At 42.6% G+C, this 115,343-nt stretch carries 89 protein-coding genes and 3 pseudogenes (1 of these 92 only partly in view); 22 read left to right on the top strand and 70 right to left on the bottom strand.

What is annotated here, in order from left to right:
- From CHI14_RS03170 to CHI14_RS03160, 3 genes are all read right to left on the bottom strand, one after another.
- Positions 1 to 676, bottom strand: partial view of an ABC transporter ATP-binding protein gene (locus tag CHI14_RS03170; protein ID WP_095286968.1) — the 5' portion only. It extends 239 nt beyond the left edge of the window; only the first 676 of its 915 coding nucleotides appear in the window; its start codon is at positions 674 to 676; the stop codon falls past the left edge of the window.
- Between the two features lie 179 nt (positions 677 to 855).
- Complete coding sequence (locus CHI14_RS03165; RefSeq protein ID WP_095286967.1) at positions 856 to 1,794, bottom strand: sensor histidine kinase; 939 nt, start codon at positions 1,792 to 1,794, stop codon at positions 856 to 858.
- Between the two features lie 3 nt (positions 1,795 to 1,797).
- Positions 1,798 to 2,496 (bottom strand): response regulator transcription factor, encoded by a 699-nt coding sequence (locus CHI14_RS03160; RefSeq protein WP_095286966.1) that lies wholly within the window; start codon positions 2,494 to 2,496, stop codon positions 1,798 to 1,800.
- 197 nt (positions 2,497 to 2,693) lie between these two features.
- On the opposite strand from CHI14_RS03160, the gene CHI14_RS03155 reads away from it, so the two are divergent.
- The 3 genes from CHI14_RS03155 to CHI14_RS03145 are packed head-to-tail and all read left to right on the top strand — an operon-like array spanning position 2,694 to position 4,210.
- Positions 2,694 to 3,125, top strand: coding sequence for a MerR family transcriptional regulator (locus tag CHI14_RS03155; RefSeq protein WP_095286965.1), 432 nt, complete (start codon positions 2,694 to 2,696; stop codon positions 3,123 to 3,125).
- Positions 3,106 to 3,483 carry a carboxymuconolactone decarboxylase family protein gene (locus CHI14_RS03150; RefSeq protein WP_058829796.1) on the top strand — a complete coding sequence of 126 codons (378 nt, stop codon included), beginning with the start codon at positions 3,106 to 3,108 and terminating at the stop codon, positions 3,481 to 3,483. The genes CHI14_RS03155 and CHI14_RS03150 overlap by 20 nt, the downstream gene beginning before the upstream one ends.
- 16 nt (positions 3,484 to 3,499) lie before the next feature.
- The gene (locus CHI14_RS03145) at positions 3,500 to 4,210 is read left to right on the top strand and encodes a metal-dependent hydrolase (protein WP_095286964.1); all 711 of its coding nucleotides are present in this window, start codon (positions 3,500 to 3,502) and stop codon (positions 4,208 to 4,210) included.
- A 392-nt stretch (positions 4,211 to 4,602) separates the two neighbouring features.
- Here CHI14_RS03145 and CHI14_RS03140 read toward each other — a convergent pair.
- The 8 genes and pseudogenes from CHI14_RS03140 to CHI14_RS03105 all read right to left on the bottom strand — a co-directional run.
- Positions 4,603 to 4,923: pseudogene (locus CHI14_RS03140) on the bottom strand (AraC family transcriptional regulator); the annotation flags it as partial.
- Between the two features lie 119 nt (positions 4,924 to 5,042).
- On the bottom strand, positions 5,043 to 7,097 hold the full coding sequence (locus CHI14_RS03135) for a serine hydrolase domain-containing protein (RefSeq protein ID WP_095286963.1): 2,055 nt from the start codon (positions 7,095 to 7,097) through the stop codon (positions 5,043 to 5,045).
- A gap of 299 nt (positions 7,098 to 7,396) precedes the next feature.
- Positions 7,397 to 13,837 (bottom strand): phosphodiester glycosidase family protein, encoded by a 6,441-nt coding sequence (locus CHI14_RS03130; RefSeq protein ID WP_249280987.1) that lies wholly within the window; start codon positions 13,835 to 13,837, stop codon positions 7,397 to 7,399.
- A 988-nt stretch (positions 13,838 to 14,825) separates the two neighbouring features.
- Positions 14,826 to 16,223 (bottom strand): erythromycin esterase family protein, encoded by a 1,398-nt coding sequence (locus CHI14_RS03125; protein WP_095286961.1) that lies wholly within the window; start codon positions 16,221 to 16,223, stop codon positions 14,826 to 14,828.
- A gap of 689 nt (positions 16,224 to 16,912) precedes the next feature.
- On the bottom strand, positions 16,913 to 17,896 hold the full coding sequence (locus CHI14_RS03120) for a glycoside hydrolase family 43 protein (protein WP_095286960.1): 984 nt from the start codon (positions 17,894 to 17,896) through the stop codon (positions 16,913 to 16,915).
- Between the two features lie 28 nt (positions 17,897 to 17,924).
- A complete protein-coding gene (locus tag CHI14_RS03115) occupies positions 17,925 to 18,743 on the bottom strand; it encodes a carbohydrate ABC transporter permease (protein ID WP_481856385.1) in 819 nt (272 codons plus the stop codon).
- Between the two features lie 31 nt (positions 18,744 to 18,774).
- Positions 18,775 to 19,671, bottom strand: a complete 897-nt coding sequence (locus CHI14_RS03110; RefSeq protein ID WP_095286958.1) for a carbohydrate ABC transporter permease — start codon at positions 19,669 to 19,671, stop codon at positions 18,775 to 18,777.
- 84 nt (positions 19,672 to 19,755) lie between these two features.
- The gene (locus tag CHI14_RS03105; protein ID WP_095286957.1) at positions 19,756 to 21,093 is read right to left on the bottom strand and encodes an ABC transporter substrate-binding protein; all 1,338 of its coding nucleotides are present in this window, start codon (positions 21,091 to 21,093) and stop codon (positions 19,756 to 19,758) included.
- A gap of 243 nt (positions 21,094 to 21,336) precedes the next feature.
- Between CHI14_RS03105 and CHI14_RS03100 the strand changes: the two genes are divergently transcribed.
- Positions 21,337 to 22,419, top strand: coding sequence for a GntR family transcriptional regulator (locus CHI14_RS03100; protein ID WP_283163788.1), 1,083 nt, complete (start codon positions 21,337 to 21,339; stop codon positions 22,417 to 22,419).
- Between the two features lie 918 nt (positions 22,420 to 23,337).
- Positions 23,338 to 23,694 carry a DUF3221 domain-containing protein gene (locus CHI14_RS03090; protein WP_095286954.1) on the top strand — a complete coding sequence of 119 codons (357 nt, stop codon included), beginning with the start codon at positions 23,338 to 23,340 and terminating at the stop codon, positions 23,692 to 23,694.
- Between the two features lie 99 nt (positions 23,695 to 23,793).
- Here the strand turns inward: CHI14_RS03090 and CHI14_RS03085 are convergent, their stop codons facing one another.
- The 6 genes from CHI14_RS03085 to CHI14_RS29855 all read right to left on the bottom strand — a co-directional run bounded on the left by CHI14_RS03085 (position 23,794) and on the right by CHI14_RS29855 (position 28,312).
- Positions 23,794 to 24,531, bottom strand: a complete 738-nt coding sequence (locus CHI14_RS03085; protein ID WP_095286953.1) for an MBL fold metallo-hydrolase — start codon at positions 24,529 to 24,531, stop codon at positions 23,794 to 23,796.
- A gap of 33 nt (positions 24,532 to 24,564) precedes the next feature.
- Entirely contained in the window at positions 24,565 to 25,614 is a 1,050-nt protein-coding gene (locus CHI14_RS03080; RefSeq protein ID WP_249280986.1) for a DUF1835 domain-containing protein, read from the bottom strand.
- 129 nt (positions 25,615 to 25,743) lie between these two features.
- A complete protein-coding gene (locus CHI14_RS30275; RefSeq protein WP_212676972.1) occupies positions 25,744 to 26,292 on the bottom strand; it encodes a hypothetical protein in 549 nt (182 codons plus the stop codon).
- A 363-nt stretch (positions 26,293 to 26,655) separates the two neighbouring features.
- Entirely contained in the window at positions 26,656 to 27,066 is a 411-nt protein-coding gene (locus CHI14_RS03070; RefSeq protein WP_349290349.1) for an HIT family protein, read from the bottom strand.
- A 61-nt stretch (positions 27,067 to 27,127) separates the two neighbouring features.
- Complete coding sequence (locus tag CHI14_RS03065; protein ID WP_249280984.1) at positions 27,128 to 27,994, bottom strand: YwqG family protein; 867 nt, start codon at positions 27,992 to 27,994, stop codon at positions 27,128 to 27,130.
- A gap of 150 nt (positions 27,995 to 28,144) precedes the next feature.
- Positions 28,145 to 28,312, bottom strand: coding sequence for a hypothetical protein (locus tag CHI14_RS29855; RefSeq protein WP_170948000.1), 168 nt, complete (start codon positions 28,310 to 28,312; stop codon positions 28,145 to 28,147).
- Positions 28,313 to 28,664: 352 nt separating this feature from the next.
- On the opposite strand from CHI14_RS29855, the gene CHI14_RS03060 reads away from it, so the two are divergent.
- Positions 28,665 to 29,222, top strand: coding sequence for a stalk domain-containing protein (locus CHI14_RS03060; RefSeq protein ID WP_095286951.1), 558 nt, complete (start codon positions 28,665 to 28,667; stop codon positions 29,220 to 29,222).
- Positions 29,223 to 29,465: 243 nt separating this feature from the next.
- On the opposite strand, the pseudogene CHI14_RS03055 reads toward CHI14_RS03060, so the two are convergent.
- Both CHI14_RS03055 and CHI14_RS03050 read right to left on the bottom strand, forming a co-directional pair.
- Positions 29,466 to 30,483, bottom strand: a pseudogene (locus tag CHI14_RS03055) (IS3 family transposase).
- 144 nt (positions 30,484 to 30,627) lie between these two features.
- Positions 30,628 to 31,932, bottom strand: coding sequence for a helix-turn-helix transcriptional regulator (locus CHI14_RS03050; protein ID WP_095286950.1), 1,305 nt, complete (start codon positions 31,930 to 31,932; stop codon positions 30,628 to 30,630).
- Positions 31,933 to 32,097: 165 nt separating this feature from the next.
- Between CHI14_RS03050 and CHI14_RS03045 the strand changes: the two genes are divergently transcribed.
- Positions 32,098 to 32,715, top strand: a complete 618-nt coding sequence (locus CHI14_RS03045) for a GNAT family N-acetyltransferase (protein ID WP_170947999.1) — start codon at positions 32,098 to 32,100, stop codon at positions 32,713 to 32,715.
- 859 nt (positions 32,716 to 33,574) lie between these two features.
- On the opposite strand, the gene CHI14_RS30800 is transcribed toward CHI14_RS03045, so the two are convergent.
- The 3 genes and pseudogenes from CHI14_RS30800 to CHI14_RS03035 form a co-directional block, all read right to left on the bottom strand.
- On the bottom strand, positions 33,575 to 33,754 hold the full coding sequence (locus tag CHI14_RS30800; RefSeq protein ID WP_481856384.1) for a hypothetical protein: 180 nt from the start codon (positions 33,752 to 33,754) through the stop codon (positions 33,575 to 33,577).
- Positions 33,755 to 34,024: 270 nt separating this feature from the next.
- Positions 34,025 to 34,186: pseudogene (locus tag CHI14_RS30795) on the bottom strand (maltose acetyltransferase domain-containing protein); the annotation flags it as partial.
- 88 nt (positions 34,187 to 34,274) lie between these two features.
- The gene (locus CHI14_RS03035; protein ID WP_249280983.1) at positions 34,275 to 35,651 is read right to left on the bottom strand and encodes an MATE family efflux transporter; all 1,377 of its coding nucleotides are present in this window, start codon (positions 35,649 to 35,651) and stop codon (positions 34,275 to 34,277) included.
- Between the two features lie 123 nt (positions 35,652 to 35,774).
- On the opposite strand from CHI14_RS03035, the gene CHI14_RS03030 reads away from it, so the two are divergent.
- Positions 35,775 to 36,665, top strand: a complete 891-nt coding sequence (locus CHI14_RS03030) for an AraC family transcriptional regulator (RefSeq protein ID WP_095286946.1) — start codon at positions 35,775 to 35,777, stop codon at positions 36,663 to 36,665.
- Between the two features lie 499 nt (positions 36,666 to 37,164).
- Here the strand turns inward: CHI14_RS03030 and CHI14_RS03025 are convergent, their stop codons facing one another.
- The 6 genes from CHI14_RS03025 to CHI14_RS03000 form a co-directional block, all read right to left on the bottom strand.
- Positions 37,165 to 37,923 (bottom strand): SDR family NAD(P)-dependent oxidoreductase, encoded by a 759-nt coding sequence (locus tag CHI14_RS03025; RefSeq protein WP_095286945.1) that lies wholly within the window; start codon positions 37,921 to 37,923, stop codon positions 37,165 to 37,167.
- 61 nt (positions 37,924 to 37,984) lie between these two features.
- Complete coding sequence (locus CHI14_RS03020) at positions 37,985 to 38,947, bottom strand: transketolase family protein (RefSeq protein WP_095286985.1); 963 nt, start codon at positions 38,945 to 38,947, stop codon at positions 37,985 to 37,987.
- A complete protein-coding gene (locus tag CHI14_RS03015; protein ID WP_095286944.1) occupies positions 38,947 to 39,780 on the bottom strand; it encodes a transketolase in 834 nt (277 codons plus the stop codon). Before CHI14_RS03015 ends, CHI14_RS03020 begins: the two co-directional genes overlap by 1 nt.
- Positions 39,781 to 39,896: 116 nt before the next feature.
- A complete protein-coding gene (locus tag CHI14_RS03010; protein ID WP_095286943.1) occupies positions 39,897 to 41,243 on the bottom strand; it encodes an MFS transporter in 1,347 nt (448 codons plus the stop codon).
- Positions 41,244 to 41,530: 287 nt separating this feature from the next.
- Positions 41,531 to 42,196 (bottom strand): FadR/GntR family transcriptional regulator, encoded by a 666-nt coding sequence (locus CHI14_RS03005; RefSeq protein ID WP_095286984.1) that lies wholly within the window; start codon positions 42,194 to 42,196, stop codon positions 41,531 to 41,533.
- A 555-nt stretch (positions 42,197 to 42,751) separates the two neighbouring features.
- On the bottom strand, positions 42,752 to 43,582 hold the full coding sequence (locus CHI14_RS03000; protein WP_095286942.1) for an AraC family transcriptional regulator: 831 nt from the start codon (positions 43,580 to 43,582) through the stop codon (positions 42,752 to 42,754).
- 149 nt (positions 43,583 to 43,731) lie between these two features.
- On the opposite strand from CHI14_RS03000, the gene CHI14_RS02995 reads away from it, so the two are divergent.
- From CHI14_RS02995 to CHI14_RS02980, 4 genes are all read left to right on the top strand, one after another.
- Complete coding sequence (locus CHI14_RS02995) at positions 43,732 to 45,468, top strand: glycoside hydrolase family 2 protein (RefSeq protein ID WP_095286941.1); 1,737 nt, start codon at positions 43,732 to 43,734, stop codon at positions 45,466 to 45,468.
- Positions 45,469 to 45,769: 301 nt separating this feature from the next.
- Positions 45,770 to 47,245 (top strand): extracellular solute-binding protein, encoded by a 1,476-nt coding sequence (locus CHI14_RS02990; RefSeq protein ID WP_249280982.1) that lies wholly within the window; start codon positions 45,770 to 45,772, stop codon positions 47,243 to 47,245.
- Between the two features lie 71 nt (positions 47,246 to 47,316).
- Positions 47,317 to 48,276, top strand: a complete 960-nt coding sequence (locus CHI14_RS02985; RefSeq protein WP_095286940.1) for an ABC transporter permease — start codon at positions 47,317 to 47,319, stop codon at positions 48,274 to 48,276.
- Between the two features lie 15 nt (positions 48,277 to 48,291).
- Positions 48,292 to 49,173, top strand: a complete 882-nt coding sequence (locus CHI14_RS02980; protein WP_095286939.1) for a carbohydrate ABC transporter permease — start codon at positions 48,292 to 48,294, stop codon at positions 49,171 to 49,173.
- Between the two features lie 330 nt (positions 49,174 to 49,503).
- Here the strand turns inward: CHI14_RS02980 and CHI14_RS02975 are convergent, their stop codons facing one another.
- The 3 genes from CHI14_RS02975 to CHI14_RS02965 form a co-directional block, all read right to left on the bottom strand.
- Positions 49,504 to 51,294 carry a helix-turn-helix transcriptional regulator gene (locus CHI14_RS02975; RefSeq protein WP_170948004.1) on the bottom strand — a complete coding sequence of 597 codons (1,791 nt, stop codon included), beginning with the start codon at positions 51,292 to 51,294 and terminating at the stop codon, positions 49,504 to 49,506.
- A gap of 123 nt (positions 51,295 to 51,417) precedes the next feature.
- On the bottom strand, positions 51,418 to 52,005 hold the full coding sequence (locus CHI14_RS02970; protein ID WP_095286937.1) for a sensor domain-containing protein: 588 nt from the start codon (positions 52,003 to 52,005) through the stop codon (positions 51,418 to 51,420).
- A gap of 506 nt (positions 52,006 to 52,511) precedes the next feature.
- The gene (locus CHI14_RS02965) at positions 52,512 to 53,852 is read right to left on the bottom strand and encodes an erythromycin esterase family protein (RefSeq protein WP_095286936.1); all 1,341 of its coding nucleotides are present in this window, start codon (positions 53,850 to 53,852) and stop codon (positions 52,512 to 52,514) included.
- A gap of 427 nt (positions 53,853 to 54,279) precedes the next feature.
- Between CHI14_RS02965 and CHI14_RS02960 the strand changes: the two genes are divergently transcribed.
- Positions 54,280 to 54,882 (top strand): MFS transporter, encoded by a 603-nt coding sequence (locus tag CHI14_RS02960; RefSeq protein ID WP_141236631.1) that lies wholly within the window; start codon positions 54,280 to 54,282, stop codon positions 54,880 to 54,882.
- A 660-nt stretch (positions 54,883 to 55,542) separates the two neighbouring features.
- On the opposite strand, the gene CHI14_RS02955 is transcribed toward CHI14_RS02960, so the two are convergent.
- Complete coding sequence (locus tag CHI14_RS02955) at positions 55,543 to 56,112, bottom strand: TetR/AcrR family transcriptional regulator (protein WP_212676971.1); 570 nt, start codon at positions 56,110 to 56,112, stop codon at positions 55,543 to 55,545.
- Positions 56,113 to 56,269: 157 nt separating this feature from the next.
- On the opposite strand from CHI14_RS02955, the gene CHI14_RS02950 reads away from it, so the two are divergent.
- On the top strand, positions 56,270 to 57,229 hold the full coding sequence (locus CHI14_RS02950) for a carotenoid biosynthesis protein (RefSeq protein ID WP_095286934.1): 960 nt from the start codon (positions 56,270 to 56,272) through the stop codon (positions 57,227 to 57,229).
- Between the two features lie 295 nt (positions 57,230 to 57,524).
- Here CHI14_RS02950 and CHI14_RS02945 read toward each other — a convergent pair whose 3' ends face one another.
- From CHI14_RS02945 to CHI14_RS02900, 11 genes are all read right to left on the bottom strand, one after another.
- Positions 57,525 to 57,962 carry an ASCH domain-containing protein gene (locus tag CHI14_RS02945; protein ID WP_095286933.1) on the bottom strand — a complete coding sequence of 146 codons (438 nt, stop codon included), beginning with the start codon at positions 57,960 to 57,962 and terminating at the stop codon, positions 57,525 to 57,527.
- Between the two features lie 201 nt (positions 57,963 to 58,163).
- Positions 58,164 to 60,212 (bottom strand): glycoside hydrolase family 16 protein, encoded by a 2,049-nt coding sequence (locus CHI14_RS02940; protein ID WP_249280981.1) that lies wholly within the window; start codon positions 60,210 to 60,212, stop codon positions 58,164 to 58,166.
- A gap of 202 nt (positions 60,213 to 60,414) precedes the next feature.
- Positions 60,415 to 61,986: a response regulator transcription factor gene (locus CHI14_RS02935; protein WP_095286932.1), complete on the bottom strand. Its 1,572-nt coding sequence runs from the start codon at positions 61,984 to 61,986 to the stop codon at positions 60,415 to 60,417.
- Between the two features lie 3 nt (positions 61,987 to 61,989).
- Positions 61,990 to 63,828, bottom strand: a complete 1,839-nt coding sequence (locus CHI14_RS02930; RefSeq protein WP_095286931.1) for a sensor histidine kinase — start codon at positions 63,826 to 63,828, stop codon at positions 61,990 to 61,992.
- Between the two features lie 63 nt (positions 63,829 to 63,891).
- Positions 63,892 to 65,538, bottom strand: coding sequence for an extracellular solute-binding protein (locus tag CHI14_RS02925; protein ID WP_095286930.1), 1,647 nt, complete (start codon positions 65,536 to 65,538; stop codon positions 63,892 to 63,894).
- A gap of 151 nt (positions 65,539 to 65,689) precedes the next feature.
- The gene (locus tag CHI14_RS29850) at positions 65,690 to 65,845 is read right to left on the bottom strand and encodes a hypothetical protein (RefSeq protein WP_170947998.1); all 156 of its coding nucleotides are present in this window, start codon (positions 65,843 to 65,845) and stop codon (positions 65,690 to 65,692) included.
- An 87-nt stretch (positions 65,846 to 65,932) separates the two neighbouring features.
- Positions 65,933 to 66,733 (bottom strand): hypothetical protein, encoded by an 801-nt coding sequence (locus CHI14_RS02920; RefSeq protein ID WP_095286929.1) that lies wholly within the window; start codon positions 66,731 to 66,733, stop codon positions 65,933 to 65,935.
- A gap of 25 nt (positions 66,734 to 66,758) precedes the next feature.
- The gene (locus CHI14_RS02915) at positions 66,759 to 67,334 is read right to left on the bottom strand and encodes a papain-like cysteine protease family protein (protein WP_095286928.1); all 576 of its coding nucleotides are present in this window, start codon (positions 67,332 to 67,334) and stop codon (positions 66,759 to 66,761) included.
- 764 nt (positions 67,335 to 68,098) lie between these two features.
- Positions 68,099 to 69,277, bottom strand: a complete 1,179-nt coding sequence (locus tag CHI14_RS02910) for an MFS transporter (protein WP_095286927.1) — start codon at positions 69,275 to 69,277, stop codon at positions 68,099 to 68,101.
- Between the two features lie 142 nt (positions 69,278 to 69,419).
- The gene (locus CHI14_RS02905) at positions 69,420 to 69,722 is read right to left on the bottom strand and encodes an ArsR/SmtB family transcription factor (protein ID WP_095286981.1); all 303 of its coding nucleotides are present in this window, start codon (positions 69,720 to 69,722) and stop codon (positions 69,420 to 69,422) included.
- Positions 69,723 to 69,945: 223 nt separating this feature from the next.
- Positions 69,946 to 70,818, bottom strand: a complete 873-nt coding sequence (locus CHI14_RS02900) for an alpha/beta hydrolase family protein (protein WP_095286926.1) — start codon at positions 70,816 to 70,818, stop codon at positions 69,946 to 69,948.
- Positions 70,819 to 70,970: 152 nt separating this feature from the next.
- Between CHI14_RS02900 and CHI14_RS02895 the strand changes: the two genes are divergently transcribed.
- Positions 70,971 to 71,669: a MerR family DNA-binding transcriptional regulator gene (locus CHI14_RS02895; RefSeq protein WP_095286925.1), complete on the top strand. Its 699-nt coding sequence runs from the start codon at positions 70,971 to 70,973 to the stop codon at positions 71,667 to 71,669.
- Between the two features lie 253 nt (positions 71,670 to 71,922).
- Here the strand turns inward: CHI14_RS02895 and CHI14_RS02890 are convergent, their stop codons facing one another.
- A complete protein-coding gene (locus CHI14_RS02890) occupies positions 71,923 to 72,582 on the bottom strand; it encodes a DUF2306 domain-containing protein (RefSeq protein ID WP_095286924.1) in 660 nt (219 codons plus the stop codon).
- 50 nt (positions 72,583 to 72,632) lie between these two features.
- Positions 72,633 to 73,652 (bottom strand): DJ-1/PfpI family protein, encoded by a 1,020-nt coding sequence (locus CHI14_RS02885; protein WP_095286923.1) that lies wholly within the window; start codon positions 73,650 to 73,652, stop codon positions 72,633 to 72,635.
- A gap of 193 nt (positions 73,653 to 73,845) precedes the next feature.
- Between CHI14_RS02885 and CHI14_RS02880 the strand changes: the two genes are divergently transcribed.
- Entirely contained in the window at positions 73,846 to 74,559 is a 714-nt protein-coding gene (locus tag CHI14_RS02880) for a response regulator transcription factor (protein WP_095286922.1), read from the top strand.
- Positions 74,537 to 75,862, top strand: coding sequence for a sensor histidine kinase (locus CHI14_RS02875; protein ID WP_095286921.1), 1,326 nt, complete (start codon positions 74,537 to 74,539; stop codon positions 75,860 to 75,862). The genes CHI14_RS02880 and CHI14_RS02875 overlap by 23 nt, the downstream gene beginning before the upstream one ends.
- A gap of 133 nt (positions 75,863 to 75,995) precedes the next feature.
- Here the strand turns inward: CHI14_RS02875 and CHI14_RS02870 are convergent, their stop codons facing one another.
- The 7 genes from CHI14_RS02870 to CHI14_RS02840 all read right to left on the bottom strand — a co-directional run bounded on the left by CHI14_RS02870 (position 75,996) and on the right by CHI14_RS02840 (position 87,141).
- Positions 75,996 to 76,916 (bottom strand): carbohydrate ABC transporter permease, encoded by a 921-nt coding sequence (locus CHI14_RS02870; RefSeq protein WP_095286920.1) that lies wholly within the window; start codon positions 76,914 to 76,916, stop codon positions 75,996 to 75,998.
- A gap of 15 nt (positions 76,917 to 76,931) precedes the next feature.
- A complete protein-coding gene (locus CHI14_RS02865; RefSeq protein ID WP_249280980.1) occupies positions 76,932 to 77,936 on the bottom strand; it encodes an ABC transporter permease in 1,005 nt (334 codons plus the stop codon).
- A gap of 73 nt (positions 77,937 to 78,009) precedes the next feature.
- On the bottom strand, positions 78,010 to 79,680 hold the full coding sequence (locus CHI14_RS02860; protein ID WP_095286919.1) for an ABC transporter substrate-binding protein: 1,671 nt from the start codon (positions 79,678 to 79,680) through the stop codon (positions 78,010 to 78,012).
- Positions 79,681 to 79,721: 41 nt separating this feature from the next.
- Complete coding sequence (locus CHI14_RS02855) at positions 79,722 to 81,383, bottom strand: ABC transporter substrate-binding protein (RefSeq protein ID WP_095286918.1); 1,662 nt, start codon at positions 81,381 to 81,383, stop codon at positions 79,722 to 79,724.
- Between the two features lie 120 nt (positions 81,384 to 81,503).
- A complete protein-coding gene (locus CHI14_RS02850) occupies positions 81,504 to 83,234 on the bottom strand; it encodes a sensor histidine kinase (protein WP_095286917.1) in 1,731 nt (576 codons plus the stop codon).
- A complete protein-coding gene (locus CHI14_RS02845; RefSeq protein WP_170947997.1) occupies positions 83,231 to 84,802 on the bottom strand; it encodes a response regulator in 1,572 nt (523 codons plus the stop codon). The genes CHI14_RS02850 and CHI14_RS02845 overlap by 4 nt, the downstream gene beginning before the upstream one ends.
- Positions 84,803 to 85,125: 323 nt before the next feature.
- On the bottom strand, positions 85,126 to 87,141 hold the full coding sequence (locus CHI14_RS02840; protein ID WP_095286915.1) for a hypothetical protein: 2,016 nt from the start codon (positions 87,139 to 87,141) through the stop codon (positions 85,126 to 85,128).
- Between the two features lie 156 nt (positions 87,142 to 87,297).
- Between CHI14_RS02840 and CHI14_RS02835 the strand changes: the two genes are divergently transcribed.
- Positions 87,298 to 88,155: an AraC family transcriptional regulator gene (locus CHI14_RS02835; protein ID WP_095286914.1), complete on the top strand. Its 858-nt coding sequence runs from the start codon at positions 87,298 to 87,300 to the stop codon at positions 88,153 to 88,155.
- Between the two features lie 361 nt (positions 88,156 to 88,516).
- On the opposite strand, the gene CHI14_RS02830 is transcribed toward CHI14_RS02835, so the two are convergent.
- Entirely contained in the window at positions 88,517 to 89,404 is an 888-nt protein-coding gene (locus CHI14_RS02830; RefSeq protein WP_095286913.1) for a LysR family transcriptional regulator, read from the bottom strand.
- A 115-nt stretch (positions 89,405 to 89,519) separates the two neighbouring features.
- On the opposite strand from CHI14_RS02830, the gene CHI14_RS02825 reads away from it, so the two are divergent.
- On the top strand, positions 89,520 to 90,908 hold the full coding sequence (locus tag CHI14_RS02825) for an MFS transporter (RefSeq protein ID WP_095286912.1): 1,389 nt from the start codon (positions 89,520 to 89,522) through the stop codon (positions 90,906 to 90,908).
- Between the two features lie 190 nt (positions 90,909 to 91,098).
- On the opposite strand, the gene CHI14_RS02820 is transcribed toward CHI14_RS02825, so the two are convergent.
- The 3 genes from CHI14_RS02820 to CHI14_RS02810 all read right to left on the bottom strand — a co-directional run bounded on the left by CHI14_RS02820 (position 91,099) and on the right by CHI14_RS02810 (position 93,308).
- The gene (locus CHI14_RS02820; protein WP_141236630.1) at positions 91,099 to 91,632 is read right to left on the bottom strand and encodes a hypothetical protein; all 534 of its coding nucleotides are present in this window, start codon (positions 91,630 to 91,632) and stop codon (positions 91,099 to 91,101) included.
- 96 nt (positions 91,633 to 91,728) lie between these two features.
- On the bottom strand, positions 91,729 to 92,289 hold the full coding sequence (locus CHI14_RS02815; protein ID WP_170947996.1) for a DUF4367 domain-containing protein: 561 nt from the start codon (positions 92,287 to 92,289) through the stop codon (positions 91,729 to 91,731).
- Positions 92,290 to 92,681: 392 nt separating this feature from the next.
- Complete coding sequence (locus tag CHI14_RS02810; RefSeq protein WP_095286909.1) at positions 92,682 to 93,308, bottom strand: TetR/AcrR family transcriptional regulator; 627 nt, start codon at positions 93,306 to 93,308, stop codon at positions 92,682 to 92,684.
- A 121-nt stretch (positions 93,309 to 93,429) separates the two neighbouring features.
- Between CHI14_RS02810 and CHI14_RS02805 the strand changes: the two genes are divergently transcribed.
- Positions 93,430 to 94,998 carry an FAD-dependent monooxygenase gene (locus tag CHI14_RS02805; RefSeq protein WP_095286908.1) on the top strand — a complete coding sequence of 523 codons (1,569 nt, stop codon included), beginning with the start codon at positions 93,430 to 93,432 and terminating at the stop codon, positions 94,996 to 94,998.
- A gap of 219 nt (positions 94,999 to 95,217) precedes the next feature.
- On the opposite strand, the gene CHI14_RS02800 is transcribed toward CHI14_RS02805, so the two are convergent.
- From CHI14_RS02800 to CHI14_RS02790, 3 genes are all read right to left on the bottom strand, one after another.
- Positions 95,218 to 95,649 (bottom strand): universal stress protein, encoded by a 432-nt coding sequence (locus CHI14_RS02800; RefSeq protein WP_095286907.1) that lies wholly within the window; start codon positions 95,647 to 95,649, stop codon positions 95,218 to 95,220.
- Positions 95,642 to 96,880 (bottom strand): CynX/NimT family MFS transporter, encoded by a 1,239-nt coding sequence (locus CHI14_RS02795; protein ID WP_095286906.1) that lies wholly within the window; start codon positions 96,878 to 96,880, stop codon positions 95,642 to 95,644. The genes CHI14_RS02800 and CHI14_RS02795 overlap by 8 nt, the downstream gene beginning before the upstream one ends.
- Positions 96,881 to 97,099: 219 nt before the next feature.
- On the bottom strand, positions 97,100 to 97,660 hold the full coding sequence (locus CHI14_RS02790; RefSeq protein ID WP_095286905.1) for a helix-turn-helix domain-containing protein: 561 nt from the start codon (positions 97,658 to 97,660) through the stop codon (positions 97,100 to 97,102).
- A gap of 419 nt (positions 97,661 to 98,079) precedes the next feature.
- Between CHI14_RS02790 and CHI14_RS02785 the strand changes: the two genes are divergently transcribed.
- Positions 98,080 to 98,922: an NAD(P)-dependent oxidoreductase gene (locus tag CHI14_RS02785; RefSeq protein WP_249280979.1), complete on the top strand. Its 843-nt coding sequence runs from the start codon at positions 98,080 to 98,082 to the stop codon at positions 98,920 to 98,922.
- A 270-nt stretch (positions 98,923 to 99,192) separates the two neighbouring features.
- Here the strand turns inward: CHI14_RS02785 and CHI14_RS30790 are convergent, their stop codons facing one another.
- From CHI14_RS30790 to CHI14_RS02765, 4 genes are all read right to left on the bottom strand, one after another.
- The gene (locus tag CHI14_RS30790) at positions 99,193 to 99,417 is read right to left on the bottom strand and encodes an S-layer homology domain-containing protein (protein ID WP_095286904.1); all 225 of its coding nucleotides are present in this window, start codon (positions 99,415 to 99,417) and stop codon (positions 99,193 to 99,195) included.
- 166 nt (positions 99,418 to 99,583) lie between these two features.
- Positions 99,584 to 100,342, bottom strand: a complete 759-nt coding sequence (locus tag CHI14_RS02775) for a helix-turn-helix domain-containing protein (protein ID WP_095286903.1) — start codon at positions 100,340 to 100,342, stop codon at positions 99,584 to 99,586.
- Between the two features lie 565 nt (positions 100,343 to 100,907).
- Entirely contained in the window at positions 100,908 to 101,414 is a 507-nt protein-coding gene (locus tag CHI14_RS02770) for a hypothetical protein (protein WP_095286902.1), read from the bottom strand.
- A 267-nt stretch (positions 101,415 to 101,681) separates the two neighbouring features.
- Positions 101,682 to 102,470 (bottom strand): glucose 1-dehydrogenase, encoded by a 789-nt coding sequence (locus CHI14_RS02765; protein ID WP_095286901.1) that lies wholly within the window; start codon positions 102,468 to 102,470, stop codon positions 101,682 to 101,684.
- A 504-nt stretch (positions 102,471 to 102,974) separates the two neighbouring features.
- Between CHI14_RS02765 and CHI14_RS02760 the strand changes: the two genes are divergently transcribed.
- Positions 102,975 to 103,631 carry a TetR/AcrR family transcriptional regulator gene (locus CHI14_RS02760; protein ID WP_095286900.1) on the top strand — a complete coding sequence of 219 codons (657 nt, stop codon included), beginning with the start codon at positions 102,975 to 102,977 and terminating at the stop codon, positions 103,629 to 103,631.
- A 164-nt stretch (positions 103,632 to 103,795) separates the two neighbouring features.
- Here CHI14_RS02760 and CHI14_RS02755 read toward each other — a convergent pair whose 3' ends face one another.
- From CHI14_RS02755 to CHI14_RS02720, 7 genes are all read right to left on the bottom strand, one after another.
- Entirely contained in the window at positions 103,796 to 106,018 is a 2,223-nt protein-coding gene (locus CHI14_RS02755; RefSeq protein WP_095286899.1) for an MMPL family transporter, read from the bottom strand.
- Positions 106,019 to 106,219: 201 nt separating this feature from the next.
- The gene (locus CHI14_RS02750; RefSeq protein WP_095286898.1) at positions 106,220 to 106,891 is read right to left on the bottom strand and encodes a response regulator; all 672 of its coding nucleotides are present in this window, start codon (positions 106,889 to 106,891) and stop codon (positions 106,220 to 106,222) included.
- Positions 106,888 to 108,102, bottom strand: coding sequence for a sensor histidine kinase (locus CHI14_RS02745; protein ID WP_095286897.1), 1,215 nt, complete (start codon positions 108,100 to 108,102; stop codon positions 106,888 to 106,890). Before CHI14_RS02745 ends, CHI14_RS02750 begins: the two co-directional genes overlap by 4 nt.
- 325 nt (positions 108,103 to 108,427) lie before the next feature.
- Complete coding sequence (locus CHI14_RS02735) at positions 108,428 to 109,186, bottom strand: SDR family NAD(P)-dependent oxidoreductase (protein WP_095286979.1); 759 nt, start codon at positions 109,184 to 109,186, stop codon at positions 108,428 to 108,430.
- 319 nt (positions 109,187 to 109,505) lie between these two features.
- Positions 109,506 to 110,738: a cytochrome P450 family protein gene (locus CHI14_RS02730; protein WP_095286895.1), complete on the bottom strand. Its 1,233-nt coding sequence runs from the start codon at positions 110,736 to 110,738 to the stop codon at positions 109,506 to 109,508.
- A gap of 119 nt (positions 110,739 to 110,857) precedes the next feature.
- A complete protein-coding gene (locus CHI14_RS02725) occupies positions 110,858 to 112,285 on the bottom strand; it encodes an MFS transporter (protein ID WP_095286894.1) in 1,428 nt (475 codons plus the stop codon).
- Positions 112,286 to 112,515: 230 nt separating this feature from the next.
- A complete protein-coding gene (locus CHI14_RS02720) occupies positions 112,516 to 115,245 on the bottom strand; it encodes a family 78 glycoside hydrolase catalytic domain (RefSeq protein WP_095286893.1) in 2,730 nt (909 codons plus the stop codon).
- Between the last annotated feature and the right edge of the window lie 98 nt (positions 115,246 to 115,343).

Below are 115,343 nucleotides of genomic sequence, written 5' to 3'. Positions count from 1 at the left end.
CGGTACGCTGCCTTCGCATATCGGATAATGTGACTTCGTCGACCAATTGACCGCGTTGAATAACGCCGATTCTATCGGCCACCTGCTCAATTTCCCCTAGGATATGGCTGGACAGGACAAACGTAATCCCATATTCCTGGTTCAGCGTTCGGATCAAATCCCTCATGTTTTTAATACCGATCGGGTCCAGCCCGTTCGTGGGTTCATCCAGCACGATCAATTCCGGTCTGGTGATGGCGGCCCTGGCAATGCCAAGACGCTGCTTCATGCCAAGCGAGAAATCCTTCACTTTTTTATCTTCAATCCCTTCCAATTTCACCAGATCCAAGGCTTGACGTATAGCTCTCTTATCGTAATAACCCAAGTATTCGCAATGAATTTGGAGATTCTCCATGGCCGTCATGTGCTCAAAAAATATTGGATATTCAATAATGCTCCCGACCCTCTTGAGGCCCTCTTTCGAGGTTTCTGAAAATTTCTTACCAAACAGCATAATCGCACCGGATGTCGGAAGAATGAGTCCCGTCAGCATTTTCATGATGGTTGTTTTACCTGCGCCATTAGGACCCAACAGACCATAAATCTCGCCCTTTCTTACATTTAGATTGACACGTGATACAATGGATTTCCCTTTTACGGTTTTGCTCAAATCCGTAGTTTGAATAATGAAATTCATGAGGACCACCACCTGTGTTCACAATTTGATTTCTTTTTTTATTTATCTTCATCTTAGACCAGAGAATGGACTTATTCCTTTCCCATTCCTTACATGTTTCTTAAGAATGAATTGAAAAGAGGGCGGCTGAAATAAAAAAGAGACGTTGAACAAAAGAACAACATCTCTTGGATGAATTGCTAGAAGGTTAATTGCTTGAATTTGCAAGTGAAAATGGTCTTTTGGTACGGCTCCGAGCTGCTTAGACTAATCCATCCGTTCATTTCTTCCGTTAGGCGCTTGGAAATACTGAGTCCCAGGCCGCTTCCCTGAAATTGCGGATTCCGTGCATCATCCAAGGTATAGAGTCTTTCGAATACACGTTCCTGATGGATCTCTGCTATCCCTTTGCCCCGGTCCCACACGTCTACGACCACGTACTTCCCTTCTTCACGAACCGTCAACCCGAACACACCGCCGTCGCTTCCATACCGAATGGAATTTGATATTAGATTGCTCAATATTCGATGCAGCGCATCCTTGTTACCATGAAAATAAAAGGGCAGCTCCGGTATGTCTATCTCAACCCGAAGGTTTCTGGAGACCAGCAGATCGTAAAACTCAAGAACGCTGTTCCGGCAAACCTCGCTCAATGATATTTTGCTAAGCGGGATGTCATAATCCTCCGACTCGATTTTGACAAGATCGAAAAATTGGTTAAGCAAGGTGATCAGACTGTTTACTTTTGTATTCAACCGTTGAATGACTTGCTCTTCTTCTTGCGCGGTTAACGCATTTTTATCATTCAGTTTTTCCGTGTACCCGAGAATGACCGTTAGCGGCGTCTTCAAATCATGAGACATGTTCGAGATCATTTTCTTCTGGCTGTCCTTCGTTCTTGCATAGTCCGCAAATACCTTCTGTTTGTTATCCAGCAGACGGTTAATTTGTGTGAGCAGCTGCCTAACGGCATGGTCGCCTGTGGGTACTAACACTTTCTCGGCCGTATCCTGGTCCAAAATATCGGATATTTTATTCGTAATCTCCAGGATGCTTAGATTTCGCTTCTTTTCTCTATAAAATAGCACTCCAATAATTCCAACCAATACGGCAATAATGACGGATAAAAGAAGAACCATGTACTAATCCCCCATTCTATATCCGATTCCCCAAATCGTCCGAATGTATTGCGGAGCTGATGGGTCCTCTTCGATTTTCTCCCGGAGTCTCCGGATATGTACATTAATTACGTTCTCATTCCCGTAATAATCTTCTTCCCAGATAAGTTGATAGATTTGCTCCTTGGTGAACACCCTGCTCTGATGGGTTAGGAACAGTTTTAAGATATGAAACTCCTTGGCAGTGAGCGGCATGCTTTTTCCTTTTACCTTTACGGAGAACGAATGCAAGTCCAGAATAAGATCCTTAAACGTAATAACGGGGGGCTCGGCAGGTTTGCTTTCCGTTTCCGCGTATAACGTTGCCCTCCGAATGGCCGCCTGAACTCTGGCTGTCAATTCGATCATGGAGAAAGGCTTGCTTATATAATCATCCGCGCCAAACCCAAGGCCCATGGCCTTGTCTAGGTCGCTGCCTTTCGCAGAAATAATCAAGACAGGAACTTTGCTGGTCTCTCGGATATGTTTGAGTAGTTCCATGCCGTTTACCTTAGGGAGCATCAAATCGAGCAAGATCAGATCGAATTTCTCTTTTTGAAAAAGCGCGAGTGCTTCCTCGCCATCGCGTGCCGATGCAACGCTATAATGATCCTGTTTTAGCTGACTTTCAATCAACAGATGGATGTCGTTGTCGTCTTCAACGAGCAGAATGCGTTTTTCCATATCCTAAGACCTCCTGAGCATGCTCTGATCCATTTCACTTCACGGTTCAATTGCGGTCCCAAAACCAACAGCCTGCTTTCGATTTTAGCACAAATTGGCATATTCTAGTGATCAATGTGGATTAAGAAATTGCAAAAAAACTCCCTCATCAAGCGGTGGCTTAATTGGTGAAATAAATAAATCCGGAGTTCCTTGAAATGAATATTAAAGAAGTTGCGGAAAGAACCGGACTTTCTGCACATACCATTCGATTTTATGAAAGAAGTGGGTTGATTCCAAAAATAAAGAGAAACGATAGCGGAATACGAGAATTTACGGATTCTGAAGTAAACTTTCTTATGTTTATGGTAACTCTCAAAAAAACAGGGATGTCCCTTGAAGATATTTCGGAATTTACAAAAGAAGGCTGCATACTGGAACGTTTGGAATCCGGAGAGATGCCCAAAGAGCCAGTTAGCAATCGACTTTCAATTCTTATGGCTCATCAGAATAAGTTACTTGAACAACAACAAAATATTGAATTACTTATTAATGCCGTAGCTCAAAAAATTTCATTCTACGAAAAGTACATTGAGGGCACGGGTAAAAAAGAAACGGAGGATTTTGAAGATGATGGAAAAAAGATATGAAGTCGGTTTGCAATTAATGAATGAGGTTGTCGGAGAATTTGGAGGTCATACTCGTGATTTTTTGAAAGGAGTTGCCCCTGATTTTGAACGTTTCTTAGTTGAATTTCCATTTGGTGACATCTATAGCCGACCGGGATTGGATCTGAAATCTCGTGAAATTGCGACGATCGCTGCTTTAACCGCTCTTGGTTACGCCATTCCTCAAGTGAAAGTTCATATTAATGGTGCCTTAAATGTTGGATGCACAAAAGAAGAGATTGTAGAGATAATGATGCAAATGGCAGTTTATGCTGGTTTCCCCGCCGCTTTAAATGGACTAAATGCGGCTAAGGAAGTTTTTACAACTAGAAATTTATAAAAGGGGGAGCATCAACATGTTAAACCGGAATATTTCTTTTACTTGGCTTGGTTTTGGCGGATTTTATATAAAGACACCCGGAAATAAAGAAATACTTATTGATCCATGGATTAAAAACAATCCCTCCTGCCCCGAAACGATTAAAAACATTGAAAAAGTAGATTACATTTTATTCACACATGCACATCGAGATCATGCTGAAGACGCTGTTTGGCTTGCGCAAACGACAGGTGCCATGGTATTGGCGGGTTGGGAATTGGCATTTATTCTTCAGAAAAAAGGTGTCCAAAATGTTGTTGCGATAAATAAAGGTGGAACTCGAAAATTAGGAGACATTGCGGTTACTGCTGTACATGCAGACCATTCCTCAGCTTTCGTTGATGATGATCAGATTATCTATGGTGGGGAGCCAATGGGGTACGTAATCAAATTCGAAAATGGATACACGGTCTATCACGCTGGGGATACAAACGTATTTGGCGATATGGCTCTAATTGCGGAATTATACGAGCCAGAGCTGGCACTATTGCCAATTGGCGATGCTTATACGATGTCCCCTCGAGAGGCGGCTAAGGCAGTCCGCCTTCTAAATATAAAAAATGTAATCCCGACACATTTTGGCGTATTTGATTTTTTAACCGGTCGACCAAGCGAACTTTCTGCTCTGCTTTCTGATATTGAAGATTTAACGGTTTATGATATATGTCCTGGTGATACTATTCAGTAAAAAACAGGTTTGTGAACGAAATTTCCTCGGTCCTGGAAGATAGAAACTATAATTAAATAACAAAGTGAGCAGTCAAAACTTATTTTAGTTTTGGACTGCTTTTTTTATAGTTGTTAGAAAAGAAATTAAATACGTTGCCTTTGGTAACAGCTGACTACTAATAAAATTGAATAACATTCCATCTACTTTGCGGGTGGTATCAGCTTCGCTGGTACGACCCCAAAAGATCAAAACTGGCTGGAAATACATCACTTTAGGAGTAAATGCCTTTACTAGACTACATTTTAGCTGATTTCTTCCAACCAAAACACTAAGATATTTTCCTTACTGCAAACCACAGCTCAATAAAATAGTGCCCCTCTTTACATCCGGTAATTTCAAGTTCCATTCCATTTTTCGATACCAAATACGTGGAAGGATTCCTTTGTCTCGATGCGATAATTCATTGCCTTTTCCCCCTTAATTGAAATAAGGAAGGAAAGCCGAGGATAGGCTTTAAGCGCAGTCCATTCTTCACTAGCCGATGCTGGGTTAACGCCATGTCTTCGTCTAATATATTCCGCAAGTGATACATTGGTAATGAATGAGAACATTCTTTGAAATTGATGTGAAGAACAGCAAGCACTTCGTGCTACTTCCTTTAATTCAATTTCTCCGGTTAAGTTACTTTCAATGTAATCTAATGCTCGATTCATTCTCAACAGCCAATCCATCGGACCCCTCCTTTAAGAAAAGTGTAGTAATGCAATGGCTTCATATCGCAACTTTTTGTGCTTCATTCCGTTTCGCAACTATATTCCTTTTAACATTTTACATCATTATCTATATAAGGTTATGATCCAGAAGTCAGAATTTCAATAAATCGATCCCACATTACAGCCATTTCTTTATGTAGAAGTGCATCATGAGAACGATAGTTTATATTCCCTTTTTGGTTTGTTGTAACATCTGGACCATAGATCCCTGCTCCAACTACAAATTTCACGGCTTGTTCTGCCCAAGGAGCTGGATTATCCGCTATTTGCGCCGAAACCCTAGGTATGTTAACACTCATTGAAAGCCTCCAAAGGATCGTCGCTGCTTCTTGGCGGGTAATGATTCGATTTGGATAAAACCTATTATCTGGAGTGCCCTGCAAAATTCCGATTTCTGCAAGTGTCTGGATCGATTGACCATACCTGTGTCCTTCTGTATCCTTAAAGAATGACGACTTTTCAGAAGGCCTTAGATTAGCAAACTGTATCAAGTGAGATACAAACTCCCCTCTTGTAACACCCTTCTCCGGAAAATAGTGAGTATCAAGTGTGTCATTATCATTTTTAATAAATGCTTTGGTTGAGGTATATATGGCTTCCGTAAATTCATCATTAGCTACATCCACGTATTTCGGGAGATCAGGTATTTTACCAAGCCATGAATCGGGCAAAAGGTAATCCAGATAGGAGATTTCTCCTCTCTTATCCCTCTTGAAAGCAGCTTGGTTACCATCTTCATCAACGAACAACAAGTCTCCGATAGGTTTTAACGTATGGGTTCCATTTGGGCCTGATATTGAAAGTCCCCCCAACTCATTCTTAATGTCAAAAAACATATAAGGTTGCCTAAGATAACGATATGTCCCAGTAAACGCAGTGAGTTCACTTGAATGAAGTGGCCACTCCTCGATGTCTTGCTTTTCTTCGGGAAAGTAATGATCCATAAATGCCGTGAATAGTTCCTCTCCTAATTCTTGACTTGAGTCACTATTGGTTATAACGAAACCACCGATCTTTTTGTCGGGTATGAGCCACATCCAAGAATGGTATCCAGGTAAATCCCCAGCTTTTCCGATTACCACTTGGCCATGATAGGCATGACGGTAAAATTTCTCGAATCCTAATGCCATGGTGGGTACCTGTTCTTGAATTGATACTTGTGTACGATGCATTTCTTCAATTGTCGTTTTAGAGAGTATAGTCGTGTCGCCGAGCTTTCCTTCATTTAAATGGGCCAGCATAAATTGCGCTATATCACTACTCGTCCCAAACATCCCTCCGTCTGGGACAATAACGGGATCGTTTGGATACTGCGTTTTTGGTTGGCCATCCATTCCGTAACCTGTAGCTAAGTTCTTTTTAATTTGTTCCGTCATACGAAAATCACTATTATTCATGTGTAGCGGTTTAAATACATGTTCCTGCATATATTCCTCAAAAGGGTACCCTACTATCTTTTGAAGGATATATCCCTGAAGGTTAAAAGCAAAATTATCATACCTGTAACTTTCGCCAGGCGTGCGAATAACGGTCGGCATATTCTCTTTAATAAACTGCTCCAACGACTGTTCATCCTTTCCTTTTGTGGAAGAAATGTAATCTGTAAAATCGAAACCTGAAGTATGTGTCATTAAATGCCTCATGGTTAAAGGGATCTCCGTTTCGTTATGGAGAGGTAATCCGTCAAGATAGCTTTCAATGTTCTGGTCAAGATCAATTTTCCCTTGCTCGACAAGTTGCATGACTGCGGTAGCAGTCATTACTTTAGAGATGGAAGCCATACGAAAAATAGTCTTCTTAGGGTCTACCAACGTTTTTTTCTCCAAGTCAGAAAATCCATACCCTTTGTTTAACAACACCTTGTTATCTGAGACAACAACAAAAGCTGCTCCTACAAGTTTCTGTTTTACATTTGGTTTTTCAAAAAACTCATCTGCAAAATGCTCAATTCCAGGCGAAGTCAACGATTCCTTAGAGGAGATGGATTGTTTTTGTTCTAATCTGGACCTGCTCTCATTACCAGCGGCCGAGTGCCCAAATACCGTTGGACTACTGCATAAAGAAACAAACAATAAACTCGCCATTATCACCTTAATTTCTCTTGATGTTCCTAGGCTTCTTATCTTTTTCATTCGTATGCCTCACTCCTTAAGTAATTGAATTTTACTTGTATATTATATTTCTTTATCCTTTATTTCCCATCATCCTTGAGAAGGAGATCATCCACGACAAAAGGCTAGTCGCTCCCTTTATTGAATCCAGATCTGCTTCAACTTTCTGTTCGTTTAAATACAACGACTCACTATATAAAGATTTATAAATGCTCCGAAAAAGCAAAAATGAACCCCGTCAAGGGTTCATTTTTTAGTTTACTTATTGCACATCCAAGTTTCTTATGATTACGGGCTGACAAGATTAGCTTTAATCTTTGTTATTTATCAAGAAACTCCACTAAGTTATACATCATTTTTGCGCTTTCCGCACGCGTACCAAGGCCGAGTGGACGGAACTCTTCTGCTGTGTAGCCATTTACCAAGCCTAGGCTATTTGCGGCCAGGATTACATCAACTGCCCATTTTGGAGACTCTTCTAGATCGGCAAAGGCTACCTGACTCGCTTTAGGAGTAATGGTGGTTTTGTAGGTTAATGCTCTTACGAGCATTGCAGCCATTTCTTGACGCGTAATCGTTTGTGATGGGGCAAACGTTCCATCTGAGTAACCCTGAACTATACCTGCTTTAGCAGCCAAGGCAGCTTCCGCGGCAAACCATTGATCAGCAGACACGTCTGTAAACGATGCCTGCCCCTCCCCTTTAAGGCCTAAAAGTCTCACCAGCATAGACGTAAATTCAGCTCTTGTTACGTTTCTGCTGGGTTCGAAGCGGTTCACTGTCACACCTTCGATAATTTGCCTTGTAGTCAGCTGTTTTACCGCTAACTGTGCCCAATGACCAGTAGGTAGATCATCAAACGTTTTATCAAATTCTATGGCAGCATATAGGCTAGGATGATTTATCTCAGCTGTAATCCAATCACCTCGTAAGCTCCCGCCTACGTAGACTATAGAACCATTACTATCCCCATCATAGATACCTGAAAGTGCACCGTTCGCTCCTGCTGAAACAGGAATTGAAATAGCGATGGGCTCTGCATACTTATCAAGTGTTATCGTTTTGCCATCACTTGTTCTCAGTTCCAGAGTGAATTCATATGCGCTTAAGAGTTTCAGCGTAGCTACATTTCGGTTTTCTACCTGAGTCAGCCATGCGGAAATGTCCTTCTGATCGACTTTAGATGCTTTAACAACAATTCTGGCATGATCCAGCTGTTCTCTTGGCACAAGATTAGCAAACTGCCTCAGCACATTAGTAGGTATAGTTAATCGGATATTGCTCGCTTCAACGGTAATGGTTTTACCTTCTGAAAGCCCCACCGAGTTACCCGGCAAAACAAGCTCTGTTAAATCGTCACTACCCTTAGCAAAGCGAATATTGTCCTCTAAAATCAACTCTTTCATTTTCTCCTCCGATACCACAAGTTGGCCCGGAACTTCCATTTTCTCTTGTTCTTCCTCTTCTAGATCGTCATGGTCGCCATTATGCCCAGAGCTTGATGCCCCCCCTGTATTTGGTGATTCAACAGGGTTCGATGGTCTTGAGGATTTCTCTACGAGTAAAGTGACATTGACGCTTATATCCTCGTATACCGCTGTAATTACGGTCTGACCTACTCCGAGTGTTAAAATGACACCATTCGCATCAATACGAGCTACTTTTTCATTGCTGCTGCTAAATGAAACCCCTTTGGTTAGGGCAGATTTAGTTCCATCACTATAATAGCCATTTACATTAGCTGTTGCCGTCATGGTCGGTTCAAGCGTTGTTGGAATTCCATCAAGATCAATCCTTACTAGACTAACAGGTGAGTCATCCTCCCCCAATACAGTAAGCATGTAATTACTGCTAAATTCCCCATATACCGCTTTGATGTTAGTTACACCTTCGGCGATCGCTGTAATGACACCTTCGGCATCAATCGTCGCTACGGACTCTTCGCTGCTTACATATTGTACGCCTTCCGTAATGAGTTCCTTTCTGTTATCTGTATATACAGCTTTTGTAACGGTTGACGAAGTTTCTCCTGCACGTAACTGTCCAGGACCAGTTAATTCGATATTTGAAATCTGCGGATCTGGTTCGGGATTAGGTTGGTCTGCTTTAACCTGCAGATCATAATAATCTGTGAAACCATCATAATTTGCCGTGATTTTAACCGTCCCTTCGGCATGCGCAGATACCACTCCATTCTCGTTAATCTCTGCAACGAAGGGGTCAGAACTATCATACACGACGCCCTCTGTAACGGGGATTCGCTTCTCAGAAGTGTAAACGGCATGGAGTACCGTAACGTCTGTTTCTCCAGGCTGCAACCAAGGCTTCCCTTCAAGCTCTATACCCACTACTGTGTCCGACTGGAGTACATGGACCTTGCTTTCTCCAAATATATTTGGTGATGATTTACTAGTCGCTCGAATAATAACTTCACCTGTCGCCGTTCCTTTGATCATGCCGTTATCAAGAATCTCCACGACATTCTCTGAAGATTCGCTTGCTATAGACCATACGATGTCCTCCGGCAGCAAGCTGTCTACACTCAACTGCAGCTCTTCACCTACTTTAATTTGGCTATTGGCTGGCTCGACCACAAGGGAAGGATCCTCTAACACGACTGTGTCAACCACTCGTCCATCCAGCGTCTTTGTTATTACCGACAGAACATCACCGTCCACTTCAACAGAAGAGTACATTTGCGTATCTTCGTCGTCTACGACAGCTTGGAAGTATCGCTTAGTCAAATCATAAAACTTTGGACCCGTAGAACCCGGAATAATATAAGTCGTCCCTTCACGCTGATCTACAATTTCATGATTCTTCAGCGGATAAGTACGTAAGTATATATGATCATGGCCATTCATAACCAGGTCCACGTTATATTCGTCAAATACGGGCGTCCATGTACTTCGTACATTCTCAGTGTCGTATATACTTGCGTACGGACCGCGATGGAAGAAGACTAGTTTCCACTTCCTATCTGTATTTGCCAAATCGGCCTTTAGCCATTCCTTTTGTTCATCAATGTCGTATTCACTGTTTAACACAGAAATGTGAATGTTTTTATAATCAAAGGAGTAGTTTGTTCCTTTCTGATTATCCGCTCCATTCTTAGGATGGTTAAAGTGAGCAAGGAAATCTCCATTTTGTTTCGTTCCCGTCACCTCGTGATTGCCCACGACAGTAACAGCTGTCATGTTCAGGAGTTCTTCCTGAGCCTCGGAAAACCACCACATCCATTCCTGTTCTTTGAAACCATTGTCAACCATATCTCCTAAATGCACCATAAATTCTGAATCCGGGTGTTCAGCTACGGCAGTATCTAACGTACGTCCCCACAGTTGAAATCCTGCAAGATTAGAAGCCTGGGAATCGCCAAACACAAGAAACTTTGTATGATTGCCCATTCCTGGAGCAGTTGTAAATGAGCCCTGTTCACTGTAATGTTCTATTCCATCGCCCACACGGAAAACATAGGTAGTTCCCGGCTTTAGCCCGCCAGCCGTCGCTTTATGGACACGAATTGTTCCAATGTCCAATGTATTAAATATGTTGCTTCCGCCACTTACACGAACGACACCCGGCTGATCAAAACCCGAGAATCCTTCTTGTTCTGCAATTTCCACAACGGTTTCAACTGTATTTGGATTGGTGTGCCAGTTAAAATTGCGTGAGATGGTCGGGTCTTCCCCCATCCCTACGGTTATATTGTATGGCTTATCCGTTCCCGCAAGCTCAGAAGTTGTAAATACCGAAACCAAGCTGTGCTGCTGTTCTTTAATAGCTTGTACATCATAGCTTTTCAATTCAGTCGTAAGAAGATCTGTACGGAGTTTACCAGATGCATCGGTAACAAGTGTCCCGTTTCCTACTTCAACATCGTCTGCAAAAAGACTAGCGCCTTCTACTGGAGCACCGTCCTCATCGGTCACCGTAAAAGTAGTAATGAAGTTTTGTGCAACATTATCGTCCCAACTCAATTGCAATTCCTGCTTGATATCAGACATCAGGGATGCCCCAAGATATGGCTTCTGTTCATCGGAACCAGCAACATCCAACGCTGAGGAGAGGAAAGTTATCCTGTTCTCACCAGAAGCTTTTCCTTTTAATGTATACGTCACTTGAGCAAGAATATCTTTATCCGTGAGAGATGCAGATTCCAGATTGCTAAATGTTACGCGAACAACACCTGATTCAGTATCAATAACAGGGGCTAACTGCATTTCGCTAAGTTTTTCGCTCTTTTGGACAGACAAGTCCGTTACCGCGTCCGTATCAAATTGAAGCTCTAAATGACCACCACTGAGTTGTTCCACCTGGTCAGCGGTAATATCGACCGTGTACGAATGACCTGCATATACCTGCTCAGGTGTAACGTAACGGAACTTGGAGGCACCTGTATCTACGATAAATTTCCATTCCTTTATCGTTTGGTTACCAGACAAGTCGCGGACGGCAAGTTTAACAGTGTGATAACCATCATCAAGTGGAAGTCCTGGCGTATAGCTAATGCGCCCTTCTGGCGGATAGAGCGTATGAGTTACTTGCTGACCATCGATGTACATCCGAATTTGGTTCGGATCAATCAGTGTTGTGCCTGGATGAACTGCTGGATCCCAGCCAGTGTCGGCAGCATTTGCACGAATGACCGGGGTACCCCTTGTAACGGTCTCATCTTCGGACGGAGCCACATCTGTAATCACGGGAGTTTCGTAATCCTCTTCGAGTGGACCATAGACTGCTCGAACCTGATCAATATAAATGGCACCGGCGGTCTTCTTGTTGTTGTTGGTTTGCATGTACCGAACCGGCATATCCATGCTGAGTGGCGTTGTTTTGCCAGCCGGCACTGCAGCCTCAACATATTTCCATCCCGTCCAGTTTACACCACTATTCGCATCAGTGAAATCAATATTAAAGGCTGCATAGTTTCCGTCCCGGACTTGCGCCCGGAGCCAGTGACCTTTCCCGTCACCGTATACCCACATTCCAATTTTTTCAGGATATCCGGGAATCTGAATATGATCTGTCTTGCTATTAGAAGAAACATAAGCTCCCGAAGTCCCTGTCTTACCGATAAAATCATAAGACAGTTTAATCGATCCATCACCCGAGCGTATAAAATCTGGATCCGTATTTAATTCGACGCTTACTGAATTGTTACTTGCACCACTTGCTTTATATTTCTCAATGCTGTCGAACTCTTCCAGCACAACTGGCGGAACGCCAACATTCACTTGCATCGAGGTATCTATACCTTTGTAACTGACAATGATAGTTCCAGATTTCCCTCCTTCGTTCGTTGCATGAAATACCCCTTTTTCATCGACGGTTCCGATATCTCCTTCCACCCGCCACTCGAAAACGTTGTTACTTGATCGAATCACTTTACCATCTCGTAACGCTGTAACCATCAGTGTTTCGCTTATACCCGTATTGTAGGTCTTGATTTCATTAGGGAAACGCAGTTCCGTCAGTTCACTTACAACTTCCACATCCGCTGTTCCCTCAAGAGTGCCAGAGGAAACACTCACTTGACCGACAAAGGCGTCTTGTCCTGCCTTAAATACACCGTCTCCTTCAAATGTGCCTAGTTCTGGCGCCGTGGACCATATCATTGTTCCTTCATGTGTTGCAGGATGACCTGTTGGGTCAACGGCTGCAGATGTAAATTCAAAAGAGGAACCAGCTAATACTCTCTCCTCGTTTGGCGTTACAGCGAGCTTAGATGCAGTCTTCTCCGGTGCTGTATTTACAAGCAGAAGCCCGTTACCTGTTGCTCTTTCACCACCATCGGAGCCTTGATTCATCATTTTTACATTTGAAGTGCCTGGCATCCGTGCTACAAATGTTGAGGAGCCACCGCCGTCCAGGTTCATTGCATCAACGACACCCATATTGGCTAGGATTTTGGCAAGTTCCTCTGTTGTTACACCTTCACTAAAGCCCGGCGCTCTTCCATCGATCTCAAACAACACAATAGAGCCGTCGGCTTTAGTACCGATTGCTGTACGTGGATGAACACCTTCCGGTCCAACATTCAATTTCACAACGCCATCTTCCACAAGTGGTCCTTGCCCCCCAATGACCATACTCACATCCTGCCATTCATCATCGAGCTGAAAGCTGGCGGACAGCTCATCGCCAGCTACTAGGCCACTAACAACGGGTATGGAAGTCCCGGAGGCAGACAAGACAACCGTACCTTTTCTAAGAGGTGCATCGCCTTGATTTTCTCGAATCTCCAGCACCTTTAATCTCATCGTGTCTCCGCTTTTTACGTCGCCTTCCAGCACCTGCAATACAACCTCAGTACCAGCTGCCGTCGTTTTCGTTGTTGTATAGTAATCCGGAGTATAGAGAACCAAATGATTGCTCGCCCGATACCTGTTAATACTTGTTAAATTGGTATTTTTCTCGTCTATGTCTATCGACATCGTAAGCTTTGGCTTCCCGTAAACTGATGTGCCATCTCCCTTCAGACCAAAGGCATAAGAACTAGAAGCACTGTTCAAAATGCGACCTCCATCAATGAAGAGTCCATTGGGTACACCAGTTCCGTAACCAGAAAGGTCGTAAAAGTCGCCGTTTATACCGGCTATTACACGATTACCCGGGGCATCTGTATAAGTGGCCATTTCAGTCAGGCCTTTCATACCATATACATAGCCCCCCTTCGTTCCTGCACGTAGTTCCAAGTTTGGCGTATCAGGATCGAATTCAACAAAATGCATTTTTTCAAGACCGCGGTCAATCTTCATGTCATACCAGGTGTACTCAGCTCCTGGTGCGAGCTCCGTCTTCCTAACATCAACAATGCGGCCGAAAGCCGTATCTGGCGTTTCTGACATGGAGGCGTACATACTATGTAGCGGCTGCAGAAATAAAAGCATTGCTAACAAACTAGCAAGTATAGCTTTTCCTGATCTACGGTACTTTGAGTTCATTTAATGACTCTCCTCTCCGATGCTCCACTTTTCTCTATATATTTATTATAGAAATCGGGTGTAAAATGTTGGTTGCGACAATATATTATTTTGTAAAATTCTTTCATTGATGAAGGGTCTTGAAAAGCCGATTATCTGTCTAAAACTATTGAAGTCCTCATTTAATAACAAAGTTAATTTGGCTATAATTCTCTTCTCCATTTTCTTGTATATAAGATAATCATCTCCTTTTCTGAATCTTATTTAGGCTCCTCTTTGAATGACGAGTTATGGATGACTTGTTGAACCAACGGACTTATAAACGTAGAGGGGATCGTCATAATGAAACCTCTGGCGATTATAGCCAGTCAGTAAGTTGGCCACTTCTACTACTAGAAAATACTATGAATCCTCGTCCATGATAATTGTCCTTTTTTATGATTCTGATACCTTCTTTGGATTTCTGTCTAAATTGCTGAGTTGACTATCACTTTCTGAGTAATTTGCATGAAAATCAAAGGAGTAGGTCCCCCAAATATACCTTTTTATAGATCTACTTATAAATGGATAGATTAATAAATACGAAAAAGACCGATTCATTTAAGAATCGACCTTTAACGAATTTATTAAAATCTTTTAGTTTGCTTTGCACATTAATTTGTTTTATTCAGCTAGTATTTTAGGTTAGTGAAATAAGCTAGAAAAACTAATCAGTTATATCATGATTCCTTGTCCACACTTACATCTAAAATTCATTAATTCACCTCAAGCATGGTTAACTCGCCGAGTATTAATCACAATAGAATACTATCCAATATAATAGCTAATTTCTATTTTTCACTGAGGTAGATGGATGAATGTTATGAATAAGTAATATTCCATCATACTGATCTCGTGGAATCATCTTTTCATCTAAAACTCCCCATGCTTTAGCTGTACGAGGTGTATACATCCATTCTGTTGTCGGACTTAACTTTTTGTCCCTCATGTCAATAAACCGGGCTGGGCCCATTTCAGTACCCAATATATCCTCAAGGCTACCCTTTTCATGAGGCATGACTTGCTCTTCATCCCCATTGTTTTTATTAGCGCTTCCTTCATATGCATATAGTCCAATTACATAACCAGCCTGTTTAAGTGAGTGTGGCAGCATTTCCCCCATGGTCGGGTATGGGTTATTATCAAAATCGTATCCGTTATGCTCTGCGATCATTGTGGAGTTATTTTTGCGTACATGATAGTTGTGTCCCCATAAAATAATTTTCTCATCCGGATATCCGGTTTCTGCAAGCCAAGCTACATTATCTGCCATAACGCGGTCTCGTTCAAAGTTCCCCCGTTTTATTTGCTTCTCGGGGTCTACTCCTGCTAGCAGATTTACAATGTGAGGATGGTAATTGTCCAGCATATCTATCCTGTTTTGTAGGACGCGTTCAATTAGAGATAAAGGGTTGAACTGTTCTTTGTAAGTTCTACTTAGTTCAGATTTGTTGTTTTTAACAAAATTCTGAAATGTAATGTACTTTTCTTTTATCTTCTCTTTCTGAATCGTAAAATCTTCTACGTCGTTAATCATATTAAGCTTTAAATACCAACGTTCCGTTTGCGCAAATGCTCTAGCCTTACTTTTATCCACATGAGCAAACCACGCTTCAACAAATTCAATAAAAGCTTCCGTCGTACCTTGTGAGTCAAACCCAGTCAAAATCAGCGGATGATCCGTCTTACTTTGTTGTGCAATATATTCGAAAAGGGGTAGGTTCTCTTCTACCTGCCATACGCCAAAGACTGACCTTTTCATCAATTCTTTTGGCGTCATATTATGTATTTGAGCATACGCAGCAGTCGTATCGGCCAAATTCGATTCGAATGCAATGACGTTGTATCCTAATTTTTCATGTAGGAATTTTACAAGTCTAACTTTCATAGCGTTATATTCTGACGCTCCATGCGAAGCTTCGCCCAAGCTAACTATTCGTTTATCCGCTAAAATAGGCTGGAGAAACATTAAATCGGTGTATTGATCTTTTCTATTGGTATAGATGGATGAAATCGTATTTGAATTTGAACGTACTGTCTCCTTCCAAACTAAATCTGTAGCTATTGTGCTCTTCTCGTCTGCTGAGGGTAATCCAGACATATACGCTATCTGGCCAACGCTCATAACGCTGAAACTACAAAATACCGTAGACAATAATACTTTTCTGAAAAATTGATTCATTAGCCTAACACTCCTCTGCTTTTATGAATATTAGCTTAACCTCTCGAGTTTAAAGTCACTATACTTCGCGTTTAAGATTGGTTTAAATCTGTAATAAGTTATACAAGGTATTTAGTAGTGCTGAGATTCTACATTCTTCATGTAGTGTTATTGCATCCAATAATCTGAACTAAATATAGAAAGAACCCTGGCTTACGCCAGGATCCTTTGTAGGAATAAGGTTAAAATGGGCAGTTTCACTCTATTATTCAATAATTATTTGTGCTTTTGAACAGAAGTACACTCCAGACCCTATGCACTTAATCCCAAGTGATCTCCACGTCATGCATCATAAGAAAGTAGTAGAGCTTAGTGCTATACTTCGGTCCTTTCATTAAGGATCCGTTTTGATTTATCTAAAAAAGCTGAGAATACCGGTCCCCCGAATTATGAAATACGAGTGCTTTCAAATGATCGGCCTCCTCTTATCTATTTTTCAAGAACTCACTTATTAATGATATGATTCTCCGAGATAACTGGAGCAGCGAGTATTAAGGCAATTTACCACTACTTGTGGTACGGTTCGTCGTATTATCTGTAAGCGAAATCGAAGACACCCAGTAGGGTGCCTTCGATGTTCTTACGATCTCTCTATGGCGAGTTGGATAAACGAACTCAAATCCATCAACCAACCTTGTTGGGACACTCGTTCACTGTACAGAACGTGCAAGTGCTGCGACAGAGCCGCGGAAATCGGGTCTGCCGTCAGCCGTCCACAAAAGCTCTGTCACAAATGTATGGCGATTTGGATCGTACAGCGGATCTCCTATAATGTTTTTGTACGTTCTTGCGTGGAACACAAATAGCGTCTTTTCGCCCGTCTCTGACACCGTGAAGGAATTATGACCGGGACCATACATAGAGATGCTCTCATCTGTCGAGAAAACCGCTGCTTGCGACTTGCGCCATGAGGTGGCATCGAGCAAATCAGCATCTGCATCTGCTTCAAGCAGTCCCATGCAATAATTGAAATCAGTAGCGCTAGCCGAGTAAGAAAGGAATACCCGATTACCGTTGCGAAGAAATGCCGCGCCTTCGTTCACTTTATAACCAATGATCTCCCAGTCATATTCCGGCATCGAAATCATCGTTTGCTGTCCAGTCAGCGTCCACGGATTGCTCATTTTAGATATATACAGATTAGAGTTACCTGAGATATTCGGATCCTTTTGTGCCCATACGTAATAACGGCTGCCATTATGCTCAAAGGTAGTGGCATCAAGGGAGAAGCTTTCCCACGCGGTACGAATCTGTCCTCTTTCCGTCCAACTGCCTTCGAGCGGATTGGCATTTTCATTCTCTAGCACATACATCCGATGGTCGAACAAGCCTTCATTCGTTTCCGTCGTGTGTGCGGCAGCGAAATACACGTACCATTTGTCATCAATAAAATGCAGTTCAGGCGCCCAAATATTGGCACTAAGAATACCAGTCTCGCGCTTTCTCCAGATCACTACAGGAGTTGATGTAACAAGCCCCTCAAGATTCTGGGCTCTACGGATTTCAATCCGATCATACTCTGGAACAGATGCTACGAAGTAATAATAACCGTCTGAATGTCGGTACATAAAAGGATCCGCTCTCTGCTCAATTAATGGTTGAATGTCGTGTAATGCTCTTTGTTGGATTTCCATCTTATCACCTGTTTCTTCATAATATACACTACCCTTTAACAGCACCTGCAGTCATACCGTCTATGAAATATTTCTGGAAAGCAATAAATAGTATGAAAATTGGAATGATGGAGAAGAAGGAGCCCACGATCAGTAGGTCATAGTTATTGCCATAAGGAGTTAACAACGTTTTCAAACCGATTGGAAGTGTAAATTTACTCTGATCTCCGAGCACCATGAATGGCCACAACAGATTATTCCAGCTATTCATACCATTCAGAATGGCCATTGCCGCAAAGGATGGTTTCATAATCGGCATAATTAGTCTGAAATAAATCGCATACTCGTTTGCGCCATCAACCCGCCCAGATTGAATAATCTCTTTGGGTATGCTTCTTAGATATTGCCTGAAGAAAAATATTGTCGCGGCATTGGCTATGCCCGGCAGAATGATTGCTGAATAGCTATTCACCATTTTCAAATCATTAATTAGGCTATACAAAGGAACCAGCAGTATTTCGAAAGGCACCATCATAATGAGCAAAACACATATAAAGAGGAAGTTCTTACCTTTAAAATCATATGCTGCAAAACCATATCCAACAAATGCGCTTACAAAAAGTGTTAAAATCACTTGAACGATTGTTAAAGTCATACTGTTCCAAAACCATACAAAATAATCATGTTCTCCAGTAAACAGATAGATGAAATTGTCAAAACTCATAATACTAAAATCCAAACTTAAGTTAAGACCATATCTAATTAATGATTCACCTGGTTTAAAGGAAGATAGGGCCACTGCATAGAATGGAATCATAATTATAACGAATAGTATAATGAACAAACATATAATTACTATTCTGGAAATAAAATTATCCCTCGTCTGACTTTTGCCCACTTTAATCCTCCTCCTTTTTGAACATTCCACTAAATTTCAACTGCGTTAAATTGATAACCAAAGCAATGATTAACAGAATGATACCAACTGCAGCTGCGTAACCCAGCTTATTTTTCTCAATCCCTTGTCTATACAGATATCCGACAATGGTTAAGCCAATATTTTTGGGTGAATTGTTACCGTTAAACATCATCAGGCTCTCGGTAAACATGGCTAAACCTGCATAAACACTAATTGTCGTAACATATACCGTGGTCGGCTTCAATAATGGCATTGTGATCGTTCTAAACTTCTGCCAAGCAGATGCCCCGTCAATCGAAGCAGCCTCATAATATTCATTGTCAATGCTTTTCAAACCGGATAGATAGTAAAGCATATTAACACCTGTCCATCTCCAACATGCGAGGATTAACAGTGCTGCCATACTCCATTCTCCGTCTTTCAAGAATTTAATAGGCTCTACACCAAATAGACCCAGGAAACTGTTCATTAATGACCCTTCCATTTCACCAAATGTAAGGCGGAAAATGGTACCCGCAACTGCGACAGATGTCAATGCAGGGAGAAAGAACGAAGATTTAAAAAACTCTCTTCCCATCATTAACTTACTGTTGATCATAACGGCGAATAACATGGGAAAGGGAATTAACAGCACTAAGGTTCCTAACATGTACACAACGCTATTTTTAATAGCCGTCAAAAACACTTTATCTGTAAGCAATTTCGAATAATTCGCTTCACCAATCCATTTAGGATCCTGTCCCAACATCTTATCTTGAAAGCTCATTACGAATGAATTTAGAAGCGGATAAAACCAGAAGATCAAAAATATGAGTATAAATGGCAATACAAAAACATAAGGCGCAACTTTTTGAGAGTATACAAATTTCTTTATCATATTCTCAATCTCCCTTGACTATGGTTAAACCTGCCGACCACTATACCTGCCGACAGGTTTAATCAAATCATTTACTTATTATATTTATTTCAATTCTTGTTCAATTGCTTCTTGTGCTTCATCCAGCGCTTCCTTCACGTCTTGGCCATCTTCAAAGATAGCATTCAAAGTAACCGTATTGAATACATTGCCGATCGTCGGTGAAGCTTTAACGGATTTGATCGCTTGAATTTCGTCTTTGATTTCATTCAAAGTATCAAATGCATTTGTTTTAAAGTATTGGACGTACTCGTTATCAGGGTTTTTCGTTACTGCATCATCTTTCCATACTTCCATGTTGATTGGGTCGAATCCAAGCGTATTCCAGATTTCAGTAGTAGCTTCTTTCGAAAGCTTAGCAAAAGCTACAAATTCTTTTGCCAACTGAACGTCTTTACCATTCTTAGTAACAACTGTGCCGGTACCGCCTAAGCCAACGGAACGAGGATTACCTTCTTCAAATACAGGCAATGGAGCGATTGCATACTTACCTTTAAGGTCCTTCATTTCGTTTACAAAGCGGGACATGTACCACTCAGGCATCAATGCGCTTGCGTAGTTGCCCTTGTTGTATTCACCTTTTGCTTCTTCTGTGTCGGGTTGCCCGCCAGGGATCGTATGAATAACATTGTTCTTCTGCAGATCGACTAACATTTCATACGCTTTAATCATTTCAGGCGAGTTCACTTTTGGATTACCATTTTCATCTGTAAAATCAGCGTTTTGCTGAGCTAGCAGCAGCGAAGCCTGCCACGTAGCTGATGTATCAGCAGTACCTAAGTACTTGCCAGTCTTTTCATAAACCTTGATACCTGCTTGTTTGTAATCTTCCCAAGTTTTGATTGTCTTGTAATCAACACCTGCTTGTTCGAGAATTTCAGTGTTGTAGAAAGCAAGCGTAGCACCTACGTGATAATCAAAGCCATAAACCTGATCGGCTTTGGAGTAAATCTCGACACGTGAAGGAACAACAACGTCTTTGTATGGTGCAAATACATCATTCAAAGATTCCAGTGGAACGTTGTCACCTTCCATGAATTTAGGGAATTGACCAAGCTCAATATCAGCGATATCGGGAGCACCTTTTCCGCTTGTAACTGCGAGTAAGAGCTTGTTGTGCATATCATCGTAAGGCATAACCGTTACATTCAACTTAATCTGTTTGTCTGGGTTCTGTTGGTTCCATAACCCCAGCATCTTATCCAAATGCTTGCCGTGCAAATCTACGAATGTCCAGAATGACAATTCTGTAGCATTCTCACCAGCATTCGCACCTAACTGCTGTGTTTCCGTATTTGAATCAGAAGGACTACCACATGCCGTAAAAACAAGTGACATAATAAGGACTGTAACGATGGAGATGATAGTACTGCGTTTTTTCATTTGTTCGTCATCCTCTCTTTTTTGTTATGCATTTGAAAAGTCGGCTGACTAGTTAGTTCTGTTAATTTAAGCGGGATCAATCCACCTTGGCACCACCATCCTTAACATATTTCTAACCGTTCAAAGAAAAGACCCCTTCGCAACAATTTTTCAGATTCCATATTGTAAGCGCTTTACATGCCGTATTATAATATAGATGAAATATGCTTTATATAACCAATTGATTATAAAATCATAAAGTTTATGGGGAGATGCAACTTTGTGAAAAAGCTGGCGCTCTACAAACAAATTCGAGAAGATATTTTACAGAAAATTAAATCAGGGCGGCTTCGGCCAACGGACCGCATTCCTTCTGAGCAAGAACTAATGGACGAATTCAGAGTAAGTAAAATAACCGTCAAGAACGCCCTAGCCCTACTAGCTGACGAAGGATTAATTATACGCGTACAAGGCAAAGGCTCATTCGTCTCTTCTAGTCTTGTTGTTGCTAGCATCAATTCTCCACCCTCCCCACACAGCGCGTCATCCATGCCGCTCATCGGCTTCATCATTCCGACGATGAGAACCCGTGTCATTCAGAAGCTCGTTGACTACACGGAACAATTCCTGCAAGAAGCCGGCCTCAGCATGGTACTAAGCATCACGCGCGAGTCCTCCTCTATCGAATCAAACGTCATTCGTACACAAACGGAGCTCGGTGTGAAGGGACTGATCGTTTTTCCGACAGAAGATGAGAAGTACAACGAATCATTACTGCGTCTGTCGCTCGATAAATTCCCGTGCGTGTTCATCGACCGCTATCTGCGCAACATTGAGACGTACACCATTACATCCGACAATTTCGGCGGTGCGTACAAGGCGGTCTCCCATTTGCTATCCAAGAGTCATCAGCAGATTGCGCTCATCTCACCTGAAAATGCCAATACAGCCGTCGAGGATCGCACGCTGGGCTTCGAGCAGGCGTACACAGATCAAGGCATCTCGATTGACAAGAGCCTGTGGTGTCATATCCCTCTCGACATTCTACGCGGCGAGCAAGCATTGGACTATGTAATCGACTTCTTGCAGGACCACACTGGAATTTCGGCAGCCTTCTCCCTGACTGCAGAAACCGCACGCCTTGCATCGGCCGCTATCCGTCGTCTGAACGATCACTCAAATATTGAATTGCTATCTTTCGATAATCCACATCTCTCAGGCGTAGCTTATGTGCAGCAGGATGAACAGGAAATGGCACGAACAGCCGTAAAGCTGTTACGTGAACAGATGGAAGATATTTATTCTCCTAAGAACGCCGTCATTCCCGTGCAACTCATCTTCCCATGACACGACAAACGTTGCAGCCAGGCGATAGATGAACTCTGCATATTGATTGGTTTTACCCGCGATGTTGATCATCCTATCTGTTTTCTTAAGGTTATAAAGGTCTTTTCATTCGAGGCGGATATAAGTGAGAATCATCAAAACACAACAAGATTGAACGCACTTCACCGTGCAAAAGTACTTCCGACGCCACAAAGTACAGTTTGATGACAAAAAATAGATTAGTATAGAAAAAACCACTCTATTTTTAAGGAGTGGTTTCTTTGCACAGAGCTTCTCTCTTGTTGCTAACGTTTCCCTTTAGCTTAACGGTCTAACCCAATTCGGTATATGATGGGCAAAGTATTGCCCAACCTTAGTTAGTTCGTTAATAAACGGGAGTAATTTTTTTATCATCAAGAAGCCAGTTATCTTTGGTAATTCTAGTCTTATTCGTTACAAATCTCACTAAAAAAAGCTGTTTCGTTAAAATCAATCTGATTGCCTTATCGGGCTTAATCTCCATCTGATGGAGTACATGCTTCGAAAATCTAGAGTTTTTGTCGTTTTTACATTCGGTGTCGACCCACCTGAAGGCAATATATAAGGTGCAAACCCCTGATAAAAAGCTCAGCTGCACTTTCCATCAATCAACTGCGCATGGCTTCCTCCCTTTTGCTTCACTAAAGTGCTTGGTAAGGAACTTGTTTTATCCATTTCAAATGTTGATTACAGTTCCAGTGAAAATACCTCCTAGCTTTGAAGTCTATCCATTCACAAAATGGCACTAAAATGACCTGTCACTTAACAAATTACCTGTAAGTTCCACCTTTCTCAGATGACAGAACAAATCCCGTGGTTCCAGTTTTAGTATTCATTTTAAGATATACTTAGAAAGAAGGGGATAACTTCATTATCATTTCATTTTATAGGAGGTTCATTATGAAAAGAATAATATTTTTCGTCCTAATTAGTATGATTGTACTTCCTGGCTGTTCTAAGGTTGAGAAAGAGAAATATCCCAATTACGAGGGTACTGTAGTATTTAAAACAGATGAAAATGACATATACAAATTTCTTGTTCTTCACAATATAAGTAAGGAAGATTTGGAGAATGGAAATCTTGAGGAATTTGTAGAACTAGCACAAAACCAGGAAGCTTCGTATTATTTTGTTGATAAAGAGAATTATGAGTCAATCGAAGTAGGGCAAAGAGTAAAAATCACTGCTGACTATAACCAACAAGAATCCTCGCCACCGATTAGAACGGTTGTAAGTATAGAAAAAATCAATGAATAAGCTACTCACCAACATTCCCCATCCCCAAAGCAGCCAATCACATAGATCGGCTGCTTTCATTGTTTTATTGAGTTAACGTTTTCCAATTACTTAAGGCCTTCATCTCATATATTTACGAATTAGTTGTTGGATCGCTTGTTTTACATCCCCACGAAACAGACCTCCATGATAGCAAATCAACTGGTCAATATCATATTCAAGCAATCGCTTTAAGGAGCGGATTGCCTCTTCCAAATCCATTGTATACTTGGGATTAGCGATAGCAAGCTCGCCATTCTCAATGACAACGGCATCTGCTGCGACTAATGTTTTGCTGACAGATAAATACACGGAAATGTGACCAGGCATATGACCAGGGGTATGGACAATTTCTATCCCACCACACCAAGGAAGCCTCTCCTTATGGGATACAGTCTGATCAACGGTAGCTGGCTCGATTGACTGTAATAAGCTAATAAATTGTTCCGCATATGGCTTTTCTTCATCCGACAATGCGTTGAACGTTGATTCTGCTTGTAGAAGTCGCAATGACTTTTTCTTTCCTTCAATGTACGGTGCCTCGAGCTTATGAGCGATAATTTTGATATGTGGGTATATGCGCTTCAACGTTGCAAGCGAACCAACATGGTCCATATCGTGATGCGTCAGGATCAGTTTAGTAATCGAACTGAGATTCATGTGATGACGGTTAACCGCTTCTTCAAGAAGATGAATAAAATTCGGATAACCACAGTCGATGAGAATCGTATCGTTCTCATCTTCAAGAATAACTGGGGTAATGGTCTGTTTTTGACCATTATGCTCAAACTCGATCTCAATTAGATGAAGACCACTCATACGTATACCTCCTAACTTAAAACAATTCGTATATTATGGCTTTCGTCTGATGCTATAAAATCGCATTCCTGCAGGTACGCCTTTAATTTCAAGAACTCCTTTATAAATAAGTTCTCTTAGCCGGTATTCAAAATAAGCATCTCCGATATATTGCTCACAGTGTCCGATAGCCTCTCCAACAAGACGGGCTGATTTCAAGAAACTCTGATCACCCGTAGGAGGCTTAAGATCGTCTAATTTCTCTAACAGGTACTCATCATAATAATCCGCTGGCACTCCTAGAACACCTTGGTCACTCCAAATACGTAAAATTCCTGACTGTTCCGTGATGTCCTTCCATTCTTTATCCAGACGTGCAATATCAGCAGAGCCTAATCTTTTCTTGTCATCTAACCTACTGATTGCTTCCCCAAGCTTTTCGGAAGGGATCTCTCCTGAGCACCTGTAATGAATGAATGCATCAGGCCGGTTGTAAAGTTCTTCACAGACTGCACAAGCATCATATAACGAGATAGCATTAGGTTTGCTGCGAAGTAAGTGAACCGCATGGCGTAAGCCTATCTGCTCACAAGCATTGCTACTAGTCCAAACGACGATCTCCGCTCCTTCCGGTATCAGATCTAATTTGACTAGAATTTCATTGTATTCATTTTCAAACTCATCATAGTCTTCAAATCCACCGATGATGTTATTGCTAAACCAATTCTTGCGTTCCATACGTCCTACTGCTGAGTTCAGGCCAAGCGGACCAATAGCGTAATTATCCTGTAACGTTATAACCTTATGCGTTTCTTCGAAACCGAGTCCTCTTAAGGCTTGTTTCATGCTGCCCGCAAAGGATTCCCCAATCACGATATGGACATGAGTACAAGTCGGTACTGGAGACCATAAAGCTTTTTTCTCTTGAAGACCCATCAGCTCGTCATATAGTTCAAACAGCTCGTGAGCTACGGTTTCGCTTGTTCTCTCTTGCTGCTTCATCAGTTTGATTTTGGCCAGCATAAATTGAAGATAGGCTTTTAATTCTCCTTCTCCCAAACTATCGGTTGCTCTTTTAATTACTAGGAAATCTTTAAGATTCAAATCAACTTCCCTCCTTTTTGTATGCACGTACATATTCTCACACAAGCGTTCAAATGAGTTCGATCACGCAATTGGATAGATGCACAACATTCTTTCCCTTATATCTAACGCTCAACTTGTTTCCACCTATTATGATTCCTTTGGATTGTCGTCCATGAAGTCGAAATATCCTGGTGCGCCGATTGAGACGGTCGTAAAATAGTAATAACGTTTTTCGAGCGCCTGATTTTCTTCGCTCATTTCCAGAAAACCCGGGTCTTTCAAGATTTCATCATTCATAATGCCTTCTCGCCAGAAGCACAGATCGAGTTCTTGAAACGCAAAGGAATACCCCGTTCTTGGACCATCATCCCCGATCATAGGATACTTTTTCATAAGAGCATGGATCAAATCCTCAGCCTTTGTTGTGAAGACGTCCATGTCTTGTAACAAACAAGGAATGCGAAATTGACTATGATAGTGCGGGTTCAATAGCTGAATGAATTTTACCCTCCCATTGGAATCATATTCGAAATGACTGCGAGTAAACAGCATCTCGATATAACTGGGATTAACGGGTATACCATCATTAGCTCTCCAATAGTCCAGATTTTGAAAGGTCTGCTCCACCTCTTCCCTACTCATCCCTAGCTGAAAAGGACCGATGCCGACATGTGGCTTTATCATAATTTCTTCCACCCTGAAAAACTCCTTTCAATGACAATTTTTTCATAAAATATTTAGGATCCAACCAACTGTTCCGGTAATTAAAACCTTCCGTTAGTTGAAATTAGAATGGATTTTCACCTTTAATAAAAGGGATGAAGACAGCATAAACAGAGCCAACAAGAAAAACCAACAGGAGAGCCCAAACCAGTTAAAATGAAACCAATAACGAAAAATCCTATGATCTCAAAATATATTAAAACTTGCTTTTTCCATATAGACAATCCCTTCCACCCTCATTTTATTGAACTTAGTTGTTTGCTTAGTATTGATATGTAGCCGAGTAAGTTGAGCGTCTCCACTTATGTCTCTATCATAAGCTTTCATCCAGCTAGTTTAATTACCATTCATTAGTTTTACTAACTTCTCTCTGGTTTCTTTTAAACGTCCCTTGGCATTCGTGGTATCGGAGGGTTCCACCCAAGCAAAACCATCAGAATCATAACGAGGAAAGACGTGCATATGATAATGCGACAAATCGTTAAATTTACCGCCATTTTGAATGATTGTTATTCCATCTGGATTGAATTGGGTTTGGATCAATCTTTTAAGCACGATAGATGCCTTCATAATTTCGTTAGCAGTTATATCATCCAAATCATCGAGTTCGTAGTAATGTTGTTTTGGAAGGATGAGAACATGCCCTTCATTTAACGGTGCTATATCCAAAATACAAGTTACGTAATCATTCTCATAAACTGTGTTTGTATCAATCATTTTGTTTGCAAGCTGACATCCTAAGCACATCCTATTCGGCATATCTACTACCTCCACTTCTCATAATAACCATTACTACATCCGTTTTTCCTTACGTACATTGCATCACACAAATTACTCGTTCAAAACATAGATTCGCAAGATCATCTTCATGGATCCAATAATAAATCCTTCCAGAATCTCCCCACATCATCCCTGTCTTTTCTTCTTCCGAGTCTATTTGGAGAAGTAGTCTCCACTTTAGTGCAGAATTCAATACTTTATCTCGAATCTCAGGGTTATTGTTTTCAATCCACTTATACGGTCCATAAGTTAACTCACAACTAACTTGCATATCTCCCTGAATTGGATCCGGATGGCCCATAAGTCGATTAATATACCCTTTTGTACTCCAATTCGGTAAAAATAATTTCCAGTACTTCGCAAAATTCTCGATGTTTCCATTCCAGCCGAGTCCCAGGCTTTCCAGATAAGCTGACTCAGAGGTTGGTACTGAAAATTGGGGTTCAAATAAAATCTGATTCGGCTTCACCTTTTCTAAATCAGTTAAACTTTTAGGCGTGTTTCTTCGTGCTAATTTTTCGAGACCGTCAGAATCGAAGTAGAACACTCGGCATGTGGAAGGATCATTATAAAACCCCATCTCTGCATACATAGGTTTTACAGCATAAAAAAAGGATAGTAGGCCACTCGATGGAAGAGACAACTGTTGTGGGCAATCAGCTAAGTTAATCTGCGAGATAAAAGACATATCATATTCTTTCCATGTTGGCCATTCGAGGTCTTCAGGAAGATCTGGATTACCTCCTACCTTACTTCCTCCTAAAGGAATATCAGAATCGGAAACGGGGCTCAGAAATAGTTGAGCCGTCGGAAAAACCCAGTTGGCAATAGCATTACCATATTCTTTTAGACCCACTTGTTCGAGCTGTCGTATTACTTCCTTTTTGTTCACCATTGAGATGCCTCCTGAACGTACTTTTTATTCGCATGTATAAATCATGTGCTTATTTGTTCTATTACCATTTCTTGATATTAAAAGTGTTGATAATACGCGTTGAAATTGAGTTAAGCCAGCCCTGAGCAGCCGACTAAATGTTTTTACGTTTTACGATATAGACTCAACAGCTTCCGGTAATATTTTCTCGTATTCTTTATGTAACACATAACGTTGAACGCCTATCGAAGCGTTAACTGCTTCCCTTGCATGCTTGATGCCCGTTTCTCGGTGACCAGCTTTAATTTCTATTTCCGCGCGCAGCGCCTTCTGCAGCATGTTCGTCCAAGAACAATAACTTTATTTTTGGGTTCATTAGTTCTCCTTAGTTATAAAGATTAAATTATGGCCTAACTCGCTGTTGCCTAAATTTAATAAAATGAATGCCTGGTGACATGAGAAAGCCCCACTTTCAAGATTTTTAAATTCCATAGCAATCATACTAACCCAACTTTTTACAGTCAATCTAAAAAGGTTGATCTATTACGCTAACCTTCCCGTTAGTTGAATAAAAACAGCTAATCGCATGAAAGAAATTCTGGAACAGCGCAACATTGTAACAGCGCAACTTTGTGGCTGAATCTAGAGTATAAATGTACAACATCTAGCAGAGGGGAGGGATTACAACGGGATGAAATGGAAGAGAGTTTTGCTATGTGTCACGGTTTTTTCCTTGCTTGGCGGGTCATTATTGTTTGCGGATTCCGTAAACCAGAAGATTCGAGTGCTAATTAATGGTAAGGAAGTGGCCGATGGCGGTTATTTAATCAATGGAACGACATATGTACCTCTTAGAGAAGTCGGTGGTATTACTAGATGGGATAGCAACAGCAAGAGAGTCACGGTAAATAAGCCGAATGTACATATTTCTCTGTTCACAGGGAACAACAATGTGTTTGGTAACGTCAAGGTGGGCAAGCTGAAGTTCAACGTGTTCTCTCAAGTGGACAGTCTAACAGCAGGTGTGTCTGCCGTTAAAGTAACCATTACGAATCCAAGTGGTCAAGTGAAAGATATCCAGTCGCAGAAAGTTACAACGCAGAAGGATAACTTCTGGTTCCAAACCGATGACTTTACGTATGACTTCAACCGTGCTGGTAAATACCAAGTCGGATTTCATATTAAAGAAAATGCAAACAGCAACTACGTTCTGGTAGCGGAGAAAATCATTACTGCTCTGAACGATTGATAACAAAAATCACCTAGCTAGGTAAATGGTCTGTTCTTGTATCCCGACATGATCAATGTTTATATGTACATCTAATCGGACAAATCGGTTCTGAAATGCTTATAATTTTGCTTTTTTCCCATTACACCTGTGCTCTCCTAACTAATCGAATCTTAGCATCCCCTTACCGCCAAAATCTTTCCAATCAAAAAGTCGCTACACTGGTCAATAACCCTGTCAAGTAGACAGTAAAAAAGACAAGATTTAAGCTGCGGCCGTTTCCCGGTATTCTACCAGGGAACGGTCGTTTAGTTTTTTCTGAAATCGGTTTTGGTTGTAGAACAGAATGTATTAGCTCACTTGCTGTTCAACCTCTGCTTTGTTTGCTGCCTTATTCAAATAACTTTTCTCCGTCTTCAAATGAGAGAAAAAAGATTCTATACAGGCATTATCTAAGCAATTTCCACGCCTGGAGTTGCTGCCTAGCATGCCGAGTTGTTTCAGTTTACGGTTAAAGGGCTTCGAAGTATATTGAAATCCTTGATCCGAGTGCAGGATCACGCCACTCAGATCCACATGCTGACGGAGTCTATCTAGCGTTTCATGAACCAAAGCGAGGTCATTTCGTTCAGAAAGATGCCATCCTACAATTCGTTATTGTATAAATCCTAAACGACAGAGAAATACACAAAATGTTCTCCAGCACGAATGTAGGTGATGTCTGTGACCAGCTTCGTTCGTGGCGTATCCGCCCGAAACTGGCGCTCAAGCCGATTCTGGTTCACCACAGAGGCTTGTTTTCCAATGAATCGACGTTTCTTTCGAATGACAGAACAGATGCCTAATTGTTTCATTAATCGGTACACTTTCTTGTGGTTGACTCCATGGCTTTCCCGCCGTAGAGCTACTGTCATTCGAAGATAACCAAAGTAGGGATGCACGCGATGGATGGCAAGCCAATGGGATTCTAATTCATGTTCCTTGTGTCTACGCTCTTTTTCCGCTGCAATACTCTTTCTCCGCTTGTAATAACCCGAGCGGGAAACCGCAGCTAACTTCAAGAGCAAATCCAGACCATGGCGTCCCCGTTTGGATGTAGCAGGCTCTAGACTCATTCCTTGTTTCGCTTTTGCTGCCTACACTTGTGTTCCTGAGATTTATTTTGAATATCTAAGCGTGTGGCTACTTCACGTATACTCATATGTTCTTCGTTGACCAGCCGGACTGCCTCCAATTTCAATTGCAAGGAGTACCGCCGGACTGTTTGACCTTTTTTAGGCATGAAAAAATCCCCTTCGTTTGCATGATTAAGTTCATCTTAACAGATGTCTTTTTTCTCATGTCTACTAAACGGGGATAGTACCAATATAGCGACTTCAATGGGACCATATTCTTGTCCCTCGACAATTTTCCTTGAAATAAAAAATTATCGAATTTCGATCTTCCATCCTTTTAAATGTTCTGCTCCATAGATAAGGGCGTAGTTTTCAATTAATTGTTGTATTGCTGTTATCTGTTCTGACATACCTTTGCTATCTGCTCTCACAATAAACACAGGATCAATATTGTTCTCATTAAACTGATTGATAAACCACGTTAGTGATTGAATATCCTTGTTTAAGGAGAAATTGAAAGGTTCTTCGAATCCAAAAACTTGGTACGGGCTTAGGTCATGAACCCGAAGAATCCGATTAAGATTGTTATCTAAATTGCATTGGATTAAGTCAGTAGTTTCAATCATATATACAGAATTTGATCTCGGGTCGTAATTCCCAAATAGATCAAGGTTAATCCACTTATTTAGTTCATTGCTTATTAATTCTTGACTTTGAAATAACCCTTCGTACCTTCGAAGAACGAATACTGGATCAATGATCTCTCTACAGTGCTCTATCATATCTTGCTTTCTTTTATTTGCATAACGAAATTCTTTGGGTCCCTCTGGGAAAATCGTATTAAACTTTTGATAAAAGTATCTTGGAGAAGAAAAGCCACTATCGATTGAGATCTCAACAAGACTTAGATTTGTCGTTAATAATCGTTTTATCGCGTGCTCGATTCGTAAGTAATGGAGTAAATTTTGCAGTGTATCTCCTATTAACAACTTAAATTGTGACGATAAATAATCTAAATTTAAATACTCATCTGTCATTTTGGCAATTTCATTCAGAGAAGCCTTGCTAGTGTACCCTTCGTTATTAAATAAATAATCATAGATTTTCCATATGCGTTGTAGCTTGATTGGGTTGCCTTCGAACATTCTTTTGACATCGAAATTCGTAATAAGCAGATCTAACAATGATTCCATAATGCTCATTAAAGTTAAAAAGCTTAGCTCACTCTGCTTGATTACAACTGGAGTTATTAGCGTGCATATGTCTTCCGTTATGGCTTTGATTCGTTCTAACCCTAGGTATGTCCCAGGGCCAAATTCGTGCGCGAACCAGACTTTGGACAAATCTGAGCAGTGATCCTTAGCAAATTCAGCATCGATATTGATAAGTAACACCAAATGATCTTCATGTGTATATGACAGACGATGAACTTGATTGATATTGAAGATTTCTATCCCACCAGTGCATAATGTTCTATTCTCGTCTGCGATGGCTACTTGAATGCTACCTTCTAGTACTATTACCACTTCAATGGAGTTGCTCCAGCGAAACGGTTCATCTTTGATTCTTAGAAATTCCACTTTTAAGGGAGAACTTTGGTTCTGATTACTGCTCACCTTAATTCCCTCCTTTCAACTCAACAATAATAATTAAGCCACAGACATTATCTAAGAAATGTACCTTAACCTCTAAGAAATGTGAATTGTTCACTTGGCTTCATTCTAGGAAAATGAGTTATAGAACTGCAATGAAATTTAGAATAAAGGTTAGGGGAGATCACCGTGGACCAAATTGAAATCACATCGGAGCTTAATCTACAGCAACAAGAACAGGTGGCTAATTTATTTTACGAAGCTTTTCCATTGAAAGTAAAATACCTTTGGTTTTTTACCAAAACGAGAGAGCAAGCCGTTGAGCTACTATCTCAATCTATTCAATTTGAACAAGGCATCTACGCAATACGAAATGAAGAAGTGATTGGCTTTCTCGGATACAATATAGGCAAAAAAGCCTTTGCACCTGCGAAATATAAGGCGTTTCAGAAGGTTTATCCTCCATTCGCAGCGATGTGGCGATATTTCTTTTATACCATGTATTTAAGGTTCCATATGTACAACGAGGATATATTACAGATTGACCCTATTGCAGTATCTGAAAAAGCACGTGGAACTGGAATAGGTAAACTGTTATTACATGAGGTAGAGCAGCTCGCAAAAACGATGCAAATTACTAAAATAAATCTTGAAGTTGTTGATACGAATCCATCAGCACAGAAATTATATGAGCGTTTCGGTTATATTATCAAAAAAGAATTTACATCTGGCTTATTTACTGTAAAAGCTGGCTTCAAAAAAGTAATATTCATGCAAAAATGTGTGGAGCTCACCCGTTCCACCTAATCAGAATAAGTTATCCTGTTCTCTTGTTCTTGTCTAAGCACTCTTACTGCAGGAATTTCCTGCTATGCATCTTTCGTCTATCAACTAGCCGTTTCTTCCGCTTCCTGATAGCCTATCTGATGTTGTCCAGACGTATGCGGTTGATCGCACGGAATATCCTTTACCTCATACCGATTGCTTTGATTGGAATGTTCTACATCAGGTATCTTTCTTTATAGGATTACAGACCTTGATACAACGACGCTACACTCATATTATCGCTTTCTCCTATCTTTACGGCGATCCTAGCGCTAGCGCGAACCTTTTTAAAAATCATTCACTCTACGCATGGTGATAGGATCAATGGTTGCACTTACTGGTGTATTTTTCGTAGTTAGTCAAGGTAAACTCATCCTTTCACACAAGTCGGTGGTCCCATCCTTATTGTAGGGGGCGTAATTCTCTCTACTTTAAAGAAGATACCAACATACAATTCATATAACAAAGTATTAACACTGATTATAAAGAAGAAATGATTCAATTTGATGATTTGTGTCCAGCCAGATTATAGACATGCCTACGGACACCTAACCACAAGGAAAATAAAAGCAACCGACTCGTTGGGTCGGATGCTTTCTTCATTCTTCTAAAAACGATAGTCTCCTGATATTCTGAATTAGATCCTTTCATTATGCTGATCATTATGATAAGCATTTTCATCATAATAATGTTCAAACTTTTTTTCCATTTTACTAGCGATCAAGTGGGTTCGGCGGGAATGGACAAGGGCTCTAATGACAAAAAACAGAGCTATCAATACGACAATAGAATAAATAATATACATAGACACACTCCTCTCTAGAAGGTAGATGTTCTTCTTTTACCATTCAACCTGATCAAAACGCATGTCTTTATAATAGAACTCTCGATCCTGATCGTTAATTTCACGAAGAACTCTGCACGGATTGCCCACAGCGATTACGTTTGTAGGGACATCCTTCGTTACAACGCTACCCGCACCAATGACACTTCCTTTGCCAATCGTGACTCCTGGTAGAATAATTGCGCCGGTCCCAATCCACGCCCCATCTTCAATGACGACGGGTAATGCAAACATCCCGCCTTCTTTGCGCTTATCAGGGTGTACCGGATGACTCGTTACAGCAATCGTTACATTTGGGCCAAACATCACATCATTCCCAATTGTGACTTTGTAATCATCAACCACGGTTAGATTGAAATTGATATATACATTATTGCCTACGGTGGTATTTGAGCCGTATGCCATGCGGAGTGGCGGCTCCATCCATACATTCTCGCCTATGCTACCAAATAGCTGTTTCATTAATCTCTTGCGCATTTCAACATCATCTGGATGCAAATTATTAATTTCATAACATAGTGCCTTACCTCGCTGGCGTGCTTTGGCTAGCTCTGCAGCCTCTTTCGGGTAATTGGCATCATCATCTGTAAATAGTTGTTTGCTTGCCATACGTTCTTGAATATTCATACCATCTTCTCCTTTATGAAAAGCTAATATTTATAAGAGTACATTACATAATCCTTAGTGATTATCAGGTTTATGTAAAGTTTCTAGTTAAGTTGTTCAGCCACTTAAACTGACGATAGCGGATGAAAGCAATAGGCAATTTAATCAATTCATCTAAGCTGATAACGACATATAAGAAAATGGGGGACACTTGCCAAACAAAAGCACACAGATAACTAAGGGGTATAATAATAAACCACATGACAACCGTGTCGCACCATAATCCAAACTTCGAATCCCCACCAGCCGGGAATATACCCGCTATAGTTGTGGAGTTAAACGATTTTGCAATGCAGTAATACGCACTAATGTATAACATCCCTTCCAGATAACCTTGAGCAGCGGGATTCAAATTAACGATGGTGTAGACCAAAGGTTTAATGAGTAGAATTGTACAACCGGCAATGACTCCAAAAATTAATGCATAATAACACATGTTGTTACCCGCATACCTTGCTTTCTCCATTTCACCCTGTCCCAGATACTTTCCAACCAGCACAGATCCGCCGGTAGCTATACCTCCACAGAGAACAACCGCCAAGTTTTTAACGACAGATGCAATGGAATTCGCTGCTACCATATCGGAGTTCACATGACCTATAATGGCAGCCGTAGCGGTAAGTGCTCCTCCCCATACGATATAATTCCCCTGTACAGGTAGCGTATATGTCAAAAAATCCTTTAATAGATTACGCTGAATACGGTCACGAACCGGTAAACAAAAGCGAATAGATCCTTTTGTTAAGGAATGAATCACACAACATGCTAGTTCAATTATACGTGCCAATACCGTGGCAAGAGCTACTGCCGTAATCGCAAGTTCCGGATGGGATGAGAATAATACAAAAATGCAAATGGCATTAAATATAATGTTTAAGACCAAACATAAAGAACTAATCCACGCAGTGAGTTTTGCATTTTCCATACTTCGAATCACACTGAGATACATCTGCGATAATCCCATCACAAGGTAAGAAAAGGAATTAAACTGTAAAAACCTTGATCCATATTGAATCAATTCAGGATCATTGGTGAATAAGTTCATCAGTGCGTCGGGAATCAACAAAGAAGACAAGAAAAACAGAATCGATATACCTAAGGAGAACACGCAGGCAATACTAAGAATGCGCTGTATGGTGGGTGTATCCTTCTTCCCCCAATACTGAGCTGTGAGGATACTCGCCCCCCCTGACAATCCCATGTAAAACAATGTTAATGTAAACGTGATTTGTCCTGCGAGTGATACGGCTGCCATTGCAGATTGACTTATCATACCTAGCATAATTACATCAACAGATATCACCGTTGCGGATATTAGGTTTTGTAATGCAATGGGGATCACAAGCGATATTAACTCTCGATTAAAGTCTCGTTTGCCGAAACCCTGAAGTTGCATGCGTTTTCTCACCTATATCGTTCCTCTCTGTTGTTTTACATAATATAAGAATATGACACAATGATTGTTGTTTCCATCAATATTGGCTATACTTTTATCAATATCGTACACATTTGTGTGAGGAAGGGATTCTCAATGACAGACTTAGAGGTGTTCTCTGATTTATCAGAACGGTTGAATTATAATCTTCCTGATTTACCGCTTTATGTCCGCAAGGGAAGCCTTCATCAATTTAACAATTATGCAGCAGTTGCTCATTGGCACGTGGATCTGGAGTTTATATATGTAATAAAAGGATCGATGGATTTCTCTGTGAATGGAAGTATCACTCGATTGCATCAAGGCGATGGACTTTTTGTTAATAGCCAACGCTTGCACTATGGTTACGCCATTGCGGATCATGACGATTGTTCGTTCCTTGTGGTCGTTATTCATCCCTCTATCCTTGGTGAGAAGGCTTCTTATATCCAAACGTACTGGGAGGAGAAGTTCAGTTCCAAGATGGCAGATTTTGTTGTGCTCACGAATCAGGAGGACTGGCAACAAGATATATTACTGTCCATTCAGGAACTCTATCGGGAAATGCACACGGAGCATAGACACCCCAACCCACTTCGTTTGGTAGCCCAAGCGTTATCGTTGTGTGCTACAATTGGCGATCAGTTAAAGCCCGTTTCCGGTCAACCTGGCGTACTAACGCATGTTCAGGAAATGACTCATTTCATTCACCAGAACTATGATCAGAAGATAACGCTTGAAGAGATCGCATCCGCCGGAGCTGTTTGCAGAAGCCGTTGTTGCCAATTGTTTAACAAATATGTGGGTCAATCGCCGAGCAACTATGTCACCCAATATCGACTTCAGAAAAGCTGCGAAATGTTAAAAGAAACACGGAGATCCATAAGTGAAATTGCACTTGCCTGTGGTTTTCAAAGCTCTAGTTATTTCTCATCCATTTTTCGAAAACAGATGGGCGTAGTTCCGCAGCAATATCGCAAACAAGTGACGAACAACGACTCCAAGTAATGTTTCTTATTTAATCAGGACAACCCGTCCACCGGGCGGTTTGGGTAACCCCCTGTTGCCAAACTGCGCCTAAAGACGCTAGCCTGACCACAAATCTGTTCAGGCTCAGTGTTTTTGTCACTTTCACTTACCAGTTAAACTTCAATCCCTCCACCTGCATAGCGGGTGGTTTTTTGTTTCGAGCGTTTCACGCACTCAACTGGCTAAAGCCATAAAAAAAGCAGCTGATCACTTCGATCAACTGCTTTCTTTGTATTATTGAGCTATCTTTTCCTGGTAGTAGAACGATATATATTAGAAAAATAAACTTGCAGGATGAATTCCCCAGTGTAAGGCTGCTTCACACTTCTAGTAAGCCATGAAGACTCCCGTTACTTTTGTTTATAATAAGATCACTGTAATAAGCAGCAGTTTTACTAATGACTCGTTTTACGATAATGAAAGTTAAGGCAGCCATTGCAATGGCAATAGCCAACGACTGGGGGAACAATGTCTTACATCAATCCATATGGGAACCACCGTTAATGTCGATTTCCTCTCCCGTAATATAGGATGCCTCGCTTGAGGAAAGAAAAGCAATGGCTGAAGCAATTTCTTCGGTTTCTCCCGGACGTCCCATTGGAATGTTCGCGATTACGCCATTGGCTGTGTCCTGGTCAAGCGACTTCCAAATGTCTGTATTCACCAGCCCAGGTGCGATACAGTTTACCGTTATGCCATTTGCGGCCACTTCGCGAGCGAGGTTCTTGGAAAATCCAAGCACAGCCGCTTTCGAAGCTGAGTAATGAGCTCCGCCGAAGACGCCCCCACCGCGTTTAGCGGATACGGACGACAAGCTAATGATGCGTCCATAGCCCTGTTTTTTCATCTGTCCCAGCACCGCCTGAGTACACAAGAACAAACCAAACATGTTAACGTTGAATACGCGGGTGATGTCTTCCAGCGACATTTCTTCGACAGTTACTTTTTGGGAAATTCCCGCATTGTTCACTAGAATGTCAATTCTTCCGTATTGTTGGATCACTTGATCCACCATGGTCCGGTTTGATTCCTCGCTGGTTACATTTAGTTCGATACCAAATGCCTCGCCGCCTTCGGCTCGGATCGCTTCAACCGTCTCTTGGATTCCTTCTTGGTTGAGATCCGCGATAACTAGCTTCGCTCCTTGTTTGGCCAGCGTTAAAGCAATAGTGCGTCCGATTCCTCGTTTTGACCCGCTTCCTGTGACAATTGCTACTCTGTTATCTAATTCGAACATAAGACGAACACTCCTTTAAATTTTTTTGAATGGCTGACATATGGCCTTGTCATCAGCACGCTTAACGGCAATCTTTCATAAGGGATTGCGCTGTGTGAACGATGTTTTCCACAGTGATCCCGTTCATTTCAAGTAGCTTCTCATAAGGCGCGGACTCACCGAATTTATCTTGTACGCCTATTCTGCGGACAATGGCGCCACCTTCCTCGGCTACCACTTCGCTAACGGCGCTGCCTAGTCCGTTCAGGATGTTGTGATCTTCAACTGTAATGATCCGTCCAGTACACAAGCAGTCTACGACAGCTTCGCGATCAAGTGGTTTAATCGTATGCATGTCGAGCAACATAACCGACATGCCTGACTTCTCGAGCACTTCCACTGCTTCCAAAGCTAAATGAACTGTATCACCGTTTGCGATGATGGCTATGTCTTTTCCGTCTTTCAGTTTTTTGGCCTTTCCGATCTCGAATTCCTCGTCTTCACCGTAGATGACCGGAATCGTATCACGCGTAAAACGGAGGTATACCGGTCCATAATGCTCCGCGGCCTTAGCAACCAGTTTTCGGGTAGAAGCATAGTCTGCGCCCATGATAACCGTCATGTTCGGAATGGTGCGGAGAACGCCCATGTCCTCTATCGCTTGATGGCTTCCTCCATCATTAGCTGGAGTCAGACCGCCATGGGAGCATGCAATTTTAACGTTCAAGTGTGGATAGCAAACTTCTTGTCGAATCTGCTCCGTCATGCGCAGGGAACCAAACACCGCATACGTGCTAATAAAAGGAATTTTCCCCGTAGTTGCTAATCCCGCTGCAAGACCTGCTGCATTTTGCTCGGCAATCCCAACGTTGATATGCTGATTCGGAAGTTGGTTCGCGAATTCAGTTGTTTTGCATGATTTGCCGATGTCGATGTCCACGACGTAAATATCCTTGTTCTGTTTGCCAAGTTCCAAAATTTCATGTCCGAATGCGTCACGAGTCGCAATTTTCTTAACGGTTGTATCACTACTTGGTGTTTTCATCATTTTAAACCTCCCGCAATTTCTTCCATCGCTTGCATATACTCGGCTTCCTTCGGGGCGGCACCATGCCAGCCGCATACGTCTTCCATAAACGAAACGCCTCTTCCTTTGACCGTATTGCAGACGATGCAAATTGGTTTCCCGTGCTGGAGAACTCTTATTTCGTCCAACGTAGCTACGATCTGTCCCATGTCATGTCCGTCGATTCTTCTGGTATCGAAGCCAAACGCTTTAAATTTCAGCTCCAAGTCCAAGTTCGGCATAATTTCGTCGCAAGTTCCGTCGATTTGCAGATTGTTGTCGTCCACAAAAACGATTAGGTTACCTAACTGATATTTGTTCGCAGTTTGCGCTGCTTCCCAGATCTGCCCTTCTTGGCATTCCCCGTCGCCCAACATGGCGAACACCCGGTATTGCTTTCCGTCTCTTTTGCCTGCGATCGCCATGCCTACCGCACAAGAGAGCCCTTGACCTAAAGAACCTGTCGAAATATCTATTCCGGGACATTTCTTCATATCGGGATGTCCCTGGAACGGCGATCCGTATTTACGTAGCGTATGCAAGTTTTCGAAAGGAACGAACCCTCTATGAAGCAGGGCAGCATACTGGATTGGACACACATGCCCTTTCGATAATACAAAACGATCACGGTCCTCCCATTTCGGATTAACCGGGTCAATATTCATTTCGTTGAAATACAGAGCGGTTATTATATCCGCCGCAGACAACGATCCGCCCGGATGGCCGGATTGAGCCTCGTAAATCATCGTAAGTGCCGTCTGTCTCAATTCGATTGCTTTTTGTTTAAGCTCGTTGACGCTGAGTTTTGTCATTGTGCTCACCTCGTATTATAATATGTTGTTCATTCATCATCTTGTCTGCTTGTATCCTAAGTTTGAGTAAAAAAAACGAGTAATCAGAATGTTTCTTATACCCATTTTTTAATCCTTCAGCCAACCTTGCTCGAGCTTATCCGATCCAATGATGTTCCTGGATTGGTTTTATGGCTTTTACCAGTTTGCTTCACCAGAAAGATGATAATGGTAGCACTTATAATCATGCTGATTCCTAATACGGTCAAACCGAAATTATGACTGCCTGTAAGGTCATTGATAAAACCAACGAAGTACGGGCCGAAAAACCCGCCAAGGTTGCCAATACTGTTGATCAAGGCGATTGCGCCGCCAGCGGCTGCTCCCGTTAGGAAAGATGGCGGAATTGCCCAGAACGGGGAGTATGCCCCGAAAGCTCCGCAGAGGCTAACCGTAAGAAGTGCGAACGAACCAAACATGCTGAATTCTGACACGTACACGCTGGCTATCATTGCAATGGCACTTATTGTTAGACAGCCGGCAACGTGAAGCTTTCGCTCGTTTCTTTTATCCGAGCTTTTCCCCACTAAATACATGACAACCATGGCACAAAGATACATGAAGCCCAACAACCAGCCGATGCTTTGTAAACTCCATCCCGTCGTTGCAGTTAGGCCTCTTGAAATGGTCGGCAGGAACATGTTAATGCCATAATATCCGAACATCCAGAAGAAGTAGCCGATTGCTAAAATGAGAACATCTTTATCTCGTAAAACTTCAAGAAATGTCGGTTTTTTTGATTTTTGTTTCTCGAGTGCCTCTTTGCGGGTCACATCCAGCAACCAGGTTTTCTCATCTCCGGTCAACCACTTGGCGTCCTCGATGCGATCCGTCAGGTAGAAATAACAAATGATACCGAGAATTACAGCTGGAATTGCTTCCAAAATAAATAACCACTGCCAACCCGAAAGGCCAAACCATTCAATCTGCAGCAGAAACGTAGATAACGGGGAACCAATGGCATTTGCAGCTGGAATAGCAATCATGAAACCTGCAATTGCTTTCGCGTGGTGTTTCGATTGATAGAAACCGCTTAGATAATGAACCATACATGGATAAAAGCTTGCTTCGGCAACGCCAAGTAAGAAACGAACGATATAAAACTGAATCGGTGTCTGAATAAACGCCATGACGACCGCCATGAGACCCCAGGTAACCATGATGCGGCTGATCCAGCGCCTTGCACCGATCTTGGACATCATTGCACTGCCAGGGACTTCTAGCAAGAAGTACCCCAGAAAGAAAATTCCTGCACCGAAGCCGTATACAGCCTCGGAAAAGCCCAGATCCTCATTCATTCGTAATGCAGCAAAGCCGATGTTTACCCGGTCCAGGATCGAAATTGCGAAACATAAAAACAAAAAGGGGATCAATCGCATAGTTACTTTACGAACTGTAGATTTCTCAAGCTGACGTAGATCCATAAGGAAATCCTCCCATTAGTTGATACATATCCTTTTTTAAATTAAACGCTTACATTTTGATTTTTTAAAAAAACCATTATGGCATTAGTTATCCAAATGAAGCGTTTCCAACACAGAGTGCGTTTCACCTCCATATAATTTGTATTCTTATCATCTTGTATCCTAAGTTAACTTGTTTAGAATATAACAACTTAGATTTTAATTGTCAATAACTTGTTTTTTTATTTTTTATAGAAAGAGCAAAACAAAAATTCCCTATGCCGGTTTATTATGCATAGGGAATTTAATCAATCTTTCCAGTAGCGATTAAAAAGATTTTGCATATGCTCAGTCATCAACCTGGCAGCAGTATCCTCCTTCTTTTGTTCAATGGCCTCAATAATTTCTTGGTGCTCGATAAAGTTGGTGTCTCTGTAATCAGGGCGGGTTACCGTCCGATCTCGGATAAACCTCCACATTTCCTGCTGCTTCATTGCTTGGGTAATTACAGTCATAAACTGAATAAATAGGTCATTGTGTGAGGCTCTAGCTATTTCCATATGCAATCGTTCGTCTGTTTCTGGCACATAGTGTCCTGCGGAGGTTTCGGATTCCATCTGTTTAATGGTCTTTCGAAGTTGAGAAATTTCTTCTTGAGTAGCCCTTTGCGCCGCCATTCTGGCAATTAGAGGTTCAATGCTCATTCTCGCTTCAACAATGTCTTCCGGAGACACAGAGTTTATAAACGATTCGTCAGTAAGCGCTTCATCCTGTGTAACAGTGCTTTTGACATAGACACCTTCACCCTGTCTGGAATAAATGTATCCCTTCATCTCCAATGCACTCAGTGCTTGTCTTATCGGAGCACGACTTACTCCAAATTGCGCGCATAATTCACGTTCTGTGGGTAGTTTGTCTCCGATTTGAAACGTGCCCAATTGTATCTCAGAAAGAATCTGATCATAAATCTGCATATACAATTTATTGCTTGATACGCGATTGAATTCTATTGAAATCACTTCCCTCTGCTGGATTCATTACTCTTGATTGCCAACAAATAATATCATAAACATTATATAAATAAGAAACTTGTTAGACAATATGTTGTGAGACAAATGTTTTTAATTATTAAAATGACATTTCTTATTAGTCCATGATATAAAACGCTAACCAAACAGACCACACTCACGCCCCTCCTCAAAAGGAGTCTAAAAAGCATTTTGGACATTTAGATATTTTGTAACGTTCTGTCAAGAATTCTAATTCCCTATGTCTCCAGCTCCTTTTCTTTTCAACTAACCTGCTCGTTAATCTAATGATGCAGATAAATATTCTACTCGACATTGGTACCATGTTCCTTAATCCTTTCAGCAACGGTACTGAACTCTACCTCAAATTCCTGATACAGTTAATCGTTATCTCATCGAATTCTTTTATTGTTGGGTTTTATCTACGCATGCGTGCATCATGAAACTATTTAGTCCACTTATGGCGTAGTCTCCCGCCGGTATCAAGTATGGGTATTATTCTCATTGCATGCTCCGGTATTCAGTTGGAGAGTAACCGTTTCGCTTCTTAAACGTTTTGCTAAACTGGTAGACGTCAGGGTATCCACATGCTATCGATATATCTGTAATAGAATCATCTGTAAACCGAAGTCGCCGGATGGCATGCTCATTGCGAAGTTGATCCAGATATTCTTTGGGACTACAACCATACCGTGCCGCAAAGGTTCTGCGCAGATAAACAGGAGAGAAACCAATCTGCTCTGCCAAGTCGGTAATGCGTAACTCAGAGGCAAAACCCGTGTCCAGTTTATCCTTAAATCTGCGAAGGGCTTCAATTATTCCTTCCTCCCTGCTGTGTCTGGCTCCTGCTTCAGCGGCCTCATGTACTTCCTGTATTAAACGATACCAGATAGATTTAATTCGTGCTTCTCGAACAAGATCCCCGGGTACCCACTCCTTCTCCGCTTCCCGAAATTGTTCTCCAATCCTTCCCATACATTCGCTTTGTAATGGTAAAAGAAATGGGAGTCGCAACCGTTCAATCGGCTCGGGAAGATCCCATGCATGCTCATTTTTTTTCAGAGACGCACAATCGAAGAGCAACATCGTCATACGGAGCGGGTGTGCCTCGGAGGATTTCATATAGAGTGATAACCCAGGCCAAAGATAGACCAGAGTACCACCACTAACCTCCACATCCCTATCCTCACAACGGAAAATCCCCTTGCCACTGTAAATGTAATAAAACGTATGTCCAGATACTGTCTGCCGAATATCCTCCCAGCCTGGCAGCGCCGGCTTCGCGAGTACCCAATGTATATGTACCACCATATTTCCCAAAGCATACTCCATAATCATTCCACCTATCCTGATTTGTATCGTTTATGACAAATGATCAAGATTGTTTTTACCATTGTCGCTTCATTGCTACCAATGCTACACTCCGAACATATAGACCATCAATGATGATCTAATGCTAAAAAATAGTGGAGATGATAAATATGATCCGAACGTTTCAGCAGCATCGACTCAGGGAAAGCCAATTGCTTAACGGATTATGGGATTTCGTTTTTGACAAGGATGACATTGGTTTATCTGAGAAATGGCACATGAACTTCCCTTCCATACATGATCGTATCCCCGTGCCAGCCTGTTGGAATAACGAGCTTGGTAAATACGACTACGAAGGCGTAGCATGGTACCGAACCCAGGTAACCCTTGACAATAGCAGTCACCTGCGTCTATTGTTTCACGCTGTGATGGGGCATGCTGATGTGTACTGGGATGGGCAACATTTGGGATACCATTATGGTGGTTTTACTCCTTTTGACTTTACAATCCCTAATGCCTCTTCAGGCATACATGAACTCATTATACGTACAGACAGCACACTGGGACATAACACTTTGCCATATCATATTGTGGATTGGTTTCATTACGGCGGAATCATCCGGCCTGTGGAAGTCCAGCACTTACCTGATGTCTGGATCGAGAATATGCGCATTATCTATGATATGACAGGAGATTCCAGTGCTAATGTGAAGATTCATCTTAAACTCCATTCTATGTCGGAGAAGCCAACCGAAGTGCCCGTAAGCTTCTATCGAAACAATCTCTTAATCCAAAATGATAGCGCTTACCTATCGAATAAGGGTAGCACGGAACTTGTGCTCGAACAAGCTTGGTCAGAAATACAGCGATGGGATACGGAAAATCCTACTCTCTACATGGTCAGAGCAGTCGTGGGTCAAGACGATCGGACAGATCGCATTGGGTTCCGTACCGTGGAGACTCGAGACAAGAAGATTTTACTGAATGGTAAGGAACTCTACCTACAAGGCGTCAATCGTCACGAAGAGCACCCGGAATGGGGCTTCGCGTTTCCCAACAAATTGATGACCAAGGAACTTGATATTATCCGTCAGATGGGATGCAACACGGTACGTGGTTCACATTATCCCCAGAGTGAATACTGGCTTGATTTGCTCGATGAACAAGGTGTCCTTTTCTGGAGCGAAATTCCGATATGGGGTGCTGCATTCCCGGCTAAAGAGACGGACGACCCACTGTTTGTAGAACGAGCAATGACAATGATGGATGAGATGATTGAGCGAGATTTTCACCACCCTTCAATCCTCTTTTGGTCTGTCCACAATGAGATCGATACACGCTCTCAGCAGGCTTATGACCTATCTATCAAGATGATAGAACTTGTTAGAAGCAAAGATCAATCCAGACTAGTCACTTTCGCCACGATGCACCCCATGACAGACATCTGCTTTGGATTATTCGACGTGATCGGGATTAACTATTACGGCGGATGGTACTTCGGACATGCCGAGTTCGAAGAAATGCTCGAAGTCTTTCATGAACGTTGTAACCAATATGGAGCCGAGCATACCCCCGTGCTCATGACTGAATTTGGTGGAGCAGGTGTCCAAGGAGATTCTGGCTGGGAACCCCGCTTATTTAGCGAGGACTACCAGGCAGATTTACTGAGTAAGTCGCTGAAGCTCTTCCGAAGCGATCCGAAGATTAGCGGCACATACGTATGGCAATTTGCAGATACTAGAGGCCAACTTCAAAGCCATCTTCCCCATTTTAGAGATCGGGCACGCTCCTTCAATAACAAAGGACTGGTCAACGAATATCGCAAACCCAAACTTGCCTATCGTGTGGTGAAAGGGATATACACGGACCAGACTGATCCGTACGACTGGGGTTCTACACTGAGGTAACCTTTGTGATCTTGTTACAAAAAATCCATTCACGAGCACTAATGAATTGAAAGGCACTTATGAACACGCATCTATATAAAATCAACTAGACATTTATCGAGTTGAATCCTCCAGATGTAGGGCTATTAAAAAACCATCATTCCAAAATTAAATACATCATTAAGAGAATGAGGAGGGCGATTTGTTCATGTTCATGCACACAAAGAAGTTAACCAGGTATACTGTTGTCTTAATTCTCTCCATATTAGTTACAACGGCGCTGTCCGCGTGCAGTGGAGAAGGTTCAGGATCAACGGAGCAAGTGGATCCCAATCAACCATTAACAAAATTAACGTATTGGGTCGACTTGTTCCCAGATGCAGCCGCCATTATGAAGAGTTATGGAGAAGTAACTGCTTGGAAAGAGATTGAAGCAAAAACTGGTGTGGAAATTGAATTTCAGCATCCGGCCCAAGGCCAACTCGGCGAGCAATTCAATTTAATGGTAGCATCGAATACGCTGCCTGATGTTGTTGATTATGCATGGAATACTTATCCTGGTGGAGCACAGAAAGCGATCAGAGATAAGAAACTCATCCCCTTAAATGATTATTTGGAATATGCCCCCAACCTGAAGAAGCTTCTTGATGAGAATCCGGAATGGAGGAAAATGGCTTCTACCGATAATGGAGATATTATTGGCTTTCCGTTCATCCGTGAAGATGTCACCCAACAAGTGTTCCTCGGACCAGCGATACGCCAAGACTGGCTGGATAAGCTGAATTTGTCCGTACCTACTACCATTGATGAATGGTACACCGTTTTGAAAGCGTTTAAAGAACAAGATCCTAATGGTAATGGAGAAGCTGACGAAATTCCAATTCTCATGCCGGCAGGCGAGCTAGCTTTTGCTGGAGCCTTCGGGACCCCTAACGATTTCTACCAAGAGAATGACACTGTCAAGTACGGCCCGATCGAACCCGGCTACAAGGATTACCTGACCACCATGAATCAATGGTACAACGAAGGATTGCTCGACAAGGATTTTGCAACCAACGATGCCAAAATCACAGATGCCAAAATAACGGGAAATCAGGTTGGATCAGCGGTATTGTTTCTCAATGGTGGAATCGGGAAATATATGGACTTGATGACGAAAAGCCAGCCTGATTTCCAAATCGTTGGAACCCCCTACCCAACGATAACTCCCGGAGAAAAGCCTGTATTCGGACATATGGATAATCCGGTCACCGGTATTTTCGCAGCCATCACCGGCAGTAATCAAAATGTGATTGGAACTGTAAAATTCCTGGATTTCATGTACAGCGAAGAAGGTAAACGTATTATGAACTTTGGTAAAGAAGGTGAAACGTACACGTTGGTTGACGGCCAGCCCAAGTATACGGATGTTATTTTAAAAAATCCTGACGGGCTTCCGATTTCCCAAGCCTTCAGAAAGCACATCATGGGCGCAACCTCCGGTCCTTTTGTACAGGATGTACACCACACAGAGCAGTACACGATCAAACCACAGCAAAAAGAAGCGATGGCATTGTGGTCAGATACGACACAGGCTAAAAGAATGCCTCCCGTTAGTATCTCTGTAGAAGACAGCAGTCGTTACTCTTCAATCATGACTGATATTAATACGTTTAAAGACGAAATGGTGCTGAAATTCATCATGGGTTCAGAACCGCTTGATCACTTTGATAACTATGTAGAGATGTTAAAAGGGATGGGCATCGAAGAAGCGATCCAAATTCAACAATCTGCTTTGGAGAGATACAACAATCGATAGGTATGGCTAACCATCCGGAAAACGGCGAGCGACAGCTTGCCCTATTCCGGGCATCCGGGAGGGAGAAAATCATGCCTGAATTAAACAGAAACCCTGTGCAAGCAACCAGAATACCTGCTGAAAGCAAAAAGAGCCTCATTAAAAAGGATCTCGTTCGCAATCGTTTTATCTATTTGATGCTTGTACCTGTCTTAATTTACTATGCTGTATTTCATTACGGCCCCATGTATGGTCTGCTGATTGCCTTTAAGGATTATGGTATAGCAGATGGTGTATGGAACAGTCCTTGGGTCGGTTTCGCCCATTTTCAGAACTTCTTTGAGAGTCCTTACTTTTGGAGACTTCTACGAAATACGTTAATGATCAGTCTGTATGAGTTACTGTTTGCATTCCCCGCCCCGATCATTCTGGCTCTATTGCTTAATGAGATTCGGCTAATAATCTTCAAACGTGTTGTGCAAACGATTAGTTATCTCCCTCACTTTATATCTATTGTGGTTGTTGCAGGCATGCTAGTAGACTTTTTTGCCCGCGATGGCCTGATTAATAACTTCCTCGGCTTTTTTGGAGTTGAGCCAACGGCTTTCCTGCAAAAGTCAGAATGGTTTCGTTCCATCTATGTATCCTCCGGGATTTGGCAAGGAATCGGCTGGGGCTCAATCATCTATCTCGCAGCCATGTCATCCATTGATCCAACCCTCTATGATGCGGCTCGCATTGATGGTGCTGGGCGTTGGAAGCAAACTTTGCATATCACCATTCCAGGCATTATGCCCACGATTGTCATCCTATTTATTCTCAATGTAGGCGCAATGCTTGCCGTGGGAAGCGAAAAAATCATTTTGCTATACAACCCGCTTACGTACGAAACAGCCGATGTCATATCAACCTATGTATACAGAAAGGGTATTCTAGGGGCCGATTTCGGGTATTCGGCTGCAGTAGGCTTGTTCAACTCGGTCGTCAGTTTCATTTTGCTTATACTCGCCAATACCGTTAGCAAGCGTGTAAGTGAACATAGACTATGGTAAAGGGGATCATGAACAATGACATATAAACGTTCTTCAGGTGAAACTGTATTCTTATGGTTTAATGTCACTTTTATGCTTCTACTCTGTTTCGCTACACTGTATCCCTTTGTTTATATCTTATTCGCTTCAATAAGTGATCCGACTGAGATATCCAGGTTTCGGGGGATGCTCTTGTATCCAAAGGGATTTAGCTTAGATGCATACGCCGCCGTGCTGCAAAATCCTATGGTGCTGACAGGCTACCGAAATACGCTATTCTATGTCATAGCGGGTACAGCTATCAATCTGGTTATGACTACACTCGGCGCCTACGCCCTCTCCCGTCGGAACGTTTATTTCAGGGACCACATCATGCTCTTTATTGTGATCACTATGGTATTCAGCGGGGGACTCATTCCCTCTTTCTTACTCATCAACAATCTAGGGATGTTAAACACGCCTTGGGCACTTCTCTTGCCAGGAGCCATCAACTCATTTAATTTAATTATTATGCGAACCGCATTTCAAACCATTCCGGCTAGCCTAGAGGAGTCCGCACGTATCGATGGAGCGAATGACTGGGTCATTATGACCCGGATTATTATTCCGCTCTCTATGCCCGTCATTGCTGTCATGATCCTATGGTACGCCGTTGGACACTGGAATTCGTATTTCAATGCCTTAATCTATTTACGTGACCGTGAGTTGTTCCCTCTTCAGCTGGTTCTCAGAGAGATACTCATTTCCAACAGTACAGATAATATGATGACAGGGGCAGCGACAAGTGACCGGATGGATATAGGAATTACGATTAAATATGCCACGATCATTGTGTCGACTTTGCCAATCTTAGTTCTATATCCATTTCTGCAAAAGTACTTTGTACACGGTGTTATGATCGGTGCCCTCAAAGAATAATAGTGTCCTGAGCTTATCATGACGTAAAAACCTTGAGTTCAGCTTTTGATACGCATAAGATTTACTTAATGTTATAAAAATGGAGCAGCAACCACTAAGGTCACTGCTCCGTGAATTATGCGATCAATGTCTATATGTACATCTAATCGGTAATCGGACCATGTTCTTGTCCCTCGTCATCCGTGCATAATCAATTTCTTTTTCTGGCTCAGCACGCAGATTACAATATTGCTGAATGTCTGTTGCTATTCATCGAAATACCATTTCCACAGTTCGGACGAAGATACCCCAACTTCAAATCAGCATTCTGTGTGGATACATAACTTGGGGTTATTCCAGAAGCCCAGCCTCCCTGGCTTTCAGCACCGCTTCCTCACGGTCGCGGACTCCCAGCTTCAAGTAAGCCGATGACGCATAGTTTCGAACCGTACCATCGGATAAATACAATTTGGAAGCAATGCTTTTATATCGCAGCCCTTTGGACACGAACTGTAAAATTTCAAGTTCCCGCGGTGTTAAATCATAGGTCGAGGAGGCTTTGATTGACGAATGGTCATCGACGCTATTGTCTGCTTCCAGTTGGGCAAATAATTTGTGTGACATGCCCTGATCGATCAGCGTACCCCCGCGGTGGACGGTGCGAATCGTTTCAGCCAGCTCTAACGGCTGCATGGACTTCAATAGGTATCCATCCACCCCGCTTCGCATTGCCTCCATAGCCTGTTTGGTATCCTCGAACGTGGTGAGAATCAGAATCCGAATGTTGGGCCACGACTCTTTTATCGTACGGGAAGCGGAGATTCCATCCACATTCGGCATATCAACATCCATAAGCACCAGTTGTGGCCTAACTTGCCTGCACAGCTCGATCGCTTGCTCGCCATCCTCCGCCGTCCCGACAACCTGAAAATCCTGCTGCTCCTCCAGCAAAGTCCGCAAGCTTTCACGGATAACGGGATGGTCATCGACGACCAACAGGCGGATGACATCATTTTTATGCTCTGTTTGTCTGGGTAGCGTGCAGGTAACGAGAGTGCCTTCTCCCCGCTCTGTATAGACGGCAACATGGCCTTGCAAAATCATCGCCCGCTCCTTCATGGCGCTGAGGCCAAAGCCCTCCCTTCCATGCTCCATCCCGCGGCCGTTATCATGAATTTCCAATCTCGTCTGCTGAGGCTCGAAATGCACGGAAACCTTAATCTGTGTCGAGTGTCCATGGCGCACGGCATTCGTCAACGACTCTTGCAGGCAGCGATAGAGTGCTGTCTTCGCTTGCTTCATTACGGGATACTCCTCTCCGTAGGCGTGAAAAGTAACCGGCACCTTGGCATGTTCCTGAAACTCCTCCGCGAGCTTCCTCAAAGACTGAAGCAGCGGGAGAGTCTCATGCGGTGATTCGATTTGATGCACGTAACCTCTGACTTCCTCCATATTTTGGCGTGCCAGGTTCAATAGAGAATCGAGACTTTCGATTCCTGTATTCGTTGCTATCTGAGGACGCAACGTTTCCAATCCCATAATGAGCGAAGTGTAGGCATGACCGACGGTATCATGAAGCTCTTTGGACAACCGGCTCCGTTCTTCGGCAAGTGTGATACGCTCGATTTGGGACAGGTACTGCTTCAACACCGCATTTTGCTCACGAATCGTTTCGCCTTGACGATGATTGAGTGCGAGTAAATGGAAGGAGAATCCGAAGATATATGCCGTCCCTATGTGAACGGCCATGACCCAGTATTCACTCTGCTCTGCAAGCTGCTTGATTATGGCGGGCATGAGCAATATGGATACAGGTCCTGACCAGAGATAGGTTCTATGGGCACTGTGGGCAGCAATGAAAAAAGCATAGAGCAGGAATGCTAAGTAGGCTTGCGGAAAAAATGAAGCCAGATACAAACACAAACCGCCCGAGATCACAATTTCGGTAAACAAGTAGTATTTATAATTGAGCTGCAAGCAAAGCCATGGAACGGAAAAAGCAATCAGCTGCCATAGGACAAGGACTACAATCGGCAACGTGAAATATTGTTGCAGACTTATTGTCGTAAACACGAGAGAAATGCTGGATATCAGCCGGATTATAAACATGAGCCAGTCGTACCAGTACCATTGCTTGACCATATCGAACAAAACCATCATCCCCTAAAGACTTTCAGTATGACATTACGTAACTATTATAAAGTAAACTTCTATAGAGTAAACTATCCTCCTCCTACGATCTACGAGCCGAAGTAGGGCATTCGTCTACCGGTTCACATGCTTGATCATTAGACGTGTGTAGCCGCCTATCCAGCGTGCCAAGCGGTCCGCAAGCCAGTAGCTCACCAACATCAGTATGATCCCTGTGGCCGATACCATCATAGCTTTTGCAAACGTGTCTACCGTCGCACCCATAATAGAAAGGCTGATAAACGGATAGAGAAACGGGACGACAAACAATACAGGCGGCGCCACATAGAGTAAGGCTGCACTGACCAGACTTAAAATCCCTACAGGAAACTTCAACATCAGCCAGCCAATAGCGATCCAATTGCGTCGGTTCAGCAACTCCTTTTTCGCTTGGAGCCAGTTGGACACTTTCGGGTTGACGGCTTTAACACAAGGCTCGGTGGTGATATCCATATAGATCTTGGTTTGTACTCGTTCGTATTGCAGGAAGACAGTTGTCGTTCGCAAAACGTTAGCCAGGAGAGGAACACCCACGACAGTAAACGAAAGACTCAAACCTAGAATAATGGCAACCAGATAAAAGCAGAAGTAAAACAATCCGGTGACGAAAGTAAACAGCAGGAAATAGCCGTTTTGAACAAAACAGGCGACGGTTCTTGCCATCAAAGAGCTCACATCCTTTGCAAGTAGTAACCGTATCCTACTGCTCTTGATGTTAAATCTGCCAGTGTCAAAATGTCATATGACATCAAATGAACGGATTGTGAGCTGCAGTCATAACCAACTGCACAGTAGAATTGTTCAAACTCAGGATGACCCCTGTGTGTCAGTGATACAGGTACAATCCGCAACTCATTACTATACTACAGGGAAAAAAGTAATCAAGCACTATGCCAAGCAGTAGTCCTTATCATGAAGCTATATACTCCATGTGTTCCTCTACTATGCACATAATTTATATATGGCATTTAGACCAGACGGATCCCTGACGCCCATAAGCGCTCTGATATTTCAATAATGTGTTTTTAAAAAAAAATAAGGTACAAAAAGAACTCGTCATTCCAGATCCTGCAAAGAATTCTTCAAGTCTATCGGTTAATGATAAACATAAATCGTTAAAACAAAAAAAGCCGCAACTAAGCGACTTTTAAGCAGACATAATTAAGAGTTTATTGATTCAGTTGAGATGGCTTTACTTTCTGAATTTGAACGATGATGTCAAATGTTTTACCTAAAGATAGATCAACAGTTGTTGGGATATCTGGACCTACCGTTGTTACTCCAGCAAAAATGGGATGTTTCTCTTGTAGCCAAGTTTTAGTCACTCCGTTTGCCTTACGTAAATCAACAAAGAACTGGTCGTATTTTACTTGTCCAAAGGTATGGTTGAAACTATTCGGGTCATCTAATTTTAAGATTCCATAGGGCCCGAATTGTTGGCTGGTGTTATAAACATTGTAACGTCCCTCGAAAACAGATGTTCCAATGGTTACATACCGTTTGCCATAATGTTCTGCTAAGTGCTGCCCAGCCATTTTAGGGTATACGAAAGGGAGCATATTTGTTTTCGACACGTGCCCGTTATGGCCCCACACGATTGTTTTTCCTATATGTTCTTCAGTCCATTTCGCATTCTCATACATGGCAATATCGTGTTTCAAATAAAAGTCTTCCAGGTTATCAGGATATGCGGCTGTCATTGTCGTAAATTGCTCAATAATACGGGCATTTTGTTTGATCCATGCGAACTCTGGGGATTTTCCATTCAGTTTATTCTTATTTTGCTCTAATAAAGCGCTGATTTGTTTCGCATCTGAAACATACTGTGCTTTCGTTTCTTTCTTAAGACCGCCAAAGGTATCTAAATCCTTTGTTACAGGAATAAGACCTTTCATCTTTTGATCGAAACGAGTGACAAGTTTCGGATCGTATTTCTTTACATACGTTAGGATATTGTTATAAACACTCTCGTTCACGGTTTGTATATCCATCCCGATGATCCGTATTTTGGATTTGTGCTTTGGATCTGTATTATATTGGCGTATCCATTGAAGCAGATCTATGATTTCTTTTGTGTTAAATACAGGACTTAGATATTGGCTTGGATCCCCTTTACCCGTTAGAACATAGCGATCGAGTCCCAATGCTCTGTCCCATCCCTCTTCTAACACTAAGGCCTTAAAGCCCATTTCAGCTGTCAAATATTTAACAATGCGATGCTTCATGGTAAAAACTTCGTGAGCTCCATGCGTTGCTTCGCCTAAACCAACAATTGTAGCTGATCCGATCATATCCTTAAGCGGTTTTAAATCCTGAAGAGATGCTGTTGGATCCGTTGACTTTAATGACATGGCATGCTTTTCTAACCATTTTATCTGCTTATCTTTTTGATTTGAGCTGTAGGGAGCTATAAGCGAAGCACCTACTTTCGAAGCTGCATGAATATTTCCTGTAAAACCAGCCAGTGTGATCATCGAAGCAGCAATTGCGATACCCATTTTCTGTTTCATAAAATCCTCTCCTTAAATACTTTGTGATTTGGTTTGATGAGATATATTCTAGTTCCCAGAACTCTCTTCTGTATCCTACTGAACTCGTTGTTATGTACAACAGTGTCAAAATGTCATATGACATGATACGCCCTTCAAAGAAGTGATCGGCCATACTGCGGGAGAACAAGCCGTTCGCTCCTTATTAGGACTGCAGGAATGAATTATGAAGACGAGCCTTATATCCAATCACATACTAAGGAGTGATAATTAATGAAATGGAACAATTAAAAGAGAAGAAGCTCTATCTATTTTAGGAGATACATGGTATATCTTAGCGCTTGTCGTTACGCTATACCATGTATCTGGTTCTGCCACCATAACCGCTTTGTATCCACTACTCAGAGCTGCCGGTATGACAGTAGGTAGTATATCGGCTCCTATTATCATGCGTAAGCTGCGCTTGAACCGCCTACTTGCAACTAGTCTTGGGGGACAAACTCTTGGCTTGAGCTTGCTCACCATATATATGGTACTAGTTGGCGAAGATAATCTCAATATAGCATTATTAATCGGGATAGTTTTCGGGATATCTATTCTGGAGGGTGTGGCGGTTCCCGTGAGATCGTCTCTTGTTGCTCTAACTGTACCTGAATCTTCTCTGCTTAAAGCGAACAGCATACTATCGGGTATTGTACAATCTGGTTCTCTGGCCGGATGGGCGTTTGGATCAATGACAGTCAGTTGGCTCGGTGCAAGCCAAGTGCTGCTCCTTTCAACAATGCAATTAGGTGGTGCATGCTTATCATCCTGCATGATCAGCAAAGTCAGAAGCAACACACACCAAACTCCAGCCGGTTCTTGGAAACGTTCGCTTCAAGACGGATGGCGGATTTATTTAATGTTACCGAGGTTACGTGTTTTATTATGGATGGATCTTTGGGAAGGCTTGTTTAGGGGTGTATTCGCCGGTGCGCTATTGCTCGTGTTCGTAGACGAACGGCTACATGTTGGCGATACCTTAATATGTTTGAAATACATGCCTTATTAACAAATTAATCCATATATTTTCATCTATTCTTCCATCATGGCAATCCTACATTATCCACTATTAACAGTAATGAGCAATCAGTGAATCTGCACTAGCACTCATGTATGCTAATCATCAAATTTGTGATAATTCTACAAAAATGAAATAACCGTAATCTGGAAGAGTATTACTGGTCAAAAATACGGTTTTCTCCATTTAGACTTTCTTAACCATTTTGTTTGTACTATTTATATAATTATCTAATCCGAAATGACACATTGTTCCTATCCTTTTCGGAGTAATGTTTAAGTACGCGATTCATTTATCCGTTCTTTCCTCCACACGACATTCATGTTCTAATCACCATTACCTGCTAAAGCCATATAAATTTCAGATTCACTGTAGCCTGCAAGCTTAATGGAATCTAACCAAATTCGGGCTGAGATCCGTTCAGGTCACTATTTGCATCATAAATGATGGCCTTGTTCACAGAAAATTTTTAACTGAGTCTTTTCCATAAAATAGTATATCGTTAACATAAAAAGCCGCTAAAATAGCGACTTCGATGGGAATATGTTCAACCATTAGTAAGTGTAAAATGTCACTTTAAAATCCTAAAGGACGACTTTTTAAGTCGACTCATAGAGCTTGCCGGGCTTCTTGGTGAGGAGCGGGGAAATCCTACAATTTTTCAGAATAAAAAGCTTTAGATACGGATTCCGTAGCTTTATCAATAAAAGCTGCAATTTTACTGGGGCTTTCCTTCAGACCACTACTCACCCACTTTTTAATAATAGCTATACTACCATGAGCGGTGAACGTATACCAGGAGTCAAATAATTGTGGATCAAAATATTTTAATTCCGTCTTCCATCGCTCAATAGTTAAATCGTGACTGATATAAAGGATTCGTTCTAATAATTCTTTATCGCCATGCTCTGAGAACAGAACCTCACATATCGTTTGATTCGCTTTTATATACTTACATAATTCATAAGATAGCTTTTGAGGGTTTGAAGAACTCATTCCAACTTGCTTAATGTCTTCGTAAAGATCATTTTCAATCGTTGAAAGAAGCTCAAACTGATTCGCATAGTGTGTATAAAAGGTGTTGCGATTAATCCCTGCTTCTCTGCAAATGTCGGTCACTGTAATTTTATTGATAGACCGTTCTGTCAAAAGCTTCAGCAAGCTTTCTTTTATAACCATCTTTGTATATCTGACTCTGTGATCTGTTTTTTTGTCTGCCATAGTATCCTCCCCAAAGAAAATAATAAACGAACAAGTCTAATATAGTTTGTAAGATAACGAACATAAGTCAAACGAACAGCCTGTTGTTTAAGTAACACGGTGAAATTATAATTTATTTGAACGTTCAATTCAATTTCAACTTAAATGGAGGTAAAATGTGGGTGATATAACTGTAGTGCCTGTATGGATAATTCAAGATATTATAGTCTTAATTGCTGCTGTTCTAATGGTTTTCTATATCCTTGATAAGGAAACACATCCCAAAACGGTTCTACTGCAATTTATAGGTTTTGTGTTTTTTTACGCAGCCGTTTTTGAAATTACTGCTTCATCGCTTGGGGAAGGTTTTTACGCCTATGGGCGGAGTATTTTAATGTTATTTAATATACCGATTACTGTCCCTATTATTGAGTTTCTGATCATTTATTCCACTTTGCGTGTTCTAAAGTCTGTAAATATACCGTCATGGACTAAACCCTTTATTACGGGATTGAGCGCTATGGTGTTTGACTTTTCATTGGACCCGGTGGCCGTTAAACAGATATTTCAGACTGCGGATGGACTCATGGCAAGATGGACTTATTATCCGTTAGCCGGTGAACCTCAAATCTATGGGGAACCCGTGATGAATTTTACAGGATGGATTTATATAGCGGGATATTGGACTGTATTTATTCTAATTGGTGAATGGTGGCATAAAAAGAAAGGCTACAGTAAATCAATTGGTTATATCTATCCGTTTCTGGCGGCCATTCTGTCCTTAGCTTGTATGTTCTCACCTTTATCTAACTTCTTTAATTATATGGGGCCGTTCTTCGCCAGAACCTCTAATATGCAATGGGTGATGTTGATTGCACTTTCTGTAATTACAGCCGGAATGTTAGCATTAGCTTTTATAAAGTTCTGGGACCGAAAGGTTATTTATTCAATCACTCCCAAAAAAGATTTTCCTATCATGTTTACTTTCCTGGGGTTCCCCCTGGTTAATACAATATTTTGCCTTATAGGGGGTTACACGGAAGTATTGTGGCTGGTCGTTCTGGCTCAGATCTTATTATTGATAAGCTGGATTGGAATTTATATTATGGGTAAAAAAGCAAGTCCAATCACGAAATAACCATAAGCCCAAGCATGGAGACAAAGACGCACTTTCATTCATATTCCTGTTCGGCATTTTTATTTTCGGCGCCTCATGCTTAAATAAAAAAAATAGACCGCTCTCCCTAAGGTAACGGTCTATTCCGACCACCACCTAGCGGCCGACTTCTCTTTATGCAGTTAATGTATACTGGAGTCGTGTTACAGCACGGCTCCTTACTTATACTTACCTCTGTATAACAGATACTAGAACGGTTTATAGAATTATTTCTTTTCGATTTTTTTAATTGGATTAATTGTTTGCATAGGTTATATCACAACTCTTCGTCTATCGGATATTCCCATAGTCCCAGTTTTCCCTTCGCTGGAATATAGGGCTTCAGCAGACGGAAATCCGCTATTTCCCACGCAAAATAACCTGGACTATAATCGCCTAACAGCAAGTCCTCACCCGACACAACCTTCCCGCAATCCAGTATGGCTGACGAAGGATTAGCGTCGATGACTTGATAACAATTGGAAAGCTCGCAAGTTGCAAGGATGACCCCTGTAGGGAGGTTTTGTTCCATATAGCCATTCTTGGCAAGTAAAGAACGTACGGGTTCATATTTGCAGGCCTGCTTATCAACTTTCTGGCTTGCATGAATGGCCAACGGACCGCGATACCGGGTCTTCCAGGATCTTGTTTCATAGAGAGTCTCGCCTTGGACAAGCAGAGTTGCCCATGGTTGAATCATAGATAATACTTTCATTCCTTAACGCTCCATTTCTGTTCATAATGATTTACTATTCCCCAAACATTCCCGAGACTTTCCATTCCCGCATGATGCGACTCTAGATATAAACTGAGGCCCTACCTGCCTGATTACCATCAATTCAAATAAAACAACAAAAAACCGTTGATCATCATGAATCAGATCAACGGCTTGTTAATTGTGGAAACAGCTATTTTATTACTGTTCTTTATACACGCGTACATAATCCACCTGCATAGTCGCCGGGATATCGGAGGCGTTTGGAGTACGGCCACCGTCAAAGTTTCCACCGATTGCCAAGTTCATAATGAGGTAAAACGGCTCATCGAAAGGTGCATTCGGATTATTCGGTGCAGCTGCGGAATACCACTGCTGGTTGGTCACTTTATAGAAAAACTTGCCATCGACATACCATTTAATGTTGTCCTCTTCCCAGACTACCGAGTATACATGATAATCATTGGCAAAAGTTTGCCCCTCCGGGAAGTGATAATCGCCGCCAGAAGACTGGTTCCCGGGCCATTGTCCACCAAAGTGTATGGTACCGCTTACTGATCCAGGCAGACGCCCTCTTGCTTCCATCACATCAATTTCACCTGATGCAGCCCAAGTGCCGTATACCGAGTCTTGTGGAAGCATCCACAGTGCTGGCCATACACCATCACCAGTAGGAAGCTTGGCACGAAAATCGACTCTGCCGTACTTCAAGGACAGTTTATCCTTGGTGTTAATCTTGCCAGAAGAATATTGGGCATACCGATTCGGATCCTGTGGGAAAGATTTGCTATCGTTCATGGCTTTGATATTCAGCTTTCCGTCCTGAACATATACATTTTGGGTGCTGTTTGTGTAGTGCTGCAGCTCTGCATTACCCCATCCCCATGTGGAGGGATCGTTATTGAGATAATAGCCTGTTTCATAGTTCCATTTGCTTGTATCCAGCGTAGTTCCGTTAAACTCATCCTGCCAGATGAGGTTCATGCCTGCGATTGCCGGGTCGGTTGGCGTTCCGATGGAGATATCCTCTTGATCGGATACATCCGGACGCGGAGCATTTGGATTGCCGATAAAGGTATAGTTGACGAAGTTGCTGCCAATATTTCCGCCCGCCTGTCCGTTCAGTGGATATCCAATACGGATCTGCATATTTTCTTGGATTGGCTGGAACCAAAGACCATAGATATAATCGGCCCAGTAACCCCACTGGTTGGCATCGGACATATTGTTATACCCATTACCGGAGTATGCAAATTTGCTCTGGCTGGAGTTACTCAAATCAACCCATTGCCCATTGATGTTAATCTGGTATACAAAATTACCCAGCTCCTTGGCGATGGGCGCCCCACCATCAATTTTCGGAAGCGGAACCCCAATGGAACCATTTGCATCTGCGGTGAAGGTAGTTCCTTCATATGGCGTAATCACATATGAATTTCTTGTAGGTTCATTAAACGTAATGGTATAAACTAGATTCGCTGAAGAAGTCTTTGATTCCAGTTTGACATTGATCGACTCCGTTACGTTAAACCAGTACCCACCACCGCCATCAGTGAATTGGCCAAAATTGTGATCGTAGATCCAGCCGCTGGCTGCGTTATTATCAATATCAATCCAGGTGCTGCTGTTAACAGGTTTCACATACACCTTCAAATCATCCGCAACAGCTTCATAAGTGACCGCAGGATCATTGTTGAACGTTGGATATGTAAAGCCTGCACCGCCTGTGAAACTTGCTGTGATTTGTGGACCTTGTGTCGCATTCATCGCTGTGATGGTTGTTTTGTTGATGTTTTGGAATACAAGTTGATACTCCAGCTTAACACCATTCGCTTTGGAATATAGTTGAATCTCGGTTGTTGCGGAGAGGGTAAACCAATAGCCATTGAAGCCGCCATCGCTCCAGTGCCCCCAATTTTGGTTATAGATATAACCGCCTGCCTGGTCGATATCAACCCAGTTGCTGCCCACTTTTACATTAACGCCTACATCACTGTAAACATCATTCCATGTCGCGGAGCCTCCATTGAACTTAGGCATAACAAATCCGTAGCTGGCCTTGCCAACGCCTGATTTTGAAATGACAGGCCCGTCTGCTGGTGAAAAGTACTCCATTGAGGTTACGGTCGTTCCCGCTGCCTGAACCTTTGAAGCTTGGAGCATGCCAACACTAGCCAGCATCACAACCACAAGGAACATACCAAGTACCTTTTTTATAAACCGTTTCTCCGTAAAGTGAGATGGTTTCATAATTGCCCTCCTTTTAATAAAATAATAGCTTCTCCCAATCCATGCGCATTAAGGAAACCGCTTACATGAGAGATATCTTTATTTTATCGAATAGGTTAATTTGCTGAAAAGGTACAATTGTTTTTGTGGTATCCCAATTTTTTGGATTTTTGATTCAATTCACATATTTAACAAGGGAGATGGTCCGTTTGATTATGCTGTTTCATGGTATGGCGTTATCGTAATGAGCTTCGTGCTCTGCCTTCTGCCGCATCATCTGTCGGTACTCTGTGGGTTGAATCTGCATCACAAGTCGGAACGCGCGTGTGAAGCTTTTGTAGCTATCATAGCCAACCATAGCAGCCACCTCAACAATTTTATGATCGGTTTCGGCGAGAAGCCGCCGCGCTTTATCCAGACGCACATCTCGTAGATATTCAGCAAAACCTTTACCAATATTCTTCTTAAACAGATTAGAAAAATAAGCATAATTAAGCGATACATGATTGGATACCATCGCGAGGTCCAGCGGTTTGTGGTAACTCTCGTGGATAAAACGAATGGCTTCATTTAGATCCTGTGAATGGCGATAGCTGCACTTATAGTCATAATAGAACTGATTCAGCCGAAGCAGCTGCTGTTGCAGTGCTTGTATATAATCACGCATCCTTTGATAATCAAAGAGATTACGCAATGATTCAAGGTCCAGCTTTTCTTCCCCCATATAAGGGCGGATAACTCGTTCGTATTCCTCCATCATCTGAAGGGTGGCGGCGCAGAGCTGTTGGGTATAACGAATAGGATAGCGTTGCAGCACCTTTTTGCGAAATATTGCAGAAATACCCTGAGTCATTGTTCCGCTGTTATCTGTTCCAACCGACTGGAAAAGTTCATATAAGTCTTCATAGGGAAGCTGCCACTGCTGCTCCATATGCTCAATATGTGATGGGAAGATACTGTACTGATCAGGAAACAGGTAACTGTGACGATAGAGCTCAAGCACTTGGGTATAGCTGTCTGGTAGTTCTTTTAACCCCTGAATCGGGTTAGTCATAGCCGTTATGGCAGCGATCTTTGCTTCCTTGAACGCTGCAGGCAAAACACTTGGATCGATGGACGCATCCACCGCAAGGATCAGATATGGGCGATGCTGCAGGCAAATACAACCTTGTCTGCCAAACACACGATAAGCAATGGCTTCCATGCTATGGGCGCTGCTGGCTCCGGGCTGGTTCATGCAAGCTTCTTCCCGCAGCAGCGCTAGGCGATAATTACGCCATAACGCATAATTCTGTTCCTCAATCTGAAGAACCCATGCGTCATCACTTAACGCACCTTGCATAAACATTCTTAATTCTTTACGATTGGTCTCTTGGGCTAGACGGGATACATGCTGCATATTATGCGTAAGTGCCTGCCGTGTCTGGATCTCTTGCCATACATGCTCCAGTGAATTTTGCAGATCCTCTCGCTTCAAAGGTTTTAGCAAGTAACCTTTTGCCCCAAGCCCGATCGCTTTCTGGGCATATGTAAAATCACTATAACCGCTGATAATGAGAAATTCCACATCCATGTATTCCTCTTTGGTTTGAGCCATGAGTGCCAACCCATCCATATCGGGCATCATAATATCGGTAATAACGAGGTGAATGCAGTGCTGTCGCAACAGGCGCAGCGCCTCAATCCCGCTCGCGGCACAGTATATGTTGTTCAGCTCCAGAGGGAATTGATGCAGCATGGCCTGCAGACCGTCACGAATGTGTTTTTGATCGTCCACAATCAGGATATTAATCATGCTCTACCACCCTCCAAGATTACCATTTTTCCAAGGCAAGCGTATCGTTACACAGGTATATGCACCTTGCACACTATCAATCCAAAGACCGCAATTCTTGCCATAATGAAGCTGCAACCGCTTATTCACGTTTTCCAAACCAAGTCCGCTCCTGCTAGTAACCATCGGCGTATCCGATTCGCTCCGCAGTACCGCCTGAAGACGGTGTAACATCTCAGGCTCTAACCCCTCTCCGTCATCTCTTATGTTAATGAAAAGCAGATTGTCATCCTCCACAGAAAAGGTGATGTCTATAGATGCCCTGCCGCCTGAAGGTGCCCCGTGATGAATTGCATTTTCAACGATGGGCTGCATGCACATCTTGGGAATGGCGTAGCGAAGGATCTCCTGAGGAAGATCTGCCGTCATAACGATACTGCCGCCTTCCATAAAGTTAATAAATTCAATATAACTTTGGATATTGGCAAGCTCCTCACGAAAGGCAACGGTATCACTACGCCACTGCATGCTGTAGCGCAGCTGGGAGCCGAGCGACACCAATGAATTGGCTATAGCAGGCTGCCTCTGTACCTCTGCCACCATGCGGATCGATTCCAGGGCGTTATATAAAAAATGGGAGTTAATCTGCGAATGCAGGGAGTGCAGCTGTGCGTTTTTCGCAATTAACTGCTTATCCACGACCTGTGTCATTAGGCGTTTGACCTCATGTAACATTTTATTGTAATTCACCGCCACCTCATCGATTTCATCTCCTCTTTCATTCTCATCAAGGCCTGTATTAATCATTGCATCCAGCTCGCCTTTCCGTACCTGACGCATGGATACCAGTACGCTGTCCAACCGCCGGAAAATACGCCGCGTCGTGTGGGATACGAGTAACATAATCAGCAGCAACACACATAATGTAATCGTTACCACAAATGCATACCAACTGCGCGGCCCCTTCATCAATGCCTGATGAGAAGCAATATCGACCACATAAGTGTTCAATGGAGCGATGTATCGATACAATGCATAGTAGCTCTGATCTCCTACCTTAACCTGAAGTGGGTTTTTCTGCGGCAATATATCCAGCTGGCGATGAATACTACCAAGGATCTCATCCAGCCCCTGCCCGTACTTCTCAGAAAACTCATGCTGCGGATTGTAAACATACTGGGGAGGATCGCTTGCGTTTATCAACACCGAAAAGAAGTCCCCCTTGCTCTCCTGGAGCAGGTCGCTGAAAAACATGCTGTGCGGGACTCGCACTTCCACAATACTAGGGCGTTTTTGTTCCTGCCCTTGAAGGCGAACCAGACGATAGTAGGATAAGGTGTGTTCACCATCCCTAAAAGAAAATAAACGGTAAGCCGCACCACCTTCATCCCGAAGCTTTGTCCAGTAATCCTGCGGCCAAAATTTCTGATAATGATAGATTTCAGGCCAGATTTCATACAAGTTTGGGTTGTCTACGTAAAAGCTAAGCTCACTGATCATCGTATTGCTTTGAATAATATTGAGCATTTGCTCAAATTGATTTTGCTTAAACTTTACCAGGCGCAGTCCATCCACAAGCATATTGGAATGAATAAAATCCACAAATGACTTTTGAGTGAGGGCTGTATTGGAAGCGTTCTCAATCATGTCCATTCTTCTGCGCAATTGTTCATTCAGCCATGAAATGTGGCTGTTGCCCGTTGCCATAGCGTCCTTATATAGCTGTGTTTCTTGCATGCGGATATACACAAAGGATATCAAAATAACAGGTATGGCAATCATCAGGCTAAATGCCAGAAACAGCTTCTGGGATATACGGGCATTGCGATAAAGCTTCCTCAATCTCGTCAGTAGGTATTTCATTCTGATGTATTCACCACCTTTGTTATACCATGTATAACTAGTGTAACAATGTATTAGGAAATGTTATCTGGCTAACTTGGCTTTCCGCAGCTCCAGTTCAGCCTGGCGATATTCCATCACCTGGTTAAAGCCGTAGTTCACACGACGTATCAGAAAATTTTCAAAAATTTTGTCAAAGGCAGCTTCATCCTTCGCTGTAATCAGTTCTGGCAGCACTTCTTCCCAATTCTGCGAAATACGTGACCAGGCTAGCGCTATATCGGAATCACCTACAGGATTTAGTCCCTTATAGATGCCGCTGTCCAGATCGGCCTGTTGGTTGGCGAACTCCTCCATTTGCTTAATGGATGGGGTATGCTCTGGTCTCCACGGGTTAACGAAAGCAGGGTTTCGCAGCATCCAGTAGGTATCCATTATGCCATATTCCTTTTCCAGCCGCTCCCGATCCGTATCATGCAACTGCACCATTGCTGCCGTTAACTGCGGTTTGCCGTTCTCCATCGCCCAGGTTTCACCTTCTTTGCCCAAAAATAAATCCCGTTGGCCTTCTTCGCTGGCCAGATAGGTCAAAAATCGGATGGCCCGTTCAGGGTTTTTCGTGGATCTGCTAATCATCGTAACCATCCAGCCGTCCATGCTGCCGGGGAACAGTTTGGCGGGTTCTCCCCTGCTGTTCCGGGGTCCATCTACAGCGATATAGTATGAACTCTGGTTCGTAAGGTCTTCCAATTTCGAATTGAGGTCCGATATGTCTGTCCATTCCCGGATCATCATAAAATATTGGGCATGGTTGGTTTTTTCCTGCACCTGTGCACTGGAGTCGACCAGAAAATCAACATTAATCAGGCCCTGCTCGTAAGCGGTACGAAATGTTTTCAGCCACTCGATATAATCGGGATCTGTCATTCGGTCGTATACTTTACCGTTCTGCTCATGGGGGATCGCAAGCAGATTTTGCAAAAATTCGGTCATCCCGTAGGATGCATTCCCCTGTGCCCAAAATGGACTGATCAGCTGACCTTTATAAACCGAATATTGATTCTTCAGCAATTGCAGAGCATTTAGAAAACCTTTCGGTGTGCTAAGGTCCGGTTTGCCCATCGACTCATACAGATCTTTACGTACGAGAAAGGTTTGGTTCGCTCCCGTGAGGCCTGTTGCACGCATCTGTTCAGGACTGTACGCATCATTGGGAATAACATAGGTATGGCCGTCTTCCTGCCGATACCATTGCAGAGCACCATCACCTGCTACCTTGTAAAAGTAAGGATCATACTGGTTGGCTAACTCATCCAGGGCATAGATGAGATTACTCTCCCGAAGTTTGTTAACCGCACTCTCCCAGGAGCCGATGGTTATCAAATCCGGCAGACTACCGGTCGCCAACATCCGTGATAACATCTCGCTTGGTTCACCAGTCGCTGCTTCAAATTCGATATTGACCCCTGTTTTTTGGGTGACATATTTGGAAATCAGGCTCTCACCCCAAGTGTGCCCGTACCATTCTGCTCCAACGAACCACGTTAGATTCACTGGGGTGGTATCCAGCTTCCATGACGGTTCTTCGATATTAAGGCTATGTATCTGCTTCTTGAAGTCAGCCTTTGTCAAAGCCTCCTTATCTTCCGATGGCTCTGGATCAGAACAAGCAGTCAAGCCTGACAGCAGACACATCATCAACAAGGCTAAAATATAAGGACTTTGAAACATGAATAACTAAGCGCCTCCTTTCTATACTTGCCTTCTCCAATCCCCATCTGCACCAGCATTCCTACTAGTGGTGGTACAACCGATTTTACTACCCTTGGATTAAAATGGAAATGGTTTAGTGGTCGATTCTCAGATAATCCACATCATTCCGCTAACGAACCATAACTTGTGAGTTCATGATGCTCGCTTCGAACGAATCGATGGCGAAGCCTGCAACAGCCAAGATAATACCACCCGAGTGTTCAACACCGAAGGGGACAAGCGGATTAGGAATCTCGTCTCCGTAGAATCCAACAATAAAAATCACTTCATTTTTTCATTACAAAAAAACCGTCAATCTCTTCAAGATCAACGGTTTCAAAATTCAACTTTTTAAGCTTGCCTACTTAATGGGTTACTTCATTTTTTGTTTTTTTCTTGCCCAAATATACACAGCTGCTGAGCCTACAAGCGCTATAACCAAACTTGTTATCGCTATGCCCGTGTAATTGTTTTTCGACGTATGAGATTCGATTGCCGGGTAACCCCCAGCTCCATCCATATTCGGATCGGCTCCTTGGGACTGTACCTCTTTGAGGAAATTAATCGTCTTGGCAGAATCCCATAATTGATTGTTGTCCATACCTCCCATGAGTGATTTCTTCTCTGCAGGTACGTCTGGTAGATTCACTTCTTTCCCATCGACTTTAGCGACCAGATAACGGATGTTTCCATCTTTAATCAACACCGGATTTAGAGTATCTATGTCAGTGGATAAGGACTTCGTCATTGTATTTAATGATTGATCCAACCTGGATGCGTCTCCTCCTGCAAGAACCACCCTAAACTCACCTTCAAATCGTTCGATGCTGAGAAATGATTTGCCAACGCCTTTGGATTGCACAATAAAGTCATACTGCCCTGTCGGCTTAGATACCTCAATCAGACTGTCAGATACATGATTAAATTTGTCAGAATCCAATAGGTGTACTTCAAAACCCGGGCCCAAAGTTACAGCCTTAACTTCCTCTTCATTCGCATAACCGTATCCTGCAGGGTCATCTAAAACTAATGATTTAAACTCTTCCAACCCTTGCCCCTTAGCATAAATCTGAACATCTTCGGGGACAGTGCTGCTCGCATGAATACTTGGAGCAATCATGTAACTGATCATCAGACCAATCCATATCGTTATGAACATTCTCATATGTTTCATTATTATAGTCCTCCCAATCTAATCCTTATTGATAATGCCAAAAGTCTTTAAGTCCCCATCTCCATGTTCTATCCGCTCCTGTACCACCGTTAAATTTTGAATACTCCATTGAAGTTTTCACTCCATCCCAAGGATCAAGATAATGCATATAATAAGTATATGTTGGTGTATTGCTATATCCATAAATAGCAACCGCATGACCTATAAGAGCTGTAGGACTATTCCATTTCCAGCTAACATAGACAGGGCGCCCACCATCAATTTGACTTTTAACTTGGGCAACATCAAGATTTCCAGAGTAATAATTGGAAGATACCCCGTAGTCATGCATTCCACTTTGTGCTTCTACCGTGGATGCCGATACATTTGCACACGAACTGGTTGACTTCACTGTCTTTACAAAATCGCATTGATACACATTTTTTTTAGCCATGAACTTGAGTACACTTGAACTTACTGCGGCCCAGCACCATTCATCTTTCTCTTGCTTTGCAATTGGATATGACGGCAAATCTCTAGAAGCAGCATACGCTTGTGACACGAAACTTAGTGTAAATATTAATGCAAATACAGAGAATATCATCGATTTTTTATGCTTCATTGTAAAACCTTCCTCCTCATTTCATCGAAATTGAATTGAAAAATCAAAAGCTCCTATCTGTGCCAATCTTCATGCAGCCCTCCTTTCTCATTCATCCAAAGTCATTTTTCTTACACTATAAAAAACGCCCCTTTTAGTTGAAAAGTTTCCTTTTTTAACAATTTATTAACTGAAAAAATATTATCGCTAGAGGTCTGAATCTGAAACAGATTGCTCCAAACTAAAGAGGCTTATTCCGGTATTCTGTACAAGTTCTTGTCCTTGGGTTGGGACAAGAACTTGTACAGATAAAATAAAAAAGCCGCTAAATAGCGACTTCAATGGGACCATATTCTTGTCCCTCGACATCTCATGGGCACCCAAACCTCAAAACCAAAACTATCCTTGGTACGAACACCAGTTCAAGATCCGAATATCAATGCTGAGCGTTTTGACGAAAAGAATAAAATTGTCTCATTCTTGTGGCATGCCTTATTTTCATAAAAACTAAGTAGTTTTAAAAGACTAATCTAACTGTTAAACTAACCATCCTCTATTTAAGAAAGCTGCAGTGGATCCTTGGATCTCCTGCAGCTTTTATAATTAATAGGTTTCCATGCAGCTTATAGTGAATGCTCACATTGAATAATATAATTAACTATTTTTTGAACATCGTATCTAACCCAACATAATAATTAAACACTCCCATTATAAAATAAAAATCGCACATTAATATAATAGGGTAAAAGCAAAAAGAGCACTCTCCAGGAGAGCGCTCCTATAATTCACTTATAGTTGATACTGGAATTAACTTTTGTAACGCTATTCATTTTATTTAGGATGACCAATGCAAATATGGCAATCGCAATCCCTGCAGCACCAATCCATGTAATCGACGTGAGAGAGATCGTTTCAATAGCTATCCCTCCTACACCAGCACCTGCTGCCATAGCAAGCTGCATCATGGACTGATTAAGACCAAGCATAACTCCCGATGCTTCAGGTTCAATTGTCGTTAAATGATATTGCTGCGTTGGACCGGATGACCATGCTGAGAAGGACCACAACAAAAGTACGATCATTACACCAAGTAATGTATGGGTCACAACGGACAACAGAATCAGCATGACAATGTGGAGTGCCAATCCACCGGATAATGTTCGATGAACGCCCCATCGGTCCGTACTGAAGCCGCCGATTTTGGAGCCAATCATGCTGGCTATACCAAATATAAGCAATGCGCCGCTGAGATATTTATCACCTAGTCCCGATACTTCAAGCAAATAGGGAGAGAGATACGTATAAGCGATGGAGTAACCTCCAAGCCAAAAGAAGGTAATCGATAATCCCAATGCAACTTTAGGCTTTTTCAATAAACTTAACTGCTGCCTAAGCGGAATGGGCGCGTCCCCCTTAATACGCGGAATTGCGAAAGCAAGAATAATCATTGCGATAATCCCCAAAAGTGCAATCCCCCCAAACACCGATTTCCAACCAAGAGTGTCGGCTGTGATTCGTCCAAGAGGTACACCAACGATTAATGAGGCCGTGAAACCCATGACCACTGTGGCAATAGCACTTGCTTGTTTGCCTGCAGGTGCAATTTTAGCTGCAATATTTAAAGCAGTGACCACAACAATTCCTGCACCAATCGCCATAATGATACGAGAAACTACAAACAGTCCATATCCTGGTAGCGTAAATGCGAGGATATTAGAAATCACAAATATGCCCAGGCCAATAATGATTAATTTTCGTCTGTCCATACTTGCGGTTACCGCCATTAGAATTGGAGTGAATACAGCATAGACCAGAGAAAAAATGGTGATTAACTGACCAGCTGCAGCCAGTGAGACATCAAAAGACCCAGCTACCTTATCTAAAATGCCAGATAAAATATACTCAGAAGTCCCAACCAAAAAACTAACGATAGCTAAAATATAGACTTTCAAACTCGATGACATATATAATACAACTCCTTTAATAAAGTATACGAAATAACATATTGCGAAATGTAGATATGTAGAACGACAAATAAACATATAACGATTTGTCGATATGATAGGCGGAGAAAAACTGAATTCTTGATAAGAACTCAGTAATGACTTACATATCATTCATCATAAAACGAGCTAACTGCTTTATGGCTTCCTCGTCTCTCTGATAATACGTAAATTTGCCTATCCGTTTTGTTGTAATCAACCCTGCCCGCTGCAATATCGTAAGATATTGAGAAGCCGTTGACTGTGTCATGTTCAGCTTGTCGGTTATTTGACTTACACAAACCCCTACTTCCTTCATATCAACTCCTTCATGAGGTTTGAAATGCACGTATGGTTCTTTGAGCCACTGTAAGATCTGTAACCTGGATTCATTCGAAATAGCTTTAAATACTTCAATTGGATTCATAACATTTATTATATCGATCATTTGCGATATGTCAATTTGAATTTTTTAAAACATATAGATCATGGAAAGTACCATCAAATTGGCGCAATCGGTACAAGTTCTTGTCCCTCGACAACCTCATACGTTACGTTACGATAAAAAGTCGTTAGATGTAATGTTTTAGGTCGAGGGTTAGTTAACTAAAGGTTCCTGTTAGTTCATTCAAAATTTGCATAATTAGTTTTTATTTTAATGTTTTAATCAACCAAGCCTTTATCAATGGCAGAACTATTATTGGTTGCATTGCTTTGGTGTGATTTATCTCATTTCCCTTTATTATTTCTACATCCCATCCCCAGTGTTGCAATTCTTCTTTAGTTTTTTCTAGTATACCTACAATATCAACTGTGACACTCCCAAAGTTTTCTCCATAAACAATGGTATCTTGTTCACCTGCAAACGTCAGTTTTGGAATAGACAATTGATGTTGAATGTTTCGATCATTAAAATTCATTAAATTTTTATACATCGTTACAAATTGTTTGGTTTGATTTGTGTCAATCTTCACCTTTATTGTATCCCAATCGATCTCTTCTGGACTTTCAATGTTTTGTTGTTCATCGATAACTGGAGAGCTCTGATTCTCCAAAGCCTGTTGGTACGTCATATTGGTAACTACCATCATTTCTTTATATGGACCATCCAATGGTGGAAAACCACCCATAATTAAACTGTCTAATTGATTTGTTCTAATGGCTAATTGTAAGCCAACTAAAGCCAACCACGAGTAACCATAATAGCTGAACGTATTTATGTTCATTTGATCAGCAATCAACATCAAATCATTTACAATGTTATTAGGTGTAAGATTTTCTGGATTCGTGTTTTGCAATCGATGTCCTTCATAGTCAAAATATAAAACTTGAAACTCGTCTACCAGTCCTTCAACAAAGTGTTTTCCAAGCTCAGGATCCATTCCCCACAACTTTAAGTTTTCGGCTTCTTGCCCATAAACAGATTCCTTTGCTATTGGTAACATGATTGTCTTATGATTCGGATTTCCAACTAAACCAACTTTTATTTCTGTTTCATCCATAAGTTTTATGATTTTCTCCATATTAACTCCTCCTGGCTTGTTTATACTACTATCATATAACGTTCATGCAATCTTTCGGTTTTATGATTAATATCCCTTTAGTGATAGGAGTTCAAATAAAATATACTTATTGAAGCACTTGAAGCTTTTACTTTAATTAAGGAGTATTAAAAATGGATAAATACACCCCCAAGCAGATAGCTGAAATTTTAAATATCAGCACCACAACCTTGAGAAGATATGAAGAACAAGATCTGATCCCAGAGGTACCAAGAACGATAAGTAATCACCGTATCTATACATCGGTCCATTTCCAAGCTTTTAATGTTATTAGAACGTTGTTAAAAGGATATGAAATTCCTAGGGTCTATAAAGTAATGAGAACGATTAAGAAAAAAAGATTTGATACAGCTTTTTGGTTAGTTAATGAACAACTATTTCATATACAAGTCGAGAAGCAAAGAGTGGAAGAAGTACTCACTATGATTCAAACTACTGATTTTACACAATTTAAAAAGTTTAAATTAAAGGAACTGATGAGTATTGGAGAGGTCGCAGAGATAGCAGGCGTAAATACTTCAGCTATACGGCATTGGGAAAACGAAGGGTTAATTCATTCAGAAAGAAACAAAAACAACGGTTATAGGTTATTCACAATACTTGAACTACGCAAAATATTAGTCATTAGCAGTTTAAGAAAAACTGTTTATTATATTGAAAATATGAAGAAGCTTTTACATGATCTGGATTCACACTCCTATGTTCAAATTGAACGATCTCTTCAACTCGCATTGGAAAATCTAAATGAACAACTTTTTCTTCAATTTAAAGGCATCGAAGAACTGATGAAATATATAGATTTATTAGAATAGAAACCATAAATACGAGATGAATACTGGTTACCTCTTTTTTTTCTTACACTATTCAACAAAATTTATGAATTGTAATTTTTCTTGAACTAACCTGCGCTTTAGCATAACAAAACAGCCCATCACATTGATCGGCTGCTCCTTTGTTTTATTACGCTATTGTTATAATGGACTAGATTTTCAAGAACCCAAGAAAGGATCTCAATATCAATATCGAACCGCTCGATTTCTGCCGGCCTGCTAACGCGGAAGGCGACTACGAAAAATAAATTCCGATAGTTTTGTTTTTTTCAGTCTTAGTCAGATACCGGATAATTATGTCCGGAAAGATCAATAACAGAACGAGGCTGCTATACAAACCATATGTATAACTACTCGCATAGGCCAAGCCGAAGCCTTCATTGAACATAAACGTGATCAGGTGAATCAACATATTCGTAAAACAGAAAGCATAACTTCGGATCATGTAATTCCGGTGTTTTACGATTCGTTTCTTTTTAATCTGCACAATCGCCATAACTGTCATGAGTGGCCAAATGATGTTGATTATGTTAAATGCGATGCTATTGATCTTGCCGCCTGTGGAATATGGAGCCATGTAGCCGGATGTCAACACAACCATCATCACAGAAACGACATAGACATACCCGTTGATCCGATGAATTTTCCGGTGTTTCTCCAGTATGAAGCGTGAAAAATTGACTAATCCTGCTGCCATCGCTAAACATGCAAATGCAACATGAATGTACATGATTTTAAGCCATACCGGAAGATTCAATTCACGCTTCAACCCGGTTTTGTGACTGAGAAATGCGGTTGCTTCCGGATCGAATACGTAATGTCTAACTAGCGAATACAGAATGAAAATGATGCTGACACCGACCATAATGCGGTAGGCCATGTTTGTTTTTCTCATAAATGAACCTTTCCATTTCTAATATCATCTATCGTTACATGGAAGCTCAATCAAACTAAGCGATGCCCTCTCAGTTTCGATGCTGGCAAGAAGCCAGCCTTGGCAGTTCCAGTCATCACATCCCCTTGTACGATTACCTCAAAATGGAGCTGTAACTTCATCGGTTTGCTCACCCGAAGATCCCACACTAGCTTATCACCCTGAACCCTGGGATGAATGAATTCCACAGTCTCACCATCTTGCGTAGCTGTGCCCCGAATGCTGTCGTTATCTGTATGAATCACAAACCTAGTTTCAAGTTTTCCAATTGGTGTTGAGATGATGACTTCCCATTTCCCTTCGTAAAGAGGCGCAGAGGCACACACCTCACCTATGGCAACCGGTGCAAATTCTATTCCCTCTTCTTTTCCTGTCGCGTCCATGTCATCCGCCCGCACCACCCCTTCTGCTTTCCATACCGTTCCCCGCCGCTCAAATTCAAATAGCTGTTCCACGGCATGTGCAATGCGAGGGCCTAGTGTACGTTCCACTAAGTATAACGCAACATCAAGCCCAGAAGTCACACCACCTGCACTCACCAAATTGCCGTCATCCACAATGCGTGCCTGAATAGGAAATGCTCCGGTAGCGCCCAAAACTCCCATGCCCATATGATGCGTAACTGCATGTCTGCCTTCAAGCAAACCTGCCATGGCAAGCAGAAGCGAACCGCCACACACCGTAGCAACGAGAACGTCTTCTCGTTCCAATGCTTGTCTAATTTGTACAGCAATTTCTGTACCAGCAGCACGGTTCAGAATAATTGGAATTGAAGCAGGCCCCTCTCCGGAGACTTTACCGGATGCGCCTGGCACAATGATCAGGCCCCCACATTCAGGATCCAGTTTTCCAGTCGCCTCGATCTCCAGCTCTTGGATGCCACTTGTGACGTGCCGTGGCCCTTCCGCGGTGACTAATTCTACCCTCAGGGCTTCTTCGGCATACATCGATGCCGCAATAAACACTTCATAAGGCGCAATTGCATCCAAGAGATCAAAACCATCAAACAACACAATTTGAACATGCAGCATAAATATGTCCTCCCTTTGATTTCGATCTTGATGCAGGGATGTCTCCCTGTTCCTTTGAAAAGGATACCAACAAAACCTCTCGAAAGAAGGAGCACACCCGCCACAATACCATCAACAAAATATCACAAAATGATAAACATTCATTCGTTTTCAACACGACCATGTTACACTAGGTTTCGAAGGTGGGATACGTATGAACGATTCAATTACTGTGCTTATTGTTGACGACGACCTTAGCATTGTCGAATTATTAAAAGACTTTTTGGAACACGAACAATTTCGCGTCATCACGGCCTGCAACGCTACTGAGGCCTGGGATGCGCTCCAGCATTGTACCATTCAATGCATCGTTCTGGACATCATGATGCCTGGACAGAACGGCTTCGATTTGTGCCGCCAGATTCGCAAAGAAAGTCCTGTACCGATTTTGTTCTTAAGCGCCAAAAGTGATGACGTGGATAAAATTAGAGGGCTTTCGCTGGGTGGAGATGACTACATTGTGAAAACGGCTTCGCCTGGCGAAATTGTCGCTAGAGTGAAGGCCGTATTAAGACGTACCTCTTCCCCACCTCAGACCACGGTAGAATCTTTGCTGGAAAACGGTCATCTGCAATTAAATCTCGTATCCAGAGAAGTATTCGTAGAAGGCAACAAAGTCATGTTTACCCCCAAGGAATATGAATTGTTGCTGCTGTTTACCCAGCACCCCAAGCAAGTATTTACATATGATCAATTGCTGGACAAGTATTGGGCTGGCATTGGCGATAGACATACGGTTCGTGTGCATGTAAGCCGCCTGCGCGAGAAGATCGAAATCGATCCGGCTAATCCGCAATATCTGGTTAACGTTTGGGGCGTGGGATATCGCTACGAAGGAGGTTCACGTGAGAACGTTAAGGATTCGTAAACTCATGCTGCTTTTTCTGCTGTTCATCCTGCTGTTGCCTTGGCTCCTCTTTTTGACCGCTCATTATATCGAAACCGGAACCTTACGATTTTCCGCAGCTCCACTGCTGAATGAAGAACAGCAAATGCAACAGAATGAGATCATTGGGCAAATTGAAGCGAACATGGACCGCTGGAGTGTACCCGAATGGCAGGTGCAGCTGAAAGGCCTGTTGGATGATACAAACATGAATGTATCCCTAGTCTCCGCTGCCGGACAGGAGATTTATCGTACTAATACGGACCATATCAATAGATATTCATCTGTCGAACGATATACATTGCTCGCAGATGGTCAAATAAAAGGAAAAATCGAACTTTACATTCCTAAAACAAACCAGCTCCAAGTGTTCTCCATCTTGATCGGATTTTTGCTTGCCTTGTTTGTCATCAGCATGGCGATGCGGAATTTTTTGATCAAACCGCTTGAGAGGCTTAGTACGTCTGTGCGATTGCTTGCTACTGGGGATTGGAACGTGCCTATTCCTGCTTCACACATCAAGGAAATTGCCGATGTCCGGGATGCTTTTGACGAGATGGTGCAAGGATTGCAAACGTCTCACTTGAAACAAAAGAGCCTCGAAGAGGAACGTCGTTTCGTCATCGCCGCTGTGGCGCACGATCTTAGAACCCCGCTCTTTGCACTGCGTGGATACCTCGAAGGACTTGAGCTGGGGATAGCCCAATCAAAAGAGAAAACAGCGAAGTACGTCGCCGTATGCAAAGAAAAAACATTACAGCTGCACCGTTTGGTCGAGGATCTATTTACGTTTTCCAAAATGGATTATAGCGAATTTTTGCTTAACGAAGAAGTCGTAAACCTGCACACTGTTCTACAGCAATCGGTAGAAAGTGTTGCGCCCTCGGCTCAGCAAAAGAATATCACAATAAATTTGCATTTAACAGGTGCATGCATTGTTCGCGGCGACGCTCATCTGCTAGAACGCGCGATCAGCAATTTGTTGGATAATGCAGTCCGATACACGCCTGATTTCGGAAAAGTTATCATAGAGTGTAACAGCATACCCGACCAAGTCAGGTTTACGATCCGAGATACGGGTTCAGGATTTGCAGAGAATGAAGTGAAGCGGGTATTCGAACCTTTATTTCGAGGCGAGATGTCCCGTAACCGTTCTACTGGAGGCAGCGGTCTGGGCATGGCTATATCCGAACGCATCATCCGGCGACATGGAGGCGAACTTATGGCCGACAACGATACCCGCGGCGGAGCGCTCTTGTCGGGATGGCTTCCATCCGTGAAATAGTCATGTAAGAAGCTGCCGATTGATTGATAGAGACCACTCCTTTAGTCAAAAAATAGCAGCCGATCATATAGATCAGCTGCTTTCTTAATATTTCGCTAACGTCATAATGACTTTCTGAACCTTGCAGGATTCCCTATCCCTTCACACCTCCAATCGTCATGCCCTGTACGAAGTATCTTTGCAAGAACGGATACACCATCAGAATAGGAACACTTGCAATAATGGTCATAGTCGCTCGAATCGAGGTAGGCGTGACTGCCGTTGCATTGCTCTCGGCAGACTGATAAGCGTTGCTTGCTGATGAAGTCGCCGATGTCGTCGAGGTTTGCAGAATCTTCATCAATTCGTATTGCAGGGTGCTTAGTTCTTTATTGGAGGAGTTGTACAGGAATACATCGAACCAGGAGTTCCATTGTCCCACGGCTACGAAGAGAGATACCGTTGCCATTGCGGGAATCGTCAGCGGGAGGACAACACGAATAAATGTCATGAACTCCCCTGCCCCGTCAATACGAGCTGACTCCAGAATGCCTTCAGGAAGACCTTCAATAAAGGACCGGATAACAATCATATTGAAGACACCAATCACACCCGGAATGATATACACCCAAAAGGAACCGATTAATCCGAGGTCACGAATCAACAGATAACCCGGGATTAACCCCCCGCTGAAATACATTGTGAATACAAAAAACATTGTAACAAACTTGCGAAGTACAAACTCCTGACGACTGAGCGTATACGCGAGCATTGCTGTACAGAAGACGGATACCACCGTTCCAACAATCGTACGCAGCGCCGAAATCAGAGTCGCGTGATAGATATCAGATTCGCCAAAAATGTATTTGTAATTGTCCAGCGTCCATACCCGCGGCCACAGATATATTCCCCCCCGGATGGCATCGTTGGCATCATTAAAGGACACGGCTATCATATTAATAAAGGGATAGATCGTCACAATCATCAGACACACCATGAAGATGATATTTAGGGTATCGAACGTTCGATCCCCGGTGCTGCTATTCCGCAAATGGGAAGGTTTTCCTTTACGCATGGCATAGGCCTCCTCTTAGAATAATCTGCTCTCTCCCATTTTTTTCGCAATATAGTTGGCGGAGAAAAGGAAGATAAAGCTGACGACGGTTTTGAATATGCCTGCTGCGGTACCCAAGGAAAAATTCCCCATTCCCAAACCATATTTCAGTACAAAGATATCCAAGTTCTCCGAATAGTCCATATTCATCCCGTTGCCCAGCAGATATTGCGGTTCAAAACCCGATTCAAGGATGCTTCCCATGTTCATGATTAACAAAATAACAATAACCGGCTTCAAGCCAGGTAGTGTGATATATAACATCCGCTTGAAACGGCTTGCTCCATCAATCTCGGCAGCCTCATATTGTGCAGGATCAATGGCTGTAATCGCTGCCAAATAGATAATGGTGTTCCAGCCAACATCCTTCCACACCTCGGTTGCCCCCAGAATGCCCCAGAAGTATTCACCTTTCCCCATCCACAGCACCGGGCTTTCAATCAGGTGAAGCTTCATCAGCAGCAGGTTGATAATTCCGTCTGGTGACAAGACCGTTAATACGATGCTGGACGCGACAACCCACGAAATAAAGTGAGGCAGATAACTGACCGTTTGCACAAAACGTTTAAAAATCACATTTTTCAGTTCATTCAATAATAGAGCCAATGTGATCGCTGTAACAAATCCCAATATCAGTTTAATAGAACTCATGACAAGCGTATTTCGCAGAATACGGTAGAACGTGTTGTCTTCAAACAATATACGAAAATGATGCCAGCCTACCCACTGTTGATCCGAGAAGGATCTCGCCGGTTTGAAGTTCTGAAAGGCCATCGTCCATCCCCATAGCGGCAGGTACTTGAAGATAAAAGCCCAGACAACAAAAGGGATACACATCCAGGCAAGCGTTCGTTGCTGCACAAGCCGTTTGAAGAACGAGTTTGTTTTACTCCCCTTTGGCTTCAAGGCTGGAGGCAGCGAATTAAGAGAGACATTAGGTTTCTCCACGTGAACCTGCTCCTTTCCTATGCTGTTATTCATGCGAGGAGAAGAATGATTTTCTGAGCGTCCGTCTTCCCCTATGCATGTAACCGTTTGTATTAAAGCGTTCGTATTACCATTTTCCAGCGACACGATCCTGAACGACTTGGGTAATGGTTTTTTCATAGCCTGCTTTGTCCAATTTGTTCAGTTCAGCCATGTAGGCATCCCACACCTTATCAAAATTCGATGGTGTTCCCAAGATCATTTCCGGCAAATACTTGCGCTGCAAATCATCCGATTTGGTAGTAAAAATCTGTTCAGGTGAACCTTGCTCGAGCGCGATGGACCATGCGGGGAACCATGGACGCTCTTCCGGCTTGTTAAATAATTCACTAAAGGTTTGGATGTTGTAAGCCTCAAGAAACTTCTTATCCCCCTCAGTGTACGAGGCAGAGGCTACTTCCGGCTGGTTGCCGGGGCTATACGCGTTACCATCGGAAAGTGTAGATTCCCCTCCATAACGCGGCCAGTCTGAGCCAAAATAAGTGAACCCGAATTTGCGGCTCAATTCCAAATCATCATGGGCTTTGCGTTGATCCTCATTCGCAAAATAAAATCTTCCCTTTTCATCGATACTGTACGTCTCGTCCTTGATTCCCCATTGGACCAGAATCTGATTCTCTTCCTTGAGCAAATTATCAAAATATTTAATGATACGAACAGGGTCTTTGGCGTTGACCGTTATGCCTGTGGCGTAGTTGTTGACGAATCCAGGCGGATCTATATACTGATCCTTAATTCCTTCATCAAACACAATCGGAAGCGCTGCATAACGTTTCTCATCAATGCCTGCCGAGAGCAGGTTTTTGGACGCGTCTCCAATCTGCCAGCCATAATTGAAGTACCCGAGAACACGACCCGAGGTCAGCTTGGCCAAATACTGGTCTTTGTTCATCGTAAAGGATTCAGGATCAAGCATACCTTTAGCATTGATTTCATTTAGCTTCTGAATCCATCTTTTCTGAGCATCTGTTCCTGCAACTACTTTTGCTTCATGGGTATTCATATCCACCATGACACTTCCATCGTTCGGGTATCCGGCGAGATGCATCGCTGGGTTTTGCAAGGTGAAGAAGTTATTGACCACCCCTGCAAGTGAGACAAATCCAATCGTCTCTGCACCATCCACAGTTGGATGCTTGTCCTTGTATTTCTCGATCAGTTCAAAGTATTCATCCAGCGTAGTAATCTTGGGATAGTTAAACTCCTTGAGCACAGAGCGCTGAATCCAGAAGGCCCCTCCGCCTATATTTGGACTACCGGAATACTCACCCTGATTGGCAGTGTAGGGCAGTGCATAGATTTTTCCATCTTCTGCATTTCTCATTTTGTCGAAGTATGGTCCGTATACCCTTTTGATATTAGGACCGTATTCCTCAATCAGATCATCCAGCGGAATATAGGCCCCGGCATCCAGCAGCTTGGACATCTCACCACTGGAGCTAATAACATCAGGATAGTCTCCACTGGCAATCATGACACCAGCTTTCGTGGCACTGTCGCCGACTAGATACTCCAACTTCCAGTCCACTCCCGTCTGATCTTGCAATGCTTTACCAATCGTTGTTTCACTTGCCAAGGTATCCTTCTTACCCGAAGAGAACAAGTAATATGAGAACGTGACTGGACTGTTCTCGTCATCACTTGTGGGCACTGAGGATGAATTGTTCTGGCTACACCCAGCTAACAGAGCTATCAGAAGTACGGCTAAACCTGCTGTTTTAAATTTTGATTTCAACATGATAAAGTCTCCCCCTTTCAATTTGGCTGACTGAACTTGCCTCACCATTTTCCTGCTACACGATCCTTCACGGCCTGTGTTATCGTTTCTTCATATCTTTTCTTGTCCAATTGATTCATTTGACTCATATATTCGTTCCATGTGTTCTCGAAAGTGGAAGGTGAGTCCATAATCATTTTGGGCAAATATTTCTTTTGCAGATCTTCCGCCTTCGTGATGAAAATCTGTTCAGGAGAACCCTGCTCCAGTGCAATGGACCAAGCAGGAGACCAAGGACGCTCATCCGGTGTGCTGAATAATTCCGAAAATGTCTCCACGCCATATTTCTCTAACAACACCTTGTCACCATCCGTGTAACTAAAGGTAGCCACCTCTGGTTGATTGCCTGGGCCATAGGCATTGCCATCCTCCAGTATGGAGTTATTGCCGTAACGAGGCCAACTATAGTTGAAGTAGTCAAAGCCGAACTTCCGGCTTAATTCCGGATCTTCATGTGCTTTGCGTTGGTCATCATTTTTGAAATAAAAACGGCCTTCTTCATTAACACTATACGTCTCACCCTCAATGCCCCATTGAACCAGAATTTGGTTTTCTTCCTTGAGCAGGTTATCAAAATATTTAACAATCCGCACCGGATCCTTGGCACTTACGGTAATTCCGACACCATAGTTGTTCACAAAGCCCGGTGGGTCGAGATACTGGTCTTTGACATTGTTGTCAAACACGATGGGCAGCGACACGTAACGCTTATCGTCAATACCGGCCTTCTTCAGGTTGTTCGTTGCATCTCCAACCTGCCAGGAATAACTGAAATATCCCAGCACCCGACCTGACGTCAATTTGGCGAGATACTGATCCTGGTTCATTGTGAAGGATTCCGGGTCGAACATCCCCTGTGCGTTAACCTCGCTTAGCTTTTGAATCCATTGTTTCTGATAATCAGAGCCGGCTACCAGTTTGGCTTCATGGCTCTGCATATCCACCATCACACTGCCATCGTTAGGATAACCAGCCAGATGCATGGCGGGATTTAGCAGGGTGAAGAAGCTGCCTGATTCACCCGCAAGAGTCGCGAAGCCGATAGTCTCCTTCCCATCGATCTGCGGATACTTTTGCTTATATTGCTTAATCAAGTCAAAATATTCGTCCAGCGTTTTGATCTTGGGGTAGTTAAACTCTTTCAGCACAGCACGCTGAATATAGAAGCCGGTCTGGAAGTTAGGCTCTGACACATAACCGATGTTTGCAGTGTACGGTAAGAAATAAATCTTCCCATCTTCCTGTCTGAATTTGTCCATATAAGGACCGTATACTCGCTTGATATTAGGCCCGTATTGTTCGATCAGTTCATCCAGCGGGATAAAGGACCCTGCATCCATTAACTTGGCCATTTCTCCGCTGGAGTCAATAATGTCAGGGTAATCTCCACTCGCAATCATTACGCCTGCCTTGGTTGCACCGTCGCCGACCAGATATTCCATCTTCCAGTCAACGCCTGTTTGTTCCTGTAGCTTCTTGCCAATAGTCGTACTGCTTGCGAGAATGTCCTTCTTGCCTCCCCCAAACGTGAAATATTTGAAGGTGACTGGGGTGTTATCATTGCTGTCAGGAGAAGTTGATTCCGGGCCGGCTTTATTGCAACCTGCCAGCGTTACAGCGAGTAAGATTACTAGGCTTGTTACAAAGGCTTTTTTTCCAAACATGTAGCAAATGCCCCCTTTACGTATACTTTTCGTTTGTAAGCCTTCTCAATATATCAAGATAGCGCTTTCAACGTTACCCATGAAAATGTACCTTTTGCTTTGAAAAGTATATCCTTCGCTTCAATCCTCTTGCAGTGCCCCTTGATCAAGCGGGAGCCTGATCTGGATATGTGTTCCTTCTCCTTCCCATGACTGGATTTCGAAAGAAAAGCGATCCTGGTAGCATAACTTTAAGCGACTATATGCATTCTTCATGCCGACATGCTCTCCTATATCCGTGTCCTGAGCCAGGTAGCTCTGCAGCTCTTCCAATCTGGCTGGAGACATACCTATGCCGTTATCCCTTAGTCTGATATGGAGCTGGTCCTGTTCAATAGAAACGAATATTTGAATTACGCCTACCTCTGGAGATGATTCAATGCCATGAATACTTGCATTCTCAACAAATGGAAGGATAACCATTTTGGGGATTAGGTACTTCCGTGCCACAGAATCTGCTTCAATGCTGTACTGGAGCTTATCACCAAAGCGGTATTTCTGAATCTGCAAAAAACTCTCAATGAGTTCCAATTCTTCCTTTACCGTCACTTCATTCTGGTTCCAGCTGATTGATTTTCGAAACATTTTGGCCATGTTGTGCACAATTTTGGCAGTCTCCTTCTCGCCTTTGATGAGACTACGCATCCGTACCGATTCGAGGGTATTAAACAGAAAATGCGGATTGATTTGACTATGGAGCGCATGAAGCTGTGCTTGCTGTTGTTTTAACTCCAAGTCTTTCTTCTGAATGTCCGTCAGATATACCTCATGGATCAGGTTATGGATCGTCTCGGTCATTCGGTTGAATTCCATCGTGAGCTGACCAATCTCATCTCTTGCGTCTTCAGGGGGAATGGTCTGAAAATTCTGTGTTTTTACTTTTTTCATATGTTTAAGAATCCGTACCAGTCTGACATGAATGGATCTGGACATGGCAGCGATAATGACGGTAGGCAAGACAAAATTAATGCAAGCAAGCCATACGACAAAGGAACGGGACTTGCGAACCTCCTTTAATACAATCTCTTCCTCCATAACCCCTTGCAACGACCAGCCCTCAAGATAGTTAATGCCTGTATACGTCAGTTCAAACGGAATCGTTTTGTTCGGAAACCGGATCTCGCTGTAACGTTTCCCTATCTGGGCTGTCGGATCATTTGAGAGCTGGATGTACCCTTGCGGATCAAGCAAATACACGTTTCCGTCAAAGCCACTGTTGTGAAAGTGTTCTTTGATCAAATCCATGTTCAGGTCAATTTTGAGCAGCTGCTCTATATTACCGGTATCAAAATTGTCCAATCGTTGAATCAGACTTAACATCTGATCCGCTGCAATCAGTGCAGGGTAAGGCGCGGAGTATGCCTGAAACTGGACATACCAGTTGGAGCTTCGAATGGTATCATTTAAATGTTCAATATAACCGGACGATAAAATGGTCGGATTATCCGTATATACTTGGTACCAGCGAATTCCCTCACTCAACTGACCGGAGAATTCCCCTTTTAGATACGAATTATAGGCAGCGATATACTCGAAATGACTTTGAAACTGTCGGGAGAGTGTATCATTGAACACAGGATCAGCATATAACGAATGGGTCAAGCCAACACCCTGATCAATGGTTGCACGCAGGTCGTTCTTCAGATTGTTTAAGGTCATGCCGGCATCACGGGTTTTCTGACTGCGGATATTATTCGTTGTCACGTTGTAGAACACCACATTGGTGACGACGATAGGGATGAACACGGAAAGGACGTACATGAGCAGCAGCTTGTCCCGAAGCTTCATATAATTCAGGTTCCATCGTTTCATCGTGCACCTCGCTGGTCATTTTTTTTAATCCGATTACGATATTCTGTAGGAGAAAACGTAACAAGCTTCTCAAACTGCGTTACAAAATAATCCGCATTCTGAAATCCTACACGTGCAGCGACCTCGTACATTCTCAGGTCCGTCTGGCGCAACAATTTCTTCGCTTCCTGGATGCGCAGGCTGAGCAGATACTCATTAAAATAAAGGTTGTAGCTTTTGCGAAATAATCGTCCAAGATAGACGGGATTCATATAAAACAGCGCAGCAATGCTTTTGAGGCTGATGTTTTCGGTATAATGTGTATCAATATATCGCTTGATCTTGTGTATATCCCCTTTGGACTGCTCACTTCGTAAAAGAGAGATATAACTCTCGGCTTCCTCGAGTGCATGTAGAAAAGCATTCTTCAATAAACGCAGATTCCAGCCGTCATGACCTTGTTCCGCCAACTCTTTAAGTTGCTGCAAACCTTGATCATTACCACCCATTTCTTTGGCCACAGCCAATATGCCCGTTATAGAGCGCATAAGAGACCCAGTTACAGCCTGAGGTGAGAATCGATTTACTTGAAACAATTTGAACTTATCCTCTACAATCTTATGGTAAGCAGGCCGATTCCCTTCTTCCAAGCTCAAGATTAATTGATCTACCTCGTCCTGATATACATTGAAAACGTACAGCGGTTTATCCTTGATCTCCGTATACTGCACGACACCACCCTCTTCTGCAAATTTATGTCTGGCTGCTTCTTTTGCCTCCTGATTGGATTGCGGGACGTCGCCTATTTTTTTTACAAGGGTTCCAGCGTAAAGCCCAATGTCCAGATTAAGCCGCTTGCTCAGTTTCATATGAATATCATGCAGCTTATCCCGTATCGTAGAGTCTTCCTGATCATGTTCATGCCACAACAACAGTAAGGCAAATCTGCTGCTCTGTTGCTCAATGACGAATATATTGGATAAATCGACCTCCAGACACTGCACTGCTGCACGTAGCTCCTCTATGGTAACCTTTCTTTCTGCTAATCCCTTCTGAAGTTCAAGCAGAGCAACGAGCAGACTGGACGTACACTGGATTCCGAGAACCTCGGCATACCGATGCTCATCTTCCTTCCGTACTTGACCTTTGATCATGTCCTCCAGTATGAGATTGCTGGCCTGTTCTTCAGGCAGGAGGAGATGTTTTCTTTTATTGCTTATCCGGTTAGCCGACTTCAACAATGTTGCTGTCATTTCTTCATCATCCACAGGTTTCAGAATATAGTCATGAACTCCATACCGGATGGCCTGCTGTGCATATTTGAAGTCATGATAACCACTAATGATAATGAACACCGGTTCCAGATGTGGCAATTTCTCTACGGCACGTATAAGTTCCAGTCCATCCAGGATTGGCATCCGAATATCCGTAATGACTACGTCAGGTTGCAAGCATTCCACCATCTTCAGTGCCTCCAGTCCGTTCTCTGCTTCTCCGATAATCTCCATATGAAGCTCATCCCAGTTAATGAGTTCATGCATCCCCTTTCGAACAAAAATCTCGTCATCGACCAAAATTACTTTTAACATCCTTTCGACCCCTTTCTTCAAACGAAAATAAACCGCCGGAAGCATGTACTCCTATCGGCGGAATCCAGTATATTTCATGCTGTAAGTTCTTCTTGATGGGCACGGCCAATGGCTTCGCATACCTACGCCTGGAAATCGTTTACATAATTCTGTTTAAATATGTAAGAATGCTACCATTTTATAGGTTCCCCCTTGCAAGTTCATTGCACAGATCGTTATATTTATTGCGCGAAAAGACAATGAGATGATGAGCTTGCGAAAAAAAGTCGCTGATTCACTTAGAATCAACGACTTGTACATGGCCTTTTCTGGGCCCAATGAATTCACTCATGCTCTGCGGCTGCATGAGATGTATGCTTGACTCCATCGTCTGCATAATGCCAGTAATCGCCAGCAAGTCCTTCGATGATCGATCCGCTGGCCCAAGGCATCAGGCAAAACCAGGTGCTGGCTGGTGAGCCATCCGCATACTTTTCGGTGACCAACCCTTCCGAGTGACAGAACCGTTCGGACATCCATCCTTTTTTGCCATATCCGAATTCCTGATCATAGCGATTGTAGGTCTGGCAGCCCCAACCGATCGTATCCATCATCCGCTGACGTACATAAGAATCTTCCCGCTGCTGCACATAGTATAATAACTCGTCCACCAGGTTACTGGACATGGGGTGAATGTGCGGATTAGCTACGGAAGTAACACTTCCTCCGGAACTGGACCAATTTAATGTACTGAGCGGCGGAATCTTGACAGGTGAGTTGTAACAAAATTTGAAACTGAACTCATAGCTGATTGCATCTCTCATGTGGTCGAGAAACAGATCATCCCCTGTCAATGCGTGTAGAAACCGAACAGCCTTGATGTAAGCCAGAATGCCTTCCGAATCAACCGCCTTATCCGCATCGAGCGGAGTACCGTAACATTCCATATGTTTGACATAGGTTCCATAATAATGGGCTTCACTTCGTCTCAGTTCATCCAGAGAGGTTAGATCTTGAGTTAGCCAACTGTAATATGCCATGGCCGCAAGACACCAGACTCCACTAAAGGCATCATATTCAAGACCTGCTCCTGTTCGCTCGGACAAAATAGTAGGATATTCTCCATCCGTATTTTTTGTACACTCGAGTCGTTCAAGCACCTGCTTGACATAACCGAACCAGTCATCGTGCCTGTGATTACGAATGCGCTTCTCATAATCGTAACACTTGAGAATATAGAACATCGCCTGCGCGACCAGGTAGGAAGAATGCCCAGGCGTACGCATCCCGTCGAACCACCATCCTTTAATGCTCCATTTGCCGTCCTGATAGGCATCATAAGGTAGACCGGATTCAGGATTCATGGCATGTTCGATAATATTCGTAATGCAGGACAATGCCTGCTGCCGCATGGACTCATTATTCAGACGAAGTGCAGCCAGCAGCATCGGTGCAGCTATAGTCATGCCATTGGTCCAACTGATCGAGATAATTTTGTTGAAACGGAAATTTCCGGTGGCAGTGTCTTCATATACAAACGTGGAGTAATGACGATCTTCTGGAAGCCAGGCATATTCGTGGATGGCATTGGATAGATCCGATACCGTTGTCCGAATGTTGCTTCCTTCTCTTGGCTGCTCGTGATAGCGATCATAGATCGACTCCATCGCGGAATTGATACCAAGCTCCGATGCGGACTCATAGTGGTACAGCTCAAGGACGAGTCCAATCGACTCCCCTGCCTCCAATTCGAAGCAATTCTCCCCGAGGGGAGCTCGCTCATGAACTAGTCTTGATTTGATAAACAGCAAGGGAGCATTCTCATATCCCAACGTGTATCCGACCGTCCCTTTTTCAATGGAACAAGTGAATCCTCCGTATTTTACAAACGTTCCCTTCATCCCTGGATACCACTGCTGCTTCTGCCTTCCTGTGTTGATCCAATAAGGACTTGCGCTTAAACCAAATATCTGGCCTGTATCATAGACAAGTGCGGTCGGGTGAGATAGGCGATCACTTCGGACCATCCACCATGGGGATGAAGGGCGGGACGGATTTCCCTCCCTGATTCTTGGAAATTCATTAGGGACATTTTGCGGGGCTTCACCCCGATTACGCCCATACATAAAAGCAGGCAAAAAGAACCTCGGATTCTGATTGTCAAACGGCAGCTCTACATGAATAACTCCGGCCCAGTGGGTATCACCTTCATTGCAGATACATATACGGGCTTGCCAAGGGTCCTCTGCACTTCCCGTCCCGCCTTCTATATGTACGTCAGCCTTCAGGTCATGCTCGGTCAATGATGTATACTCTACGTTCTCCTGTACTCGGCTTCGTGCCGTGAAAATCAGCTCCATTATTTCCTCCAATCGCGTTGTAAGGTGCTCATTTAGAAAACGCTTGCAAATTTTAATCCCAAATGCTAGGATGGTTACATTTTAAAGGTTCAGCTGTGCAATTTCATTGCATAAATCATTATAATTATTGCGCGAAATAACAAGGAGGTACGTTATATGGATGAATCTCTGGAATACCTGTTCGATCCCATTCAGACTGATCTATTGTATCTTCATCGTATTACCACCTACAACATGGGTACATTCTATCACCGTCATAATGCGTATGAGCTTTATTTGTTCCTACGGGGACATGTGAATTTCTATATTGAGAATCGCTGTTATCATCTGCAGCAAGGCGATCTGCTTGTTCTCAGCCCGCAGGAGATGCACCGTTCCTTTGCGCTGGACAATAATGAATACGAGCGAATTACGATAAATTTGAAAAAGTCATATATAAATCGCCTGTCCACCCCAACGACCAACTTGTCAGCATGTTTTGACTATCGTCCTAAGGGCAAGGGCAATATCGTGCATTTGGAGGAGGAACAACTGCAACAAGTGCTGCAATTAACGAGTGAACTTGAGTATATTCTCTCTTCTAATGATTATGGCGCAGATATCCTTAGAAACAATGTGATTGCGCAACTATTGGTCATAACGAATCTTGCTTTTCAACAAACGGAATTCGTCCCAACGGACATTATGCCCGAACTGGTTCGGAAAACGATGGATTATATTGAATGCAATTTGGTGAGGGAACTGACGCTTGAGCATTTGTCAGAGGTGTTATACACGAACAGCAGCAAAATTAGTCGACAATTCAAGAAGCATACCGGACTCACGATTCGATCATACATTCTGAATCGGCGCATCGAGCTGTCTAAACAGTATTTGACTGAGGGCATGAGTATAACGGAGGCGTGTTATCAGTCGGGTTTTGGAGACTATGCCAATTTCATTCGCAGCTTCACCAAGCAGGTGGGGACTTCTCCTGGCAAGTTTGCCAAAAACGGAATTCTTGCTGAACTTTAATCAAGCACATCTTGAATTGAGGTGAATATATGGACTTCCCAAGATGTGTCTAAAGTCGATGTTCAGCTCTGGAGCAAATGGTTCCACTCTAGAAGCAGTTCTGTTTACCCCTAACTCCACTGATTCCACAAAACAGCCCATTTCTCACTTTTAAGTTCGTAGTAATGTTGGCTTAAATTCTTTTGAAACATCCTCCCTAACACAAAGCTCTAAACAAACTCTTGGGCAAGAGCTTGTACCGATAAAATAAAAAAGCCGCTAAAATAGCGACTTGGGTGGGACCATGTTCTTGTCCTTCAACATTTTCTTTTCCCCTCAGCGAATAAACGGATATTTAGAGAGGGTATTAGTTGTCGGATAATCAAAGGGTCTGTTTGGATATCGACCCGAAGTATTCCACAACTACCTCACGGAATTCGAGAGCAGCCTGCGATATGTACCGACTCCTGTGCCATAACAAAGCGATCTCCCGTACCAACTCATGATTCTCTACTTTGAGATATTTGATATGTTCCCCAGAATACCTTGCTGTACTTGGTATAAAGGCTATGCCAATCCCTGCTTCCACTAGAGAGCTTAGCCTTGCAGGTTCATCGCCTTCATACACATATGTAGGTATAAATCCAGCCGATTTGCATATAGAATCCACCAGATCGCGAGTACCGTAGCCTCTTTTTACCCCAACAAAAGATTCATCCCTTAGCTCAGTCAAAGATATGCTGTTTCGGTCAGCAAGCCGATGCCCTTTGGGAACAGCTACAAGAATCGGGTCGACGAACATGATTTGACATTCAATGTCCTCCCCTCGTATAGGAGGTGAGGACAAGCAAAAATCAACCTCTCCTCTATAAAGAAGCGTAACCATTTCCTGTGTGGTTAGCATTTGCACATGAAATAGGATATCAGGTCGCTTGTTTCGAAACTCTCGAAGGATCTGAGGCAATGTGCTTGCGGTGGTCACCGCCAATTCGAGTGTGCCATGTTCTGGGCTGGACAAATCGCTAATCTCCTGCTTCCCCTGTTCCAATTCAAACAACGCTCTTTCTGCACGGCGATAGAATCTGCTTCCAAACTCATTCAATCGCAGTTTCCTACCTACTCGATCGAATAAAGGGACCCCCAAATCCTCCTCTAAGCGCCCAATCGTTTTGCTTAGTGATGATTGAGTGACATGCAGACTTCGTGCTGCTTCGGTCATATGTTCCAAACGAGCTACCTCGAGAAAATATTTCAGTTGTAGAAGTTCCATTTCACACCCTCCCCTCATTCCCTTGAGTCAATGAAATCATAACATAAAATGCATTGGAATAAATAAATGATTTCAAGTACGATGATGACACAAATATACAGAGTGGGGGATTGAAATGAGTATTCGCAGTAGGTGGTTGATGATTGCCGTTGGACTAGGGATTCTATTGAACCCATTGAATTCTTCAATGGTTTCAGTTGCTATTCCAAAGCTGCAAAATGTGTTCCATCTCGACTTTACAGTGGTATCCTGGATTATTTTTTCGTTCTATATTGCGAGCGCTATCGCTCAACCGATCATGGGAAAAGCCAGCGATTTATTCGGTAGGAGGAGGATATTTCTTAGCGGACTTGTTGTATCCTTCGCTGCATCATTATTAGCTCCACTATCCCCAAACTTTGGATGGCTCATCGTATTCCGCATTGTGCAATCCATCGGAACAAGCATGATGGTTGCGGTTGGAATGGCCATTGTGCGAATTCATATTACGGAGAAACAAGCAACTGCACTGTCAATGTTGTCCATATTCCTATCCGGAGCGGCAGCAATTGGCCCCTTTATTGGCGGGGTCATCATTCACTGGTGGGGCTGGCCTGCTATCTTTTTGGTTAATATTCCTTTCGTGGTAACAAGCTTTTTATTAGCTTGGAGGCATATTCCTAAGGATGATCCGTCTACGACATCCGTTGCTCGCAACATGTCCTTTCGCAAATGGTTTGATTTGATTGATGCATCAGGAGTTCTACTATTCACCGTGGGTCTCGTTGCTCTGCTCGTTGGATTATTGTCCGCAAAATCATCTGGTCAGATTTCATTTAATAACGTTATTGTCGGACTGATTGGCTTCGTTGGACTTGCAGCTTTCGTGCGACATGAGTTAAAAGCGAAGGCACCCTTCATTCCTTTACGCACATTCGCAAAATATCCTGCAATGACTTGGATCAATGTCGAATTCATGATCGTTAACCTGCTTTTTTACTCTCTCTTTTTCGGGCTTCCATCCTACTTGCAAATCGTACGTCATGTCAGCGAGTTCCATACAGGGATGCTCATGCTAAGCTTAGGATTGTGCTCGCTCATTGCTTCTCCAATAGCAGGTCGATGGATCGATAAATCAGGACCCAGGCCAGCATTGCTTATGTCCGGAATGCTGATGACATTGGGGTCCGTGTGGATCACGACACTGGATCAGACTTCACCGGTTATCAGTGTGTGTCTGGCTTTAGCTGCTTTCGGTATTAGTAACGGGTTGAACAGTGTTGCTATGCAAGCGGCCTTATTCAGAAGTTCACCAAAACAAATTATAGGTGTAGCATCTGGAGTATTCAATACCTCAAGATACCTGGGAACCATTCTCTCTTCTTTACTGATTAGCATTGTAATGGGAGATAACTTCAGCTTCGAAGGATTTCGAATACTTGGGATGATCCTGACGTTAATTGCCTTGTCAATTGTATTCATAAATTGGCGGCACAAGGAGACAGGACAGTTGCATGAGTCCTAGTTATCGGACAGATGTAAGTTATCCTTCGTTACCTCAAGAGAAAGCGGCAGCTGATCGTGAAAATCGGCTGCCGTAATATCTTGTTGAATTAACGTTTCCCGTTAGTATAATGACGGCAGGGTAATCTTATCATCTATTCATTAACGATATTTGCCGAACCAACTTATTGTCTTTATTGAAAAGAGCAACTTCATTCAAAGATACCCATTGTAATTTTCCGAGATGTTGAGCATAAGCCCATTCGTTTGGGCGATCCCAATGCCTCTGTACGAAGAACTTCTTGATCTGATTTATCAATGACAATTAAGTTACCCATTACAAAAGTTACTTCATGCACAATATATAAACCTGCTTTTAATCTTCTGTCAGGACTTGAAATTAGTTTTCTCCAAATCCATTCGTTTCTCATATCTGCTTCAATTACTTTTGAGAACGCCTGCTCGAAAGAATCTGAATCCCATCCCTTTTCAGGAATGACCTTATGAAGCCCTTTTCTTAACAAATCAAATGTCACTTGTTTCTTTTGTTGATCATTCATCAAGAAAAATGAATCAACAGGAAATTGTATTTGCGTTTCGCAAACTCCTCCATAGGTAACTACTCTAGGATCAGTAACTTCAGATACACAACTAATTAATACCTTCCATGCATCATTCGTTTTATATTTTCCAAAATAACGTTCGTAAAGAGAAGCAATGCAACGTATTTCATCTCGGAATTGCACTCTTTTTCTTCTCCAATTGACTTCATTATCTTCAGCTGTTCTTATGACCGACCGGCTCCTACACGACATTGAAGTAAAGTTCTCCTGTTAGTTGAATCATTTCATTGATTTTGCTAAAGCGATCATTTCCTCTTTAGTTAATTCTCCACTGTCAATTTCAATAAAAGTATCATTGCGGACCCATCGTAGGTATCCACCTGGTACATGGTTAACCCATGGTTCATAACGCCCTTCAAATCCATTTATGTTAATTTTCTCACCACGTTCACTAAACTTAAAATTCTCGACTACAGTTCTTGTTGTACTTGTTTGGTTATGAACATCAATAGTAGTAATAACTCGGTTTATTTTATATTCAACCGCCTTATGTTCTTCAATTCCAAATAAATATGTCTTTCCTGATTCATCAAAGAAATGAAGTTTAACTTTTGAAACGGATTGACCTGGAATAAACGGATATGGTTCCTTAATTTCCAATCTATAGATTTGATCTAAAGAAGAAGGTGTAAATATTTTGAAGTCTGTAACAAGTTTCAGCCTGTCCAATTCAACATTTGAAAAAGCTAACGTAGGTTTAGCTGATACAATGCGTTGGTTAGTGTTGATTTCAACAGAAAATATAAAAATGAAAATCAATGAAATAATCCATTTAAACAAAGACATTCCCTCCTCGTTGAGGATATTATGCCCTTGTTAAATTTAACTAACCTGCCTGTTAGTTGAATGAATTGAAGGGCAAGATACGATTAGATACGCCTAACCGGCAATGGGACCATGTTCTTGTCCCTCGACACCCGCTAAATATTCTTCTATGGACATTTCTCAATACCACGACGATATTACAACAAAAAACCGTTAATATTAAAATTAACGGTTTTAAAAATTCGATATTTTTACATATGAATCAACTATTTTTTGAGATTTCACTCGATGTAGTTTATTTGCTTATTGATAACTATACTTGAGAGCTATATTGGGGAACGATTGATATCTCATCTCAATGATTTCTGTCCCGAGAGGAACACTGATCTCCTCACTTCTCTTCCCTGCTATTTTCCATAAGCGCAAAGAAAGACACGTACGCCTTCTGTGATGATACGTTTGGTTTGCTCCTCCTCCAAATCGCCTGCTTTTATCGGTTGATCAAATACCAACAAAAACGTTAAGGCAGCAAAGTGCTTTGTAGCTATTACAGGATCTGGCACAGCGAGCAGTCCGGCTTGTCCAAACTCGGTAAACCTCCTGATTATCCCCTCTTCGGTTGCGTTATCGAGCTTTTCCAAAAACGATCCTGGCAGGTTGGCGGCTTCCATTGTAACCAGACGCATCAAAGCGCTGTAATCGGACGAACCCTTCGCAGAAGCTACAAATTTTTCGCAGAATAAGATGAGGGCCTGCTCCAGATCCTCGAATTCCAAGAGGTAGTCTGATATCCCTTGCTTGATCATGTCCAGAACCGCCTCACTGGTTTCTTCCACAACAGCAAGCAGCAAGTTCTGTTTGTCCCCATAATAATCATAAACGGTCCGTTTGGAAACTCCCGCTTTAGCTGCGACTGCATCAACGCTGGAGCGATCAAACCCATCTGAAAGAAACAGGTCTCGTGCTGCCGCAATAATTTTAGCTCGTTTATCTAAGGAGCCTTTGCGGATTTTTTTGTTTACCGTATTATCCATCCTTATGTTTCCCCCCTACAGGTATACTATCAAAAATGAGTTCCACTTTACAAACTACACTGCACGGTGTAGTATAATCAATGCAGCATATCAATATCAATGATCAAGGAGGAATTTATCCATGAAAACCGCTCAGTCTTTTGTTGATGTTCTCATTGTCGGGGCTGGACCAACAGGTCTTACACTTGCCTGCGACCTTGCCCGTCGAAACGTCGACCATCGTATTATTGAACGAAGCGCCTTATATAACGTAGCGTCTCGCGCCAAAGCAATCCAGCCCCGCTCGCTTGAGGTTGTTGATGATTTGGAGGCCGTTCGTTACATTATGGACACAGGTGTTGTGGATTTGCCTGTTCGTTACTATACCGAAGATGGCAGGAGTGTCGACAAGCCTGCTATTACCGTTGCAGCCAGCGCGAAACTGGAGACACCCTATCGTGATCCGGTCTGGATTGCTCAGTATGATGTGGAAAAAGCATTGCGCGAACGCTATGCGGTGCTTGGCGGTCAAGTCGAGTTGGACGTTGAAGCTGTAGGGCTTGAACAGGATGTGGATGGTGTGACGGTAACCTTGAATACACCGCTAGGAGAAGAGCACATTCGCGCACGTTATGTCGTCGGCGCTGACGGGGGCAAAAGCAATATCCGCAAGTTTATTCACTTACCGCTGGTTGGGGAAACACACGATGATGAGCGATGGTATCTTGGCGATGTACGACTGGAAGGGTTGGATCGCGATCATATTCATATCTGGACATCTTCGGAGGGGATGGTCGGGGTGACACCACTGCCGGAATCCGATATTTGGCAGCTGCAGGCTACAATTCCGGCAGACATCGAAGAACCAGAGCAGCCATCGATAGAGGCGTATCAAGCCATGTTTGACCGTCGGGCCGGGGCAGGACTTGTTCGGCTCACGGAAGCTTCCTGGCTTTCCATCTACCGGGTCAATGTCCGTATGGTTGAATGTTACCGTAACGGCCGGGTCTTCCTTGCCGGCGATGCTGCTCATGTTCATTCGCCGGCCGGCGGTCAAGGCATGAATACAGGGATGCAGGACGCGTACAACCTCGGCTGGAAGCTGGCGACTGTCATACGCGGAGCAGACACCGCCTTGCTCGACACTTACGATGAGGAGCGTCGCCCTGTTGCTCAAGCCGTGCTTGAGGACAGCACGAAGAAGATGAAAGATGTCATAGGAACGGCGACTGAAGGCGGAGGGTTGTCCCAATCGTTGAGTACCATATCCGACGATCTGACGAGTGGGCTTCTCATTTCCTATCGGTCAAGTTCTCTTACCCGCCCGTCTGCTCGCAGGAATGTTACCCGTTCATTGCCCGGGGATCGTGCTCCTAATGCCGAGGGTCTGCAAGGTACAGGGTTTGCAGGAAGTGTATTTGACCTGTTGCGCGGCTCACACTGGACTCTTTTGGCTTTTGTAAACCGTACAGATCATCTTTCTTTGGAAAACTTCGCCTACGACGAACTCCATGTGCATTGCATCCTTCCATCGCATGCGGAAAAAGTGGAAGGAATAATAGATACCGAAGGGAATACCTATCGGATTTACGATGCAGCAAGTAATGAACTCGTATTGATTCGTCCCGACGGTTACATCGCACTGCGGGCCTCTATTAATGATACCGCATCGCTTTCGAATTATTTGAATTCCATTTATCGCGCAAATTGATTTGGTCAAGGCCAGCGGAATTTGTTTCAACATCTCATATGGTAGCATAGGAAGACTCAACCGTATGGTCGACAGGTCTCCCTCCATTCATCTTCAGCGTCAGCATTTGATCAGCAAAAAGGAAAAAGAAACAGCGGCATTGTAGGACACAAAATCCTAGAATGCCGCTGTACGTTCCCTGTTCGTATATCAATACATCATCTCTGCAGTACAGAGGAGTTAATGAACAATGAGAACTGGGCAATTTGCCAGCTGTGAAACCTTGTGGCTGACACTTCCAAGCATTATTTCTTTTATGCCGCTTAGCCCACGGCTTCCAATAATAATGAGTTGCTGCTCAGTATCCCTTGCATATTTTAATATTTCATGTGCAGGGTTTCCCTTAAGATGAATTGTTTTCGGGTTAATCCCCGCAGATTCTAATTTGGATTTGGCCTGTTGTAATTGTTCCAAACTCGCTTTCTCCATTTCGTTCAATATGTCTTCCAGGAAATTCTCTGGTACATATGTCATGCCATTCGATACATATTCCTGGCTGACATGAATCAAGGTAACTTGAGTTGGTTTGTTGCGGGCTATTTCAACGGTTGCATCGAGGATTTTGTTCATTATTTCATCTTGATCAATGGCCACCATAATGTTTTCAAACATTTTTATCTTCCTTTCCGTGCAGCTCGTAACGATATCGTTTACCAACAATACGGTTTCCTGCTGCTCCTATACCAACTAAAAAGAGTAAGACCGAAGCGCCAAGCAGAATGAAAAGTGGCAGTTTCCAGCTATTTGTCGCATCATGCAGATATCCTATAAGGGCAGGACCAACTGCGGCAAGAAGATATCCGATCGATTGCGCCATGCCTGACAGTTCTGCTGCTTGATGCGCATTTTCAGTACGTAATCCAAAAAACATCATAGACAAACTAAAGGCGAACCCTCCACCAATTCCAAGTATTATGATCCACAACAATATGATATTGGAACTTCCATAAAGAAGTCCGAGCGTTCCTGTCAAAAGCAAAGTGGTTGTGATGCCCACTAACAAACGTTGGCTAGACATTCGCCCAGCAATAACGGGAACAACAAATGTAAATGGAAGCATGGCTAACTGCATGATCGAGAGGTACCATCCTGCTTGGTTGGAATCAATTCCTTGTTGCTTTAAAATTTCGGGCAACCATGCGATCAACACATAGAATACCATTGATTGTATACCCATAAACAAGGTTACTTGCCAGGCAAGAGCAGATCGCCAAACATTCACATCGTTGCTGTCCTTCTGTTGGCTCGTCGTGGCTGTTTGTCTCGTTTGATTTCTTAATTGGGGTAACCAACAGAGGATCGATACGAAGCTTAAAATCCCCCATATTCCCAATGCTCCCTGCCATTTTAGACCTGCGTTCACGGCTAGCGGTACACTGATTCCTGATGCGATTGCTCCACATAAACTCATTGAAATGGAGTAAAGACCTGTCATGGAACCCATTTTATTTGGGAAATCCCTTTTGATAATACTGGGCAATAATACATTACATACGGCAATTGCGAACCCAAGAATTGCAGTTCCTATATACAGATTAGCTGCGCCAGATAAAGAACGTATTACAATACCAACAGTCAGAAATATGAGTGCAATCAAAATGATGCGTTCAACTCCATACGTTCGTCCTAATTTGGGTACCAGAGGTGATAATAAAGCAAAGGCAAGCAAGGGTAGCGTTGTTATGAGGCCGGCTAATGTATTTGAAATTTGAACGTCATCCCTTATGAGACCCACTAAAGGCCCGACTGAGGTCAAGGGCGTACGTAAATTAGCTGCAATCACAATAATGCCGAGAATGATAAATCCTACAGAGGATGGTACGGCTTTTTGTTGGTTCGGCATTCTTCAATTCTCCTTTCTGAATTCATACATATGGTTTGTTTCCTCCTGATTGAAAAAAAGAGACAATAATATCCGCGCGGACAATAAAAGTATATTATAATATATTATTATTTACAATAAATATTATATAATATATTTTTACATCGTTAAAAAACAAAAATACAACTCTGAATTCCCGTCATGGAATTCGAAGTTGTATGATAAGTAGAATTTTGATTTTTAGAAACCATACTTTAAGGAGATATGGAGCACTGTTTCGCTATTCGTGTGATTGGTATAAGAGTGAGGACAATCTGCACGAAAACTGATCGTATCATATTGATTCAATGTGTGAATCTCATCGTTGACTTGAATTTCAATGGAACCCGTCATTACTGTTGCAATTTCAGTTGTATTCACATGATGACCTTCAGGGTGATACGAGCTATTCGGCTGTAAGTAAGCTCGACACATTTCAATACCGTTGCTTTTAAAGACAGGTTCAATGACCCAATTTTTTTGATCATTAGAAAATCGCAGTCCTTCACCTGCTCGATACAAACTAACAGGGTCTTCTGATTTGAACAAAGCCAATAGCGGTAAAGATATGCCTTTTGATATTTTCCATATAATCGCCAACGTTGGATTGGTCTCGCCACGTTCGATATTCCCCAAGGTAAGTTTGCTTACACCTGTTAATTCCGCTAAGTCATCCAAGCTCATATTTTTTTCTTTTCTGTACTTTTTCAAGGCACCGCCCAATTGTAATACCATTTGTTTTGATTCATTGACTTCATCCATTAAATATTCACCTCAACCATAAACTGTTATAGCTAGTATATTGTTTATCTGAATTCTTTTCCATACGATTAGTATTTGTTCTTTCACTGGCTTCTGTTAATAAATGTGTTAGGAAAGCCTCCCTCTTCAATATATAGAAATAATGAATATCGTTCACAAGTAGCTGAGATTTACAACATTTTACTTTATGTTTAAAATGATTTTTTAAGACAAGGGATCAAATCCTTTTTCACTGGAAGTTCTCGTCCTGATCATTGGCCTATCTAACGGGTTTTATTCGAAGAATGATATTAGTTATGAAAGGTGGTTCAGCAATGAAGATTCTAATCGTTGGCAATTTTAACGAGACCTCAAAATCAAATATTGCAAGGTTTTTTCCGCAAGACTGGAATGTTGTAATTGTGCCGCCCGGACAATAAATGCTGCATCATATTGAAGATTGCCAGGTAATCATCCCTGAACATATTAAAGTGGATCACAGCCTGCTTTCTGCCGCAAAAAAATTAAAATTGGTACAGACGGGTGCGGGATTTGATAATGTAGATGTTCCTGCCTGTACACAGCTCGGCATTTGGGTCGCTAATGCTGCAGGAGTGAATGCACAGGCAGTGGCCGAGCACGTAATGGCAATGATATTGTCTTTTTATAAAAACATACCGTTTCTTGATTCGTTCATGAAAAACAAGATGGATGAAAATCAATTGGACTATACAGGGAGTGAATTAAAGGGCAAAACGATTGGGATTATCGGTTTGGGTGCTATCGGAAAAAAAGTAACTGCGTTTTGCAAGGTTTTTGATATGAATGTGCTGGCTTATGCGAGAAATGCCAATGTACAATCCGATGGTTTTGTGAGAATGACGGATTTCGATACTCTTGTAAGCACAGCGGACATCGTCACTGTACATATTCCTCTGAATCAGCAAACCAAACAACTGATCAACAAAGCGGTATTCAAGAAATTGAAAAATACCACACTGTTTATCAATACAGCCCGCGGCGGGATTGTCAACGAAACAGACTTGATTGATGCATTAAAAAACGGGGATATTGCAGGCGCATGTCTGGATGTGTTTGAATCTGAACCGCTTCCTATGGACAGTGAGCTCCGTAATCTGGGTAATGTAATACTCACCCCCCATACAGCAGGAATGCCTGATGGTCGGAAATTTCATAAAGAAAGATATGATTTCTTTATAAAGAATATAAAACGTGTAGAAAATGGTAAAGAGCCTGAAAGCAAGCTCAATCAGATATTGTAGTTTTGGTGCAATAAATAAATGAGCTATCGGATGCATTTCGAGTAAAAAAACTCGTGATTCTTGGCGTGGCATCCGCGAATTTCATCTTCTTCGTACGTCTACGATTCGAACTCATTACTGACCTAGCAATGTCCTCAATCTCAATGGGCAAGTACAGATGTTGTTCTTTGAGATATAAGACTCTTTAGACGCTTGGCTATCCTTTTTGTTAGAGGTTAGTTTAAAAAAGCGCCCACCGCATCGGGGCGCTTTTTGTTCTTTGTCACTTCATTATAAAAGTTCAAGCATCGTTTTAACTTTGGAGTTTAACTTTAAAGAGTTAAGGAGAAGTTGCAATGCTTCGGCTCTTGAAGCTGTGCTTTTAGCATTGAGGTCCCCATTTCCATTCCCTTTAATAACACCGGCTTGGGTTACGATTTGAATCGGATTGGAGTTATCAATCTTGTTTTGGATTACCCCTTGTAAATCAACGATCTTGCATAGAATTACGGCCATCACTTCACGTGTAGAACAAAACAGATATAAACTCTAAGCAAAAAAAGAAGGTAAAAATGGAGCAGAGCTAACACAGCAAACTGCTCCAAGATGATGTTGTTTAAACATACGTTTCCCCTTAGCTGAAAAACAGATTCGGACAACTAATTCAAATTAAGGCAAGATTTTACGAAAAATCAAAGGTAAACGAACTAGGTTTACTTACAACCCTTTGAACGATTGAGAACAACCGCGTAGCAATATCACCTTTAACATTAAGCCTATACCCACCTCGAACTCTATCCACAAAGCCGAGTTCAATGCAATCTATTATTATTTTGTCAAAATTCATGTCCGCGGGTAGACGTGAGCGAAGTATCGAATCCTCTACTGGAGTGAAGTCAGGCTGTAAGTTTTCATTATTAAGCAATAACTCATTTAGCACTGTTATAATATCCGCAGGTAAAATGTTCATTGGAAATTCAACTGATTCATGCATTGCTTCGGTGGCTTCGTTTAAAAAAAGTGATGTAGCGATGCAAACTAATCTATCTTTTGCCCACAAACCCAATCCAGATGGACCTAACTGGATTTGAGTTAGTGATGGATTAGATGCTGGTACTGGTGCGTTTTGAGATGTTGCAGCAATGACCTCACCCAGAAAATTTATTTTTTGTTCTTGGGTCATCATCCGAAGTTCCATCCTAATTTGAGGAAGCATGGCTTGCAGATTACTAACTATTCCATGCAAAAAGTCTGTTGTGCATTCAAATACGGTTGCCAACTTCGTTATAAGAGATATGTCCGGTAAAGAGTCCCCTTTTTCCCATTTGGAAACTGCCTGTGCACTAACATTTAGTAACAGCCCTAATTGTTCTTGTGTCATACTTTTACTACGGCGAAGCTGACTGATTCTTTCACCCAAACCATTAGCATTCGCTTGCATGGTTTCTAACACCTCCCATGAATTTATACATTAATTATAATCGTGTCTTTTTTCCGATTGTATGGAGGTGTGTTTTACAACTAAAACACTGGTTGAATTTCTGTATTCACGGTTGAACAAAAGAAGTTCATATTGAGCTATCGTTTTCCGATAATTCAACTAATTAGAGGAGATAAAGCGTTTCTGGTCTTCTGTTACCTGTAACTCAATACATTCAATAAAGTTTTCCCACGTTATTTCTCTAAATTCCATTAACCATCATCCCCCATTTGGCTCTCTGCCCTATAGTCTACAAAAATCGAAAAATAATAAAAACCTTACAAAGTATAGTGATTTTCATTCAACTAACCTGCTCGTTAGCTTAAAAAAGCAGCAGATCCCCTTGATCTGCTGCTTTCTTGCTCTGATTGTGCCATCACTCTCGGACATATACTTAACTAATAACATTACCTCATCACCTTTTACTCCAGCTGGTTATTGGTTGTAAGTAATCCCGTTCGAAGTGCATTTTTGACAAATACCCAAGTACTTTAGATCTATTTTGTAAATATATCAGCGATAAAATTTAATTAATAAGCGAAACTAGCGTTTTTATTTCGTTATTTATGGATAAGATGTTTCTCCAGATTTTCTCATTCAATATTCCATCTTCATTCATTAATTGGCTCTGCTGCAGTGATAGATCTTTATAGAGAGAAGACAGCTTTTTCAAAAGATCCATCTGTTGTATTGTGGGTTTATTTTCTTTGAATGTTTCGTAAATCCAGTCACTCGTATTGGGACCGTTGAGCAGATGTTGATACTTGTAATCAAGAGCAACATATAAGGCATCGGATTCATAACCGTAAAGTGTGAGCAAGGACCTTACAAATTCAGTTTCAAGCTTATTATTCTCCACTGCGTAGGTCAACGTATCGCTAATCCGCAGTTGCGTTTGCCATATTACTCCGTTTAATAAATATATTTTTTTGAGATTATCGCTTTGTTTTTCCTGGAACCTTTCTTGGACTACGTATGCTAAAACACAGATAATGATCAAAATGCCAAAGATATATATGATCTTTCTTTTCAAGTGAACACCCCGTTAAAATGAATTGCCCCTATCTTCCGTTCCTTTTGTTCCTCAGAGAAGAAGTATGCCTCAGTAACTCCATCGAAGTCCAGCGGAAACACTCCCCAGAATTGAAGTTGTTCTCTTGATCATAATCCATCCTTTAGCCTGTTAGTCGTTCTTAAGAGAACGCAAAAAAAGAGCAAGCCATCTTTTGGATGACCTACTCCCTATCTTCATTTAAAGCCTCCTCTTAATGACATTGCCAAAGAGGGGTATTTTTTGTTATTAGTATTGGTTCGATTGTCCGCCATCAATAGGAATGACAGCACCATTAATAAATTCGGATTCGCCGGATAGCAGGAAGGCAACAAGACGGCCTACTTCTTCAGGTTTACCAAAACGTCTCTTAGGGTTTACGCTAACAAATTCTTTGCCGGCTTCTTCCCATCCTTCTTCGCCACCGATTTGTTTAAGGGAACCGACAACCATCGCAGTCATAATTGCCCCTGGAGCGATAGCGTTGATGCTCAGGTTATATTGTCCGTATTCGATTGCTGCATTTTTCGTCATACCCGATACAGCGTGTTTACTTGCGACGTATGCCGCCTGATTCAGAACTCCGCGAATCCCGCCAACAGATGCAACATTGACAATGGAACCGGATTGTTGCTCTTTCATCACTGGAAGAACGTATTTCATGCCATAAAAGACACCTTTAAGGTTAATATCAATGACTTTGTCAAACACTTTACTGTTATATTCGGCTGTAGGAGCCTGAGTACCTTCGATCCCCGCATTGTTGTAGAAGCCATCGATGCGACCAAACTTTTGAACCGTATCAGCTACATATTTTTGAACTGCTTGCTCATCAGATACATCAGCAGTAAGAAGAAGAACTTCTGCCTCAGGTGCAACTTCCAGAATCAATTTCTTGGTCTCTTCAAGTGCAGGTTGATTCAGGTCAACGAGAGAAAGCTTGGCACCCTCTTTTGCGATTTCAAGTGCCGCTGATTGTCCAAGACCTGAGCCTGCTCCAGTAATTAAAACAACTTTTGATTCAAAACGTTTACTCATGATCCATACTCCTTTATTAAGTGAATTAACGAAATGTTCGTCTATTTTAGATGAGAATAGAATTCTCAATAAAATACTTACATTGGCAATAATAAATCACAAAAAATTCACTTACAATAATCAAACACCATCCAAAGTGTCAGCTAAACAACGATTTATACTCATATGTTCACCCAAGTAAGCAAAAATAAACATTTGTAATCGATTATGTTGAAACTGTCATTCTCATATGCAAAGCTTTCCATTCAAAAAAAGTCACTCAGGAACAAATCCTGAGTGACTATCGGCTATTCTGGCAATCACAATGCAAGGACGTCGGAAGGAGTCCAAGTGTATATTGAAGTGTGAGCTTGACGCATTTATAATGAAGTCCCCCTTTATAGCTTATCTTGGCTAGTGTTCTGATTAAGGTTATTTGAGTATAAAATCGTTCAATACCTTGCTTCGTTGACAAATAGAATCGCAATTGATAGCATAACCTGAGTTACAAAAGACAAGGAGGTTATCCCTATTCAACCCCGACAACGCCAGGAGAATGAGCGAAGCGAGCTGCGAGAGAAACGTCGTTTAAGCATCATTCAAGCTGCCATTTCTATTTTCACACAGCAAGGATTCGAAAAGGCTACCATGCAGGAAATTGCCAAGGCTGCAAGCCTTGGCGTAGCTACTGTATTCCGCTATTTCCCCAAGAAAGAGCATTTGATTGTTGCTGTTGCTTCATATATTGTTCAGTCCGAAGTGGTTATCTTTGAAAAGATTGTGCATGGAGAAGGAACATGTTACGAGAAATTAAACGAAATATTTGACACCCTGATTTTCTTTCAGCAAGCTGAGCATCAACAAAACTCCAAGTTGATAGAAGCCTTTGAATGCTACGTGGCGCTTTCCAAAGAGCCTGTAGAGCATATGGAATTGTATCAAACGGAATATAGCAAAATTATTGCTCTGTTTACCGAATTGGCAGCACTGGGAGAACAGGATCGTTCGGTCCGTGCCAGTTCAAATTCCGTCAACATTCTACTTACGATGATGAATGTATTCGGAACATTTTCCAAGAAAATGTCCATGCTGGAAGGTATCGATGCATTCAACACTCGCGTTGACCCATCCGAGCAATTCAACTTACTGAAAGGTCTTTTTCTAGATTCTTTGAAACCTTGACTTCAATGACGTTTGAATGCTTAACTGATTCCTAAAATGTTAAGGAGAAGGCACTGCAGTTGTGGGCAGCCCCCTCATCCCCTACTTTTTACAGCTGGTGAGTATCACTATCGTCGATTCACTCCTGAGGAATATCTGAGATACGATCGGTGAGTAGACGGAACTTAGCCATGTTTTTCACTAGTAACTGTCTTTCCGGTAATGGTTTGATCAAAACCACTGGCGGCTTTATGGTTTTCTCTCATAACCGATTCGCCTTCTACATCGATGTTAGGTAACAAACGATCAAGCCATGCAGGAATATACCAGGCGCTTTTTCCAAGAAGGGTCATTATCGCTGGCACAAGTGTCATACGCACAATGAAAGCATCCACGAGTATGCCAAATGCCAGGGCTAATCCCATAGATTTGATAATGGTGTCCTCTGCAAAAATAAAGCTGGCAAACACGGCAATCATAATCAAGCCTGCAGCAGTAACGACAGGCCCACTATGGTTTATCCCGCTTTTTACCGATTGTCTTGCATCTCCAGTATGAGTGAAGTCTTCACGCATTCGGCTGACAAGGAACACCTCGTAATCCATGGCAAGTCCAAACAGAATTCCAGTGACGAGAATGGGAAGGAAACTAAGCACCGGTCCAGGCTCAGGGATACCGAACATACTGGCCAGATAACCGTCCTGAATGACCCAGACAATAAAACCGAGTGTTGAACCTAGTGTGAACAGAAAACCAAGTACAGCCTTAATCGGTACAAGCAATGATCGGAAAACGAGCATGAGTAGTACAAAGGCCAGACCAACAATCAATAAAGCGAACTTAGGTAATGCCTGTTGCAATTTCTCAGAAATATCAATGTTTACCGCAGTTCCACCAGTAACCATAATCTCGACTTGTTTATTGTTTTGTTGATCGGCTTTTTCGCGTATGGTCTCCACCAGTTCAGTCGTACGAATGTCGTGCGGGCCTGTCTTAGGTAACACTGTAATGATGGCTGCATTTCCCGATGGACTCGGTATTGCAGGTGTCGCACTAGAGACATTCGGTAGATCGCTGATGTAAGCCGTTGCTTGAGCGATTGCTGATTGAGGATCCTCACTATTTTTAGCTTTAGCTACAATAACGAGTGGGCCGTTGAACCCTTCACCGAATCCTTCAGCCATGAGATCATATCCACGACGCTCAGTCGTTTCTGTCGATTTCAGGCCATTGTCCGGCAAGCCCAGCTGCATATGCAGAAAAGGCAAAGTACATATGATTAAGACGGCAATACATAGAATGGTAGTAAGCCAAGGCTTTCTAGTGACAACTCGACTCCATGCGTTTTCGTTTGTTTTCTCCTTTTTGCGCCCAGACCATTTTCTCAGCCAACGATTTTCGCAAGAAGGACTAATGCGGTCCCCTGCTGCAGCTAATATGGCTGGTACGAGAATGATCGCAATGAGGACAGCTACAAATACGCTAATAGCAGCCGCTAGTCCCATCATTGTAATGAAAGGGATTTGTACGACGGATAAACCCACTAGCGCAATAATTACAGTCAGTCCTGCAAATACAACCGAGCCTCCTGCTGTTGCATTAGCCTGAGCGATGGCTGTTTCTCTGTCATATCCTTCTGCCAACTGCTGACGGTACCGTGACATGATAAATAGTGCATAATCAATACCGACTGCTAAAGCAAGCATGACTGCTAATGTAATGGAGAAGGATGACATCGATACGAAATTAGAACCAATAATTACAGTCATCAGTCCAATTCCGAGTCCTATGACCGCTGTAAGTATGGGTAGTCCTGCTGCTAAAAACGAAGTAAACGTGAACGCCAAAATCATGAAGGCAATAAGGATACCAATAACTTCGGATATGCCTCCAACTTCTATTTCAGAAAATGCAACACTGCCTCCTATCTCTGTTTGAATCCCTTCCTTACCGAGCCACTCTGCAATGTTCAACACATGCTCTTTCGAGTTCTCATCCACTTCACTGGCAGGTTTGGAATACGTAATGTCCGCATAACCAATCTTTTTATCTGCGCTGAGCGTCATTGACTCAAACGGGCTAGCTACAGATTTGACTGATAAATCTGTCTTTACATCTTTCAAGGCTTGCCGAATGTAATTTTTGTTTGCCTCGGAAGTCAATGTATCATTTTTCGCTTTGAAAATGAGCCTGATCTGACCACCGTCATCTGATGATGGGAACTCTGAGTTTAGGATTTTCGCTGCCTGATCCGACTTCGTTCCTGGTATAGTCATTTCACCGGTAAACGAAGTACCCATACCAAGTCCTAAAGATGCAAGCACAATAAGAAATGCTAGTCCCATCGTTATTACCATTTTCCGATTTCTCGTTGACCAACCCCCGAGACGATATAACCATTTTGCCATAGCTTATTTCTTCCCCTTTCACTTCCACAAAAATCCTAGAGCTGCCTAAGGAAACGCTCTGTACCCCCATAGTAACGAAATAAAAACAAAAAAAAATCGTACGAAAGGGCAAGCCTTTCATGTACGATGGGGCATAGAAGGGATAGGACAAAACGGGCATACCATTATTTTATCTTTGATTACGAAAGAGTGCCTTACAAGTTACAAGTGTAAAATCCCCTTTTCGACAGCTACTGCAACAGCTTCTGATCGTGAATTGACTCCAAGTTTGTTGTAAATGTTGGTGAGGTATGCTTTTACTGTTCTCTCGGCAATACCCATATCAAAAGCAATATCTCTGCTGCGTAAACCACGAGCCACGGCTTGTAAAACGAATAACTCTCTCTCACTAATCAGGGCTGACTCCTTGTCAATTAATAGTTGTGGCTGTGTTTTGGATTCTTGAGAAGACTTCGCATGAAACGCAAAGACTCTTGACGTTATTTCAGGTTGAAGCAGTGTTTCTCCACGAATGGCAGAATCCAACGTTCGAAATAATTGTTCTCGGCTCGTATCCTTGAGCAAGTACCCTTTGGCTCCAAGGGAAAGTCCCTCGATCATCAAGTCATCTTCGTTGTATGTCGTTAAGATAATGACAGGTATACGAATGTGTTGCTCGTTCATACGTTTCAAAGTATCTAAACCACTGAGTCCCCCCGGCATATTTAAGTCCAGTAGAATGACATCAGGCTGTTTGTCTAACATAATTCGTATAGCTTCTTCTCCTTCCTCAGCCTCTCCGACAATTAGATAATTGTCACTGGTCTCCAATATTAATTTAAGTCCTTCACGCACCACCCAATGATCATCTACGATGAGTATGTTATATTTCATTCAGACTTCTCCTTTTTCAGTGGAACACGAAACAAGATAGTCGTTCCTTGTTTACCGCTCTCAATTTCAATACTGCCACCTATCAACCTAGCCCTTTCATTCATCCCGATCAAGCCATAGTGTCCGGATTGTTTTCCGATTCGGTCTACGCTAAAGCCCCTTCCGTTATCTCGTATAATAAGATGGAAATCTTCTTTCTCTATAGCCATGTGAATGGTTACGCTCGTTGCCTGGGCATGCCTGGCTATGTTCATTAGCGATTCACTTAAAATGTGCAATACGTGTTCCATGCCTACTTTGGATATGGAACTGGGAGCATTCCCGTCCAAAACGATCTGGATTCCGGTCGCCTGTTGGAAACGTTGAATTTGTTCCTGTATTGCCTCTCCGAAGGTAATAGCCGGTGTTGCCTTGGTTCGAAGGTCATCAATGGCTTTGCGTGCATCAGCCAATGTTTTGCGTGCTTGTCCCATTGAACTACGGATAATCTCGTGGGCGCGCGGAAAGCTTCCTCGATTCATGTGCTCATCTACAGCCTCCAGCTGCATTATAATACCGGCGAGTCCTTGAGCTAATGTATCATGCAGATCTCTTGCCATACGTTGTCGCTCGCTTGTTAGCGTCAATTCCTCTACTTTTTGATGAGCCTTCTCCAGCTCATGCAGAAACGTTAATGTTCTAACACGGGCGTTGACCTGACGATAGAACAGCACCGCATAGGAGACCACGACAACGATCATCATTAACAGTAATAGAATTAACAAGGCGACATCCATGCCAGATCGTGTAAACAGGGTTACCGTGCAGAATAATAAATATAATACAAACGCAACTAGCACAATTTTCGCTGTCTCATAATAAATTGCAAGGGTCTGTCCAATCAATACCGGAATTAAACCAATCAATACAGCAGGCATACCATCTGGCATTAACATGGCACTTCCGAAAATTAACCCTGATTGAAGAAGAATGTAGAGTAATTTGGATCGTTGTATAAGTTTGTTTACTTCCCAGTATACGATCGTATGAGTTAACATTACAGCTACAAAGAAAATACTGGGTACTAATATAGGAGCTGACATGGTTTGCAGGATCAAAGTAGCCGTGGCAACAAGCCAAAGCCAGATCAATATCGGAATACGAGAAGACGCAATCGGGTCCGTTTCTTCATTTATTCCGGACGGATTCGTCTTCTTCCGTACTATTTTCATGGGATCACCTCTTGTATAAGTCATTATAGTCCAAATTACGACCAAAAAGAGGTACGATCGTGCATGCCCTTTCGTACATACCCTATTGTAATGAAAATCGTCCACAAGTTAGACTTAAGGACGATAACTTTGAAGAAGGATGTAAAACCTCCCAAAGGGTTCCCCCTCCGGCCATTTCCTATTATTGTAGTGTTGCAGAAGGTCAACATGAATCATCTATTGCTGATCGCAAAAGGAATGAACTAAACATAAAAGATAAGTGTGCTTGTAGACTTATTACAAGCACACTTATCTTTTGATTATTAGGGGGATGTACAGTGAATGATTAGAGTGTGATGCCACCATCTGCGAGGATGATTGATCCTGTCATGTAACTGGAATAATCAGATGCAAGAAACGCAACGATCTGGGCGAGTTCTTCTGGCTCGGCATAACGCCCGATCCGCATATTCGGAAACTCTTCAGGCACGTAGCCGCTCTCCTGCAGCGATTGGGGAACCGCTGCTGTCAATGTTGTAGCTACACCTCCAGGACAGATGGCATTAATACGAATACCTTTGCGAACATATTCAATGGCCGCCGCTTTGGTCAAACCCGCAACCGCATGTTTGCTTGCGGTGTATGCACCCAGACTGTGTTCAGCACGAATGGCCGTAGTGGACGCCGTATTAATGATATGGCCATATCCCTGTTTATCCATAACCTGCAAGGCATATTTCATGCCTAAAAAGATCCCTTTCACATTCACATCCATGATCCGTGTAAATTCTTCCTCGGAGATATCCTGGAAACGTTGGAATTTCTGGAGTATGCCCGCGTTGTTGAATGCCACGTCAATTTTCCCATAGACTTCTACTGCCTTTTGAATATAGTTTTGCACATCGCTCTCTTTCGAGACGTCAGCCTGTACAAAAGTAGCTTCGCCGCCATTTTCGTGAACCAGTGCTAGCGTTTCTTCCCCTGTCTGCTCATTGAAATCAACCAGTACAAGCTTCGCTCCGCGAGATCCCATAATCACCGCGCTGGCTCTTCCGATTCCACTCCCAGCTCCCGTAACAACGATCACTTTACCTTCCAGAGAGATACCTTCTTTATTTCCTGTCGGTGCAACAGGTTCTGGCTTCTGGGCTGTTGCTCCTAATTCAATGGCTGCCAGTTCCTGCTTCAAAGACTGAAGTGTAGACAAAGGAATATCTACCTGAGGCAATGCAGCTAGTTGATCCAACGTAAAGTTAGTGGCCATCTTGAACGTTGGTTCCTTCACGAATTCTGGCAAATGCTTTTCCAGTACAGCAAACGATTCTGTGTTGTTCAACAATTCACCAATTCGGATATTCTCGTCGTAACTCATTAGGTTCATCTCTCCAATATATTGATAATTTAGGTTCAAACTATTATTTCGATTAGTATACGACCGGAAAAGCTTTGAGTCCCCGGATGATCATACCTGGCCTCCACTCCAGCAGTTCCGCTTCCGTATTTAACCGAATCTCCGGCAGCCGTTGAAGTAAAGCGTTGATCGCAATCTCGCCTTCAAGTCTCGCAAGTGGAGCGCCAAGACAATAATGAATTCCTTTACCAAAAGCAATGTGGTCATTGACTTTACGAGTAATGTCAAACGTATCGGGGTTCTCGTATCGACTGGAATCCCGATTCGCTGAGGATAAAGCGACCAGCATCATATCTCCTTGGCGAATTTGTATTCCTTGAAAATCAACATTTTCCGCAGCCCATCGAACATTGCTAATTTCTGCCGGCCCATTAAATCGCAGCACTTCCTCAACCGCCGCTTGAATCAGATCCGGTTGCTCCATAAGTAGTTGCTTTTGCTGAGGATGTTCCAGCAACGCCAGCATGCCGTTCCCGATCAGATTCACTGTTGTTTCATGCCCTGCTATGATGAGCACGAACACAAGTGCATATAACTCCTGCTCTGTTAGCTTGTCACCTTCTTCCTCTATGCTGATGAGATCGCTGATGAGGTCCTGTTGAATATGGTTACGACGCTCCGTGATCAGTTTTTGTAAGTAATCTACAAAAGCCTTCATCACTTCATCGCTCTCCTGGTTCATCTGCGGATTGCTGACACTCTCCATAATGGTGTTGGACCAGGCTCTGAATTTATCTTGATCCTTCAGCGGAACACCTAGCATTTCACAAATAACGATAATGGGCAGCGGGAAGGCATAGTCCTCGATCAAATCAAATTCCCGAGTGTTTCCGGCCTGAATCTTATCCAGCAATTCATCGCTTATTTCCACAATTCGTCCCCGCAGCCTCTCAATCATGCGGGGAGTGAATGCCTTCTGAATCAAGCGCCGCAGTCGACGATGATCTTCCGGACCAACACTGATCAGATTCCGTGAAATAATCGCCTGATGCGGAGGAAGGGACTCCTCCGTTTCATTGTTCCTGTTATCGAGAACCCCGGTTACAAACCGACCATCCTGCAAAATGTTGACGGCATCCTCATAGCGGGTAACCATCCACGCAGCGTGCCCACTGGGTAGTAATAGTCGATGGACAGGCTCTTCGGCACGCAGCTTTTCGTAGACTGGGAAAGGCTGCTGAATGAAAGAATGATCCAAGAAATCAACTTTGGACTTGGAACGACCTTGATTTTCATTGGTAAACATCGCATCACTCCTCAAAATGATAGTAATGATATCATTACAATATAAAGACTATCACATTTGGTGATTCACTTTCAAATAAGTTCATTTACTTTCAGTAATGCGCGATAACCCGTACCTTCCTAAGGATTCAAGCGCTCTTCCAATTCTTTTACAATTTGAGGATACTTATCATCCAAATCGTACTTGCGCAAGCAGATATACGTAAGAACGAATATCACCAAAGGAAGATATACCGTCAGAACCAGAATGCTGGTAATCGCTGAATCCGCCTGCGTTGCTAATGCTCCGTCGTAGTTGCCCATTGCCAGAATCCAGCCGATCATCGCGGCAGCCAGGCCCATACCAATTTTAACGCCAAAACTGTTTGCGCTATTAACCATTCCAACTAACCGTTTACCTGTCTTCCATTCACCGTATTCCACTGTGTTGTTCACCAACACCCCGCCCACAGCCATCATTGGAATGGTTGCCAGTGTTGCGATACCGCCAAGTACCAAAGCTGCAATAAAGTTATATGGCATGAAGCAACGAATAAGTGATGAAACGATGCCAAGAATCATACCTATCCGTGCAGTTCTGGTAAGTCCGAACTTCTTGATCATGGGTCCCACCATAACAAAACCCAAAAATACCGGAACCAATCCAACTGCCCCCATGATTCCGATCAGGTCCTCATTCCCGAGAATATACTTGGTGTAATAGATTCCTGTTGAACCGTTAAGCGTATACAACATGTTGATCAATAACTGAGCAAACAGCATAATGACCCAGTATTTGTTTTGAAATAAGAGCTTGATGCTTTCCCAGAAGGGAATGTTATCGCTTTCAAAAATACTTATGCCAGTATTATTTTCTTTGGATGCTAAGAAGGTCAGGATTAAGGAAATGAAAGATACAATTCCCAGTACAACCGCAACGATAATCCATGCTTTTTGATCCCCACCAAGCATATTGGTTATTGGAATTAATGCGATAGCAATAATCATCCCGATAATATATCCAAAGATGGTTCGGGTAAGGCCCATTTTACCGCGTTCTTCTACACTTCGGGTGCGGATCGCCATCAAGCTTCCGAAAGGGATCGCAATTCCCGTATACACAATAGCTGAAGCAAAAGCTACTGTAGCTAAAGCATAGAAGGTTTTTACCGTTGATGATGCCTCGGCGGGCACTGTGAACAGTAATATGATAGATGCCAGTGTGGGTAGAGCCATCCATAGAATCCAAGGTCTAGCCTTTCCATATTTGGATTTTGTCGCATCAACGATTCTACCCATCAGCAAGTCTGCTATTGCATTGATAAATTTGGTGATGAGCATAATCGTACCCACTGTGGCAGCTGCAATCCCTACCTTATCCGTATAAAAATAAGTTAACATCCCGATTAGTCCGTTGATGGAGTTTAAGGCAACTTGGGCTGCTCCGTCGCCTAAGTAATGGTAAGGACGCATTGTTTTCTGGATTCCTTGGGCATCAAGGCCTAATGCCCTGGACTTTTTACTTCCCTTTCCAACTGGTGGATTAAAAATATCCCGCTCTGCTTTCATTGCTGTTCCCCCTTATCTCATTCGTTTCATGGTAACGCTTTCAAACATTATTTTAGTCCTCCACAAAGCATAAATATGGTAACTTCATTATTTTTTTAGTAATTTCATGTTGGAGCTTCGCTTTTTTTAAGCGCTATAATTTCGTTCTGCCAAAACGAATTTCTGTAATACAAAATGGCGCTGCTCGTTTCCTGCAGCGCCTTCTATATTCAACTCTTTCCCCTTAACACCTAGGAGGCATTGAGCATATGAATGACTCTTCTAAATAACTGTTCGGTCTCCTCTGGCGTATTGGCCAGCAATTGGCTTACAGATAAATCATAAGCATATTGGATCATCGGGTGATCCAGCATACCGGGAGCGTGCTCGTTTAACATTCGAACTGCTGTGGGCTCTTCCACAATCTCTTTGAGTGTCGAATCCATCGTAAATCGTTCTCTCTCGAGACTGGTTTCCGTCGCATATTCGAAGCTGTAAGATCCGGAGCCAACCTCCACAGGCATGGGTTTCTCAGGCAGTACAATAATTGCTGTTGTATTTGCTGGTATAGTTACATTTACAATAATTTTACCCGCCCTGCATGACCAAGAGCTTTTTATCTCTCCGTAGACCGAATCAAAAGCAGCATCTACCGAACTGATTCCTCGGATGAATTGAGGTTTTATTAGAATCTTCTTATAACCTGCTTCAATTGGATTAATTCCCGCGAGTTTTCTATACATCCATTCACCAATGGATCCATAGGCATAATGATTCAAGGAGTTCATGCCCGATGTATCGAAATCACCATTCGGCAGAATGGAATTCCAGCGTTCCCATATCGTGGTAGCTCCTTTCTTTACGGCGTACAGCCAGGATGGGAAATCCTCTTTTAAAAACAAGATACCAGCAAGGTCATGCAGGTCATTGTCCGATAAAGCATGACATAGATATGGAGTACCAACAAATCCTGTCGTGAGATGGTTTTTATGTTTCGCAATATTGTTTTCAAGCGTCTTGCGGATCCGATCCTTGTATCTTTCCTCAGCAAGGTTGAAGTGTAAAGCTAATACGCACGCCGTTTGCGTTTCGCTGACCAGTCTGCCAGTTGAAGAGATATATTCTGAATTGAAGGCTTGTTTGATCTCGCTGTACAATTTTTCGTAACGGACGGCATCTTCGGTTTTGTCCAGAAGCTTGGCTGTCTTTGCAACCAGTTCGGTCGAATACGCATAATAAGCGTTTGCTACCAGATAAACATCTGTAGCCCCTGTTCTTTCGTTACTGATCTCCTCTTTGTCTAACCCTAACCAGTCCCCATATTGATAACCAGTCTGCCATAGTCCATTGGTTCCACAACGTGCAGTAATATAATCAATCCACCCCTTCATGCTGTCGTATTGTTCTCGCAGCAAACGAAGATCTCCATAGGTTTGGTACATGACCCAAGGGACAATAACAGCGGCATCGCTCCAGGCAGCGGCTCCTTCCTGATTTCCAAGAATGTTAGGAATGACATGGGGAACCCCATATTCCTCCGTCTGTTCAGAGGCAAGGTCACGCAGCCATTTCTTGAAGAAGGAAGCAACATTCATATTGAACGCAGCTGTCCCGGCAAATACCTGTGCATCTCCTGTCCATCCTAAACGCTCGTCTCTTTGAGGGCAGTCCGTCGGTATATCCAGAAAGTTGCCTCTTTGGCTCCACTGAATATTGCTTTGTAATTGGTTCACCATCGCATTGGAAGTTACGAAACGGCCTGTTTCCTCCAGACTTGAATGAAGTACGCAAGCCGTGAATTGATCAACCTGGATCTCATCTACCCCTTCAATGGCGATATAGCGAAATCCATGGAATGTGAAGTGAGGGGCGAAAATTTGATCTTTACCATTACAGATCAATCGATCAATGGATACTGCCTGCCTTAACGTATCCGGATAGAAATTTCCTTCCTTATCAAGGACTTCAGCATGCCGTATGGTTATCATTTGACCTTTCAGCCCTTTTGTTCGAAGCTCTACAAACCCAGTAAGGATTTGCCCGAAATCAATGACACATTCTCCTTTAGGGGTTGTAATCAACTGAAGGGCAGGGAGTCTTTTTGTGATTGTGACAGGTTCACTTTCCTGAGCAACAAGGCGATTTTTATCGAAAGAAGCCGTTTCCACATAGAAGGACTGAATTTCATGAAAACAAGAATCATAAGTCTCGCCCATGTATATTTCGCTTGAACGGATGGGTCCGGTAGTCACCTGCCAGGTTTTGTCGGTTGCAATGATCTCTTTTGTTCCATCCGTATAGACAATGTGGATTTCCGCAAGTGCAGCGACTCTATCCCCGTAATGGTTCGGAGTGCAAGTAAAACCGAATATGCCTTTAAACCAGCCATTCCCCACCGTAATCTCTATTTTATTCTGACTTTCCAGCATCCCGTCCAAACGGTAAGTCTGATACTGCAATCGCTCGTTGTAATTTGTCCATCCAGGGGCAAAATAGTTTTCCCCTACTCTTGTCCCATTGATCGCAATTTCATAAACACCGAGGGAAGTCGCATAGATTCGGGCTTGCTGAATCTCCTTTTCGACGGAAAATTCTTTGTAGAAAACGGGAGGAGCACTTTCTTCACTCGGGAATCGATGTGTGATCCACTCTGCCTGAAAGTTGCTGCCCTTCAGCAACCCGGTCTCAAAATGTCCTTCCATGGCTGCGTGATTACCTTGGTTATCCCAAACTTCGACTTGAACCTGATACAAAGTCGTGGCCTGCAAACGAGGACCAGCGTATTCCACTAAAACGGAGTTGTCTTCATCCTTCTTTCCAGAATCCCAGATTTTCTGCAAATCTTGTGTGACTATTATTCGGTAAGCGGATTGCATAACGTCCTGTTCAATAGAACCTAATTTCCATGAGAATCTGGGGTTTATTGTGTCCAGTCCAATCGGATTTTGCATGTATTCAATCCGAAAATCTTTTAATTCCATGAGATAACCACCTTTCAACATAGATCGTGTACCGAAATGTTAACGCTTACTAAAATATCATAAAGAATTTTCCGCATACAATATGGTAATATCATTGT

Origin of the sequence: Paenibacillus sp. 7516 (genome assembly GCF_002272715.1) — a bacterium.
GTDB classification, from domain to species: domain Bacteria; phylum Bacillota; class Bacilli; order Paenibacillales; family Paenibacillaceae; genus Paenibacillus; species Paenibacillus illinoisensis_A.
Note: the sequence above shows the minus strand (reverse complement) of the source record. Positions and strands in the feature narration are given on the sequence as shown.

What these genes read in the sequence shown, in the direction of transcription:
- CHI14_RS03165 (WP_095286967.1), bottom strand. Translation starts at nt 1,794, where the DNA reads ATGGTTCTTCTTTTATCCGTCATTATTGCCGTATTGGTTGGAATTATT.
- CHI14_RS03160 (WP_095286966.1), bottom strand. Translation starts at nt 2,496, where the DNA reads ATGGAAAAACGCATTCTGCTCGTTGAAGACGACAACGACATCCATCTG.
- CHI14_RS03155 (WP_095286965.1), top strand. Translation starts at nt 2,694, where the DNA reads ATGAATATTAAAGAAGTTGCGGAAAGAACCGGACTTTCTGCACATACC.
- CHI14_RS03150 (WP_058829796.1), top strand. Translation starts at nt 3,106, where the DNA reads ATGATGGAAAAAAGATATGAAGTCGGTTTGCAATTAATGAATGAGGTT.
- CHI14_RS03145 (WP_095286964.1), top strand. Translation starts at nt 3,500, where the DNA reads ATGTTAAACCGGAATATTTCTTTTACTTGGCTTGGTTTTGGCGGATTT.
- CHI14_RS03135 (WP_095286963.1), bottom strand. Translation starts at nt 7,097, where the DNA reads ATGAAAAAGATAAGAAGCCTAGGAACATCAAGAGAAATTAAGGTGATA.
- CHI14_RS03130 (WP_249280987.1), bottom strand. Translation starts at nt 13,837, where the DNA reads ATGAAGATTGACCGCGGTCTTGAAAAAATGCATTTTGTTGAATTCGAT.
- CHI14_RS03125 (WP_095286961.1), bottom strand. Translation starts at nt 16,223, where the DNA reads ATGAATCAATTTTTCAGAAAAGTATTATTGTCTACGGTATTTTGTAGT.
- CHI14_RS03120 (WP_095286960.1), bottom strand. Translation starts at nt 17,896, where the DNA reads ATGGAAATCCAACAAAGAGCATTACACGACATTCAACCATTAATTGAG.
- CHI14_RS03110 (WP_095286958.1), bottom strand. Translation starts at nt 19,671, where the DNA reads ATGATAAAGAAATTTGTATACTCTCAAAAAGTTGCGCCTTATGTTTTT.
- CHI14_RS03105 (WP_095286957.1), bottom strand. Translation starts at nt 21,093, where the DNA reads ATGAAAAAACGCAGTACTATCATCTCCATCGTTACAGTCCTTATTATG.
- CHI14_RS03100 (WP_283163788.1), top strand. Translation starts at nt 21,337, where the DNA reads ATGGGGAGATGCAACTTTGTGAAAAAGCTGGCGCTCTACAAACAAATT.
- CHI14_RS03090 (WP_095286954.1), top strand. Translation starts at nt 23,338, where the DNA reads ATGAAAAGAATAATATTTTTCGTCCTAATTAGTATGATTGTACTTCCT.
- CHI14_RS03085 (WP_095286953.1), bottom strand. Translation starts at nt 24,531, where the DNA reads ATGAGTGGTCTTCATCTAATTGAGATCGAGTTTGAGCATAATGGTCAA.
- CHI14_RS03070 (WP_349290349.1), bottom strand. Translation starts at nt 27,066, where the DNA reads ATGTGCTTAGGATGTCAGCTTGCAAACAAAATGATTGATACAAACACA.
- CHI14_RS03065 (WP_249280984.1), bottom strand. Translation starts at nt 27,994, where the DNA reads ATGGTGAACAAAAAGGAAGTAATACGACAGCTCGAACAAGTGGGTCTA.
- CHI14_RS29855 (WP_170948000.1), bottom strand. Translation starts at nt 28,312, where the DNA reads ATGCTGCAGAAGGCGCTGCGCGCGGAAATAGAAATTAAAGCTGGTCAC.
- CHI14_RS03060 (WP_095286951.1), top strand. Translation starts at nt 28,665, where the DNA reads ATGAAATGGAAGAGAGTTTTGCTATGTGTCACGGTTTTTTCCTTGCTT.
- CHI14_RS03030 (WP_095286946.1), top strand. Translation starts at nt 35,775, where the DNA reads ATGACAGACTTAGAGGTGTTCTCTGATTTATCAGAACGGTTGAATTAT.
- CHI14_RS03025 (WP_095286945.1), bottom strand. Translation starts at nt 37,923, where the DNA reads ATGTTCGAATTAGATAACAGAGTAGCAATTGTCACAGGAAGCGGGTCA.
- CHI14_RS03020 (WP_095286985.1), bottom strand. Translation starts at nt 38,947, where the DNA reads ATGAAAACACCAAGTAGTGATACAACCGTTAAGAAAATTGCGACTCGT.
- CHI14_RS03015 (WP_095286944.1), bottom strand. Translation starts at nt 39,780, where the DNA reads ATGACAAAACTCAGCGTCAACGAGCTTAAACAAAAAGCAATCGAATTG.
- CHI14_RS03010 (WP_095286943.1), bottom strand. Translation starts at nt 41,243, where the DNA reads ATGGATCTACGTCAGCTTGAGAAATCTACAGTTCGTAAAGTAACTATG.
- CHI14_RS03005 (WP_095286984.1), bottom strand. Translation starts at nt 42,196, where the DNA reads ATGCAGATTTATGATCAGATTCTTTCTGAGATACAATTGGGCACGTTT.
- CHI14_RS03000 (WP_095286942.1), bottom strand. Translation starts at nt 43,582, where the DNA reads ATGGAGTATGCTTTGGGAAATATGGTGGTACATATACATTGGGTACTC.
- CHI14_RS02995 (WP_095286941.1), top strand. Translation starts at nt 43,732, where the DNA reads ATGATCCGAACGTTTCAGCAGCATCGACTCAGGGAAAGCCAATTGCTT.
- CHI14_RS02985 (WP_095286940.1), top strand. Translation starts at nt 47,317, where the DNA reads ATGCCTGAATTAAACAGAAACCCTGTGCAAGCAACCAGAATACCTGCT.
- CHI14_RS02980 (WP_095286939.1), top strand. Translation starts at nt 48,292, where the DNA reads ATGACATATAAACGTTCTTCAGGTGAAACTGTATTCTTATGGTTTAAT.
- CHI14_RS02975 (WP_170948004.1), bottom strand. Translation starts at nt 51,294, where the DNA reads ATGGTCAAGCAATGGTACTGGTACGACTGGCTCATGTTTATAATCCGG.
- CHI14_RS02970 (WP_095286937.1), bottom strand. Translation starts at nt 52,005, where the DNA reads ATGGCAAGAACCGTCGCCTGTTTTGTTCAAAACGGCTATTTCCTGCTG.
- CHI14_RS02965 (WP_095286936.1), bottom strand. Translation starts at nt 53,852, where the DNA reads ATGAAACAGAAAATGGGTATCGCAATTGCTGCTTCGATGATCACACTG.
- CHI14_RS02960 (WP_141236631.1), top strand. Translation starts at nt 54,280, where the DNA reads ATGCGTAAGCTGCGCTTGAACCGCCTACTTGCAACTAGTCTTGGGGGA.
- CHI14_RS02955 (WP_212676971.1), bottom strand. Translation starts at nt 56,112, where the DNA reads ATGGCAGACAAAAAAACAGATCACAGAGTCAGATATACAAAGATGGTT.
- CHI14_RS02945 (WP_095286933.1), bottom strand. Translation starts at nt 57,962, where the DNA reads ATGAAAGTATTATCTATGATTCAACCATGGGCAACTCTGCTTGTCCAA.
- CHI14_RS02940 (WP_249280981.1), bottom strand. Translation starts at nt 60,212, where the DNA reads ATGAAACCATCTCACTTTACGGAGAAACGGTTTATAAAAAAGGTACTT.
- CHI14_RS02935 (WP_095286932.1), bottom strand. Translation starts at nt 61,986, where the DNA reads ATGATTAATATCCTGATTGTGGACGATCAAAAACACATTCGTGACGGT.
- CHI14_RS02930 (WP_095286931.1), bottom strand. Translation starts at nt 63,828, where the DNA reads ATGAAATACCTACTGACGAGATTGAGGAAGCTTTATCGCAATGCCCGT.
- CHI14_RS02925 (WP_095286930.1), bottom strand. Translation starts at nt 65,538, where the DNA reads ATGTTTCAAAGTCCTTATATTTTAGCCTTGTTGATGATGTGTCTGCTG.
- CHI14_RS02920 (WP_095286929.1), bottom strand. Translation starts at nt 66,733, where the DNA reads ATGAAACATATGAGAATGTTCATAACGATATGGATTGGTCTGATGATC.
- CHI14_RS02915 (WP_095286928.1), bottom strand. Translation starts at nt 67,334, where the DNA reads ATGAAGCATAAAAAATCGATGATATTCTCTGTATTTGCATTAATATTT.
- CHI14_RS02910 (WP_095286927.1), bottom strand. Translation starts at nt 69,277, where the DNA reads ATGTCATCGAGTTTGAAAGTCTATATTTTAGCTATCGTTAGTTTTTTG.
- CHI14_RS02905 (WP_095286981.1), bottom strand. Translation starts at nt 69,722, where the DNA reads ATGAATCCAATTGAAGTATTTAAAGCTATTTCGAATGAATCCAGGTTA.
- CHI14_RS02900 (WP_095286926.1), bottom strand. Translation starts at nt 70,818, where the DNA reads ATGGAGAAAATCATAAAACTTATGGATGAAACAGAAATAAAAGTTGGT.
- CHI14_RS02895 (WP_095286925.1), top strand. Translation starts at nt 70,971, where the DNA reads ATGGATAAATACACCCCCAAGCAGATAGCTGAAATTTTAAATATCAGC.
- CHI14_RS02890 (WP_095286924.1), bottom strand. Translation starts at nt 72,582, where the DNA reads ATGAGAAAAACAAACATGGCCTACCGCATTATGGTCGGTGTCAGCATC.
- CHI14_RS02885 (WP_095286923.1), bottom strand. Translation starts at nt 73,652, where the DNA reads ATGCTGCATGTTCAAATTGTGTTGTTTGATGGTTTTGATCTCTTGGAT.
- CHI14_RS02880 (WP_095286922.1), top strand. Translation starts at nt 73,846, where the DNA reads ATGAACGATTCAATTACTGTGCTTATTGTTGACGACGACCTTAGCATT.
- CHI14_RS02870 (WP_095286920.1), bottom strand. Translation starts at nt 76,916, where the DNA reads ATGCGTAAAGGAAAACCTTCCCATTTGCGGAATAGCAGCACCGGGGAT.
- CHI14_RS02865 (WP_249280980.1), bottom strand. Translation starts at nt 77,936, where the DNA reads ATGAATAACAGCATAGGAAAGGAGCAGGTTCACGTGGAGAAACCTAAT.
- CHI14_RS02860 (WP_095286919.1), bottom strand. Translation starts at nt 79,680, where the DNA reads ATGTTGAAATCAAAATTTAAAACAGCAGGTTTAGCCGTACTTCTGATA.
- CHI14_RS02855 (WP_095286918.1), bottom strand. Translation starts at nt 81,383, where the DNA reads ATGTTTGGAAAAAAAGCCTTTGTAACAAGCCTAGTAATCTTACTCGCT.
- CHI14_RS02850 (WP_095286917.1), bottom strand. Translation starts at nt 83,234, where the DNA reads ATGAAACGATGGAACCTGAATTATATGAAGCTTCGGGACAAGCTGCTG.
- CHI14_RS02845 (WP_170947997.1), bottom strand. Translation starts at nt 84,802, where the DNA reads ATGTTAAAAGTAATTTTGGTCGATGACGAGATTTTTGTTCGAAAGGGG.
- CHI14_RS02840 (WP_095286915.1), bottom strand. Translation starts at nt 87,141, where the DNA reads ATGGAGCTGATTTTCACGGCACGAAGCCGAGTACAGGAGAACGTAGAG.
- CHI14_RS02835 (WP_095286914.1), top strand. Translation starts at nt 87,298, where the DNA reads ATGGATGAATCTCTGGAATACCTGTTCGATCCCATTCAGACTGATCTA.
- CHI14_RS02830 (WP_095286913.1), bottom strand. Translation starts at nt 89,404, where the DNA reads ATGGAACTTCTACAACTGAAATATTTTCTCGAGGTAGCTCGTTTGGAA.
- CHI14_RS02825 (WP_095286912.1), top strand. Translation starts at nt 89,520, where the DNA reads ATGAGTATTCGCAGTAGGTGGTTGATGATTGCCGTTGGACTAGGGATT.
- CHI14_RS02810 (WP_095286909.1), bottom strand. Translation starts at nt 93,308, where the DNA reads ATGGATAATACGGTAAACAAAAAAATCCGCAAAGGCTCCTTAGATAAA.
- CHI14_RS02805 (WP_095286908.1), top strand. Translation starts at nt 93,430, where the DNA reads ATGAAAACCGCTCAGTCTTTTGTTGATGTTCTCATTGTCGGGGCTGGA.
- CHI14_RS02800 (WP_095286907.1), bottom strand. Translation starts at nt 95,649, where the DNA reads ATGTTTGAAAACATTATGGTGGCCATTGATCAAGATGAAATAATGAAC.
- CHI14_RS02795 (WP_095286906.1), bottom strand. Translation starts at nt 96,880, where the DNA reads ATGCCGAACCAACAAAAAGCCGTACCATCCTCTGTAGGATTTATCATT.
- CHI14_RS02790 (WP_095286905.1), bottom strand. Translation starts at nt 97,660, where the DNA reads ATGGATGAAGTCAATGAATCAAAACAAATGGTATTACAATTGGGCGGT.
- CHI14_RS02785 (WP_249280979.1), top strand. Translation starts at nt 98,080, where the DNA reads ATGCTGCATCATATTGAAGATTGCCAGGTAATCATCCCTGAACATATT.
- CHI14_RS30790 (WP_095286904.1), bottom strand. Translation starts at nt 99,417, where the DNA reads ATGGCCGTAATTCTATGCAAGATCGTTGATTTACAAGGGGTAATCCAA.
- CHI14_RS02775 (WP_095286903.1), bottom strand. Translation starts at nt 100,342, where the DNA reads ATGCAAGCGAATGCTAATGGTTTGGGTGAAAGAATCAGTCAGCTTCGC.
- CHI14_RS02765 (WP_095286901.1), bottom strand. Translation starts at nt 102,470, where the DNA reads ATGAGTAAACGTTTTGAATCAAAAGTTGTTTTAATTACTGGAGCAGGC.
- CHI14_RS02755 (WP_095286899.1), bottom strand. Translation starts at nt 106,018, where the DNA reads ATGGCAAAATGGTTATATCGTCTCGGGGGTTGGTCAACGAGAAATCGG.
- CHI14_RS02750 (WP_095286898.1), bottom strand. Translation starts at nt 106,891, where the DNA reads ATGAAATATAACATACTCATCGTAGATGATCATTGGGTGGTGCGTGAA.
- CHI14_RS02745 (WP_095286897.1), bottom strand. Translation starts at nt 108,102, where the DNA reads ATGAAAATAGTACGGAAGAAGACGAATCCGTCCGGAATAAATGAAGAA.
- CHI14_RS02730 (WP_095286895.1), bottom strand. Translation starts at nt 110,738, where the DNA reads ATGTTTACCAATGAAAATCAAGGTCGTTCCAAGTCCAAAGTTGATTTC.
- CHI14_RS02725 (WP_095286894.1), bottom strand. Translation starts at nt 112,285, where the DNA reads ATGAAAGCAGAGCGGGATATTTTTAATCCACCAGTTGGAAAGGGAAGT.
- CHI14_RS02720 (WP_095286893.1), bottom strand. Translation starts at nt 115,245, where the DNA reads ATGGAATTAAAAGATTTTCGGATTGAATACATGCAAAATCCGATTGGA.